The following is a 108,675-nucleotide window of genomic DNA, read 5'->3' as shown; positions in this document are numbered from 1 at the left end:
ATGAGTTCGCGGCGGTGCTCGCCCGATGTCTCGATCAGGGCGTTGAACATCGGGACGACGGTTCTGCCGAGGATGTGGGTGATGCGTTGGTCGATACGGTCATCGAGTGAGGTGGCGTCGGTGTGGACCGCTCGGCGGGGCCAGAGGGCGAGGCTGGAGCGGGGTTGTGGATAACGCTCCGGATAGAGCTTCAGGTTGAAGCTCTTAAATTCCTGCAGCTCAGAGCCTCGCAGGACGTGCAGGCCGTTCACCTCGAGCTCGCCTCGGTGCCGTTGCAGCAGGCTGTTGATGGCGCGCTCGGCGACTTCGAAGTACGTGGCCACCATCGCGGTGGTCACGTGCAGGCCGTCCGGTAGGAGCGAGAGTGCTTTGACCTTGTCGAGCACGTCCGTCCGGTCCACCACGCTCTCGCGCAGGGCCTTCGACTCCAGTAGAGCCGCTTCGTTGAACACGGGCCCATCCCCTCTGCTGGTCTACGTGCGTAGAGGCTTTCGGTGACGGGGCGAAGACGTGATTCCCCACCCCATGCCTCCAACGAGCATGGAGTGGGCGAAGATACGGGCGGATCTCGTACTGAATGTCGGGTCGGTCGGGTGTGATCGGTGTGACAACGACGCAAGGGCCCTCGGTACCGCGCTCACGCGGTGCCGAGGGCCCTCTTGGCCTGGAGGTGGGTCAGCCCGTTCCGCCTCCGAAGAAGCCGCCTCCGCCGTTGTTGCCTCCGTTGTTGCCGCCCTGGTCCAGGGCCTGGACGGTCACCGCGGTGCCCTGGGGCACCTCGTTGTCGGCGCCGGGGTTCTGGGCGATGACGATGGCGTCGTCGTTCTGGGAACCCTGGATGTTCACCGACAGGCCCGCGTCCTCCAGGGCCTTCTTGGCGTCCTTCAGGCGCTGGCCGGTCACGTTCGGCACCTCCACCGTCTCCTGTTCGGCCTTCTTGCCGATCTGGATGGTCACCGTGGAGTTCTTGTCGACCTGCGTGTTGGCCGCCGGGGATGTCGCGATGACCTTGCCGACCAGGTTGTCGTCCTGGGTCTCGACCTCGGTGCAGGTGCCCGTGAGGTCGTTCTGCTCCATCTGCTGCTTGGCGGCGTCACAGGTCTGACCGGTGACGTCGGGGACCGTGGACTTGGCCTCTTCCTTGGCGATGGTGAGGGTGATGGTGGAGCCCTTCTCGCGCTCCGTGCCGGAGGTCGGGTCCTGCTCCAGGACCTGGCCCGGGTCCTCCGGGGACTCCTTCGCCTTCGTCTCGACCTTGAACTGGTACTTGTCGCTCTCGAGCGTCCTGCGGGCATCGTCGACGTCTTCACCGATGACGCTGGGCACGGCCACCTTGGGCGCACCCGTCGACACGACCAGGTTGATCGTGTCGCCCTTGTTCACCTTGGCATTGGGGCCCGGGTCCTGGGTGCAGACGTTGCCCCTCTGCTGGTCTTCGCAGGCCTTCTTCGTGATGGAGAGCTTAAGATCGACATTGCTGGCCATGCGCTTGGCCTCGTTCTGCGTACGGCTCACGAAGCTCGGCACGGTGACAGTGTCATCGCTCGCTTGGCCGCTGAAGGCCCACTTGCCGATCAGTATCGCGCCGACGAGGACCAGGACGCCCGCGACGACCAGCAGGACCGTCGAGGTGTTGTTCTTCTTCGGGCGGCGCCGGCCCTGGCGGTCGTCGTAGCCGAAGCCGCCGTCGTCCGGGTTCATCGGCGGCATCATCGTGGTGGCGCCCGCGTCCGTGGCGCGCAGGGCCGTCGTCGGCTGGTCGTCCGGGTAGGCGCCGTAGCCGACGGAGCCCATGGCCGCGGTGGCCGCGACGGGCTGGCCGTCGAGGCAGGCCTCGATGTCGGCGCGCATCTCGTCGGCGGACTGGTAGCGGTAGTCCGGGTCCTTGACCAGGGCCTTCAGTACGATCGCGTCCATCTCGGGCGTGATCTCGGGGTCGAAGACCGACGGGGGCTGGGCTTCTTCCCGTACGTGCTGGTAGGCCACGGCGACCGGGGAGTCGCCCACGAACGGCGGGCGGACCGTCAGCAGCTCGTAGAGCAGACAGCCGGTGGAGTACAGGTCGGATCTGGCGTCGACCTGCTCGCCCTTGGCCTGTTCCGGCGACAGGTACTGGGCGGTGCCGATGACGGCCGCGGTCTGGGTCATCGTCATGCCGGAGTCGCCCATGGCGCGGGCGATGCCGAAGTCCATCACCTTGACCTGACCGGTGCGCGTCAGCATGACGTTGGCCGGTTTGATGTCGCGGTGGACGATGCCGTTGCGGTGGGCGTACTCCAGGCCCTGGAGGATGCCGATGGTCATCTCCATGGAGCGCTCCGGCAGCAGTTTGCGGCCGCTGTGGAGAAGCTCACGGAGCGTGGAGCCGTCGACGTACTCCATGACGATGTACGGGATCGAGACCCCGTCGATGTAGTCCTCGCCCGTGTCGTAGACCGCGACGATCGCGGGGTGGTTGAGCGAGGCGGCCGACTGGGCCTCCCGGCGGAACCGGGCCTGGAAGGTGGGGTCGCGCGCGAGGTCCGCTCGCAGCGTCTTCACCGCCACGGTGCGGCCGAGGCGGGTGTCATGTGCGAGGTAGACCTCTGCCATGCCACCACGACCGAGCACCTGGCCCAGCTCGTACCGGCCGCCGAGGCGACGCGGCTCTTCCATAGCTTCCTACCAGCCCTCTCCGTCGGTCCCGACCGCACCCACGTGTGGTCCGGCGGTGTGCTGTCCGGGCATACGGTACCCGGCTCGCTCTGCGTGACCTGGTGGGTCGCGTCACTCGATACAGGACCGGTATCGCAACGTGCACTGTTGCGAAGGCGACGTGACAGGGGTCACTTCTTGCTGTCGATCACTGCCTTCATCACGTTCTTTGCGATGGGACCGGCGAGACCACCACCCGTGATGTCGTCACGGTTGGCGCTGCCGTCCTCGACGACGACGGCCACGGCGACGGGCGAGCTGCCGTCGCTGGTCTTGGCGTATGAGATGAACCACGCGTACGGCTTCTCGCTGTTGTTGAGGCCGTGCTGGGCGGTACCGGTCTTGCCGCCGACGGTGACGCCGGGGATCTGTGCCTTGGTGCCGGTACCGGACTTGACGACGGTCTCCATCATGGCCTGCAGCTCCTGCGCGGTGTCCCCGGAGACGGCCTGTGAGAGCTCCTCCGGCTCGTGCGTCTCGATGACGTCGAGGTTGGAGGCGCGCAGCTGGTCCACCATGTACGGCTTCATCAGCTTGCCGTCGTTGGCGATCGCGGAGGAGACCATGGCCATCTGCAGCGGGGTGGCGCGGTTGGAGGCCTGTCCGATGCCGTCCATGGCGTTCTGCGGCCGGTTGTCCTTGGGGTAGACGCTCTCGGCGGCGCGGACGGGAATGTCGAGCTCGGACTCGTTGAAGCCGAACTTGTCGGCCTGCTCGATCATCTTCTCGTTGCCGACCTTGTCACTGAGGTTGGCGAAGACGGTGTTGCAGGAGACCTCGAGCGCGTCGCGCAGGGTGGCGTTCTCGCAGTCGCCGTGCTCGTTGGTGAGGGGGGTCGTGGAGTCGGGCAGCGGGTACGGGTCCGGGGTGTCGGTGCGCTCGTCGATGCCGTTGACCACGCCGTTCTCCAGCGCGGCGGCCGCGGTGACCACCTTGAAGGTCGAGCCGGGCGGGTACGTCTCGCGCAGCGCCCGGTTCAGCATCGGCTTGTCTTTGTTCTTCTCCAGCTTCTGGAAGGTCTCGCCGTCCTTCGAGCTGACGCCGGCGAAGGAGCTGGGGTCGTACGACGGGGTGGAGGCGAGGGCGAGGATCGCGCCGGTGGACGGGTCGATCGCGGCGACGGCGCCCTTCTTGTCGCCCAGCCCCTCGAAGGCCGCCTTCTGCGCGGCGGCGTTGAGGGTGGTGACGACGCTGCCGCCCTCCTTCTTCTTGCCCGTGACCATGTCGAGGGTGTTGCGGAAGAAGAGCCGGTCGTCGTTGCCGGTGAGGATGCCGTCCTCGAGGTTCTCCAGCTGGGTGGCGCCGACGGCCTGGGAGGCGTACCCGGTGACGGGCGCCCACATCTCGCCGTTCTTCCAGGTGCGCTTGTACTTGAAGTCGGTTCCCTCGGTGGCGACGGATCCGGTGATGGCCTTGCCGTCGACGATGATGTTGCCGCGGGGGGTGGCGTAGCGCTCGATGGAGACGCGGCGGTTCTCCTCGCGGGTCTGCAAGGAGTCCGCGTTGACGTACTGGATCCAGTTGTCGCGGATGAGCAGTGCGAGGACGAGGAGCCCGCAGAAGAGCGCGATGCGGCGCAGAGGCTTGTTCACGGTCGGACCACCTGGGTCATCTCGGCGTCGGGGTTGGCGGCGGGAGCGGGCGCAGGGCGGCGGGCCGTGTCACTGATGCGGATCAGGATGCCGATCAGCCCCCAGTTCGCGATCACGGAGGAACCACCGGCTGCGAGCCACGGCATGGTCATACCGGTCAGGGGGATCAGGCCCATGACGCCGCCTGCGACGACGAAGACCTGCAGGGCGAAGGCGCCGGACAGGCCGATCGCGAAGAGCTTGCCGAAGGGGTCGCGGGCGGCCAGCGCGGTGCGTACGCCGCGCTCGATGATCAGGCCGTACAGCAGGAGGAAGGCCATGACGCCGGCCAGGCCCAGTTCCTCACCGACGGTGGAGAAGATGAAGTCGGAGTTGGCGGCGAAGCCGATGAGGTCGGAGTTGCCCTGGCCGAGTCCGGTGCCCATGACGCCGCCGGACCCGAAGGCCATGATCGACTGGCCGATCTGGTTGCAGGCGTCGGAGTCCTGGTAGCAGCTCCAGGGGTCGAGCCAGGCGTTGACACGGGCCTGGACGTGGCCGGCGAACGAGGTCACTCCGACGGCGCCGGCGGCGGACATCAGCAGGCCGATCACGATCCAGCTGGTGCGCTCGGTGGCGACGTACAGCATGATCACGAACATGCCGAAGAACAGCAGCGACGAACCGAGGTCGTTCTCGAAGACGAGGATGAGCAGGCTGACGACCCAGATGGTGATGATCGGGCCGAGGTCGCGGCCGCGGGGGAGGTAGAGGCCCATGAAGCGGCGGCTGGCCAGTGCCAGCGCGTCGCGCTTCACCATGAGGTAGCCGGAGAAGAAGACCACGATGATGATCTTCGCGAACTCTCCGGGCTGGATCGTGCCCGCGCCGGGGATCCTGATCCAGATCTTGGCGCCGAAGGTGTTGGCTCCGAGGCCGGGTACCAGTGGCAGGAGCAGCAGCACGATGGCGACGGCCATCGAGATGTAGGTGTAGCGCTGCAGGATGCGGTGGTCCTTGAGGAAGACGAGCACCGCGACGAACAGCGCGAGACCGGCGGCCGCGAACATCAGCTGTTTCGGGGCGGACGGGGTGAAGACCCCGTAGACGTTCTTGGCCAGCTGTTGCAGCCGCTCCGACTGGTCCAGCCGCCAGATGAGCACCAGCCCGAGCCCGTTGAGCAGTGTGGCCAGTGGCAGCAGCAGCGGGTCCGCGTAGGCCGCGAACTTTCTGACGACCAGGTGACCCACGCCCGCCAGCGCGCCGAGCCCGAGCCCGTATCCGAGCAGGCCGGCCGGGACCTCGTCGTTGATGGCGAGGCCCACGTTGGCGTAGGCGAACACCGGGATGACCACGGCGAACACCAGTAGCGCGAGCTCGGTGTTGCGGCGGCTCGGTGCGCCGATGGCGCCGATCGTGGACGTGTGGTGCGTCGGTGAGTTGGTAGTACTGCTCATCTTGTGACGAGGCCCCTCACGGCTTGCCTACTGCTTCCCGCACAGCGAGACCAGCTTCTGCTCCTCCTCGGAGAGGCTGGGGCCGGGTGTGGGTGTCGGTGTGGGTGATGGCGTCGCTGACCCCGATGGCTTCGACGTCGGCGACGGTGATGCCTTTGACGTGAGGGAGGACCGAGTGGTTCCCGTGACCCCTCCGGCCTCGCCCTCGCCCGTCTTTGAGTTATTACGGCTCTCGGCCTCGCGGCGCTCAGCGTCCTTCTTGCACGCGGACGCCTGGGTGGCGAGCTCGTCGAGCTTCGTCTGGGCGTCCTTCAGGCCGCCTTCGGCGATGGTGGCCTTGACCTGGTTCTGCTGGTACGGCGGCAGGTACTTGAGTTCGATCTCGGGGTGGTCCTTCTCGACCTTCGAGAGCGAGACCCAGGCCAGGTCCTGGCTGATGCCGCGGTAGAGCGCGACGTGGCTCTCGTTGGCGCCGACGTAGTACTGGGTCTGCGTCCACCGGTAGCCGCCGTAGCCGCCGCCGCCGATCACGGCGAGGGCGAGCAGCGAGTAGAACGATCTCTTCAGCCACTTGCGCTTCTTGCGCGGCTTGACGAAGTCGTCGTCCGAGTAGGAGCCGAAGCTGTCGGAGGGGGCGTAGTCGGTGGTGTCGCCGGAGCCGGGCGGGCCGAACTCGCCGCCGCCCTGTCCGGGTACCTGGCGGCCCAGGCTGGCGGCGCGGCCGGCCGGGGTCTGCATGGCGCCGTTGTCGTGCAGCTGGTTCTGGTTCTCGGCGACCGCGCCCACCACGACGGGGGTGTCGGTGAGCTGGGCGGCGAGGGTGTCGCCGGCGTCGATGTCGAGGACGTCGGCCACGATGACCGTGATGTTGTCGGGGCCGCCGCCGCGCAGGGCGAGCTGGATCAGTTCCTGCACGGTCTCCTGCGGGCCCTGGTAGCTGGCGAGGGTGTCCTCCATCGTCTGGTGGGACACGACGCCGCTGAGGCCGTCGGAGCAGATCAGGTAGCGGTCGCCGGCGCGGACCTCGCGGATGGAGAGGTCGGGCTCGACGTGGTCGCCGCTGCCCAGCGCGCGCATCAGCAGGGAGCGCTGCGGGTGGGTGGTGGCTTCCTCTTCGGTGATGCGGCCCTCGTCGACGAGGCGCTGCACCCAGGTGTGGTCCTGCGTGATCTGGGTGAGGACGCCGTCCCGGAGGAGGTAGGCGCGGGAGTCGCCGACGTGGACGAGGCCGAGGCGCTGTCCGGTCCACAGCAGGGCGGTCAGGGTGGTGCCCATGCCCTCGAGCTGGGGGTCCTCCTCGACCATGGCGCGCAGCTGGTCGTTGGCGCGCTGCACGGCGGTGCCCAGCGAGGTGAGGATGTCGGAGCCGGGGATGTCGTCGTCGAGGGCGACGATGGTGGAGATCACCTCGGAGGAGGCCACCTCACCGGCGGCCTGGCCGCCCATGCCGTCGGCGATCGCGAGCAGGCGCGGTCCCGCGTAACCCGAGTCCTCGTTGCCCTCGCGGATCATGCCTTTGTGCGATCCGGCGGCGAAGCGCAGTGACAGACTCATGCGCACCTCGCCCGTCGGCTCCGGGTACATCCGCACGGTGCCCACCCTCCGGTCGGGAGCGCGCCGGGGCCCGGAGTGTGGGCCGCCGTTGCGTGCTCGCTCCGCTCGCTCATTGTCGTACTACTTCCGCAGCTCGATGACGGTTTTGCCGATGCGGATCGGCGCGCCCAGCGGAATCGGCGTGGGAGTCGTCAGTCGGTTCCGGTCGAGGTACGTGCCGTTGGTGGAGCCGAGGTCCTCGACGATCCACTGGCCGTCACGGTCCGGGTAGATCCTGGCATGCCTGCTGGAGGCGTAGTCGTCGTCCAGCACGATCGTGCTGTCGTGGGCGCGGCCCAGGGTGATGGTCTGCCCCTGCAGAGCGACCGTCGTGCCCGTGAGGGTGCCCTCGGACACGACGAGCTTGGTGGGGGCGCCGCGGCGCTGGCGGCCACCGCCGCCGCTGGCGGCGGACTGCTGGCCGCGCTGCTGCGGGGGTGCCTGGCGCGCGGCCTGCTGCGGCCGCGCGCTCTCACGCCTGGACCCGCGCTGGGTGACGCGCGTACCGAACAGGTCGCTGCGGATGACCTGCACGGCCACGATCACGAACAGCCACAGTACGGCCAGGAAACCCAGCCGCATGACCGTGAGGGTCAGCTCTGACATTGCCCCCGCTTCACCCTTCGGCTTGCCGGTAAATGATGGTGGTGCTGCCCACGACGATCCGCGAGCCGTCGCGGAGCGTAGCGCGGGTGGTGTGCTGCCCGTCCACCACGATGCCGTTGGTGGACCCGAGATCCTGGATCGTCGAGGGCGTTCCGGTCCGGATCTCGCAGTGCCGGCGGGACACGCCGGGGTCGTCGATCCGCACGTCGGCTTCGGTGCTGCGGCCCAGCACCAGCGTCGCGCGGGAGATCTGATGGCGGGTGCCGTTGATCTCGATCCAGTGGCGTGTGCGTCCGCCCGCCGAGGGGGCGGGCCGCTGGCCGTAGGGTGCGGCGCCGGTGCGGCCGCCGGGCGGCGGCGCGGACGGCATGGGGGGAGCGCCCGCGGGCGCGGCGGCCGGCGGGTAGCCGTAGCCGCCTTGGCCGCCACCGCCACCTCCGCCGCCCGCTCCGGGACGTCCGCCGGCGGGGGCGGACGCGGGGGCCTGCTGGCTGCTGGAGGAGGCGAGCGTACGACTGCGCACCCGGTACAGGCCGGTGTCGAGGTCGTCTGCCTTCTCCAGGTGGACCTTGATGGGGCCCATGAAGGTGTAGCGCTGCTGCTTGGCGTAGTCCCGCACCATGCCGGCGAGCTCGTCGCCGAGCTGGCCGGAGTAGGGGCTGAGGCGCTCGTAGTCCGGCGTGCTCAGCTCCACGATGAAGTCGTTGGGGACGACGGTCCTGTCGCGGTTCCAGATGGTCGCGTTGTTGTCGCACTCCCGCTGGAGCGCGCCGGCGATCTCGACCGGCTGGACCTCGGACTTGAACACCTTGGCGAAGGTGCCGTTGACCAGACCTTCGAGGCGTTGCTCGAACTTCTTCAGGACTCCCATGGGGCACCTCCTCCGTCGTTGCCGTCCTGCATCCTGCGTCCGTACTGCTTACTGATCGTATCCACGCGCCGGGAAATCGGCTGGTTCCCCCTGTCGGCCCGGTCGACGGGTGTCGACGCCCACTGAAGTCCTCTGCCGGATTCCCTCTGGAGCACCCCTTCGAACTCTTCCTGCCGTACTCCCGCCGTGGTTTCTGCCAAGGATCGTAGAGGGGGTGCGTGACCAGTGTCCCGCACCTGGCTGTCGACCCTGTCCGCCTCGTGGGGAGATGGCCAGGACCGGTACGAGGTTGATACGTGAACCGGGACACGTTGATACACGCGTAGATGTGTGGCGCTGCACACGGACGCACGGTCGGCGCTCAGGGCGATGCGGGGCGCGGGGCGGTGCGGGATTGTGGGGAGAGGGAGGCGGGAGCGGTGTGCGGTGGGAGGCGAGGGCGGGCGTCGCCGCCCTGACGTGGGGCGGGGATTCGCCTTGGTGGTGGCCGGGAATCCGGCCATGCGGGGGCCTGGACAAGTGATGTGAACCCACCGCATCCAGCGTGCTAATGTTCTGGATGTCGGAAGGCGCCGGCGCCGCAAGGAGCAGGAGCCCGAGGACACACCCAATGCGCGGGTGGCGGAATAGGCAGACGCGCTGGATTCAGGTTCCAGTGCCCGCAAGGGCGTGGGGGTTCAACTCCCCCCTCGCGCACAGCGAAGAACCGATGGAACGGGTCTTCACCAGAGACGAAAGTCCTGGTGGGGGCCCGTTTCTCGTTGTGTGTGCTGTTCGAGGTGTGGGGTGTTTGAGGTGTGAGGCATCGCACGGTCCGAGCCGTCGTGCGTCAGGGCCCTGGCCGTGACAAACCTCACGGTCAGGGCCCTGCGTTTGTGCGGTGCGCGTTTCTCTGACCGGGTCGCCTCGCGGCCCGGGGGGGGGCGGGTGCGGGTAACCGGGTGCGGGTAACCGGGTGCGGGTTACGCCGCCAGGCGCTCCGCGAGGGTCTTGGCCTTGACGGTGGCTTCTTCCAGGGCCTGGGCGCGGGAGGCCTCTGCGAGCGGGATCAGTTCGGCCATCTCGGGGTTGGACGCGGCCAACGTCAACTCGGGGACGATGAAGTCGACGTCCAGTTCGAGCGTGTCCTTGAGGACGGCCTCCAGGTAGTTCTGCACGTACTCGTACGGCTCGCGCGGGGTGCCCGGCGCGTAGGAGCCGCCGCGGCTGGCGATGACCGTGGCCGGGGTGCCCTTGATCTTCGAGTTCTCGGCGCGGGCCGTGCGGCCCATGAGGATCACGTTGTCCAGCCACGCCTTGAGGGTCGAGGGGATCGCGAAGTTGTACATGGGGGCGCCGATCAGGACCGCGTCCGCGCTCTCCAGCTCCTCGATGAGCCGGACGCGCTCGGCGAAGGCCGCCGCCTGCTCAGGTGTGTGCGCGGCCGGATCGGCGAAGCCGGCGGTGAACGAGTCGGCCGAGATGTGCGGGACCGGATCCACGGAGAGGTCGCGGTAGATCACCGTGCCCTCCGGGTGCTGCTCCTGCCATGTCCTGCGGAAGGTGTCCGCCACGGTGCGGGACGCGGAGGCGCCGACGGGGAACACGGAGGAGTCCAGGTGCAGAAGGGTGGCCATGGGGTTCTCCAATGTCTCTGAAGTCTGTGGTGGTGTGCTGCGCTGCGCTGCCCAGCGCTACTGCACTTTTGTACTCGACTATGAATAACATAGCTACTTACTTTTTTTCATCTGCTTGAGGAGGGCCAGTACCCTGGACCCATGGCGGAGCAGCAGGAGGAGCACGGCCCCGAGGCGTGCCGACGGGTCGACGACGGCATCACCCGTGTCTTCCAAGTGCTCGGAAAGCGCTGGACCGGACCGATCGTGTCCGTGCTGATGCCGCACCCCGCGCACTTCTCCGACCTGCGCCGGGCGATCCCGGGCATCAGCGAGCGCATGCTCTCCGACCGCCTCACGGAACTCGGCTCGGCCGGGCTGGTCGTGCGCGAGGTGGACGAAGGGCCGCCGCTGCGGGTGACGTACCGGCTCACCGAGGCAGGGGCCGCGCTGGAACCGGCGCTCAAGGAGCTCAAAGGGTGGGCGGCGACGCATCTGCCGGAGGGCGCGCTGCGCAAGGGAGGCTGCTGAGGGCCCGGGGCGGGGCCCGGCCCCGGGGCTCTGCCTGCCCACCGTTTGTCCACAGCTGTGGAGTTGTCCACAGGGTCTGACGCGTTTCTGCCGGTGGTTGTACGGTCGTCCCGAGTTGATGTTCGTGCGCGGGGGAGGCGGTCGGAATGACCGAGGTCGGTGCGGTGCCTCAGGCACAGGCGGCTGCCGGGGCGAGGGTGCCCTGGGTGCGTGGTTTCGCGCGGTGGCCCGTGGAGGGCGGCTCGCCCAAGGACGAGGGGAAGGCGCTGCGCGCGCGGGTGCGGCGCGGCGCGCACGCGGAGCTGACCCTCGACGCCGGCCGGCCGGACGCGGCGGCCACGGTCGAGGAGTCCAACCACGGCCGGCTCCCCGAGCTCACACCGATACGGGTCGGCAGGATGGCCGCGACTCCCTTCGCGTTCCTGCGCGGATCGGCCGGCCTCATGGCGTACGACCTCGCGCGCACGCCCGTCACCGGTATCGGCGCCCAGATCTGCGGTGACGCGCACGCGGCGAACTTCGGCCTGTACGCGGACGCGCGCGGCGGACTGGTCATCGACCTGAACGACTTCGACGAGACCGTGCACGGCCCCTGGGAGTGGGACCTCAAGCGACTCGCCACCTCGCTCGTCCTCGCGGGCCGGGAGGCGGGCGCCGACGAGGACAAGTGCCGCAAGGCGGCGCACGACACGGTGGGTGCGTACCGCCGCACCGTGCGCCTGCTGGCCAAGCTTCCGGTGCTGGACGCGTGGAACGCCATCGCGGACGAGGAACTGGTCTCCCACACAGACGCCCACGACCTGCTCGGCACGCTGGAGCGGGTGTCGGAGAAGGCGCGGGCGAACACGAGCGGGCGGTTCGCGGCGAAGTCCACGCAGGTGCTGGAGGACGGCAGTCGTCGGTTCGTGGACGCCGCGCCCGTGCTGCGCAGTGTGCCGGACCAGGAGGCCGCGGCGGTGGTGGCGTCCCTGGAGGAGTACCTGACGACGCTGTCCGAGGACCGCCTGCCGCTCCTTGCCCGGTACGCGGCGCACGACGTCGCCTTCCGCGTGGTCGGTACGGGCAGTGTGGGCACCCGCTCCTACGTCGTCCTCCTGCTGGACCACCGGGGCGAGCCGCTGGTCCTCCAGGTCAAGGAGGCCCGTCCCTCGGCGCTGTTGCCGCATCTGGCGACGGCCGGCTTCGAGGCCCCGGAGGCGCCCCACGAAGGCCGCCGGGTGGTTCTCGGACAGAAGCGGATGCAGGTCGTCAGCGACATCCTGCTCGGCTGGACCTCGGTCGACGGACGGCCCTTCCAGGTACGGCAGTTCCGCAACCGCAAGGGCAGCGTCGACCCGGCGGCCCTCGCCGCCGACCAGATAGACGACTACGCCCGCATGACGGGCGCCCTTCTGGCCCGCGCCCACACCCACACCGCCGACCCGCGGCTCCTCGCCGGTTACTGCGGCAAGAGCGAGGAGCTGGACGAGGCCATCGCGTCGTTCGCGGTCACGTACGCGGACCGTACGGAAGCCGACCACACCTCGTTGGTGGCTGCTGTCAGGGCCGGGCGGATCGAGGCGGAACCGGGAGTGTGACGGGACCGGCGGCGCACGGCGGGGCATGGCGGGGCTGAGGGTGTGGGCGGGGCCTGCCTCCAGGCCTTGCCTCCGGGCCCTGTCTCCGGGGCCTGTCTCCGGGGCTGGGCGGGGCGGTGATCCTCGGTGGGGCGTCGGGCCGTGGCCTACGCTGGTCGGGTGACGAGCCCGGAAGCCGATCAGTCCCAGTCCGTGCCCCAAGCAGGAGGCCGCCCGCAGGAGCAGGCGGCAGCGCCCGCTGAGGTGCCGTCCGGTGCTGCCGAGGGGGCCGGGGAACCGGTCGACGCAGCCGATCAGTACGGGGAGAGCGGTGACCGCTCCGGCGAGGGGCAGACCGCGTCCACGGACGGCGTGGGCTCCGGCGATCACTCCGGCGGCTCCGAGACGATCTCCGAGGCGATTTCCGATGCGCCTTCCGATGCGCCTTCCGAGGCGATCGCGGATGACCAGGGCGGCTCAGGCACGACTGCGGGCGAGTCCGGCGAGGCCGAGGCGAGCGGCCCCGACGAGTCCGGCGGGGCCGCGCGGCCTGAGGAGCGGCTGGAGCGGGCCGTGCGCGCGGCCGAGCAGGCGTTGATCGAGTACGAGATCGCCGTCGAGACCTTCCGGGTCGAGGTGGAGAACTTCTCGCGGCTGCACCACCAGAAGCTCGGACCGATGTACGCGCGGCTCGACGAGCTGGACGCGCAGATCGCCGAGGCGCGGGCCGCCCGCACCGGTGCCCCGGAGGACATCCGCGCCGCTCAGGAAGCCCGCGCGAGGGTCATGCCCATGCCCGGGGTCGAGGAGCTGTTCCACGGCTGGATGGACTCGGACGGGCTGTTCCCGGAAGCGGCGGCGATGCTCACGGACCAGCCGGTACGTCCCCCGGAGCGAGTGCGCCCCAGCGAGGAGGCCCGCAAGCTCTACCGCGAACTCGTCCGCAAGGCCCACCCCGACCTGGCGCAGGACGACAGCGAGCGCAAGCGGCGCGACGAGTTCATCGCCCGGGTCAACGCGGCGTACGGCCGGGGCGACGAGACGCTGCTGCGGGAGCTCTCCGAGGAGTGGGACGCGGGTCCCGTCCCCGAGGAGCGCAGGCCGAGCCGCAGCGAGGAGCTCTACGCGCGCCTCGAATGGCTCGCCCAGCGCAAGGAGATGCTCAGCCTGGTCGCCCGGGAGCTGGAGGAGGGTGCGATCGGTGCGATGCTGCGCCTGGCGCCGGACGACCCCGACCGCCTGCTCGACGAGATCGCCGAACAGCTCCTCGCCCAGGTCGCCGAACGTGAGGCGGAACTGACCGGGCTGCTCGGCTAGCCGGAGCTACGGGCCTTCGGGCCTTCGGGCCTTCGGGCCTTCGGGCCTTCGGGCCTTCGGGCCTTCGGGCCTTCGGGCCTTCGGGCCCTCGGGCGCGGGCTACGCGGGTGCGCTGGCCAACACCGACGTCGTTGTGGTCGGTCCGCTCGGCCGCACCGTCTTCCTCGTCGGTCGGGTAGCGTCGGGTCCATGCATTTCGGAGCTGGTGTGCCCACGGTCGAGGTCGCGGGCCTCGCGGACGGTGACTTTCTGCTGGACGTCCGTGAGGACGACGAGTGGCAGGCGGGTCACGCCGAGGGAGCGCTGCACATTCCCATCAGCGAGTTCGTGGCCCGTTACGGCGAGTTCACCGAGGCGGCACCGCAGGACGGGCCCGTCCATGTGATCTGCCGCAGCGGCGGACGCTCGGCCCAGGTCACGATGTACCTGGTCCAGCAGGGCATCGACGCCGTGAACGTCGACGGCGGCATGCAGATCTGGGCGGCCAGCGGACGTGCGGTCGTCGACGCCAAGGGACAGCCCGGCTTCGTGCTGTAGTCACAGGCCGGGGAGTTCAGGTCGGGGCCGGCCCGGGGCACCAGGCAGGCCAGGCCAGGCCAGGCCGGGCCGGGTCACCAGGCAGGCCAGGCCAGGCCGGGCCGGGTCAGGCCGGGCGGGGAACAGGGGCGGCGTCATCCGAGAGGGTGCGTCGCCAGCAGGTCGCCCAGGGTCTCCTCGTGGGCCGCCGCCGGGCCGAGGGACAACTCCAGCTGCTTGGCCCAGGCGTGGTACCGGTGGAGCGGGTAGTCGGTGTCGGCGCCGAAGCCGCCGTGCAGGTGCTGTGCCGTCTGCACGACCCGGCGAACGCCCTCCGACGCCCAGATCTTGGCCACGGCCACGTCCCCGGCCAACGGCAGTGCGCCCCCCGCCCCCGAACCGACGCGCCACGCCGCCTGCCACAGTGTCGCCTCCATCGCGCGCAGGTCGATGTAGCGGTCCGCCGCCTGCACCGCGACGGCCTGGAACGTGGCGATCGGGAACCCGAACTGCTCCCGCTTCCCCGTGTAGTCGCTCGTCATGCCGAGCACGCCCTCGCCCAGACCGAGCGCCAGCGCGCACGTCCCGGTGGCCAGCAGCGCACGCAGCCACTCCCACGCCCCGTCGGCGTCGAGGACGTCCCGCGCGGAGAGCCTCACGGACTCCAGGCACAGCTCGCCGAGCCGCTCACCCGACGTCGAGACCTGCTCCGAGAGCACGACTCCCTCGTGCACCCGGGGCACGAGCGCGAGCACGGTGCGTCCGTCCGCCGGGGTATGGGCCGGGACGAGGACGAAGTCGGCGTTGTGCGCCCAGGGCACCGCCGTCTGCACTCCCTCCAGGACCCAGGTCCCGTCGCCCTCGCGTCGCGCGGTCACGGCGAGCTCGGCCGGGTCGTGGCCGGTCCGGCCGTTCGCCGCGACGGTCAGCACCGTCTCGCCGCGGCCCGCCCGCGCCAGCAGCCCGGCCTTCAACTCCTCGCTCCCGTGCGCCTGTACGGCCACCGCGGCGGCCGTGCTCTCCAGCAACGGCACTCGTGCCAGCACCTTCGCCGACTCGCGCAGCACCAGGCACAGCGCGACGCTGTCCAGCCCCGCCCCGCCGTACTCCGGCTCCAGCAGCAGGCTCAGCAGGTCCGCGCCGGCGAGCTTCGCCCACAACGCGCGGTCGAAGTCGTCGGCCACGGCACCCGGAGTGAGCGCCGGGCTGGGCACCCCGTCCGGAGCGACCCCGGCGAACACCGCCTTCGCCGCCTCGACCGCCGCCTGCTGCTCCTCGGTGAAGGTGAAATCCACGGTCCTGTCCCCTTCCGCACGCCGCCGACCGACGAATTCCGCACGACGCCGTCCGACGATCGAACCCGCGCCCTGACCCACGCGCCCATGCCTGACGGGGCGTCAAGATAGAACAGGTTCTAGAAGAAGGGAATGTCCAGGGACCGTTCAGGCAACGGCCCTCGCTCAGCGGTCGAAGTCCAGCTCCACCTTCTCCGTCGCCGGATGGGACTGGCACGCGAGCACGTATCCGGCCTCGGTCTCCTCCGGCTCCAGCGCGAAGTTGCGGTCCATCCGCACTTCGCCCGCCACCAGGAAGGCCCGGCAGGTTCCGCACACGCCGCCCTTGCAGGCGTAGGGCGCGTCGGGGCGGTTGCGCAGCACGGTCTCCAGCAGCGATTCTCCGTCCCGCACCGGCCAGGTCCCGCCACGGCCGTCGAGCCGGACGGTCACCGAACTGTGCGCGGGGGTCGGCGAGACGGAGACCGGTGCGGCTCCGGCGTCCACGTGGAAGATCTCCTCGTGGATCCGGGCCCGCTCCACCGCGAGCCCGCGCAGTGCCCGCTCCGCCCCCTGCACCAGGCCGAACGGCCCGCACAGGAACCACCCCGCCACCCTTTCCACCGGCAGCAGTGCCGGCAGCAGCCCCTGCAGCCGCTCCTGGTCGAGTCGCCCGGACGGCAGCCCCGCCTGCTGCTCCTCCCGGGAGAGCACCGTCACCAGCTGGAACCGCTCGGGGAACCGGTCCTTGAGGTCGGCGACCTCCTCCAGGAACATCGTCGAGGCCGACGTCCTGTCGCCGCGTATGAGGCAGAACCGCGCCTTGGGCTCCCGTGCCAGCAGCGTCGTCACGATCGACAGCACCGGGGTGATGCCGCTGCCGCCGACGATCGCCGCGTACTGTCCGGGCGCGGGCTCCAGCGTGAAGCGGCCCGCCGGTGTCATGACCTCCACCTCGTCGCCCGCGATGATCTCCTTCAGCGCGTAGGCGGAGAAGGCGCCGCCCTCGACCAGCCGCACCCCTACCCGCAGTGTCCGGGGACCGTCGGTGCCGGGTGCCGGGGCCGGGGAGCAGATCGAGTACGTACGGCGGATCTCCGTACCGTCGACCCTGCGGCGCAGGGCGAGATGCTGGCCTGGAGAGTGCCGGTACTCCGAGCGGAGCTCCGGCGGCACGGCGAAGGTGAGGGCCACGGAGTCGTCGGTCAGCCGGTCGACCGCCGTCACCCGGAGTGTGTGGAAGCGGGCCATCACAACTCCTTGAAGTGGTCGAACGGTTCACGACAGTCCAGACAGCGCCGCAGCGCCTTGCACGCGGTGGACGAGAAACGGCTCAGCAGCTCCGTGTCGGCCGAACCGCAGTGCGGGCAGCGCACGGGGTCCCGGTCCGGCGTATCCGTTCCCCGTGTACCCGTGCCTCGCGTATCCGGGCTCCGCGTATCCGTGCCTCGTGTATCTGCGTCCAGCGTGGTCGTGCGGGTGGGGCCGAAGGCCAGCGGGACCGGTCCGGGGGCCCGGCCCGTCCGTGGGGGCGCTATCCCGAACTCACGCAGCTTGCGGCGGCCTTCGGGCGAGATGTCGTCCGTGGACCAGGGCGGGGTGAGCACCGTGTGGACGGACACCTCCCGGATGCCGTGCTCGTGCAGCACCCGTTCTATGTCGAGGGACATCGCCTCGACGGCCGGGCAGCCCGTGTACGTCGGGGTCAGCTCGACCTCGACCGAGTCCGCCGAGAGGACGTGGACCGCGCGCACCACGCCCAGCTCCTCCAGGGTGAGCACGGGCAGCTCGGGGTCGGGCACGGAGCCGGCCAGTCTGAGCAACTCCGCCTCGAGGGAGGGCGCGGGCGTCGGCGAGGTCACCATGACGCCCCCGGATGACTGCGGTGCAGATGCTGCATCTCGGCGAGCATCCGACCGAAGGGCTCGGTATGCAGGCCCTGCCGTCCGGCGCCCGCGCTCCAGCCACCCGACTGCGGCCCTTCGGGAACGTCCAGCGTCGCGCGGCGCAGGACGGTGGAAACGGATTCCAGCCAGGCGGCCCGGATCTCGTCCCAGTCGACGTCGAGGCCCGTCACCGGCTGGAACATCTCGCCGGTGAACCGCCACAGCGCCTGGCAGGCCCCATGCATCCGCTCGTGGCTGGCGGGGGTGCCATCGCCGAGCCGCAGGGTCCACTGCTCGGCGTGGTCCTGGTGGTAGGACACCTCCTTGACCGCCTTGGCGGCCAGCCCGGCGAACTCCCCGTCCCCGGCGGCCAACTGCGCGTAGAGGAGCCGCTGGTAGGTGGAGAAGTACAGCTGGCGGACGATCGTGTGCGCGAAGTCGCCGTTGGGCTGTTCGACGAGCTGCAGATTGCGGAAGGCGCGCTCCTCGCGCAGAAAGGCCAGCTCGTCCTCGTCCCCGGCCATCGACAGCAGCACCCTGGCCTGGCCCAGCAGATCCAGCGCGATGTTGGCGAGGGCCACTTCCTCCTCCAGGACCGGGGCGTGGCCCGCCCACTCCCCCAGACGGTGCGAGAGCACCAGCGCGTCGTCGCCGAGGGCCAGGGCCGCGGTGCGGGGGACCGGTCGGCGGGCCTGACGTCTCTCGGTCGGTCTGTCGGTCGGTCCCCCGGCCAGTGCGTTGGCCGGTGCGTTGGCCGCTTCCGGGGTCTTTGGCCTCTTCGTCGTCTCCGTCACAGGTGCTTCACCCCCTCCGGGATCTCGTAGAACGTCGGGTGTCGGTACGGCTTGTCGGCGGCCGGTTCGAAGAACGGGTCCTTCTCGTCCGGCGACGAGGCCGTGATGGCGGTGGAGGGGACGACCCAGATGGAGACGCCCTCGCCGCGCCGGGTGTACAGGTCGCGTGCGTTGCGCAGGGCCAGCTCGGCGTCCGGGGCGTGCAGGCTGCCGGCGTGGGTGTGCGAGAGCCCGCGCCGCGAGCGGACGAAGACCTCCCACAGAGGCCAGTCACTGGTGGTCATGCCGCCGCCTCCCCGTCCTTGGCCGTGTGCTTCTCGGCGTACGCCGCGGCCGCTTCCCGTACCCAGGCGCCCTCGTCGTGGGCTCGTCTGCGCTGGGTGATCCGCTGTTCGTTGCACGGGCCGTTGCCCTTGAGGACCTCGCGGAACTCCGTCCAGTCGATCTCGCCGAAGTCGTGGTGCCCCCGCTCCTCGTTCCACCTCAGGTCCGGGTCGGGGAGCGTGAGGCCGAGGGACTCGGCCTGGGGAACGCAGATGTCCACGAAGCGCTGGCGCAGCTCGTCGTTCGAATGGCGCTTGATCTTCCAGGTCATCGACTGCGCGGAGTGCTGCGACTCGTCGTCGGGCGGACCGAACATCATCAGGGACGGCCACCACCAGCGGTTCACCGCGTCCTGCGCCATCTCGTGCTGTTCGGGGGTGCCGTGGCTGAGGGCCAGCAGCAGCTCGTACCCCTGGCGCTGGTGGAAGGACTCCTCCTTGCAGATGCGGACCATCGCGCGTGCGTACGGCCCGTAGGAGCAGCGGCAGAGCGGCACCTGGTTGGTGATCGCGGCGCCGTCCACCAGCCAGCCGATGGCGCCGACGTCCGCCCAGGTGAGCGTCGGGTAGTTGAAGATCGATGAGTACTTCTGGCGGCCGTTGTGCAGCTTGTCGAGCAGCTCGTCGCGGCTGGTGCCGAGGGTCTCCGCCGCGCTGTACAGATACAGCCCGTGGCCGGCCTCGTCCTGGACCTTGGCCATGAGGATCGCCTTGCGGCGCAGGGAGGGTGCCCGCGTGATCCAGTTGGCCTCCGGCTGCATGCCGATGATCTCGGAGTGGGCGTGCTGGGCGATCTGCCGGACGAGAGTGGCGCGGTAGGCGTCGGGCATCCAGTCCCGCGGCTCGATGCGCTCGTCTGCCGCCACTGCCGCGTCGAACGCCGCCTCGTACGCCGCCACCGCGAGTGCGGTCTCGTCCGCCGGGTCGCCCTCCTCCGGCGTCCGGGCAATCCGGTGCGCTGCTGTCGCCATCGGTCCCCTCGACCTTCCACTCGCTCCCGACCGATCGTTCGGTCCGCTCGGTTCAATGGTGGGTCGAGCCCCCGTAAGGTGTCAACCGCTGTGGATAACTCATGGCCGCCGGTATGACTGGTGTGCTGATGCGACCGCTGTGACCGGTGTGGCTGCGCCGGGCGGGTCGGCCTGAGTACCGTTCCGGTTGCGAACACCGCGGTGCGGCGCCCGTGGCCGGTCGAGGGAGCACGCTCTCGGCCAGGCGGGACGACAACGGACCGGGAGACGGGCAAGAGGACCGGAACATCGGGAATCGGGGCGGAATGGACGCGTACGACGAGGGCTCGAACGCCCCGCACGGGCCGAACGCGCCCGACGATCCCGCCCCGGACGCTGCCGCCGTGTCTGACGCAGGCCTCGCTTCGGATCCTGCCATCGCATCTGACGCAGGCATCGCGTCGGATCCTGCCGCCGCGTCGGATCCTGCCTCCGCTTCGGGCCCTGCCTCCGCTTCGGGCCCTGCCTCCGCTTCGGGCCCTGCCTCCGCTTCGGGCCCTGCCTCGGCCTCAGGCTCTGACACCGGTGCCCGGCCCGCCACCGCCACCGCCCCCGCCATCCCGGCGCAGGGCGGCCCGGTGGAGCCCGAACACGTTCCCGTCGGCGGCAGCGAAATCCACAGTGGCATCGGCACCGTGAGCACCGGCACCGTGAGCGTCGGCACCGGCACGGACGGCGCCCCCGTCGAGCCCCCCGAACGCGTCGGCATAACCATGCTGTCCCTCCCCTACCAGATCGTCGCCGCCCTCGCGCTGGCCGTCGTCGCGGTGGCCGCCTGTGTGCACCTCGGGATGGTGTTCCTGCACGTGGCGCCCTCGAACACGGTCACCAAGAAGCACGGCCGGGCGATCGACGAGTGGGTCTACCCGGAGTTCGAGCAGAACTGGAAGCTGTTCGCGCCCAACCCGCTGCAGCAGAACATCTCGGTGCAGGTGCGCGCCGAGATCCGTGCCGCGGACGGGAGCATCGTCACCACCGGCTGGTACGACCTGTCCGCGCTGGACGGTGCCGCGATCGACGGCAGCCTCCTGCCGAGCCACACCCGCCAGAACGAACTGCGCCGGGCCTGGGATTTCTACGTCGCCTCGCACGACAACGAGAACCGGCCCGCGGGCCAGCGCGGCGATCTGGCCGAGCGTTATCTGCGCCGGATCGTCGTGCTGCGCCTCGAACGCGAGAACGCGGCCGGGCCCGGCGGTCGCGTCCACAGCGTGCAGGTACGCTCCCGCACCACCAACGTGCCGCCGCCGGAGTGGAGCGGGGAGCAGGTCTCCGACAAGCCCATCGTCCGCGAGCTGCCCTGGTGGAAGGTCAGTGAACGGGACCGGACGGAGGCGGGCGCGTGATGAGCCGGACCGCCGCCGCGATCGGACGCGGCATCACCCGGATCACGGACGCGGCGCTGGGCCCGTACCAGACCGCTGTCGTGCGCATCGGGTTCTCCGCCACCTGGCTGCTGTTCCTGCTGCGCGAGTTCCCGCACCGGCGGGAGATGTACGGGCCCGACGCGCCGTGGAGCTGGGACCTCGCCCAGCAGCTCATCGCGGGCAACCACGCCTTCACGGTCCTGATGTGGTCCGACAGTCAGGTGTGGTTCGAGATCGTCTACGCCGTGGCCGTGCTCTCCGGCGTTCTGCTGCTTCTGGGCTGGCGTACCCGCACCATGAGCGTGCTCTTCATGGTGGGCGTCCTGTCGCTGCAGAACCGCAGCATCTTCATGGGGGACGGCGGCGACAACGTCATCCACCTGATGGCGATCTACCTCGTCTTCACCCGCTGCGGAGTGGTGTGGTCCCTGGACGCGCGCAGGGCGAGGCTCGTGCGGGAGGCACGCGCGCGTGGAGAGTGGATACGTCCGGACCGGGTGGGGCCCGCCCTGTGGGGTGTGCTCGGGCTCCTGCTGGCGGCGGCCACGGCCGTCGGCAAGATCGAAGGTGGGTTGCTGGGTGGCTGGCTGACGTTCTTCTGGGGCCTGTGGGCCGCGCAGGCCCTGTGGTGGGCCGTCGGACGCCACGCGGGCACCGGGCAGCCCCGCGTCCTGCTCGACCTCGTGGCCAACCTCACGCACAACGCGGCCCTGCTCGTGATCATGGCCGAGGCGTGCCTGATCTACGCGACCGCCGGCTGGTACAAGATCCAGGGCTCGCGCTGGCAGGACGGCACCGCGGTGTACTACCCGCTCCACCTGGACTACTTCTCCCCGTGGCCCGCCCTGTCCGACCTGCTGGCGGCGAACGGCACGCTGGTGATGCTGGTGACGTACGGGACGGTCATCGTGCAGGTCGCCTTCCCGTTCACGCTCTTCAACCGGCGCGTCAAGAACGTCCTGCTGGCGCTGATGATCACCGAGCACGCCGTGATCGCCGTAGTCCTGGGGCTGCCGTTCTTCTCCCTCGCGATGATCGCCGCAGACTCCGTGTTCCTGCCGACCTCCTTCCTGCGGCGCCTGGGCGACGGGGCGGCACGCGCGCGGGGGAGACTGCTGCCGGACAGACTGCTGCGGGGCCAGCGCCTGCGGGGCAGGCTGCTTCCGGGACACGACAGTGTGTCGCCGCGCCCGGGCAGGCAGCGGCCCGGCGCCCCGGAGACGGCCGAGGAGCCGCACGTAGGCTTCACGGCATGAACGATCCGGTCCGTGCCATGGACGATCCGGTACGTGTGTGGCGGCGGCTCGCCGACACCTCCGTCCTGCTCGACGGTTTCCACGCCCTCAAGCACGCGGTCCGTTTCCGGGCCGAGGTCCCGGTGGCCGTCACGACGGACCGGCACGCCGCGCTGGCGCTCGCCGACGAGCTGGCTCCCGACGTGCGGGACATCCTCGACGCCCTCCTGGCCGAGGTCCCCGAGGCGGCCTACGCGACCCTCGTCGCACGCCCGCATCCCACCGAGGTGGCCGCCCTGGCCGTACGACCGTCGCGGGCGGCCAATCTGCGGGCGCTGGCCCACAGCCACCGCACCGCTCCGGTCGTCGTCCTCGACAATCCGCGCAACCTCGGCAACGCCGGAGCGGTGATCCGTCTCGCGGCGGGATTCGGGGCTGCGGGGGTGGTCACCACCGGCACCCTCGACCCCTGGCACCCCACGGTCGTCCGCGGTGGGGCCGGACTGCACTTCGCCACCGCCGTGGAGCGGCTGGAGGTGGAGGAACTGCCGCCCGGCCCGGTGTTCGCGCTGGACCCGGAGGGCGACGACATCCGCGGGGTCAAGCTCCCCGACGACGCCGTGCTCGCCTTCGGCTCGGAGCGCAGCGGTCTGTCCGCCGCCCTGCGGGCCCGCGCCGATCACCTGGTGTCCCTGCCGATGCGCCCCCAGGTCTCCAGCTACAACCTCGCGACCAGTGTGGCCATGACGCTGTTCCACTGGAGCGCCACCGGGGGCGCGCCGGCCGACTCAGGAAACGCCCCCGGTTCCTAGGCCTCCCGGCGTACCTCTACGACCCGGAAGCGGTTGGCGACGAACGCTCCGTCGCACAGCGCCGCGTTGGCCGCCGGGTTGCCGCCCGAGCCGTGGAAGTCCGAGAAGGCGGCCGTCTGGTTGACGTACACCCCGCCGGTGAGGTTGAGGGACAGCTGGGCGCACTCCTCCAGACAGGCCTCCTCGATCGACGCGGCGACCTCGTCCGAGGTGGTGTACGCGCCGACCGTCATCGCGCCCTTCTCGCCGACGGTCCGCCGCAGCAGCTGCACCGCGTCCGCCGCCGAGTCGACGGCCACCGCGAAGGAGACCGGGCCGAAGCACTCGCTGAGGTAGGCGGTCTCGTCGTCGGCGCCCTCCCAGTACTTCCGTGCGCCGTCGAGCTTGACGATGACCGGGGTGCGGACCGTCGCCTTCGGGAACTCCGGGTTGGCGACCTCGCGTGAGGCGAGGGCGACTTCGCCGAGCCCGGAGGCGGCCTCCAGGCGAGCCTGCACGTCCGGGTTCACGATGGCCCCGAGGAGGGCGTTCGCGCGCGCGTCGTCGCCCAGGAGGCCTCCGACGGACTTCGCGAGGTCGGCGACCACCTCGTCGTACGACTTGGGACCTGCGTCCGTGGTGATGCCGTCGCGGGGGATCAGCAGGTTCTGCGGGGTCGTGCACATCTGGCCGCTGTACAGGGACAGGGAGAAGGCCAGGTTGGCGAGCATCCCCTTGTAGTTGTCGGTGGACTCCACGATCACCGTGTTGACGCCGGCCTTCTCCGTGTAGACCTGCGCCTGGCGGGCGTTGGCCTCCAGCCAGTCGCCGAAGGCCGTGGAGCCCGTGTAGTCGATGATCCGGATCTCCGGGCGCACGGCCAGGGTCTTGGCGATGCCCTCGCCGGGGCGCTCGGCGGCGAGCGCCACCAGGTTGGCGTCGAAGCCCGCCTCGGCGAGGACCTCGCGGGCGACCTGCACGGTGAGCGCGAGCGGCAGGACCGCGCGCGGGTGGGGCTTGACCAGGACCGCGTTACCGGTGGCCAGGGACGCGAACAGGCCCGGGTAGCCGTTCCACGTCGGGAAGGTGTTGCAGCCGATCAGGAGCGCGATGCCGCGCGGGACCGGGGTGAACCGCTTGTCCAGGGCGAGCGGGTCACGTTTGCCCTGGGGCTTGGTCCACTCCGCGGCGTCGGGGGTACGGACCTGCTCCGCGTACGCGTACGCCACCGCCTCCAGGCCGCGGTCCTGGGCGTGCGGGCCGCCCGCCTGGAACGCCATCATGAAGGCCTGTCCGGATGTGTGCATGACCGCGTGCGCGAACTCGTGGGTGCGGTCGCTGATCCGCTTGAGGATCTCCAGGCACACCATGGCGCGCGCCTCCGCGCCCGCGTCGCGCCACGCGCGCTGCCCGGCCTTCATGGCGGGCAGCAGTACGTCGATGTCCGCGTGCGGGTACGTGACGCCCAGCTCGATGCCGAAGGGGGACAGCTCGCCGCCCACCCAGTCGTCCGTGCCGGGCTGGTCGATGGTCACGCGGTCGCCCAGGAGGGCCTCGAAGGCGGCCTTGCCCTCTTCGGCGCTCAGGCTGCCGTTCTCGCCGTAGGCCTTCGGGTGCTCGGGGTGCGGGGACCAGTACGCGCGCGTGCGGATCGCTTCCAGCGCCTGGTCGAGGGTGGGCCGGTGCTTGGCGATCAGCTCGTGCGCGGTCAGTTCGGCGGCCATGCGGGACCAACTCCTCGTCTCAAGAACTCTTCGTTGAGCTCTGACCTGGGCAGAAACAGGCGGACACCTGGGCAGAAACGTGCTGACAGAGTTAGAGTAACCGAACGATCGGTCGGGACAAGGGGGACCGCCGCATCTGTGGACAACCCCGTGCGGGAGGATCGCGCACATGACAGCACTCGACCTCAGCAGCCCCGTGGCCGTCGTCGGTACCGGCACCATGGGCCAGGGCATAGCCCAGGTCGCCTTGGTCGCGGGCCACTCCGTGCGGCTGTACGACGCCGTCCCCGGGCGGGCCCGGGACGCGGCGGCGGCGATCGGCGCCCGCCTCGACCGGCTCGTCGAGAAGGAGCGGCTCACCGCAGCCGACCGGGACGCCGCACGGGGCAGGCTGCTCCCGGCGGAGAGCCTCGCCGAACTCGCGGACTGCTCGCTCGTCGTCGAGGCGGTGCTCGAACGGCTCGACGTCAAGCAGGAGCTGTTCCGCGCGCTGGAGGACGTCGTCGACGAGGACTGCCTGCTCGCCACCAACACCTCGTCCCTGTCCGTCACGGCCATCGGCGGAGCCCTGCGCAACGCAGGCCGCTTCGTGGGCCTGCACTTCTTCAACCCGGCGCCCCTGCTGCCGCTGGTGGAGGTCGTCTCCGGGTTCGCCACCGACGTCACGTCGGCCACGCGCGCGTACGAGATGGCCCGCGCGTGGGGCAAGACGCCGGTGGCCTGCGCGGACACGCCCGGCTTCATCGTCAACCGCATCGCACGGCCCTTCTACGCCGAGGCCTTCGCGGTCTACGAGGCCCAGGCCGCCGACCCCGCCACCATCGACGCGGTCCTGCGCGAGTGCGGCGGCTTCAGGATGGGCGCCTTCGAACTGACCGACCTGATCGGGCAGGACGTCAACGAGTCCGTCACACACTCCGTGTGGCAGGCCTTCTTCCAGGACGTGCGCTTCGCCCCCTCGCTGGCCCAGCGGCGGCTCGTCGAGTCGGGCCGGCACGGCCGCAAGAGCGGACACGGCTGGTACGACTACGGGGACGACGCCGAGCGCCCCGAGCCGCACACCGCGGAGAAGGCCCAGGCGCCCGCGTACGTCGTCGCCGAGGGCGACCTGGGCCCCGCGTCCGAGCTGCTCGCGCTGGTCCGTGAGGCGGGCATCCCCGTCCGTGAGGACGAGGAGGACCACGGCACCCGGTTCATCCTGCCGAGCGGCGGCCAGCTGGTCCTCGCGGACGGCCAGACCTCCGTGGAGTTCCGGGACGTCGTGTACTTCGACCTGGCGCTCGACTATCGCAAGGCCACCCGCATCGCCCTGTCCGCCTCCCAGGACACCTCGCCGGGGACCCTCTCCGAGGCCATCGGGCTCTTCCAGGCGCTCGGCAAGGACGTCAGCGTCATCGGGGACGTGCCCGGCATGATCGTCGCCCGTACGGTGGCCCGCGTCGTCGACCTCGCGCACGACGCCGTCGCCAAGGGTGTGGCCACCGAGGAGGACATCGACACGGCGATGCGCCTCGGCGTCAACTACCCCCTGGGGCCCTTCGAATGGAGCCGCAGGCTCGGCCGCAACTGGGCGTACTCCGTCCTCGACGACCTGCACCTGCGCGACCCGTCGGGCCGCTACGCGCCGTCCCTCGCGCTCTACCGCCACGCGTACGCCTCCGACAAGCGGGAGGGCACCACCTCATGACCACGGCCAAGCGCGACACGTACACCCCGGACACGCTGCTCTCCGTCGCCGTCCGGGTCTTCAACGAACGCGGCTACGACGGCACCTCCATGGAGCACCTCTCCAAGGCGGCCGGTATCTCCAAGTCGTCGATATACCACCACGTCGCGGGCAAGGAGGAGCTGCTGCGGCGTGCCGTCAGCCGGGCGCTCGACGGCCTCTTCACGATCCTCGACGAGGAGCACGCGCGCGAGGGGCGTGCCGTGGAGCGCCTGGAGTACGTCGTACGGCGCATGGTCGAGGTGCTCACCGCCGAACTGCCGTACGTGACGCTGCTGCTGCGCGTGCGCGGCAACACGGACACGGAACGGTGGGCCCTGGAGCGGCGCCGCGACTTCGACCACCGGGTCGCCGAGCTGCTCAAGGCGGCGGCCGCCGACGGGGACGTGCGCGGCGACATAGAGGTCCGGCTGGCCACCCGGCTCGTCTTCGGGATGATCAACTCGGTGGTGGAGTGGTACCGCCCGGACGGGCGGGGCATGGGCGAGCGGGAAGTGGCCGACGCGGTGGTGCAGTTGGTGTTCGCAGGGCTGCGCAAGGACTAGAGGGCTGCTGTCGGCGGTACCAGAGGGCTGCCGACGGGCCTCTGGGTCAGCCCTGCGGTTCCAGGTCCTCCTCCTCGAACACCAGCAGCGTCCGCGAGCTGAGGACCTCCGGGATGGCCTGGAGGCGGGTGAGCACCAGCTCGCGCAGGGCGCGGTTGTCCGGGGTGTGCACCAGCAGCAGGACGTCGAAGTCTCCACCCACCAGGGCGATGTGGGAGGCACCGGGCAGCTCTCTGAGCTGTTCCCGGACCGTGCGCCAGGAGTTCTGCACGATCTTGAGGGTGATGTAGGCCGAGGTGCCCTGGCCGGCGCGCTCGTGGTTCACGCGCGCCCCGAAGCCGCGTATCACGCCGTCCTCGAGGAGTCGGTTGATACGGGCGTAGGCGTTGGCGCGGGAGACGTGGACCCGTTCGGCTACGGAACGTATCGAGGCGCGGCCGTCCGCCTGAAGCATCCGCAGGATGTCCTGATCAATGGCGTCCAGCGGGCGAGGGGGTGGCAACGAGGGGCCGTGCTCCTCCGGCTCGGCCATTTGTTCAGGTGCCACGTCTCCCCACCTCTCTACCATGGACGTACTGCGTACATCTCAGGCTGTGGAGAACCGTTTGTCCACAGCCTCACGGTGCCTGTAGCCAAAATGTGCCGTCGACCGAACAATCGGTAGGTGAGGCCCGTCACAGCCGTGGCGTGCCCGGAGCCACTCCCACGAGGAGGTGCCGTATGACGGTCATGGAGCAGCGGGGCGCGTACCGGCCGACACCACCGCCCGCCTGGCAGCCCCGCACGGACCCCGCGCCGCTGCTGCCCGACGCGCTGCCGTACCGCGTCCTGGGCACCGAGGCGGCCGCCAAGGCCGATCCCGCGCTGCTGCGACGGCTCTACGCGGAGCTGGTGCGCGGCCGCAGGTACAACGCGCAGGCCACGGCGCTCACCAAGCAGGGCCGGCTCGCCGTCTACCCCGCCAGCACCGGCCAGGAGGCCTGTGAGGTGGCCGCGGCCCTCGTGCTCGAGGAGCGCGACTGGCTGTTCCCCAGCTACCGGGACACCCTCGCCGCCGTGGCGCGCGGCCTCGACCCCGTCCAGGCGCTCACGCTGCTGCGCGGCGACTGGCACACCGGGTACGACCCCCACGAGCACCGCGTGGCCCCCCTGTGCACCCCTCTGGCGACCCAGCTCCCGCATGCCGTGGGCCTCGCACACGCCGCCCGCCTCAAGGGGGACGACGTGGTCGCGCTCGCCCTGGTCGGTGACGGCGGCACCAGCGAGGGCGACTTCCACGAGGCGCTGAACTTCGCCGCCGTGTGGCAGGCCCCGGTCGTCTTCCTCGTCCAGAACAACGGCTTCGCGATCTCCGTCCCGCTCGCCAAGCAGACCGCTGCCCCGTCGCTGGCCCACAAGGCCGTGGGCTACGGGATGCCGGGCCGCCTGGTCGACGGCAACGACGCGGCGGCCGTGCACGAGGTGCTCCGCGACGCCGTGGCCCACGCGCGCGCGGGCGGCGGTCCCACGCTGGTCGAGGCGGTGACGTACCGCATCGACGCCCACACGAACGCCGACGACGCCACCCGCTACCGCGCCGACACCGAGGTCGAGACCTGGCGCGCACACGACCCGATCGCGCTCCTGGAGCACGAGTTGACCGAGCGCGGTCTCATCGACGACGACGGCATCCGGGCCGCCCGCGACGCCGCCGAGGCCATGGCGGCCGACCTGCGCGAGCGCATGAACCAGGACCCGGTGCTCGACCCCATGGACCTGTTCGCCCATGTGTATGCCGAGCCCACACCGCAACTGCGCGAGCAGCAAGCCCAGTTGACGGCCGAGCTCGACGCCGCGGCGGACGCGGAAGGAACGGGCCGATGACCACCGTCGCCCTCAAACCCGCCACCATGGCGCAGGCCCTCACGCGCGCGATGAGGGACGCCATGGCAGCCGACCCCACGGTCCACGTCATGGGCGAGGACGTCGGCACGCTGGGTGGCGTCTTCCGGGTCACCGACGGCCTCGCCAAGGAGTTCGGCGAGGACCGCTGCACGGACACGCCGCTCGCCGAGGCGGGCATCCTCGGGACGGCCGTCGGCATGGCGATGTACGGCCTCAGGCCGGTCGTGGAGATGCAGTTCGACGCGTTCGCCTACCCGGCGTTCGAGCAGCTGATCAGCCACGTCGCGCGCATGCGCAACCGTACGCGGGGCGCGATGCCGCTGCCGATCACGATCCGTGTCCCCTACGGGGGAGGCATCGGCGGCGTCGAGCACCACAGCGACTCCTCCGAGGCGTACTACATGGCGACTCCGGGGCTCCATGTCGTCACGCCCGCGACGGTCGCCGACGCATACGGGCTGCTGCGCGCGTCCATCGCGTCCGACGACCCCGTCGTCTTCCTGGAGCCCAAGCGGCTGTACTGGTCGAAGGACTCCTGGAACCCGGAGGAACCACAGGCCGTCGAGCCCATCGGCCGCGCGGTGGTGCGGCGCCCGGGCGGCAGCGCCACGCTGATCACGTACGGCCCGTCCGTGCCCGTCTGTCTGGAGGCGGCCGAGGCGGCGACGGCCGAGGGCTGGGACCTCGAAGTCGTCGACCTGCGCTCCCTGGTGCCCTTCGACGACGACACGGTGGCCGCGTCGGTACGGCGCACCGGGCGCGCCGTGGTCGTCCACGAGGCCGGTGGCTACGGCGGCCCGGGCGGCGAGATCGCGGCCCGTGTCACGGAGCGCTGCTTCCACCACCTGGAGGCGCCGGTGCTGCGGGTCGCCGGGTTCGACATCCCGTATCCGCCGCCGATGCTGGAGCGGCACCACCTGCCCGGTGTCGACCGGGTCCTGGACGCCGTGGGGCGCCTGCAGTGGGAGGCGGAGAGCTGATGGCCCAGGTGCTGGAGTTCAGGCTGCCCGACCTCGGTGAGGGGCTGACCGAGGCGGAGATCGTCCGCTGGCTGGTGCGGGTCGGGGACGTCGTCGCCGTCGACCAGCCGGTCGTGGAGGTCGAGACGGCCAAGGCCATGGTCGAGGTGCCGTGCCCGTACGGGGGCGTGGTGACCGCCCGCTTCGGCGACGAGGGCACGGAACTGCCCGTGGGGGCACCACTGCTGACCGTGGCCGTGGGGGCGCCCGCCGGGGACGACCAGGGCTCCGGCAACGTGCTGGTGGGGTACGGCACGGGGGCGCCCCCGGCGCGGCGCAGGAGGGTGCGGCCCGCGAGCGGAGCCGTGCCGGGTGGGGCGGGGCGTGCTGCGTCCGCGCCTTCTTCCCTCTCGCCTTCTTCCCTCTCGCCTTCTTCCCTCTCGCCTTCTGCCGCCGAGGTCGTGTCGGCCGCACCGGCCGCACCGGCCGCACCGCCCGCGACGCCCTCGAAGCGCCCTGACGGCCCCGTCCCGGTCATCTCACCGCTCGTGCGCCGGCTCGCCCGGGACAACGGGCTGGACCTGCGGGAACTGGCCGGTTCCGGGCCCGAGAGACTGATCCTGCGGGCAGACGTGGAGTACGCACTGCGGGCGGCGGCCACCTCCGCTCCGCCGACGGAGACGCCGGCAATGCCGGCAGCGCCGGCCCGGAGCGCTCTCTCGGCGCCCCCGCGCGCGGAGAGTGCCGGCACCGGCACCCGTATCCCCCTGCGCGGCGTGCGCGGGGCCGTCGCCGACAAGCTCTCCCGCAGCCGCCGCGAGATCCCCGAGGCGACCTGCTGGGTGGACGCGGACGCGACGGAGCTGATGAAGGCGCGCGCCGCCATGAACTCCACGGACGGGCCCAGGATCTCGCTGCTCGCCCTGCTGGCGCGGATCTGCACCGCGGCCCTCGCCCGTTTCCCCGAGCTCAACTCCACCGTCGACATGGAGGCCCGGGAGATCGTCCGCCTCGACCGGGTGCACCTCGGCTTCGCCGCGCAGACCGAGAGGGGGCTCGTCGTCCCCGTCGTCCGGGACGCGCACGAGCGGGACGCGGAGTCGCTCACCGCCGAGTTCGCGCGGCTGACCGAGACGGCGCGCGCCGGGACCCTCACCCCCGCCGAACTCACCGGCGGGACCTTCACCCTGAACAACTACGGCGTGTTCGGCGTCGACGGCTCCACGCCGATCATCAACCACCCCGAGGCCGCCATGCTCGGCGTCGGCCGCATCGTCCCCAAGCCCTGGGTCCACCAGGACGAACTGGCGGTGCGGCAGGTCGTGCAGCTCTCGCTCACCTTCGATCACCGGGTGTGCGACGGCGGCACGGCGGGCGGTTTCCTGCGGTACGTGGCGGACTGCGTCGAACAGCCGGCGGTGCTCCTGCGTTCCCTGTGATCGCCGTGGCACGCATACTCGGGGGGTGACCGCCTACGACCCTCCTGGCCGGCCGCAGACCGGCGCCGCCGACCACGCGTACGGTGCCGCCGCCGACGCGTACGGCGCCACGCGGACCGCGTACGACGTCGTCGTACTCGCCGGGGGCGCCGCCCGGCGGCTCGGCGGCGCGGACAAGCCCGGGGTGAGCGTGGGCGGCCGGGCGCTGCTCGACCGGGTGCTGACCGCGTGCGCCGGTGGCGGTACCACGGTGGTCGTGGCTGATCCCCGTACGACCGCACGGCCCGTGACGTGGGCCCGCGAGGACCCGCCCGGCGGCGGCCCGCTCGCCGCGCTGGAGGCCGGCCTCCACCACACCACCGCGCCGTACGTCGTCGTGCTCTCCGCCGATCTGCCGTTCCTGGAGGAGACGACGGTACGGCGGCTGGTGGACGCCCTGGGCGCGCATGGTGGCGAGGGCGTGCTGGTCACCGATCCCGACGGCCGTGACCAGCCTCTCGTCGCCGCGTACCGGGCCGCCGCCCTGCGGCGCGAACTCACCGCGCTCACGGCCGAGTACGGCGGTCTCGCCGGGCTGCCCCTGCGGCGGCTCACCGGCGCGCTCGAACTCACCCGCATCGCCGACCCCGTCGCGTCGTTCGACTGCGACACCTGGGAGGACATCGCCGCCGCCCGGGAACGTATCAGGGAGCATGGGCACGTGTTGGATGAATGGATTTCCGCAGTCAAGGACGAACTGGGTATCGACCTCGATGTCGACACGGGCGCCCTGCTCGACCTCGCCCGCGACGCCGCGCACGGAGTAGCCAGGCCCGCCGCGCCGCTGACCACGTTCCTCGTCGGGTACGCCGCGGCCCGCGCCGAGGGAGGCCCTGAGGCGGTCGCCGAGGCCGCCCGCAAGGCCGCTGCCCTGGCCCTCCGCTGGGCGGACGAGAACACGCCCGACGCCGGGCCGGACGCCGGATGACCGACCAGGACGCCGAGGAACTCGACGTGGAGGAGACGCTGGCCATGGTCAACGACAGGGGCGGGCGTCCTTCCGGTACGCCCTCTACCCCGTCACCGGCCGACCCGCCATCCCCCTCCACACCCGCGGCCCAGGGACGGCACTCCGGTCAGGCATCGCATTCCGGCGGCCAGGCGTCGCACTCCGCCAAGGACAGCCGCCACAGCGGAACGCCCTGGCCGGAGGCACGGGCCCGCGCCGAGCGCGCCGCCCGCTCGGTCCGGCGCCGCACCCCGGTCTCCGTCACCCTCGACGACGCCCTCGGTCTGGTCCTCGCCGCCCCTCTCACGGCACTCACCGACCTTCCGTCCTTCGACACCTCCGCGATGGACGGCTGGGCGGTCGCGGGCCCCGGCCCCTGGAAGGTACGTGCGCACGGGGTGCTGGCCGGGCACGCGCGCCCCGAGCCCCTCACCGACGGCGAGGCCGTCCGTATCGCCACCGGCGCCCGGGTCCCGCCGGACACCACGGCCGTCCTGCGCAGCGAACACGGCCACACCGACGAGGGCGACCGGCTGCACCCGACCCGTGAGGTCGTCCCCGGGCAGGACATCCGGCCGCGCGGCCAGGAGTGCCGCAGCGGCGACCAGCTCCTGCCACTCGGCACGTTGATCACCCCGGCCGTGCTCGGGCTGGCAGCGGCCGCCGGGTACGACACGGTCTCCGTCATCCGTCGCCCTCAGGCCGAGGTCCTGGTCCTCGGTGACGAGTTGCTCACCGAAGGCCGCCCGCACGACGGGCTGATCCGGGACGCACTCGGCCCCATGCTGCCGCCCTGGCTGCGGGCGCTCGGCGCCGAGGTCCTGACCGTCCGCAGGATCCGGGACGACGCCGATGCCCTGTACGAAGCCTTGAAGAGCTCCCCCGCCGACCTGATCGTCACCACGGGCGGCACCGCCTCGGGCCCTGTAGACCACGTCCACCCCACGCTGCGCCGCCTGGGCGCCGAACTCCTCGTGGACGGCGTCCAGGTCCGTCCGGGTCACCCGATGCTGCTGGCCCGGACGCGGGACAACCAGCACCTCGTCGGGCTCCCCGGCAACCCCCTGGCGGCCGTCTCCGGGCTGCTCACCCTTGCCGAGCCCCTGCTGCGGACCCTCGCGGGACGTTCCGCCCCGGAGCCGTATGCGCTGCCCCTCCAGGACGCCGTGCACGGACATCCGCGCGACACCCGGCTCGTCCCGGTCGCCCTCCGCGCCGACCAGGCCCTGCCGCTGCACTACAACGGTCCGGCCATGCTGCGCGGTATCGCCGCCGCCGACGCCCTGGCCGTCGTACCGCCGGGTGGTGGCCGTCCCGGACAGGAGCTGGAGCTTCTCGATCTGCCGTGGGCGACCGCGGGGATCCAGGTGTGTTTCACGTGAAACAGAGCATGTGCAGGATCGTGGAGACCGGATCGGGAACCATGAAGCCCGTATCGGGGACTGTGGAGACCGGATCGGGGATCGGGGAGCGTTTCACGTGAAACTTCCGGGCCAGGACGTGATCGCTCGTCAGGCGGACGAGCGTCTCGTGACCCATCGAGTGAAGCTCCCGAAACGGGCCATAGAGCGCCCGATACGGCAGGTCGGCAAGCGGCTGGCGATGGCCCTGCTCGTACTGGTCGCGACCGCGTTCATCGTCTACGCCGACCACGACGGCTACAAGGACAACTCCGACGGCGGTGTCGACCTCCTCGACTCCTTCTACTACGCGACGGTCACGCTCTCCACGACCGGTTACGGCGACATCACCCCGGTCAGTGACGCCGCCCGGCTCACCAACATCTTCGTGATCACACCTCTGCGCGTGCTGTTCCTGATCATCCTGGTCGGTACCACGCTCGAGGTCCTCACGGAGCGCACACGTGAGGAATGGCGACAGAACCGCTGGAGGGCGGCCTTGAGGGATCACACCGTTGTTGTCGGCTTCGGGACGAAGGGACGGTCGGCCATCCAGACCGTCTGCGCACAGGGGCTGAAGAAGGAGCAGGTCGTCGTCGTCGACCCCAGCTCCAAGGTGATCGACGCGGCGGCGGCCGACGGGTACGCGGGGGTCGTGGGGGATGCCACCCGCAGTGATGTGCTGCTGCGGGCCGAGGTGCAAAGGGCGCGGCAGATCATCGTCGCCACCCAACGGGACGACACCGCGGTCCTCGTCGTGCTCACGGCCCGGCAGCTCAACCGCCCGGCGAAGATCGTGGTCGCCGTACGGGAAGAGGAGAACGCTCCGCTGCTGAAGCAGTCCGGTGCCGACGTCGTCATCACCAGCGCCAGCGCGGCCGGACGACTGCTCGGGCTCTCCGTGCTCAGCCCGGCCGCGGGCATGGTGATGGAGGACCTCATCCATCAGGGCAGCGGGCTGGACATCGTCGAAAGGCCGGTCATAAAGGCCGAGGTGGGACGCCGTGTGCGGGAGACCGACGACCTCGTGGTCAGTGTCCTGCGCGGGCACCGGGTGCTCGGCTACGACGACCCTTCCGTCGGTGAACTCCAGCTGACGGACCGTCTCATCACCATCGTCCGGGCCACTCCGAGCACCAAGGTCGCGCCCGACACACGGCCACTGCCCAAGGACTGACCGACCACGACGCGCGGCGCGGGGGCACCCAGCGGTGGGAGCCCCCGACGCCGTACGGCTACTTGCGGTTGTAGAGCCGCATCGTGATCGGGCCGAAGACCAGCACGAACAGTGCCGACCAGCCCAGCGACCACGCGATTTCCGCGGTCGGCCAGTCGCCCGCCATCAACTCCCGCACCGCCGATGCCAGATGGGTGATCGGGCTGTTGTTGACGAACGCCTGGAGCCAGCCCGGCATGGTCGTCGGGTCGACGAAGACGTTGGACAGGAAGGTCAGCGGGAAGATCACCATCATGCTGACGCCCATCACGGACTTCTCGGTGCGCAGCATCAGGCCGAACATCGTCCAGATCCATGAGAAAGCGAACGAGAAGACGACTAGCAGGGCGATCCCGGTGAGCACGCCCACGATCCCGCCGTCGGGGCGGTAGCCCAGGATCAGGCCGACGGCGAGCATCACCACGGACGCGATCGTGTAGCGCAGGGCGTCGCCCAGCAGATAGCCGACCATCGTCGACGGCCGCCAGATCGGCAGCGAGCGGAACCGGTCGAAGACACCCTTCTCGATGTCCGTGTTGACCGAGACACCCGTGTACATCGTGATCATCACGACCGACATCACCAGGATGCCGGGCAGCAGGAACTGGATGTACTCGCCCGGCGAACCGGCCAGGGCGCCACCGAAGAGGTACGTGTACATCAGCACCATCATGATCGGGAAGGCGGTGACGTCGAAGAGCTGCTCCGGCACGTGCTTGATCTTGAGGATCGCCCGCCAGCCGAACGTCAGCGAGGCCGACAGGGCGCTGGGGCGCGGCGGCCGCTCCCCGGAAACGAGCAGCGCGGCGAGCGACTCCGCGCTGACGGGGGCGAGGTCCTTGGTCTCGGTCGTCGCCGCGGTGCTCATGCCGCCACCTCTTCGTCCTTGTGGGTCTCGTGCTTGTGGGTGTCGTGCTTGTGGGTGTCGTGTCCGGTGAGGGCGAGGAACACCTCGTCCAGGCTGGGCTGGCCCAGCGAGAAGTTGTCCACGGTGATGCCGGTGCGGGCCAGTTCGGCGAGCGCGCGCGAGGCCTGCTCGGCCGCCGAGTCGCTGTTCGTGCCGCTGAGGCGGGCCGTCAGCGCCACCGGATCGGGCTCCAGCTGTACGTCCGTGTCGAGCGCGAGCCGCAGCACGCTCTCCGCCTGCGGCCGCTGTGCGGCGTCACGCAGCCGCAGATGCACGGAACCGGCCCCGACGGACGCCTTCAGCTCGCCCTTCGTGCCCTCCGCGATCACCTTGCCGCGGTCGATGACGGCGATCCGGGACGCCAGCTGGTCGGCCTCGTCCAGGTACTGCGTGGTCAGCAGCACGGTCGTGCCCTGGGCGACCACCGCGCGCACGATGTCCCACACCTGGTTCCGGCTGCGGGGGTCGAGCCCGGTCGTCGGCTCGTCGAGGAAGAGCAGGTCGGGTGTGTTGAGGATGGACGCGGCGATGTCGATACGGCGCCGCATGCCGCCCGAGTAGTTCTTGACCTGCTTGCCCGCCGCGTCGGTCAGCCCGAAGGCCTCCAGGAGCTGCTCTCCGCGCCGGCGGGCGGCCTTCTTGTCGTGGCCGAGGAGACGGCCGAGCAGCACCAGGTTCTCGGTGCCGGTCAGGTCCTCGTCCACGGACGCGTACTGGCCGGTGAGGCTGACCCTGCTCCGTACCTCGTCGGCCTCCCGTACGACGTCGTGGCCGAAGACGTGGGCCTCGCCGTCGTCAGGGCGCAGAAGGGTGGCGAGCATCTTCACGGTGGTCGTCTTGCCGGCGCCGTTCGGCCCGAGGACGCCGTACACCGTGCCGGTGGGCACGGAGAGGTCGACGCCGTCGACGGCACGGGTCTCGCCGAACGTCTTCACCAGACCAGCGGTCTCGATCGCGAGGCTGGACGTCTGTGCGCTCATGTCGGGGTCCTTCCGCGTACGGGGCCCGGTTCACCGGGCTCTGCAAAGGGAGACCGTCCGGATCCGCGGAACTCATCGGCCGCCGCGAGAAAAGGGGCCGGGGCACGGGGAACCCGGCATGCACACGGGCCCGGACCTGGGACGCGGGCGGTCGGCGGAGTAGCGTCCCCCTCATGTATGCGATCACGATTCCCGAACCCGGTGGACCCGAGGCCCTGGTGTGGGACGAGGTCCCGGACCCGGAGCCCGGCGAGGGCGAAGTGCTCGTCGAGGTCACGGCGAGCGCGGTGAACCGCGCCGACCTGCTCCAGCGGCAGGGCTTCTACGACCCGCCTCCCGGCGCCTCCCCCTACCCCGGCCTGGAGTGCTCCGGGCGGATCGCCGCGCTGGGCCCCGGCGTCTCGGGGTGGGCGGTCGGCGACGAGGTGTGCGCGCTGCTCTCGGGCGGCGGATACGCGGAGAAGGTCGTCGTCCCCGCCGGTCAGGTGCTTCCCGTGCCGGACGGCCTCGATGTCCGCCAGGCGGCCGCGCTGCCCGAGGCGACCTGCACCGTCTGGTCGAACGTCTTCATGATCGCCCACCTCCGACCCGGGGAGACCCTCCTCGTGCACGGTGGCTCCAGCGGTATCGGCACGATGGCGATCCAGCTCGCGAAGGCGGTCGGCGCGAAGGTGGCCGTCACGGCGGGCAGCAAGGAGAAGCTGGACCACTGCGCCGAGCTGGGCGCGGACATCCTGATCAACTACCGCGAGCAGGACTTCGTCGAGGAGATCAAGCGCGCGACGGACGGCGCGGGCGCGGACGTCATCCTCGACATCATGGGCGCCAAGTACCTGGAACGGAACGTGAAGGCCCTCGCCGTCAACGGCCGCCTCGCGATCATCGGTATGCAGGGCGGCGTCAAGAGCGAACTGAACATCGGTGTGCTCCTCAGCAAGCGCGCCGCGATCAGCGCGACCACGCTGCGCGCCCGCCCGCTCGGCGAGAAGGCGGCCATCGTCGCGGCCGTGCGCGAGCACGTGTGGCCGCTCGTCGCCGCCGGTCACGTGCGTCCGGTCGTCGACCGCGAGGTGCCGATGAGCGACGCGCCGACGGCCCACCAGGTTCTGGAGGACAGCGGGCACATCGGGAAGGTGCTGCTGGTCACGCCGTAGGACTGGACGGCTCGGGGCAGCCCGAAGGGCCAGGACAGCCAGGGCCTCACGGCCGTCGTACGCGCAGGCCGACGAAGGCCAGTGCCAGGCCGAGGCCGATGAGGATCAGGCCGCCGCCGAGCGGAAGGACGCGCAGCCCGGGGCCCTCGGCGGTGCCGGGCTGGGCGACACCGGGCTGCGGGCTGTCGGGGGCGCCCGAATCCCGCGGGGCGTCGGGGTCGGCGTCTGCGTCGGGGTCGCCGGTGGGCGGACGAGCGGGCTCCGGCCGCGTCCGGCCGGTGTCCGTGTCCGCTCCGGGGTCCGTGGCCGTCGGGTCCGTCGGATCGTCCGCCCCCACCTCGCCGGGCTCGGCGTCCACACCGATCCGCCCGGGCCGGTCCCGCCCCTCGCCCGCGCGGCTCCCGGCGCGCGACGATTCCGGGCGTGGGGTGGGGGAGGCGGCGTACGCGTGAGGGGCGACGCCCACCTCAGGCACCAGTGCCGTCACGACCGAGACCGCCGGAACCGCCGGGACCAGAAGCGTCAGGGCCGTCAGCGACCGAACCGTGAGGAACGGAGCCACGTCGATGCCCCCTTCCCGTTGCGAAGGGCGAAGGGCGAAGGGCCGTGACACCAGCGTCACACGCCGCGATCGTCCAGGCATCCCGGGAACGGCGCGCCACGTAAATGGTGGATCACCCTTTACCGGGGGCACCACGGTGATGAGGTGTAGGCGTGCGAGAGAATGGCGGCATGGAGATGCCGAGGAACGACAGGTCGTCCGAGAATCCACAGATCCTGGTCGTAGGCCAGGACGGCATGGCACTCGGCGGCGGCGGTGGAGACGAGGACTCCCGCGAGGTTCCCGTGACGGAGATGGTGGAGCAGCCCGCGAAGGTCATGCGCATCGGCAGCATGATCAAGCAGCTGTTGGAGGAGGTGCGGGCGGCACCTCTCGACGAGGCGAGCAGGGCCCGGCTCAAGGAGATCCACGCCAGTTCGGTGAAGGAGCTGGAGGACGGCCTGGCTCCGGAGCTCGTCGAGGAGCTGGAGCGGCTCTCCCTGCCCTTCCTGGACGAGGCGATCCCCAGCGACTCGGAGTTGCGGATCGCGCAGGCACAGCTGGTCGGCTGGCTGGAGGGCCTGTTCCACGGCATCCAGACGACGCTGTTCGCCCAGCAGATGGCCGCGCGGGCCCAGCTGGAGCAGATGCGCCGCGCCCTCCCGCCGGGCGTCGGCGGCGAGGGTCTGGAGGATCCGCGCACGGGCGGCCGCACGGGCGGACCGTACCTCTAGTACTCAGTACTCATGGCACTCATGTAGCTCTCATGGCGCTCATAGCGCTCATGGGAAGGGGGCCCGGTGGTCACACCGGGCCCCCTTCCCATGACCTGGGCACGGGCGAGGATCAGGAGGCCGGATCGCCCGTCGAGACCTTGAGGACGATCGTCGGCATGTCATTGGGGTCGACGTTGTCGTCGGTCGTGGGGTACTGCTCCATGACCGTGTCCTCGCCGTACGTGTTCTCGTCGATGTCCTTGGTCTCGTAGCGCCAGCCCGCCGCCTGGAGGCACTTCTTCACCGAGTCGATGTTCTTGAACTCGAAGCTCGGGAGCTTGATCTTGTCCGGCTCCGTGTACGACTTCAACGGCTCCGTGCACTTGGTCGTCTCGATGGTCTTCGAGGTGTCCGGCCCCTTGTGCCCGGAGGCCTCCGTGACCTGGGCCGGAGGGGAGGTACCGGCGCTCGTACCGCTGCTCGTGTCAGCGCTGCTCCCGCCGCCCTTGTCGTCGCTACCGTTGTTCAGCAGCAGGGCCCCGAGCAGACCGGTGATCGCCACGAGCCCGACGATGACCGCGACGGCGATGAGACCCGTGTTGCTCTTGCCGCCGCCGGAGGACCCCACGGCGGTCGTCGGCTGCTGCGGAGAGATGGTGTAGGGAGGCGGCGTAGCCGGCCCTGCCTGCGGCGAGTAGGCGGCGTTCTGCGGCGCCACCTGGTAGCCGCTCTGCTGCGGGTAGCCGTACGCCGGGGAGGGCGGCTGGGGAGTCGGGGCGGGCCGGGGAGTCGGGGCGGGCGTCGGCGGGCCGTACGGGCCGGAGGACTGGTACGGCGTCTGCACGCTGCCCTGCGGCGCCGGGGCGGACTGGTTGACCGGCGGGAACACCGCGGAACCCACACCCGCGCCACTCGACGTGTGGGCGCCCGGGACGATGCTCGGCGGCGGCGCGGCCGTGAGCGAGGCGGCCACCCGCAGACACTCGTCACGCATGGCGTCGGCGCTCGGGAAACGCTCGTTCGGGTTCTTCCTCAGCGAGCGGGCGATCAGCGCGTCCACCGCCGGAGGAAGGGAACGGTTGATCGAGGAGGCGGCGACCGGCTCCTCCTGGACGTGGGCGTACGCGATCGCCAGCGGCGAGTCCGCCTCGAACGGCAGCCGCCCGGTGGTCAGCTGGAACAGCATGATGCCGACCGAGTAGAGGTCGCTGCGGGCGTCCACGGCCCGGCCCAGTGCCTGCTCCGGCGAGAGGTACTGAGGTGTGCCGACGACCATGCCGGTCTGGGTCATGGACGTGACCCCGGACTGCATGGCGCGGGCGATGCCGAAGTCCATCACCTTGACCACGCCGCGCTTGGTCACCATCACGTTGCCCGGCTTGATGTCGCGGTGGACCAGGCCCATCTCGTGGCTGATCTCCAGCGCGGCCAGCACGTCCGCGGTGATCTTCAGCGCCTTGTCGGCGGGCATCGCGCCGTACTGCCGGACGTCCGCGTCGAGCACCGAACCGAGCGGCTTGCCCTCGACGTACTCCATGACGATGTACGGCGTCGGCGCGCCGCTCGCGGAGCCGCCGTCGAAGAGGGCGTCCTCGCCGGTGTCGAAGACGGAGACGATGTTCGTGTGCGTGAGTTTCGCCACGGCCTGGGCCTCGCGGCGGAACCGCTCACGGAAGGCCTGCTCGCGGCCGAGCTCGGTGTGAAGGGTCTTGATCGCCACCTGACGGTCGAGCACCGAGTCGTATGCGAGGTGCACCGAGGCCATGCCGCCCTGACCGAGCAGGTCGCGAAGCTCATAGCGGCCGCCGGCGAGCGAACGCCCCGCATACCGGCCCTGTGCGCCGTCGTGGCTCATGTTTGTGCGTCCCCCATCGGCGCGGGCGAAGTTGCCGGCGTGGCTCCCGCGTTCGGCGATGCTCGTGCTGCTCCGAGTGATTCGCGGCCAAGTCTGCCCCAGGGCAGTGACACGTCAAGCGCGGTGCCCGATCCGTGACCGTACGCGAAAGAAGCGTCGCGGAAGCGTTACCGGGGTCGTACGAGCGGTACACAGAATTTGCACGACGGGCGGCGTGGAAGGTTTCATGGCCGTTCCATCCTGAATCCTTCCCGCATCCAAGTCGGACCGGTGCCTTGCGCAGAGGCTGTAGCGTGGCCCGACGGAAGACCGTAACGACCGCGCGGACCGCGGGCAGAAACGACGGCGAGGACTGATGGCACAGCAGCGCGCTCAGGGCCCGTCCGACCCCGAGGCGGCTGGCGGCGGTATGTCAGACGCGCCGGAGATGTGGGGCAACAGTGGGCTTGTCGGGGACGGCCGGTATCGGCTGACCCACAGACTCGGCCGTGGCGGCATGGCCGAGGTGTTCGCGGCCGAGGACGTGCGCCTCGGCCGTACCGTCGCGGTCAAGCTGCTGCGTTCCGATCTCGCCGAGGACCCCGTCTCCAAGGCGCGCTTCACGCGCGAGGCCCAGTCGGTGGCGGGGCTCAACCACCATGCGATCGTCGCGGTGTACGACTCCGGTGAGGACGTTGTGAACGGCACCCCCGTGCCGTACATCGTGATGGAGCTGGTCGAGGGCCGGACGATCCGTGACCTGCTGATCAACGCCGAGGCCCCGGGGCCCGAGCAAGCTCTGATCATCGTCTCCGGGGTGCTGGAGGCGCTCGCCTACTCGCACCAGCACGGCATCGTGCACCGCGACATCAAGCCGGCCAACGTCATCATCACCGACTCCGGTGCCGTGAAGGTGATGGACTTCGGCATCGCGCGCGCCCTGCACGGCGCGCAGTCGACCATGACACAGACCGGCATGGTCATGGGAACCCCCCAGTACCTCTCCCCGGAGCAGGCGCTCGGCAAAGCCGTCGACCACCGCTCCGACCTGTACGCGACCGGCTGCCTGCTGTACGAACTCCTCGCGCTGCGGCCGCCGTTCGTCGGCGAGACCCCGCTGTCGGTGGTCTACCAGCACGTTCAGGACATCCCGGTGCCGCCCTCCCAGGTCTCCGACGGGGCGCCGCCTGAGCTCGACGGTCTCGTGACGCGCTCGCTCGCCAAGGAGCCGGACGACCGGTTCCAGACGGCCGAGGAGATGCGCGGGCTGGTCCAGTACGGCCTGCAGATGCTCTACGACCAGGGCGGCCACACCGGCACCTGGAACACCGGACCCGTGACCGCGCACGACGGCAGGCAGACCCCGCCCGGCGGTTTCACGGGCACGACCGTCCTGCAGCACCCCGGGGAGTCGGGGACCACGCAGATCCCGCAGCCGATCCTGCCGAACGGCGGGGGCCGGGACGACGGGGGCTTCGAGGGGCACGGCAACCGGGGCAGCGGCCGCGGCAAGCTGTGGATCCTCGCGGTGCTCGCGGTCGTCGCCATCGCGGCGGGCGTCGCGCTGGCGCTGAACAACACGGGCGGCAAGGGAGGCGGCGGCGGGAACAAGGAGAAGCCGACCGCCACGCAGTCCAAGGAGACGAAGGACTCCAGCTCCACGCCTAGCGAGGAGGCGACGGACGAGGCCACGGAGGAGGACACCGGGACGGGTTCCGACCCGGACTACACGCCGTCCTACACGCAGTCCCCGAGTTCCACCCCGTCCTACACGCCGAGCGAGCCGTCGGGCGGACAGCCCACGAACAGCGCGACCCAGAGCGAGGAAGAGCCGTCGGAGGAGGAGTCGACGCCCTCCGACGGCGGAGACACCCCGAGCCTGCCGACCGGCGAGGTCACGGGTGGCGACGAGGACGGCGGTCCCTGACAGACCGGGACCCCTGAAACACCCCACGCGCGCGTGCGGCCCGAAACGGGCTCCACGCGCGCGTGCTGTTTCTTCCCGCCCCACGCTCCGCTTCTTCCCGCCCCGCGCTCCGCCGTTCCGCCGTTCGGGCGTGAGGGATCCAGGAGGGGAACTCTTCCCGAGTCCGGGGTGACCGGGATAACGTGCCGGTGTTCCGGCCCCCTGCGAGGCTGTAACCAGTGCTGTGACCAGCAGCTGTTCCCGACGAGGCGATTTACTTGGAAATCCGAGCAAAAAGTACTTGGATATCCAAGGAAAAACGCAGGTCAGGAGGGGTTTCACAGGAATGTGGGCCACTGGGTAACGTGCCTTCTGCAGGGCGCTCGCCGGGGCACCTGTCACGCCTGTTCCCGGCCGAGGGCACCCACCCCGTGCACGGGTAGCGGGACCAGGCGAGCCGCACTGGTTACCCGGCAATCCCGGGGGCCGGACCGACGGAGGAGCACACGTGACCGTGGAGAGCACTGCCGCGCGCAAGCCGCGACGCAGCGCCGGAAGCAAGGCCGGCACGACCGGTACCAAGAGCACCACGACTGGTACCAAGAGCAACACCACCGGCACCAAGAACAACACCACCACCGGCACCAAGCGCACCGCCACCCGCACCGCCGCGAAGAAGGCGTCGAGCACCGAGCCTCAGCTCGTCCAGTTGCTGACGCCCGAGGGCAAGCGGGTCAAGAACGCCGAGTACGACCCCTACGTCGCCGGCATCACCCCCGAAGAACTCCGCGGCCTGTACCGCGACATGGTGCTCACCCGGCGCTTCGACGCCGAGGCCACCGCGCTGCAGCGCCAGGGCGAGCTGGGCCTGTGGGCCTCGCTGCTCGGCCAGGAGGCCGCCCAGATCGGCTCCGGGCGGGCCACCCGCGAGGACGACTACGTCTTCCCGACCTACCGCGAGCACGGCGTCGCCTGGTGCCGCGGCGTCGATCCGACGAACCTGCTCGGCATGTTCCGCGGCGTGAACAACGGCGGCTGGGACCCGAACAGCAACAACTTCCACCTCTACACGATCGTCATCGGCTCCCAGACGCTGCACGCCACGGGGTACGCGATGGGCGTCGCCAAGGACGGCGCGGACTCGGCCGTCATCGCCTACTTCGGCGACGGCGCCTCCAGCCAGGGCGACGTGGCCGAGGCGTTCACCTTCTCCGCGGTCTACAACGCCCCCGTGGTGTTCTTCTGCCAGAACAACCAGTGGGCGATCTCCGAGCCCACCGAGAAGCAGACCCGTGTGCCGCTCTACCAGCGTGCGCAGGGCTTCGGCTTCCCGGGCGTCCGCGTCGACGGCAACGACGTCCTGGCCTGCCTCGCGGTCACCAAGTGGGCCCTGGAGCGCGCCCGCAGCGGCGAGGGTCCCACGCTCGTAGAGGCGTACACGTACCGGATGGGTGCCCACACCACCTCCGACGACCCCACCCGCTACCGCCACGACGACGAGCGGGCGGCCTGGGAGGCGAAGGACCCGATCGCCCGCCTGCGCGGCTATCTCGAGTCCGAAACTGACACGGACGAGGGATTTTTCGCGGAACTCGAAACCGAGAGCGAGGCGTTGGGAAGGCGAGTGCGCGAAGCGGTTCGTGCCATGCCGGACCCGGACCACTTCGCCATCTTCGAGAACGTGTACGCGGACGGTCACGCCCTCGTCGACGAGGAGCGCGCCCAGTTCGCCGCGTACCAGGCGTCGTTCGCCGATGTGGAGGAGGGGAAGTAGCGATGACCGCACAGGCTGTGGCAGTGAAGAGCATGGCGCTGGCCAAGGCGATCAACGAATCGCTGCGCAAGGCCCTCGAGTCCGACCCCAAGGTCCTGATCATGGGTGAGGACGTCGGCAAGCTCGGCGGTGTGTTCCGGGTGACGGACGGACTGCAGAAGGACTTCGGTGAGGACCGGGTCATCGACACCCCGCTCGCCGAGTCGGGCATCGTGGGCACGGCGATCGGCCTCGCGCTGCGCGGCTACCGCCCGGTGGTGGAGATCCAGTTCGACGGCTTCGTGTTCCCGGCGTACGACCAGATCGTCACCCAGCTCGCCAAGATGCACGCCCGCTCGCTGGGCAAGGTGAAGATGCCGGTCGTGGTCCGCATTCCCTACGGCGGCGGCATCGGCGCCGTCGAGCACCACTCCGAGTCCCCGGAGTCGCTGTTCGCGCACGTGGCGGGCCTGAAGATCGTCTCGCCGTCGAACGCGTCCGACGCCTACTGGATGATGCAGCAGGCCATCCAGAGCGACGACCCGGTGATCTTCTTCGAGCCGAAGCGGCGCTACTGGGACAAGGCCGAGGTCAGCTTCGAGGCGATCCCGGGCCCGCTGCACAAGGCGCAGGTCGTCCGCGCGGGCAGTGACCTCACGCTCGCCGCCTACGGCCCGATGGTCAAGCTCTGCCAGGAGGTCGCGGACGCGGCGGCCGAGGAGGGCAGGTCCCTGGAGGTGCTGGACCTGCGCTCGGTCTCCCCCCTGGACTTCGACTCGATCCAGGCCTCGGTGGAGAGAACGGGCCGCCTGGTCGTGGTGCACGAGGCGCCGGTGTTCTTCGGCTCGGGCGCGGAGATCGCCGCCAGGGTCACCGAGCGGTGCTTCTACCACCTGGAGGCACCCGTGCTGCGGGTCGGCGGCTACCACGCCCCGTATCCGCCGGCGCGGCTGGAGGAGGAGTACCTGCCGAACCTGGACCGGGTACTCGACGCCGTCGACCGCTCGCTGGCGTACTGAGGAGAGGGGCGTGACGACGATGACTGAAGCGTCCGTGCGGGAGTTCAAGATGCCCGACGTGGGCGAGGGACTCACCGAGGCCGAGATCCTCAAGTGGTACGTCCAGCCCGGTGACACCGTCACCGACGGACAGGTCGTGTGCGAGGTCGAGACGGCGAAGGCGGCCGTCGAGCTGCCCATCCCCTACGACGGTGTCGTGCGCGAGCTCCGCTTCTCCGAGGGCACCACCGTGGACGTGGGCACGGCCATCATCGCGGTGGACGTGGCTGGTGGCGCTGCCGCAGAGGCCCCGGCGAAGCCCGCGTCCGCCAAGGAGGAGGCGGCCAAGGAGGAGCCGGCCAAGCCCGGGGGCCGCAAGCCGGTCCTCGTCGGCTACGGGGTCGCCGAGTCGTCCACCAAGCGCCGCCCCCGCAAGGGAGCCACCCGGCCGACCGTGGCACCCCCGTCCGCCGAGGACGAGCCCTACGCGGCCTCCGCCCTCCACGGCGTCCAGGGCGAGCTGAACGGCCACGGGACGGGTGCGCTGCCGCGGCCCGCCGACCGGCCGCTCGCGAAGCCGCCGGTGCGCAAGCTGGCCAAGGACCTCGGGGTCGACCTCGCGACCGTCACGCCGTCCGGCCCCGACGGCGTCATCACGCGTGAGGACGTGCACGCGGCGGTGGCCCCGGCTCCGGCCGCCGAGCCGGTCGTGGAGGCGCCCGCGGCGGCGCCCGCCGTGCCATCCACAGCTGCCGCGTCTGTCGCGTCTGTCGCGGCGCCGGTGGTGTCGTACGACGGCGCCCGCGAGACCCGCGTCCCGGTCAAGGGCGTCCGCAAGGCGACCGCTCAGGCCATGGTCGGCTCCGCGTTCACGGCACCGCACGTCACGGAGTTCGTGACCGTCGACGTGACCCGCACGATGAGGCTGGTCGAGGAGCTGAAGCAGGACAAGGAGTTCGAGGGGCTGCGGGTGAACCCGCTGCTGCTGATCGCCAAGGCCCTGCTGGTCGCGATCAGGAGGAACCCCGAGATCAACGCGTCCTGGGACGAGCCCAACCAGGAGATCGTGCTCAAGCACTACGTGAACCTGGGCATCGCGGCCGCGACCCCGCGCGGCCTGATCGTGCCGAACATCAAGGACGCCCACGACAAGACGCTCCCGCAGCTGGCCGGGGCACTGGGCGAACTGGTGGGGACGGCGAGGGAGGGGAAGACCTCTCCGGCGGCCATGCAGGGCGGCACGGTCACCATCACGAACGTCGGCGTCTTCGGCGTCGACACGGGCACGCCGCTGCTCAACCCCGGCGAGTCCGCGATCCTCGCCGTCGGTGCCATCAAGCTCCAGCCCTGGGTCCACAAGGGCAAGGTCAAGCCCCGCCAGGTGACGACCCTGGCGCTGAGCTTCGACCACCGTCTGGTGGACGGGGAGCTGGGCTCGAAGGTGCTGGCCGACGTGGCGGCGGTCCTGGAGCAGCCCAAGCGGCTGATCACCTGGGCCTGAGCCGGGCGTCGGGGAAACCGCCGGGGAAACCACCGGAGGCAATGAGGAAGGGGCCCGCCGCGGGTGCGCGGCGGGCCCCTTCTCGTGTGCTGTGCGGGGGGTTCGGCTACTGCGCGAAGCCGTAGTTCATGATCTTCTTCGCGTCCGACTCACGCGCCGGGATGGAGGTCGAGGCGAGGACGGTGCCGACGACGGTCTTGCCGTTGCGGGTGGCGGCGAAGACGAGGCAGTACTTGGCCTCGGGGCCGGAGCCCGTCTTCACGCCGATGGTGCCGCTGTAGCTGCTGAGCAGACCGTTCGTGTTGGTCCACGGCGACATCGTGCGGGTGCTGCCCGTCTTGGTGATGGTCTTCGCCGTGTACGACTTCGTCTTCACGACCGTGCGGAACGTGGAGTTCTTCAGCGCGCTGCTGGCGAGCTTCGTCAGGTCGCGCGGCGTCGAGTAGTTGGAGCCGTTGCCGATGCCGTCGAACGAGTCGAAGTGCGTGTTGGTGAGGCCGAGGTTCCTGGCCGTGGTGTTCATCTTGCCGATGAACGACTTCACCCGCGCCGCACGCGTCGAGCCGCTGCCGAACTTGTCGGCGAGGGCGTACGCGGCGTCGCAGCCGGACGGCAGCATCAGCCCGTACAGCAGCTGACGGACGGTGACCTTGTCGCCGACGATCAGGTGGGCCTGGGAGGCGTTGTTGGCGACGACGTAGTCGCTGTAGGCCTTCTGGATCGTGACCTTGGCGTCGAGGTTGAGGTTCGACTGCGCGAGCACGACCTTCGCGGTCATGATCTTCGTGGTGGAGCCCGTGGAGCGACGGGTGTCCGCCGCCTTGGTGTACAGCGACTTGCCGGTCGCGTTGTTCATCGCGTAGCCGCCCTTGGCGGCGATGGTGGGCTTGGTCGCGGCCTGTGCCGGGGCCATGCCGAGGGCGCCGGTGGTGAGCAGCGCGCCGGTGGTGACGACTACGGCGGCGGCTCTGCGCACACGCCCGTTCCGAATGGCGGTAATCAATTCAGTACCCCGATTGCGTCAAATGTCTGAGTAACGCGGCCGCTTGGGCGAAGGCACGCAAGGGCCGTTCTCGTGTGACACGTAAGTAGCACAAAAGGTTGTGGCGTTTCTGAGGGGGGTGCCCCTTACGCATGTGACGCCGCCGACTCCCGTCCCGGATCGTGGACGCGGGCAGCCATGCGTACGTGTTGTATCTATGCTGTGGGCATGCCTGCAGCCCCGCCCGCGACCGACCGTCAGACCAGCGAGAAGCAGCCCGGGACGACCCAGAAGCCCGCCGAAAAACATGCCGAGAAGCACGCCGTGAAGCAGCCCCCCGCCGCCGACCGCGTGTACGCGCACGTCAAGCAGGGCGTCCTGGAACGCCGTTACGAGGGCGGGACGCTGCTCACCGAGGGCGAGCTGGCCGAGGCGGTCGGGGTCTCCCGGACCCCCGTACGGGAGGCGCTGCTGCGGCTGGAGGTCGAAGGGCTGATCAGGCTCTACCCGAAGAAGGGCGCCCTCGTCCTGCCCGTCTCCGCGCAGGAGATCGCCGACGTGGTCGAGACCCGCCAGCTCGTGGAGGAACACTCGGTCCGCAAGACGGTGCCGGCCTCGCCGCGGCTCATCGCCCGCCTGGAGGAACTCCTGGAGCAGCAGAGGGCGCAGGCGGCCGCTGGAGACCTCGCGGGAGCGGCCGTGACCGACCGCTGCTTCCACGCCGAGATCGTCCGCAGCGGCGGCAACGAGATCCTCTCCCGGCTCTACGACCAGCTCCGCGACCGGCAGTTGCGCATGGGGGTGGCCGTGATGCACGCCCACCCGGACCGCATCACCAAGACGCTGGTCGAGCACAGGGAGATTTTGGAGGCGCTGCGCTCGGGCGATGCGGAGGCGGCCGTGGCCATCGTCCACCGGCACGTCAGCTGGTTCTCCAACCTGGCGCGGGGCGAGGTGCGATGAGTACACGTTCGAGCGCGGGAACCGCCTCGCTGCCCGGAGATCCGCCCGGCGGCCGCCGCGCGATCACCGTCTGGGGCATCGGCGTCTCCGTCTACTTCGTCGCCGTCATCTTCCGCACGTCCCTGGGAGTCGCCGGCCTCGACGCGGCCGACCGCTTCCATGTGAACGCCTCCGCCCTGTCCACCTTCTCGATACTCCAGTTGCTCGTGTACGCGGGCATGCAGATACCCGTGGGGCTGCTCGTCGACCGGCTCGGCACCAAGAAGGTGCTGACGCTGGGCGTGGTGCTGTTCACCGCGGGCCAGTTGGGGTTCGCCTTCTCCCCCTCCTACGGCATGGCGCTGGCCTCGCGCGCGCTGCTGGGCTGCGGTGACGCGATGACGTTCATCAGCGTGCTGCGGCTCGGCTCACGCTGGTTCCCCGCCCGGCGGGGGCCGATGGTCGCGCAGTTCGCGGGGCTCGCGGGCATGGCGGGCAACCTGGTCTCGACGCTGGTGATCGCGCGGCTGCTGCACGGTGTGGGCTGGACGGCGGCGTTCGCGGGCAGCGCGGTGGCGGGCGTCGTGGTCCTCGTCCTGATGCTGCTCTTCCTGAAGGACCACCCGGAGGGGCACGAGCCGGAGCCGTTCCCGCACCACGGGGCGGCGTACGTGCGGCGGCAGATCGCGGCGTCCTGGCGGGAGCCCGGCACACGGCTCGGGATGTGGGTGCACTTCACGACGCAGTTCCCGGCGATGGTGTTCCTGCTGCTGTGGGGCCTGCCGTTCCTGGTCGAGGCGCAGGGGCTCACCCGGGCCACAGCCGGTGACCTGCTCACCCTGATCGTGCTGTCCAACATGCTCGTCGGCCTGGTGTACGGGCAGATCGTCGCCCGGCACCACGCGGCGCGGCTGCCGCTGGCGCTGGGCACGGTGGGGACGACCGCGACGGTGTGGGCGGCGACCCTCACCCAGGACCGGGCGCCGATGTGGCTGCTGGTCGTCCTGTGCGTGGTCCTGGGCGCGTGCGGTCCCGCCTCGATGCTCGGCTTCGACTTCGCCCGGCCGGCGAACCCGCCGGAGCGTCAGGGAACGGCCTCCGGCATCACCAACATGGGTGGTTTCGTGGCCTCGATGACGACACTGTTCGCGGTCGGTGTCCTCCTGGACGCGACCGGCGACGACTACCGCATCGCCTTCTCGGCGGTCTTCGTCCTCCAGGCCCTGGGCCTCACCCAGATCCTGCGCCTGCGCCGCCGCGCCGCCCGCCGGGAGCGCGAGCGCCTCGTGGCGAGCCGGGTGGAGACGGTGCACGTGCCCGCGTGAGGTGCGGAGCCGGGTGTCGGTGCGTCACATCGCGCTACACCGTCACCGCGAACGACCGCAGGATCGCCGACACCAGCTGGGAGTCGCCCTCCGCCTTGACGCGGTCGGCGACCCCTTCCGCGGTGACGCGGCCGCAGGCCAGGCGGACGTAGGTCTCCCAGTCGAGCGTGAGCGTGGCGGCGGGACCGAGGGCGGGAGTGGTTTCGAGGGTGCCGCGGCCCTGCATGTCCACACGGACGGTGCGGATGAACTCGACCGGACCGTGCACGTCGAAGACGATCGCCGAGCTGCGGGGCGCCTGGGCGTCCTCGGCGACGACCTTCGGCAGGACGGAGAGCAGCTCGTCGCGGACCACGTGGGCGCCGGGCGAGTCGAGGTTCCCCGGGCGGCCGAGGGCCGTGCGCAGGTCCTGCTCGTGCACCCAGACGTCGAACGCCCGGTTGCGCATGGCCTGCTCAAGGGTGAGCTCCACGCCGAGTGGGCCGCGCACCTTGGCGTCCGGCTCCCGCGACTCGTTCCGCAGCTGGCGGTTGCGGCGGATGATCGTGTACTCCAGCTCGGAGGTCATCTCCGGCGCCGTGTGGTGGCGGCGGACATCGACCTGCATCTCCATGTACCGCTGGTGGTCGTTCGTCACGTGGTACAGGTCGCGCGGCAGCGTGTGGATCGGGCGCGGGTCGCCGAGCATCTCGCAGTCCAGGCCGATGACGTGGGAGACGATGTCGCGGACGGACCAGCCGGGGCACGGGGTCCTCCGGTTCCACTCTCCCTCCACGAGTGGTAGCACCAGCTCGGATATCGCATCCACGGAGTGGGTCCAGGCGTCGGCGTAGGGCTGAAGAGTGGGATGCAGACTCACGGAACGGGACCCCTCGGGCGGTCGGTACGGGAAATACGTGGGCTGTGCTGTCGGTGGTGTCGGTGGGGGGTGGGGTGTGGGTTGCGGGCGTCGGCGTTGACGAGTGCGGGCGGGCGTCGGCGGCTGTCGGTGGGTGCCGTGAAACGTTAAGTTACGCTGCTACGAGGCAGCCCGGCAGTGCTTTCGTGTGACGATCGTAGGCCCGTATGGACGGCTCGAATGCCAGGACGGTGGTAGTGTGCGCGCCTCGCTCATCCAGATCGGCGTAGACGAGGGCGAATCGGTCGATTCGCGTCGGCGGCGGGTTGCCGCCCTGGTCCGCGAACAGTCCGGTGCGGATCTCGTGGTCCTTCCCGAGCTGTGGACGACCGGTGCCTTCGCCTATGAGGAGTTCGCGACCGAGGCGGAGCCGCTGGAGGGCTCCACGTACGAGGTGATGGCCAAGGCCGCGCGTGACGCGGGCGTGTGGCTGCACGCGGGCTCGATTCCCGAGCGGGACCCTGAGGGGCCTCTCTACAACACGTCTCTCGTCTTCTCTCCCTCCGGTGAACTCGCCGCCGCCTATCGGAAGATCCACCGCTTCGGCTTCGACAAGGGTGAGGCCGTGCTGATGGGGGCGGGCGAGGAGCTCGTGACGGTGCGGCTGCCGGGGGCGGGCACGACCCTTGGTGTCGCGACCTGTTACGACCTTCGCTTCCCCGAACTCTTCCGTGGTCTCGTCGACGCCGGTGCCGAGGTCCTCGTCGTGCCGGCGGGGTGGCCCGAGCGTCGGCGGTCCCACTGGACGCTGTTGGCTCAGGCGCGGGCGGTGGAGAACCAGGCGTTCGTCCTCGCCTGTGGAACGGCCGGTACGCACGCCGGGGTTCCCCAGGCGGGTCACTCGATCGTGGTGGATCCGTGGGGTGAGGTGCTGGGGGAGGCGGGCTCCGGTGAGGAGGTTCTCACGGTGGAGTTCGACGCGGGGAAGGTGGCGACCACGCGGGAGCAGTTTCCTGCGCTGAAGGACCGGGTGCTGGGGCTCGGGGTTCCTCGGCGCTGACGTCGCTGCGGGCGGGATGGGCTCTGAGGAGGAGCTGGGTGCCTGAGGTGGATGGGTTGGCGCGGGTCGGGTGTGGCTGGTCGCACAGTTCCCCGCGCCCCTGAAAGCACGCGCAGTTCCCCGCGCCCCTGAAGGACGCGCAGTTCCCCGCGTCGAGGGAATCAGTCGTCCGGGCCGCGCTCCTTGTCGGCCATGTGGATCACACACACCGTGACCGCGATCAGCAGGGCCGGGTCGGCGTCGTCGCGGACGATGTCGACGCCGTACGTCTCCCGCACCCGCAGCCAGCGGCGGGAGATCTGGGCCAGGAGTTCGCCGTCGTACTCGATGGCGAACTCGCGGTCGAGGATCTTGCCGCTGACGTCGAGTTCGGTGCCGTCCACGAGGGACACCCGGTAGTGGTTGCGCAGCAGGGAGAGGCGTTTGCGGCGGACGGTCGCCAGGGGATCCCCGTCCCGCTCGATCACCATCGCCTCCCGCAGGGCGAACATCTTCTGACGGATGTCGATCAGGACGTGCCCCTGGGTGTCCTTCAGTTCGAAGGTGTCCCGCAGCCGCAGCGCCTTGCCGTCGACGAGGAACACGTGGGTGCCGTGCTCGTCATCGATCCAGTAGTCGTCACCGATGCCGAGGATCCGGTCGCGTACGAGGAGTCTCATGTCGTGACCGGTTCCCCGGGGGCCGGTCCGAAACGCCGGCGGTAGGCCGAAGGGCTCAGCCCCGTCTCCCGCCGCAGCCGCGCCCGCAGGTTCGCCGCGGTGCCCAGACCGGAGCGTTCGGCGACCACGTCCAGTCGCTCCTCGCCGCGTTCGATGAGCCGGCAGGCCAGCGCGACCCGTTCGCCCGTGAGCCAGGCCAGCGGGGTGGTCCCGAGCTCGGCGCGGAAGCGGCGGTGGAGCGTGGCCGGGCTGACGGCCGCGCGGGCGGCGAGGCCGGCCACCGTCAGGGGCTCGCCCAGCCGCTCCTGAGCCCACGCCAGCAGCGGCGCCAGGGACTCGTCGGGCACCTCGGGCAGCGGGCGCTCCACGAACTGCCGCTGGCCGCCGTCACGGTGGGCGGCGAACACCAGCCTCCGGGACACCGCGTTCGCGATCTCGGCGCCGTGGTCGCGGCGGATCAGGTACAGCCCGAGGTCGAGCGCCGCGGCGCTGCCGGCCGCGCTCAGCACGTCGCCCTCGTCCACGAAGAGCACGTCCGGCTCCAGCAGGACATTCGGGTGCAGTTGGCGGAAGGAGTCGGCCCAGCGCCAGTGGGTGGTGGCGCGGCGGCCGTCGAGCAGCCCGGCCTCGGCCAGCGCGAAGGAACCGGTGCAGAAGCTCACGACGCGGGCCCCGCGCGCGTGGGTGCGGCGGATGGCCTCCCGGACGGGGGCGGTGCGCGGCACGACGTTGTCCGGACGGCCCGGTACGAGGAGGGTGTCCGCGGAGTCGACGGCGTCGAGCCCCGCCACACCGGAGAGCTGGAAGAACCCGTGGTTCATCCGGATGTCCGGCGCCGGGGCGCACAGGGTGAGCTCGTACAGCGGGCGCGCGAGCCCGAGTTCGGGACGTGGCAGGCCGAACAGCTCGGTGGCGACACCCATCTCGAACGGGTTGGTGCCCTCGTCGACGATCACCACGACACGGTGTGGCCGGGACGGGGCTTGCGAGGATCCTTGCGGCATGTGCGATTTCTAGCACTCGTACGGGGCGGGCGGCAGCCCCGACGATGACCTGTATGGAACGCATGGAACGCACGGAAGCCACGGAACCCACGGAACCGATCTCTCTCGGCAAGGCCCTCGCGTCCTTCGACGCCCTGTGGAGCCCCCGCATCGTCACCACCGTCAACGACTACGACGTCCGCGTGGCCAAGGTGGAGGGCGAGCACCTCTGGCACACGCACGACCACACCGACGAGTTCTTCCTGGTCCTGGACGGCGAACTGCACATCGCCCTGCGCGAGCCGGCCGGTGAACGGACCGTCGTGCTGCCCAAGGGATCGGTCTTCACCGTCCCGCGTGGGACCGAGCACAAGCCGATCGCTCCCAAGGGCGCCTCGATCCTGCTGCTCGAGCCGTCGGGCACGCTCACCGTGGGCGACCGCCACGACGAGGTCCCGGACCACGTGGACGCGACGACGGGACACGCTCTGGGCTGAGCCCGGGTGCCTGCCGACCAGGTATCCGCAGGGGCACCCGGAGTGCTCCGGGCGCCCCCGGCCGGGTCGGCCCGCCGCTTACCGGTAGCCCTCCCTTATGTCCGCGTCCCGCTCGTCGCCGTACGAGCGGCGCGGTTCCTCGCGGGTGCCGTGGAGCTCGGGCATGTCCCTCGACTCGGGCTCGCGCTCGTCGTCGTCCTGGTAGGGGGCGCGGTCGCGGGTGCCGGAGCCGCCGGAGTCGTGCGTCATGGAACTGCTCCTCGCAGTCGGCCCCCCTGCTTGCGTCGAATATCCCTCCAACGCCGCCGATACGCATCCGGTAGAGGGCCACTCACTTTCGGTGACGAAAGTTATCCACAGGCTCGCGAGCGCTCCTCGCGGAAGTGGCACGCTTGATCCATGACCGACTCCGCATCCCACTCCACAACCGGCCCTGCACCGCGCCGTGTCCGTGTCCGCGCCCCCGAGCTGACCGGCAAGGGTGGCTGGATCAACACAGGCGACAAGGAGCTCGGGCTCGCTCAGCTCCGGGGGCGCGTCGTAATTATTGATTTTTGGACCTTTTGTTGCGTGAACTGCCTGCACGTCCTGGACGAGCTACGGGAGTTGGAGGAGAAGCACCGGGACACGGTGGTGGTCATCGGTGTGCACTCGCCCAAGTTCGTGCACGAGGCCGACCACGGGGCGGTCGTGGACGCGGTCGAGCGGTACGGCGTGGAGCACCCCGTGCTCGACGATCCCGAACTCGCCACCTGGAAGCAGTACGCGGTGCGGGCGTGGCCGACGCTGGTGGTGATCGACCCGGAGGGCTATGTCGTCGCGCAGCACGCCGGCGAGGGGCACGCGCACGCGATAGCGCGGCTGGTGGAGGAGCTGGAGGCGGAGCACGAGGCGAAGGGCACACTGCGCCGCGGCGACGGCCCGTACGTGGCCCCGGAGCCCGAGCCCACGGTGCTGCGCTTCCCCGGCAAGGCCCTGCCGCTGCCGTCGGGCACCTTCCTGGTCAGTGACACCACCCGGCACCGGCTGGTGGAGCTGGCGGCGGACGGGGAGACCGTCGTCCGGCGCATCGGCTCGGGCGCCCGGGGCTTCGCGGACGGCAAGGGCGAGGAGGCGAGCTTCAGCGAACCGCAGGGGCTGGCGCTGCTGGCCGACGGTTCGGTCGTGGTCGCCGACACCGTCAACCACGCCCTGCGGCGCCTGGACCCGGTCACCGGTGAGGTCACGACGCTGGCGGGCACGGGACGCCAGTGGTGGCAGGGCTCGCCGACGTCCGGTCCCGCGCGCGAGGTGGACCTGTCGTCCCCGTGGGACGTGGCGGTCTTCGAGGGGCGGGTGTGGATCGCCATGGCGGGCGTGCATCAGCTGTGGACGTACGACCCGGCCGAGGGCACGGTCGCGGTGGCGGCGGGCACGACCAACGAGGGGCTGGTCGACGGCCCGGGCCCGGAGGCCTGGTTCGCTCAGCCGTCGGGTCTGGCGGTGTCGGTGGACGGGCAGCGGCTGTGGCTGGCCGACTCCGAGACGAGCGCTCTGCGCTGGGTGGACCGGGAGGGTGCCGTCCACACCGCCGTCGGCACGGGACTCTTCGACTTCGGGCACCGTGACGGCGCCGCCGAACAGGCGCTGTTCCAGCATCCGTTGGGCGTGACGGCGCTGCCCGACGGCTCGGTCGCGGTCAGCGACACCTACAACCACGCCCTGCGCCGCTACGACCCGGCGACGGGCGAGGTGACCACGCTGGCCACGGATCTGCGGGAGCCGTCGGACGCGGTGCTGGCCGGCGACGACATCGTGGTCGTCGAGTCCGCGCGCCATCGGCTGACCCGGCTTCGCCTGCCGGAGGAGGCCGTGCGGGTCGAGTCGGTCGCCCACCGCACCCAGCGCGCCGCCACCGACGTCGCGCCCGGCGCACTCCGGCTGGACGCCGTCTTCCAGGCCCCGAAGGGCCAGAAGCTCGACACGCGCTACGGTCCGTCGACGCGCCTCCTCATCTCCTCCACGCCGCCGGAGCTGCTCCTGAAGGGCGAGGGCGCGGACACGGACCTCTCCCGCACGGTCGAGCTCAACCCCTCCATATCGGAGGGCGTGCTGCACGTGTCGGCGATGGCGGCGTCCTGCGACGACACCGAGTCCATCAGCGGCTCCGCCGCGGGTGCGAACGAGTACCCGGCGTGCCACGTCCACCAGCAGGACTGGGGCGTGCCGGTCCGCGTCACCGAGGGCGGGGCGGACCGGCTGCCGCTGGTGCTGGCGGGGCTGGACGAGCCGGGCGTCTGACGCGGGGTCAGCGGCGGCGCGGGCGGGGCGCCAGCTTGTACAGGGCCACTCCCGCGGCCACCAGGGTGGTGGCCGTCACCAGCAGCGCCATGCTGTTGAACCACAGACCGGTGGTGGCCAGGGCGGCGCCTCCTGCGCCGGTCGTGCCGACGCCGATCACTCTTCCGTACATCGTGCTTCTCCTCGCGGGGTTGGTGCGTGGGGGGCGGTTCGGGGTGGGCCCGCTCATGGGCCTGTGGCGACGGCCTCCGGGCCTGTGACGACGGCCTCCGGGCCTGTGGCGACCGTCTCGGGGAACGGAGAGGGACTCGGGGCCGTGACGGCCTGGGGCCTGTACGGCCGCGTGGGCCGGGCCGCTAGGTGGCCACCCACTTCTCCTCGCTGCGGCGGAACAGCCCCCACAGCGAGGTGAAGTAGACGGCGTGCTGGAACAGGTCGTAGAGCATCTCCGGGATCATCAGCGCCGCGACCAGGACCGCCGTGGGGCCGGCGCGGCGGACGGAGACGGTCTTCTCGACCACGAAGATCAGGCCGATCGAGGTCCAGAACGGCGAGAAGCCGGGCCAGCCGTACAGCGCCGTGAACGAGATCATGAAGCTGAGGTAGGCGAGGAACGCCAGCGCGCCGAAGCCCATCAGGAACTGCTGGAGGAAGTAGCGGGCGGTGACCCTGGTCCAGCCGTAGTCGCGCAGGTTCTCCAGGGCGCCGCGCTGCCAGCGCAGCCGCTGGTGCCACAGCTTGCCGAGGGTGGGCATCACCTCGGTGGTGACCGCGCAGCCGGCCGGGGACATGGCCCGGTAGCCGAGGGTCTTGACCGCCTTCGTCATCTCGTCGTCCTCGGTGAGCGAGGCGAGGCTGTAGTAGCCGTTGCCGCCGCCGATCACGCCGGTGCGACGGGCGGTGCGCACCTCGCGCAGCACCCGGGCGCGGAACATGGTGCCGGTGCCGGTGAGGACCTGGGCCTTGCCGCCGGTGCGTTCCAGTTCCCAGGCGTAGCGGTGGAACTCCATGCGCTGCAGAAAGCCGAGGACGCCGCCGCCCTCCTCGCCGTAGAAGACGCCGCCGACGGCGCCGACCCTGCGGTTGAAGGTGGCGAGGGCGGTCTCGGTGAACCAGGGGTTGAGGACGGTGTCGGCGTCCTGCACCAACAGCAGGTCGAGGTCGTCCAGGTGCGGAAGGATCCAGGCGATGGCCTGGTTGAGGGCACCGGCCTTCTTGTGCGCGTTGCCCTGGGTGACGAAGACCTGGGCGCCGTGGGCCGCGGCTACGGCGGCGGTGGCGTCGGTGCAGTTGTCGGCTGCCACCACGATGAGGTCGGGGCGGCGGTTCTGCGCCCACAGGCCCTCGATCGCGGCGGCGACACGGTCCTGTTCGTTGTGGGCCGGTATCAGCGCCGCGAGGCGCGGGGTGGAGCCCTGTTCGTCGGGAGCGGCGTGCGCCCGGCGCGCGGCATGGCGGCCGCGCCGGTGGGGGTGCGGGTGCGGTTCTTGCGGTCGCGGGTCGCGTGCCGGGGCGACCGCTGCCGACGCGGCGAGGTCGAGCACGGTAGGAGCCCCCCGAGGTGCAGGTGGTAAAGGCCCGGGGTGTCCCCCCACCGGGCCTCAAGGCTCCAGAGTCTTCACGCTATTCACACACGATCACAAGACACCTTGGGTTACGGAATGCTCAAGGTTGTCTTTTGTGTTCCCTCGCACCGGATCTGTCCTGTGCATGCCGTCTGTCTCGTGCGTGCCGTCCTGTCTCGTGCGTACCGTGTGCCGTGTGTGTCGCATCTGTCGTCTCGTCAGTGTTTCGTCAGACGCCGTAGCCGTCGGTGTAACCGTCCCTGTGGTGGTGGCGGCCTTCCTCGCCGACCACTGGCGTCGCGGGCGGCACCACCACGCGCCTGCGCCTGGCGATGCTGCTGAACGTCGCGACCCCGATCAGTCCGACGATCATGAAGATGACGCCGACCAGGTCGAGGTTGACCCCCTGCATGTCCCAGTCGGTGGCGAAGGTGAGGATGGCCCCCACGGCGATCAGGATGATGCATCCGCCCAGGCCCATGAGTCACTGCCTCCCAGTTCGGTCCGGTCGCTGCCGGATCCTCCGGTCGTTCCGGTCAACGCCGAGTACCCGGGGTGGCTTCACTCATGCGGCGGGGTTGACAAGGACGAACCAGGGGGACTTTCGAAACGCCCTCTAGCCCTCCAGGAAGGCCGTCAGCGCGTTCGCCAGCAGGAACGGGTCGTCGGCGCCGCAGAGTTCGCGGACGCTGTGCATGGAGAGGATCGCGACGCCGATGTCGATGGTCTTGATCCCGTGCCGGGCCGCGGTGATGGGGCCGATCGTGGTGCCGCAGGGCATGGCGTTGTTGGAGACGAAGGACTGCAGGGGGACACCGGCCTTCTCGCAGGCGGCGGCGAACACCGCGCGACCCGAACCGTCCGTGGCGTAGCGGTTGTTGACGTTCACCTTGAGGATGGGCCCGCCGCCCGCGCGCGGGTGGTGCGTCGGGTCGTGCCGCTCGGCGTAGTTGGGGTGGACGGCGTGGCCCGTGTCGGAGGACAGGCAGATGGTGCCGGCGAAGGATCTCGCCCGGTCCTCGTAGGAGCCGCCGCGGGCGAACACCGAGCGCTCCAGCACCGAACCGAGCAGCGGGCCGTCCGCGCCCGTGTCGGACTGCGAGCCGTTCTCCTCGTGGTCGAAGGCGGCGAGTACCGGGACGCAGGGCAGCTCCAGGTCGCCGGCGGCCTCGGCGGTGGCGATCGCGACGAGCGCCGCGGTGCCCGCGTGCACGGACAGCAGGTTGTCCATGCGCGGGCCCGCGACGAGCTCCTGGTCGCGGCCCAGGTAGGCGGGCGCCTCGACGGAGTGCGTCATCAGGTCCCAGCCGGTCACCTCGCCGGCGGGCAGGCCCGCCTCGTGCTCCAGGAAGGCGATGAGGTCGCCGTCGCGGACGTCGTTCCCGAGGCCCCAGACCGGCTGCAGGTGGCGCTGCTTGTCGAGCTTGAGCCCCTCCGCCGACACCGAGCGGTCCAGGTGGATGGCCAGTTGGGGGACGCGCAGCAGCGGGCGGTCGATGTTGACCAGGCGGGTCGAGCCATCGCGCAGGGAGAGGCGGCCGGCGAGACCCAGGTCGCGGTCCAGCCAGGAGTTGAGCAGCGGGCCGCCGTAGACCTCGACGGCGACCTGGCGCCAGCCGTGCGCGCCGCTGTCGGGCCGCGGCTTCACCCTCAGGTTGGGGGAGTCGGTGTGCGCGCCGACGACGCGGAACGGGGTGTGCGGCTCGGCGCCCTCGGGGACGTACCAGGCGACGATCGCGCCACCGCGCAGTACGTACCGGCCGCCGGCGGTCGTACCGTCCCACGCGTCCGTCTCCGCGACCTGGCGGAAGCCTGCCTTCTCCAGCCGCTCGGCGGCGTTCGCCACGGCGTGGTACGGCGACGGACTGGCCGCCAGGAAGGTCATGAGGTCGTCGGTGTGGCCGCGGTCGAAGCGGGCGCTTGGGCTGCTCATGGGTTCACCTTAACGACGTACGAGGGCCCGCTCCCGGCGATGGGAGCGGGCCCTCGTAAGGGGGGTGTGGAGAGTCGGGCGCCCGAACGGCCGGGCAGGATCCGTTCAGCCGCCCAACCCGGTCGGAAGGGGTGGTAACCGGCCCCGGGGTGTCAACTGTCCCGCGAAGGACCTCCCGCGAAGGACCTCCCGCGAAGGACCTTCGCGAAGACGAAGACCTAGAACGCCGCCTCGTCCAGCTCCATCAGGTCCAGGTCCACACCCTCGGAGATCTTGCGGGCCAGGGTCACGCCCGGCAGGACGTTGGCCGCGAAGAACTTCGCCGCCGCGATCTTGCCTGTGTAGAAGGCCTTGTCCTTGGCGGGGGCGGACGGGAGCTTCTCGGCGGCCACGGCGGCGCCCTTGAGGAGCAGGTAGCCGACGACCACGTCACCGGAAGCCATCAGCAGGCGGGTGGTGTTGAGGCCGACCTTGTAGATGTTCTTGACGTCCTGCTCGGTGGCCGCGAGGTCGGTGAGCATCAGGCCGACGATGGCCTCCAGCTCGACGGCCGCCTTGGCGAGCTGGTCGCGGGCCGGGGCCAGCGGCTCGCCGCCCTCGCCGAGCGCCAGGAACTTCTTGATCTCCTCGGCGAGCGAGTTCAGCGCGGCGCCCTGGTTGCGGACGATCTTCCGGAAGAAGAAGTCCTGGCCCTGGATCGCGGTCGTGCCCTCGTAGAGCGTGTCGATCTTGGCGTCGCGGATGTACTGCTCGATCGGGTACTCCTGCAGGAAGCCGGAGCCGCCGAAGGTCTGCAGCGACTGGGCGAGCTGCTCGTAGCCCTTCTCGGAGCCGTAGCCCTTGACGATCGGCAGGAGCAGGTCGTTCAGCGCCTCCAGCGAGGAGGTGTCCTCGCCGGCGGCCTCCTTGACGGTGATCTCGTCCTGGACCGAGGCGGTGTAGAGGACGAGGGCGCGCATGCCCTCCACGTACGCCTTCTGCGTCATCAGCGAGCGGCGCACGTCCGGGTGGTGCGTGACGGTGACCTTGGGAGCGGTCTTGTCCATGAAGTTGGCCAGGTCGGGGCCCTGGACGCGCTCCTTGGCGTACTCCAGCGCGTTGAGGTAGCCCGTCGACAGCGTGGAGATCGCCTTCGTGCCGACCATCATGCGGGCGAACTCGATGATGCGGAACATCTGACGGATGCCCTCGTGCTTGTCACCGATCAGCCAGCCCTTGGCGGGGTGGCGGTCGCCGAAGGTCATCTCGCAGGTGTTGGAGGCCTTCAGGCCCATCTTGTGCTCGACGTTCGTGGCGTACACGCCGTTGCGCTCGCCCAGCTCGCCGGTCTCGAAGTCGAAGAGGTACTTGGGTACGAGGAAGAGGGAGAGCCCCTTGGTGCCCGGACCGGCACCCTCCGGCCGCGCCAGCACGTAGTGGAGGATGTTCTCCTCCATGTCGTGCTCACCGGAGGTGATGAACCGCTTCACGCCCTCGATGTGCCAGGAGCCGTCCTCCTGCTGGATCGCCTTGGTGCGCCCGGCGCCCACGTCCGAACCGGCGTCCGGCTCGGTGAGCACCATGGTGGAGCCCCAGGTCTTCTCGACCGCGATCTCGGCGATCTTCCGCTGCTCCTCAGTGCCCTCGTCGAAGAGGATGCGGGCGAAGGCCGGGCCGGAGGAGTACATCCAGACCGCCGGGTTCGCGCCGAGGATCAGTTCCGCGTACGCCCAGATCAGGGACGGGGGAGCCGTCGTGCCGCCGATCTCCTCGGGCAGGCCGAGCCGCCAGTACTCGGAGTCCATGAAGGCCTTGTAGCTCTTCTTGAAGGACGCCGGGACCGGGGCGGTGTTGGTCTCCGGGTCGAAGACCGGCGGGTTGCGGTCGGCGTCCACGAAGGACTCGGCCAGCTCGTTCTCCGAGAGGCGGGTGAGCTCCTCGAGGATGCTCTTGGCGGTGTCCGTGTCCATCTCCGCGAACGGGCCGGTGCCGTACAGCTTGTCGCGCCCGAGCACCTCGAAGAGGTTGAACTCGATGTCGCGGAGATTCGACTTGTAGTGCCCCATGGCGACGGCTCCGTAGAGAGAGATGGGCGAGGCACTGACTCCTCGCGTTCAGTTCACGTAGTTCACGTACCAACAAGTAGCTCCGATGATGCTACCCGTCGGTAATAAGAAGCAACCCCGATCGGGTCATCTGTGACTCGTTACTCTTTGCGGCATGTACGGCTACGACCACACCGCGGGCCCCCAGCAGCAGTACGCCCCGCCGCCGCAGCAGCCGATGAACGGCGCGTACGGGCAGCAGCAGCCGCTGTACCCGGAGCCGTCGCCGCCGTCGCTCGCGGACGCGGTGCGCGCCTTCACCACCGGACAGACGTCCGCCGAGGACTTCCAGCAGGTCTTCGCGACGTCCAAGGTCTACTGCCCACGTGGTGACAACCCCGGCTTCCTCGCGCTGCACAACACCCAGCAGCCCGTGATCCCGATGTTCACCTCGCTCAAGGAGCTGCGCCGGTACGCGGGCAAGGAGTCCAAGTACTTCGTGATCACCGGCGCCGAGGTCATCGACCTGCTGCCCACCGGCTACGGCTTCGTGCTCGACATGGAGGGCGAGCACCGGATGGTCTTCGACGCGAAGGCCGTCGAACAGATGGTCGAGTTCGCGATGCGGCGCATGTATGGCTAGACGCGCTGGATGCCGTTGCTTCGCAGGCGGCTGACAGGTTCGGATGCGGCCGCACGACCCGGACGCCCGGAGGGAATGCCCTCCGGGCGTTCTGTGTTGGGGCTGGCAAGAAGTTCAATAATCAACTAACCTGAGCGCACAAGGAGGTACCGACATGCCCGCAGTGACCGTCGAGAACCCGTTGACGCTGCCGCGCGTCGCCGCACCCGCCGACGCCGTGGCGCGTCCCGTGATCGGTGTGACGACCGCGCCGAGCGGGTTCGAGGGCGAGGGCTTCCCGGTGCGCAGGGCGTTCGCCGGGATCCACTACCGCCACCTCGACCCGTTCATCATGATGGACCAGATGGGCGAGGTGGAGTACGCGCCCGGGGAGCCGAAGGGAACCCCCTGGCACCCCCACCGCGGCTTCGAGACCGTCACGTACATCATCGACGGGATCTTCGACCACCAGGACAGCCACGGCGGTGGCGGCACCATCACCAACGGCGACACCCAGTGGATGACGGCGGGCAGCGGCCTGCTGCACATCGAGGCCCCGCCGGAGGCGCTCGTCGTGTCCGGCGGCCTCTTCCACGGGCTCCAGCTGTGGGTGAACCTGCCCGCCAAGGACAAGATGATGTCCCCGAAGTACCAGGACATCCGCGGTGGCCAGGTCCAGCTGCTCACCTCCCCCGACGGCGGCGCGCTGATGCGCGTCATCGCCGGTGAGCTGGACGGCCACGAGGGTCCCGGCATCACGCACACGCCGATCACGATGGTCCACGCGACGCTGGCACCCGGCGCGGAACTCACGCTGCCGTGGCGCGAGGACTTCAACGGTCTCGCGTACGTCCTCGCCGGGCGCGGCAGCGTCGGTGCCGAGCGGCGGCCGATCCACCTCGGTCAGACCGCCGTCTTCGGCGCCGGTTCCTCGCTGACCGTCCGCGCGGACGACAAGCAGGACTCGCACACGCCCGACCTGGAGGTCGTGCTCCTGGGCGGACAGCCCATCCGTGAGCCCATGGCCCACTACGGCCCCTTCGTGATGAACACCCGCGAGGAGCTCCAGCAGGCCTTCGAGGACTTCCAGAAGGGGCGCCTCGGGACCATCCCGGCGGTGCACGGGATGACCGAGGGCGGTCTGTAGGGCGAGGCCTGTGCCGGGGTCCGCGTGGGGCCCCTGCGGGTTCGTTTCCGTGATCGCGCCGCGTCCGGCCCACCCCCGTGGGACCGGACGCGGCGACAGGACAAGAGCCTGGGCGAGCGGAACCTGTCCGGCAAGGGATTGCCGTGTCCGGGACAGGCGTACGACTGTCCGGGCTGCTCAGCGCGGTGTGCGGCCGTACGGCCGCGGTGTCCGACATGGCCGGGACAGGGGTTGTCGGCCGTGGCGGGTGTCATGACAATGACGGAATGGCGATCATGGGGGGCCCGGATCCCGCGGAGGCGCGGACCGCGTCCGAGTACGTCGCACAGTTACGGGGGCTCAAGGAAGGCAGCGGGCTGACCTTCCGGCAACTGGAACAGCGGGCCGCCGCACAGGGCGACGTGCTGGCCCGCAGCACCCTCGCGGACGCGCTGCGCCGCGACGGGCTTCCCCGCGCCGAGGTGGTCGCGGCGCTGGTCCGCGCCTGCGGCGCCGGGCAGGACGTGCCCCAGTGGCTCGCGGCCCGGGAACGGCTCGCCGCGACCGAGCGCGAAGCCCCGGAGACCGGCAGTCGTGCGGCCGGCCCCACCGGGTCCGAGGACTCGTCTCGTACATCTCCGGCACCGGCACCGGCCCCAGCCCCAGTCCCAGCCCCAGTCCCATCGCCAGCCCCATCGCCATCTCCATCGCCGGAGGCGGGCCGCTGGGGCCGCACCCGTGCGACCGCCTCCCTCGTCGCGCTGGCCTCACTCGGCACGGTCGCCCTGCTCGTCGTCGGCGCGCTGGTGCTGCTGCCCCAGGGCGGCGGGACGGCGGACGACCCGGCGAAGGGCGACGCGAGCGGCGGGGCGACCATGAACCCGGCGGCCACCCCCGTGCTCCCGGGCCCGGAGCCGGGCTTCTCGCGCATCCGCCCGGCGCGCGCTCCCGAGCTGTGTCTGACCGACGGGGCGTTCTTCGGGGACGGTGCCGACCGGTCCAAGGTGGTCGCCGTCCAGCGGCCGTGCGCCGAGGCCGTTCCGCCGCGTACGAAACTCCTCCGCGCCGACGACGGCCTGTACCGCATCCAGTGGAGGCACCCGAAGGAGGGCACCGGCTGTCTCACCGTCCTGGGCGAGGGACCGTACCGAGGCACGCTCGAACCCCAGAACGACTGCCGGGCGCCCGGAGCCGCCCAGCGGTTCCGTGTGGAGAAGGCCGGCGACCAGGGAAGCCGGTGGCGGCTGCGGCCGGCCCAGGGTGACGGGCTGTGCGTGACCATGCGCGGGAACGCCGGCGAGGTCGGCGCGGTGGCGGCGACGGAACGTTGCGCGCAGGAGGGCGGGGACGGGAACGGGGACGCCCAGGTGTTCCTGATCGGCCCGGAGTGAGCGGGGTTGCCGCCGAACGCTCCTGAGCGGTCACTCGGGCGGGCCGTTCGCGCACGACAGTCCCTGCCCGTCGTGGTCGGCTGGAGGGGTGCAGGACACCAAGCCGCTCGGCCCGGACCCCGGGCCCCTGCTTCCCGAACCCGTCCGTCGCCTCGCCGCCTGGTGTGCCGTCGTCCTGCTCGTCGCCGGGGTCGTCTACGTGGGCGTCCGGCTCTGCGTCGAGTTCCGTACGGCCGTCGTGGCGGTACTGCTCGCGCTCCTCGGGACCGCGTTGCTGAGGCCGCTGCACCGGCGCCTCGTCCGCGCGGGGGTCCACCGGTCGATCGCGGCGGCGGTCACCTGTGTCGCCGTCGTCGCCGTGGTCGGCGGGGCCGTCTACATCGTCGTCGCCGCGATCGTCGACACCGGCGACCAGATCGTCGACTCGCTCAGGGACGCGGGGCGCTCCCTGGCCGAGCGCTTCGGGGCGGCCGGGACCTCGCTGGACGACATGGCCTCCAACGCCCGGGAACTGCTGGGCAGGTTCGGGGGGACGGCTGCCTCCGGAGTGATCAGCGGGGTCAGCGTCGTCGGCGAGACGATCGCCATGGCGGTGCTGGCGCTGCTGCTCGTCTTCTTCTTCCTCCGCGACGCCCACCGCGCGGTGGGCGTCCTGCGCGCCGTGGCCCCCGGCAGCAGGGGCGAGACCCTGGAGGCCATCGCGCGGCGGGCCTTCCACGCCGTCGAGGGCTTCATGCGCGGGACCACCTTCATCGCGCTGATCGACGCCCTCTGCATCACCGTGGGTCTGCTGATCCTCGGGGTGCCCGGTGCGGTCGGGCTGGGCGCGCTGGTCTTCGTGGGCGCGTACATCCCGTATCTCGGCGCCTTCATCTCGGGTGCCGTGGCCGTGCTCGTCGCGCTCGCCGACCGCGGGTTCGTGATCGCGCTGTGGGCACTCGGGATCGTCATCGCCGTGCAGATCCTGGAGGGGCACGTCCTGCAGCCGGTGGTCCAGAGCCGTACGGTCCAGATGCACCCGGCCGTCGTCCTGCTCGCCATCACCGCGGGGGCGTCCGTCGCCGGGATCCTCGGCATCCTGCTCTCGGTGCCGCTGACCGCGGCCGCCTTCGGGGTCGTCCGCGAACTCCGTACGCGGTACGCGCCCGATGCGCCGGACGCGCCCGACGGTCCGGTCGGTCCGGACCGACCGGACCGTCCGGACGCGCCCTCGTGACCTACTCCGTACCTACTCCGTGGCCGGCGTCTCGTACAGCTCGAACCAGATGCTCTTGCCCTCGCCCCGCGGGTCGACGCCCCACGCGTCCGCGAGCAGCTCGATCAGCAGCAGCCCGCGCCCGGAGGAGGCGAGTTCGCCGGGGCGGCGCTTGTGCGGGAGGTCGTCGCCGGCGTCCATGACCTCCACGCGCAGCCGGCGCCGGTCCTGCCCGCCGGTGACCTCGGCGACCAGGAGGGCGTCGGCGTCCGTGTGGACCAGCACGTTGGTGACCACCTCGGAGACCAGGAGGACGGCCGAGTCGACCTGCTCGGCGCCGGCCCAGTCGTGCAGGAGTTCGCGCACGTGCCGGCGGGCTCCGGCGACGCGCTCCGGCTCGTCCTGGGCGACGGTGAGGGCCGTACGGCGCACGGTGGGCCGTTCGAGGGTGGTGTCGCCGCAGCCACAGCCCTCGCCCTGACGGCACAGCAGCAGCACCGCGATGTCGTCCTCGCGGCGGTCGGCCAGCGGGCCCGGCGTGTGGTGGGAGGACGGGCCGTGCACGCCCTGGACCAGGGCGTCGGCCAGCGCCTCCAGGTCGCCGTCGTGCGACTCCAGGATCCGGCGGATGCGGCGCCAGCCGGTGTCCAGGTCGTGGCCGCCGGTCTCGATCAGGCCGTCCGTGCAGATCAGCATGGTCTCGCCGGGCTCCAGGACGATCCTGGTCGTCGGGTAGTCGGCGTCCGGGTCGATGCCGAGGGGGAGCCCGCCCGCCGTGTGCCGGGTCAGGACCGTGCCGTCGGCCATCCGGACCGCCGGGTCGGGGTGCCCGGCCCGGGCGGCCTCCAGCGTGCCGGTCTCCGGATCGACCTCGACGTACAGGCAGGTCGCGAACCGCAGGTCGATGCTCTCCTCGTCGTGCTGCGTGATCCCGTAGAAGAAGCGGGAGGCGCGGGAGAGCACCGCGTCCGGGCGGTGGCCCTCCGAGGCGTACGCACGCAGCGCGATGCGGAGCTGGCCCATGAGGCCGGCCGCGCGTACGTCGTGGCCCTGGACGTCGCCGATGACGAGGGCGAAGCGGCCGCTCGGCAGCGGGATCAGGTCGTACCAGTCGCCGCCGACCTGGAGGCCGCCGCCGGTCGGTACGTAGCGGGCGGCGACGCTCATGCCGGGTATCTCCGGGCCCAGCGTCGGCATCATCGAGCGCTGCAGCCCGTCGGTCAGCTCGCGCTCGGTCTCGGCGGTGACCGCGCGGGAGAGGGCCTGGGCGAGCATGCGGGCCACCGTCGTGAGGACCGAGCGCTCGTCGGGCGTGAAGGAGACGGGGTGGGCGAAGGCCGCCATCCACGCGCCCATCGTCTGTCCGGCGACGGTGAGCGGGATGAAGGCCCAGGACTGGCGGCCGAAGCGTTCGGCGAGGGGCCAGGAGGCGGGGTAGCGGAACTTGTAGTCCTCGGGGGTGGACAGGTAGACGGCACGGCCCGTGCGCACGACCTCGGCGGCCGGGTAGTCCATCTCCAGCGAGATCTGGGTGAACGGGCGCTCGTCGCCGGGTTTCTGCCCGTGGTGGCCGATGACGGTGAGCCGGTCGGCCTCCACGCCGAAGACGGCGAGGCCGTCCGGGGAGAAGCCCGGCATCGACAGCCCGGCGGCGACCCGCAGCACCTCCTCCGTCGAGCGGGCCTCGGCCAGCGCGCGGCCCGCGTCCAGCAGGAACGCCTCGCGGGAGCGGCGCCAGTCGCCGGTGACGGGGGTGCGGGCGGCGGTTCCGGGCGGGGGTTCGGAGACCTCCTGGAGGGTGCCGATCAGTTCGAACTCCCCGGTGAGGCCGTCGACGATCGGCTTGGACCGGCTGCGCACCATGCGCACCACGCGTCCCTGGTCGTCCACGATCCGCATACGGACCTCGGCGATGGTCCCTTCGATGACGGCGAGGCGGACGATGCTGTCGACCTCGATCCAGTCCTCGGGGTGGAAGCGGGCACGGATGCCGGCCTCGGTGATCGTCGTCGGCTCCGGCGGCAGCCCGACGAGGCGCGCGGCCTCGGCGTCCAGAGTGACCAGGGCGGTGCGGGGGTCCGAGCGCCACAGGCCGGTCGCGAGAGCGGACAGGACGTCCCCTACGGCGGGCAGGGGCTCACCAGTGAGCATTGACCCACTTTAAGAACAGCTGATCGGACACTGCCACCGAAGCTGTACATCCCACTCAGTCACCGTGGCCGGGACCCGCCGCTGTCCCGGAGACGGCGGGGACTGGGGAAAGCGCTGTCTCCGGTCGGGCGTACGCGTTGCGACAGTGCTGCCGCTCGGGCGGTGCGGGTGCGGGGGTGAAGGTCATTGGCGGGGAAGCGTCGTTCCGTTCCGTTCCGTTCCGTTCCGGTCCGGTCCGTCGTGGCTGGGGCGTGGTGCGCGTCCGCCGGGTTGGGCGGGGTGAGGGTGGTCGGTGGGTGCTGCCTTGGCGACTGCGGATGGTGTGTGGTTGCTCGCCCCCCGCGGCGGAGCCGCATGATGTCACTGCCCCGCGCCCCTTGCGGAGCGCGGTCCCGCAGGTGGTCGAGTGTCTGCGGCGCCGTCGAGTGTCTGCCGCGCCATTGTGGCTGGGGCGCCTGCTGTTGGTTCGCGGGTCGGGGGCGCGCCGGGAGGTCTCCGTCCTCGGTCCGGCGGTTCTGTCCGGCGTCCAGTTCCTCGGCGGCGGACGCCGGCCGCTGCGGGCGGGCACCTCCCGGCACACCCCCTGCCGTGCGTACGCGGCTGACGGTGCGGCGTCGTGCCGGCTGCGGGGGCGGGCTTTTAGTGGACGGGCTTTTGAGGGGCGCAGTCATAGCGCAGGGCGCGCCCCAGGCCTTTGGGGGCGCGCGGAACTGCGCGACAAGCCACAACGAACCCGCAGCCTCCCCCAAACAGAACCCGGCACACGCAAAAGCCCTCGCCTGACCGCCGGAGGTCCCCGGTACCCTTGGGGGCTCCGGGCCCAACCCCGCCCGGCGCTCCGGGGCGCGGCCCCGGCGAGACCCGATCAGCGAAGACTGGATGAACGACGATGCATCGGTACAGGTCCCACACCTGCGGCGAGCTCCGCGCCTCTGACGTCGGCACCGACGTCCGGCTGAGCGGCTGGCTGCACAATCGGCGCGACCTGGGCGGCATCCTCTTCATCGATCTGCGCGATCACTACGGCATCACGCAGCTGGTGGCCCGCCCGGGCACGCCCGCGTACGAGGCGCTGGACAAGCTCTCCAAGGAGTCGACCGTCCGCGTCGACGGCAGCGTTGTTTCACGTGGAACGGAGAACGTGAACCCCGACCTGCCGACCGGCGAGGTCGAGGTCGAGGTCGGCGAGGTCGAACTGCTCGGCGCGGCGGCCCCCCTCCCGTTCACGATCAACACCGAGGACGGGGTGAACGAGGAGCGGCGCCTGGAGTACCGCTTCCTGGACCTGCGCCGCGAGCGCATGCATCGCAACATCATGCTGCGTACCGCGGTGATCAGCGCCATTCGTCACAAGATGACGGCGCTCGGCTTCAACGAGATGGCGACGCCGATCCTCTCCGCCACCTCCCCCGAGGGCGCCCGCGACTTCGTCGTGCCGTCGCGCCTGAACCCGGGCAGGTTCTACGCGCTGCCGCAGGCCCCGCAGCAGTTCAAGCAGCTGCTGATGATCTCGGGCTTCGACCGCTACTTCCAGATCGCGCCCTGCTTCCGTGACGAGGACGCCCGCGCGGACCGTTCGCCGGGCGAGTTCTACCAGCTCGACGTGGAGATGTCCTTCGTCGAGCAGGAGGACGTCTTCCAGCCCATCGAGAAGCTGATGACCGAGCTCTTCGAGGAGTTCGGCAACGGGCGGCACGTCACCTCCCCCTTCCCGCGCATCCCGTTCCGCGAGGCGATGCTGAAGTACGGCTCCGACAAGCCGGACCTGCGCGCGCAGCTGGAGCTCGTGGACATCACCGACATCTTCGAGGGCTCGGAGTTCAAGGCCTTCGCCGGCAAGCACGTCCGTGCCCTGCCGGTGCCGGACGTGTCCGCGCAGCCCCGGAAGTTCTTCGACCAGCTCGGTGACTTCGCGGTCTCGCAGGGCGCGAAGGGCCTGGCGTGGGTGCGGGTGACCGAGGACGGCTCGCTGACGGGCCCGATCGCGAAGTTCCTGACCGAGGAGAACATCGCCGAGCTGACGAAGCGGCTGTCGCTGGCCTCCGGGCACGCGGTGTTCTTCGGCGCGGGCGAGTTCGACGAGGTCTCGAAGATCATGGGCGCGGTGCGGGTCGAGGCCGCCAAGCGCGCCGGACACTTCGAGGAGGACGTCTTCCGGTTCTGCTGGATCGTCGACTTCCCGATGTACGAGAAGGACGAGGAGACCGGGAAGATCGACTTCTCGCACAACCCGTTCTCGATGCCGCAGGGTGGCCTGGAGGCCCTTCAGACCCAGGACCCGCTGGACGTCCTCGGCTGGCAGTACGACATCGTCTGCAACGGCGTCGAGCTGTCCTCCGGCGCCATCCGGAACCACGAGCCGGACATCATGCTCAAGGCCTTCGAGATCGCGGGTTACGACCGTGAGACCGTCGAGGAGCAGTTCGCCGGCATGCTGCGCGCCTTCCGTTTCGGCGCCCCGCCGCACGGTGGCATCGCCCCCGGTGTCGACCGCATCGTCATGCTGCTGGCCGACGAGCCGAACATCCGCGAGACGATCGCCTTCCCGCTCAACGGCAACGCCCAGGACCTGATGATGGGCGCGCCGACGGAGCTGGACGAGACGCGGCTGCGGGAGCTGCACCTTTCGGTGCGTAAGCCCCAGCCGAAGTAGTGGAACACGAGTGGGGAATTAGGTAAGGCAAGCCTTTCCTGGTTGCCCGGTGGCCGGCCCGGTGGGAAGGGTCCTGAAATCGCCCGTCGATTTCAGGACCCTTTCTCATGCGTGAGGGAAAGGCGCTGTTTTCTCAGCTCGTTGACAGGGTTCTTACCTAACTTCCCGGCGCATGACAGTCAATCAACAGCATCCACAGGATCAGCAGCTGTCCCGTCGCAAGGCCGTGGCGGTGGGCGCGGGCGCGGTGGCGGCGGTGACCCTCGGCGGCACGGCCGTCGCGGCGAACGCCCTCGACGGCGAGAGAAAAGCCTCCGGCGGCGCCCCCGCGGGTTCAGGTACCGATGCCTCCGCCCCGGAGGAGTGCTACAAGCTGACGTCGGAGACCGTCGAGGGTCCGTACTACATCGACGCGGACAAGATCCGCCGGGACGTCACGGAGGACCGGGAGGGCATCCCGCTGACCCTCCGCCTCAAGGTGATCGACTCCGAGACCTGCCGGCCGATCCGCAACGCGGCTGTCGACATCTGGCACTGCGACGCTGTGGGCGTCTACTCCGGGTACGAGGACATGGGCAACGGCGGTGGCGGCCCGGCCCCGAGCGGTCCCCCGCCGACAGCCGCCCCGACCGACGCTCCGACCGGTTCGCCCTCGGGCCCGCCTCCCGGCGGCGGCCACCAGGAGCCGACGGACGACACCCGCTACCTGCGCGGCACGTGGCGTACGGACCGGCAGGGCTTCGTCACCTTCAAGACGGTCTTCCCGGGCTGGTACCGCGGCCGTTGCGTGCACATCCACACGAAGGTGCACGTCAATGGCGAGTGGACGGAGGCAGGGTACGAGGGCGGCAACACCTGCCACACCGGCCAGTTCTTCTTCGACGAGGAGTCCGTCCTCGCCTCCGCCGAGGTCGAGCCGTACGTGTCGAACACGGCGGAGCGCACGACGCTCGACGGGGACTCCATCTACGACGGCAGCGGCACCCAGGGCGGACTGCTGAAGCTGCGCTACGACAAGAGGAACATCGCGAAGGGGGTGCGTGCCTCGCTCACGGTGGGCGTGGACCCGGAGGCGACCAACGAGGGGCAGGGCGCGCCGCCGCAGCCGAGCGCGAGCGCGTCGTAAGGCAAGCCTTTCCAGTGGATTTGCCGAAAAGGGGCTCGAAATCGACGAGGATTTCGGGCCCTCTTTCCCTCCGCTTGGGAATGCAAGGCAGACCACAGTCCTTTCTTACGGCTTTGACAGACTGCCTCCCTAACTTCCTTTGCCATGACGGGAAACGAGACCGAGAACCAGACGGCCGCCCAGGGGCCGAAACACAAGCGGGACGTCACGCGCCGCAAGGTCGTCGTCGCGGGCGCCGGAGCCGTGGCCGCCGTGGGCGTGGGCGGAGCCGTCGTCGCGACCGCGAGCGCGGGCGAGACGAAGAAGGGAGCCTCCGCGAAGGCCGCCGACAGCACCGCGGAGGAGTGCTACAAGCTCACCTCCGAGACCACCGAGGGTCCGTACTACATCGACGCGGACAAGATCCGGCAGGACATCACCGAGGACAAGGAGGGCATCCCGCTGACCCTCCGCCTCAAGGTGATCGACTCCGAGAGCTGCAAGCCGATCCGTAACGCGGCCGTCGACATCTGGCACTGCGACGCGCTCGGCCTGTACTCCGGCTACGAGAGCCTGTCCTCGGGCGGCGGTGGCGGCGCTCCCTCCGACGCCCCCTCGGGCACGCCGACGGGTGAGCCGCCGTCCGGCGCGCCCACCGACGGCACGGGCGGTGGCGGTGGCGGTGGGCACGAGGAGCCGACCGACGACAAGCGCTACCTGCGCGGCACCTGGAAGACCGACAAGCAGGGCTTCGTCACCTTCAAGACGATCTTCCCGGGCTGGTACCGGGGCCGTTGCGTCCACATCCACACGAAGGTGCACGTCAACGGCGAGTGGACGGACGCCGGTTACGAGGGCGGCAACACCTGCCACACCGGCCAGTTCTTCTTCGACGAGGAGTCCGTCCTCGCCTCCGCCGAGGTCGAGCCGTACTCGACGTCGACGACCGAGCGCACCACGCTCGACGAGGACACCATCTACGACCAGAGCGGCACCACAGGCGGTCTGCTCAAGCTGAAGTACAAGAAGAACGCGATCGCCAAGGGCGTCCAGGCCTCCATCACGGTCGGCGTGGACCCGGACGCGACCCACACGGGCACGGAGGACTCGGTGCAGCCGGGTGCCTCGGCCGCCGCGTCGGACTCGGCGAGCTGACGGACGCGAGCTGACGGACGTACGGACAGACGTACGGAGCTGACGGACGTACGGCTCGTACGGCTGGACACAGGGCCCGGAACCCGCCCCCAGGTTCCGGGCCCGCGGTGTTCGCTGCCGACATCCTCAAAATGTTCACATACATGATTCCTTGACCAACCCATTGACCCGGAAGGTGGGCCTCCATAAAGTTCCCCAAGTTCTCGCGTACGTGATCGCAGTTCACGTATGTGCACGACCTAGGGGAGACAACGATGTCAGAAGTCGTGATACCCGACGCCGAACGCCGTGCGGTCGGCAAGTTCCTGCGCCGCATGCTGCCGATCCTCGTCCTCATGTTGCTGATCAACCAGATGGACCGGACGAACGTCGGCTTCGTCCAGGACGAGCTCAGGGCCGACGTCGGGGTGAGCGCCACCGCGTACGGTCTGGGCGCCGGCCTGTTCTTCATCGGCTACGCACTGTTCGAGGTGCCCAGCAACATGCTGCTGGAGCGGTTCGGCGCACGCGTCTGGCTGACCCGGATCATGATCACCTGGGGTGCGGTGATCGTGGCGATGTGCTTCATCCACAACGTGTGGATGTTCTACGGACTGCGCTTCCTGCTCGGCGTCGCGGAGGCCGGCTTCTTCCCCGGTGTGCTGCTCTACTTCACCCAGTGGCTGCCCGACTCCAGCCGGGGCCGGGCGAGTGCGATCTTCCTGGGCGGCTCGGCCACCGCGTACATCGTGACCGGTCCGATCACGGGCGCGCTGCTGGAACTGCACGGGGTCGGCGGGTTCGCCGGCTGGCGCTGGATGTTCGCCCTCGAGGGGCTGCTCTCGATCGTCGTCGGTTTCATCGCCGGTTTCTTCCTCGTCTCCCGCATCGAGGACGCCCGCTGGCTGACCCGCGAGGAGAAGGACGCGCTGGGCTCGGCGGTCGCCCGCGACGAGGAGGCCCGCAGCCGCGCGCCGAGGGTGTCCCGGCTCAGGCTGATCCTCCACCCCCAGGTCGCGCTGCTCACCACGGTGTTCTTCGCCATGGCCCTGACCGGCTACGCGATCACCTTCTGGCTGCCGAGCCTGGTCGAGGAGATCGGCGGGCTGTCGCCGTTCCAGGTCGGGCTGCTGTCGGCGATCCCGTGGATCTGCGCGGTGATCGCGATGTACACGGTGAGCCACTTCACCGACGGCGCCCCGGACCGCCGCCCGTTCCTGGCGATCGCCCTGGTCCTGTCGGCCATCGGAACCTTCCTCGCCACGCTGGGCTCGCCCTGGTTCGGGCTCGCCGCGATCACGCTGGCCGCGGTCGGCGGGAAGTGCGCGGCCACCCTGTTCTGGCCGATGGCGCAGTCCGGGCTCGACCTGAAGGTCGCCGCACCGGGCCTGGCGGTCGTCAACTCCCTCGGTAACCTGGGCGGTTTCGTCTCCCCCACCCTCTTCGGCTACCTCAAGGACACGACCGGCAGCACGAACGGCGGCCTGTACACCCTGTCCGCGGCGTCGATCCTGGCGGTCGTCGGGGTCGCCCTCATCCGCCGCGGCGGCGGCTCGGCGACGGGATCCGGCTCGGACTCGGGCGCCCCGACCGTTGCGAAGGGGCAGGTGGCGACCGGCGGTTGAGAGGAACGAAAAGGCGCCCGGGACCGTGACGTCCCGGGCGCCGCACGTTTTCCGGGGTTGGGTGAACAGCGGGCCAATTACCTGTGTGCGAAAGCAATGTGACCGTGACATGGGTGCCGGTCGTGAGGTAATATCCAGGCAAAGACGTGTTCGTGGTGGCCAGTTGGTATGCGGCCTGACAAGGACATTGCCCGGGAGGTGTGACGATGCAACGGCGACGGATTCCTCATGAACCCGGGCACGCCTCGGCAGGGTCACTCCCGGATCACGGCTGTTCCCGCTCCTAGAAGCGAGCGCGATCCCTGTCGGTATCTAATGACCGACCTTTCTCTCGTACGCCGCCCGTCCCTCTGCGCCGGGCGAAGGACTCCCACGCGCCCGCATGTCGCGGCAGCGCACCACGCAAAGGAGGCAATGGTGTTCGATCTCCGGACCGAGGCGGAAATGAGGCTGCACTCGGAAAAGACGGCCAAGGAACTGGCCCTGAAAAAGCAGCGGGAAGAGAGCGGCGAGAAGGCCGACAAGCAGACCGACAAGCAGACCGACAAGAAGGTCGACGAGAAGGCCGCTCCGGCGGACGCGACCACGGAAACGCACGAAGCTGCCGACGCGGGCGAGCCGGTCGGCTGACCTGATCCTTTCGCGACGGTCCGCCCACTTTCGAGGCGGACCGTTTTTGGTTCCATGACAAATAGCGTCAGGGGCCCACCGCATCCGTTGCCCCCACGGCGCCCATCACCACATCGGCCAACTCCGCGACGGACCGGCCCGCGCCCGCGTCGACGCGCTGCAGGCCCAAGCTGTCGACGGCCTGCAGCATGAGCGTCTGATAGCGCTTCGTCCGGGCCAGAAACTGGTCCATCAGGTGCCGTTCAGCAGCGGTCGCCGTTTCGTAGTGGCCGGCAGCGCGCACTCGGGCACGGACGAGGGCGTCGTCCGCGGTGAGCCATACGGCGGCCGTGCGCGGCACCGTCAGCGTCGCGACGCGCGTGGGCCAGAGCGCGGACCCCTCCAGAACCAGGCCCGACGTCGTCCCGCCTCCGCCCGCACGGTCCGTGACCAGCTCTTCGATGCGGGGCCACAGTCGCTCGTAGTGGTCGAGGACGGAGACGATCAGTTCGTCGACCGTCAGGGTTCCGTAGTGCTCGGCGACGTGCGCCGGCACCTCCCGCTCCGGCGTTCGCCAGGGCCGCCCCGGATGCCGTGCCAGGCGGTCCGTCGACAGACACTCGAACCCCAGCCGGTCCGCCACCGCCTGGGCGACGGTCGACTTCCCGACGTTCGACGTTCCCCCGATCAGCACCACCCGCGCACCGCTCATGCCGGGACCTTACGCGGGGTCCGTCAGGAACCCCAGGCCGCCACGACATCCCCCGCGCCCCACACCAGCCCGACTCCGTCGTCGGCGACGGCGCCCGTCGTCCCGGAGAGGGACACCACCGCCAGGCCCGTGGTGCCCGGGGTGAAGCCGGGGATCTGGGAGGTGCCCGTACGGAGGGCGGTCAGGTCGTGCTGGTCGAACGGCGAGGCGAGCCATTTCACGGAGCCGGCGAAGTAGAGGGTGCTCGCGACGGGGCCGCGGTCCGCACCGACGAGGTCGATCTCCGGGGAGAACTGGCGGTTCCACCAACCGCCCACCGTCACCGTGTCGGGCCAGGGGGAGTCCCCGGACGCGGCGGCGAGCTCCAGCGCTTCCCGGATCAGCGGCTCCACGGCCCTCCCGCGCCAGGTCGCCCACCGTCGCTGGACGATCCGGTACGCGGCCTCGGGCCGGCCGCGCCGTGACAGTTCCTGCGCGGAGCGCATGGCGGCCAGGTAGAGGCGCAGGTTGCTGTCGGCCACGCGGTACAGAGCCGGTTTGCCGGGGGTGGTGGACAGGGGGGTGTCGGAGGCGAGGACGCGCTTCTCCTCGGTGAGCCGTCGCAGGAGAGGGGACAGTATCCCGGACGGGAGTGCCCCGTTCTGGCTTCCCGCCGTCGCCGCGATGTTGGCGTGCGTACGGTCACCGCTGCCCACGGCCTCCAGGACCCGCCGGGACTGGTCGGGCGCCGGGAACTCGGCCATCAGGGCCGCTTCCGGGACACCGAAGAGGGGCGAAGCCGGGTCGGCGCACTCGGCCTCGATGAAGTCGAGTGCCGGGGTGCCGTGCGGCCAGGCCCGCAGAATGCCCGGCAGTCCGCCCGAGACGAGGTGCGCGTCGATGGCGTCAGCGGCGTCCAGGCCCAGCGCGGCCCCTGTCTCGGCAGGATTGAGCGGGCCGAGGACCATGCTGTCGGCCCGCCCGTAGAAGGGGCGGTCGTAGGCCGTGAACCGTTCCATCATGTGCAGGTCACTGCCGAGCAGCAGCAGGAGAACGGGCCGGCTGGACAGCAGTCTGTCCCACGCCGTCTGGAGCGCTCCGTCGAACACGGGGTCCTGCTCGGCGAGCCAGGGCAACTCGTCGAGGACGATGATGCTGGGGGAGGCGGGCAGTACGGAGGCCAGGGCCCGGAAGGCGTCGGGCCAGTTGGTGGGTGCGGTCTCGGGCACGAGCTCGGGGTCGGCCGGTAGGGACGACTCCCTCAGCTCGGCCATCAAATCGGCGATCCCCTCCACGGGGGACGCGCCCTTGGTCGCGGTGAAGAACACGTGGGGTCGTCGGGCCTGGTCGCAGAACTCCTGCACGAGTCTCGACTTCCCAACCTGCCGCCGCCCTCGCATGGCAAGGGCAACCCCGGTGCCGTCGGCGGCAGCCCGGGCGAGGCGCTTGCGGAGGAGGGCAAGCTCGTTCTGACGGCCTACGAAAGGGCTGGGCATGGTGCCCTCCTGAGCGACGAGTTTATGTAGGTTCATTCTACGTAGATTGAATCTACATAATCTGCTCAGGCATCGGGGGCCGAAGCAGCTCTCTCCATGTCCCTCTGGCCGGAGCGTCCAGCAGGCCGGCTTCCAGCAGTTCGCACAGGTAGACCGATGTGTGATTGTCGAGTGAGCGCAGGCCTCGGGCCAGTGCTTCCCGTGCGGCTGTGATCCTCGGGCTCTCGCCGTGGGCGATGGCCGCCAGCGTTGCCAGCGCCGGCTGCCGGATCACCGTCGACGCATCCGTGATCTCCGGCAGGTTGTCCGGGCCCAGCACCAGTGGGTGCAGGCTGTGGGAAATCCAGGCGCCGATGCGGGACTCGAAGGGGCCGAGGGCCCAGGTCGCGGTGAATCGGTTCCGACAGATCACCAGCAGGAGTACGGGGCGCTCGCACGTCATCTGGAGATGGGTCACGTGGCAGGCCCAGTTCAGCAGTTTGGCGTCATCCGGCTCGTTCTGGATATCGATGGCGAGGAGGAAGCCGTTCCCTTCGGACGGGTCGACCTTCAGCACTGACTCCATGCGGTGCCCCGGCGGCGAGATCTCCGGCGCGTTCACGCTGAGCCTTTCGATGACCGGCTTCACGGGCGGCGGAACACCCAGCGCATCGAAGACGGGGGTGAGGGCGGCTGGGTGATCCGGAAAGACTCGGGGGGAGGTTTCGCGGGTGGTGGTGTCCATGGTGGATGAACCTAGGGAGATCTTGGGCCGTGCGTCCGGCCGATGGAATGGGATCACTCTTTCGAGGTTGGAAGGAACGTTCACGCCGCCCTGGCCAGCTCGCACCACACGAACTTGCCGTTCCCGTCCGGAGGCTGGGTCGCCGTTCCCAGGGCGAACCACCCCCACTTGTCGGAGCAGCCTTCGACGAGAGTGAGGCCGCGGCCCGATTCGAGGGCGGGGGTCAGTGCGGCGTCGGTCCTGGGCGCCGGGGTCGGTGGCGTCGGGTCCGAGTCCCATACGCCGATCCGCAGGACCGGGTCCGACCAGCGGAGCCTTATGGCCGCCGGGCCCTTCGTGTGCAGTACGGCGTTCGCGACCAGCTCCGTCGCCGCGAGCTCGGCGGCATCGGTGAGCTGGGGGAGGTCGTGGAGGGCGAGGATGAGGCGGAGGGTGCGGCGGCAGATCGTGACGGCGCGGGGGTCGTTGGGGATGGCGAGGGTGTAGGTCCAGGGGCCGTTGTCGGGTGCGGTGGATTCTCCGGTTTCGGGCATGCGTAACTCCTGGTGGCGAGTGGGGAGTCGGGCTGCGCTGTGGTCGCGGGCGGTGGCTCTGTCGCGCCCGCCGTGGCAGGGCGGGGCGGTGCGCTTCCGGGGTCCCGGCGTTCCGCAGCGTGTGCGTCGCGTCACTGAAGGTACGGACTAAAGTTAGTCTGATGCAACTCATTGTCGTAGTCTGGTCACTCGATGTGGTGATCGACGGGTGGGAGGCACGGGTGCCACGGAAAGAGCCGACGGCACGGCAGGAGCGGCTGGGCCGTGAGCTGCGCAGACTGCGGGAAGCGGCCGGGCTGAGGGCTCGCGAGGCGGGCCAGTTGCTGGGTGTGGTGTCGGTGACCATGAGTCAGATCGAGTCCGGCGTGACAGGGGTCAGCGAGGCTCGGGTACGGCGGATGGCAGCTCAGTACGCGTGCGCGGACGCGGAGTTGGTCGACGCGCTCGTAGGGATGGCGACCGACCGTACCCGCGGGTGGTGGGAGGAATACCGGGACGTGTTGCCGCCGGGCTTCCTCGATCTCGCCGAGCTCGAGCACCACGCCCGGTACCTCCAGGTGATCTCCACCGCCCACGTGCCGGGTGTGCTGCAGACGGAGGAGTACGCCAGGGCCGTGTTCGCGTACATGGTCCCCGAGTTGCCCGTGAGCGAGCTGGAGCCGAGGGTCGCGCACCGCATGCGCAGGCGTGTGGTCGTCGAGAGGGACGACGCCGTACCGTACGAGGCCGTCGTGCACGAGGGAGTGCTGCGCACGCGAGTCGCCGACCGGTCGACGGCGCGGGCCCAACTGGACGAGATCCTGCGGCAGTCGGAGCGCCCGAACGTCACGGTACGGGTCGTCCCGTTCGACGTGGACGGCTTCGCCGGGGCCAACGCCTCAATGTTGTACGCCGGGGGACCCGCACCGCAGTTGGACACGGCCAAGCGTGACGCGCCCCATGGCGGGCCCTTTCTGGATGCCGCGTCACAACTGGCCCGGTTTCGAACGCTCTTCCGTAAGGTGGAGTCGGTGTCGCTCGACGCGGCGCGCTCGCGCGACTTCATCCACCGTTTGGCGAAGGAGCTGTGACGTGACTCAGTGGCAGAAGTCGTCGTTCTCGGGTGGCGGCGACGGAGACGAGTGCGTCGAACTTGCCCTCACCAACGTCCAGTTGCTCCTCCGAGAAAGCGACGCCCCCACCCGAATACTCCCCGTCGCTCCCACCGCCCTGGCCGCCCTCCTCCGGGAGGTCAAGAGCCCCCGGACACCTCGGAGGGCGCCGGCTTGCGAAGCATGAACACGTCCACGGGATCCTCCGTCTCGAGGACGAACCCGTGGCGCTCGTACAGGCGGCGGGCCGGGCTGCCCTGGAGTACGTTCAGTCGGACAGGGACGCCCTCGCCGTCGCACCGTTCCAGCAGCTCGCGCAGGACGCCCGAACCGATACCGCTGCCCTGAAGACGCGGGGCCAGGTAGAAGTGCTCCAGCCAGTGCGCGTCCTCGGCCGGGCGGAGCGCCACGCAGCCGGCGAACGTGCCGTCCACCTCGATGACCCGTGTGTGTGACGGGTCGAAGCCGTCCCGCAGCCGCTGCCGTACGCGCTGCTCGTCGTACCGCCCGAGCCGTTCCAGGTCCGGTCGCATCACCACCGCACGCAGCTCCGCCACCGCCGAGACGTCCGACATCGACGCCGGCCGCATCTCCCAGATCGTCATGATCGCCCTGGTCGGCGCAGGCCCGCGATGAGGAAGCCGACCACTCGGCGTGCGTCGTAGCGGGGGTCGCCCTCCGCGCCGATGCAGAGGTTGCCGACTCCGCGCATGAGCTCCAGGGCGTCGAGGTCGGAGCGGATCTCGCCGGCTGCGGTCGCCGCGTCGAGCAGGTGGGCGCACACGGGCACGAGGCGGTCGAGGAAGTAGGCGTGCAGCGTGTCGAAGTCGGCGTTGCCGGACTGCAGTACGGCGGCGAGTCCGTGCTTGGTGACCAGGAAGTCGACGAAGAGGTCGATCCACTGCCCCAGCGCGGCGTAAGGCGTCGCGCTCGTCTCCAGCAGGGCCGGACCGGCTTCGGCGCAGGCCTCCACCTGGTGCCGGTACACGGCGATGATGAGGTCCGCCCGCGTCGGGAAGTGGCGGTAGATCGTGCCCATCCCGACGCCGGCCTTGGCCGCGATGTCGCGTACCGGCGCTTCCACGCCCGACGTGACGAAGACCGCGGCGGCCGCGTCGAGCAGCGCCTTCTGGTTGCGCCGGGCATCCGTCCGTTGGGGCCGGGCCGCGCTCCCCGCGCCCTCGTCGTTGGCGTTCACCGCGCCGCTCCTTCCACTGCCGAGGCTACGAGGGTATCGGGCTTGCCGAAACGGAGCGGTGTTCCGTATCGTAAGCGGAGCGCGGTTCCGTTTCGCTGGTGCCGCGTTTCACCTTCGTTGGAGGAGACACAGTCATGCAGTACCGCACCTTGGGCCGCACCGGTGTGCAGGTCAGCTCTCTCGCGCTCGGCGCGATGAACTTCGGCAGGATCGGGCGCACCACCCAGGACGAGGCCACCGCCCTCGTCGACGCCGCCCTCGATGCAGGGATCAACCTCATCGACACCGCCGACATGTACAGCGACGGCGAGTCGGAGGAGATGGTCGGCCGAGCCATCGCCGGCCGCCGCGACGACATCGTGCTGGCCACGAAGGCGGGCATGCCCATGGGCGATGAGCGCAACCATCGCGGCAGCTCGCGCCGCTGGCTGGTCACCGAGCTGGACAACAGCCTGCGCCGCCTCGGTGTCGACCACGTCGATCTGTACCAGGTCCACCGGTGGGACCCGGCCACCAGCGACGAGGAGACGCTGTCGGCCCTGACCGACCTTCAGCGTGCCGGGAAGATCCGCTACTTCGGCTCCTCGACCTTCCCCGCGTACCGCATCGTGCAGGCCCAGTGGGCCGCCCGCGAGCATCACCTGAGCCGTTACGTCACCGAACAGCCCAGCTACTCCGTCCTGCAGCGCGGGATCGAGACCCATGTGCTGCCCGTGACCGAGGAGTACGGGCTCGGCGTGCTGGTGTGGAGTCCGCTGGCCTCGGGCTGGCTGTCGGGCGCGGTCCGCGAGGGCCGGGAGATCGCCACGAGCCGGTCGGCGTTCATGCCGGACCGCTTCGACATCGCCCTCCCCGCCAACCGGGCCCGGCTCGACGCCGTCGAGCAGCTGGCCAAGGTCGCCGATGAGGCCGGCCTGACCATGATCCAGCTCGCACTCGGCTTCGTGACCGCGCACCCCGCCGTGACCAGCGCGCTCATCGGCCCCCGCACCCTGGACCATCTGCACTCACAGCTCGCCGCCGCCGACACCGTGCTCTCCGCCGACGTGCTCGACGCGATCGACTCGATCGTCGCCCCCGGCACCGACCTCGCCGCCCACGAGAAGTACGACACCCCGCCCTCGCTGCTCGACCCGTCACTGCGACGGCGCCGCTGACCGTCCGAGGTGAGTCCGCGTCACGAGGTGAGTCCGCGTCACGAGGTGAGTCCGCATCAACGGCCGAAAGGACCCCACTGCACCATGACCCCGCCCCACACACCCCGTCCCCGCTTCGGGATCATGACCGCCCCCATGCAGGTCGACTACCACGACATCCTGCGGGTCTGGCGCGAGGCGGACGCCATCCCGGAGATCGAGCACGCGTGGCTGTTCGATCACCTCATGCCGATCGGGGGCGACCCGGACGGGCCGATCCACGAGGGCTGGACGCTGCTCTCCGCCCTCGCCGCCCAGACCCGACGGCTGCGGCTCGGCGTCATGGTGACCAGCAACCGGTTCCGGCCGCCCGCGATGCTGGCCAAGATCGCCACGACCGTCGACGTCGTCTCCGGCGGACGGCTCGACTTCGGCATCGGCGTCGGCTCACGACCCCACCCTCCCGAGGCCCACCGCGAGTACGCGGCCCACGGCCTGCCCTTCCACGACACCGCCCACGCCGTGGGAAGCCTCGCCGAAGCGTGCACGGTGATCCGGAGGCTGTGGACCGAGGACGAACCGTTCGACTTCCACGGCGAGTACGTCCAGCTCACCGGGGCGTTCGCCAACCCCAAACCCGTCCAGCGCCCTCACCCGCCGATCCTCATCGGCGGACGCTCCTCCGCGACACTGCGCGTGGTCGCCGAGCACGCCGACCTGTGGAACATCCCGGGCGGCGACCTCGACGACGTCGTTCGCCGCAGCGCCCTGCTGGACCGCTACTGCGCCGACATCGGCCGCGACCCCGCCTCCATCACCCGCTCGATCCACCTGCCCGTCTCCTACGACCGGCCCGGCTCCACGCGGGACGCGATCGCCGAAGCGATCGACGCCGGCATCCACCACATCGTCCTCGGACTGCCGGTGCCCTGGCCCGCCGATGTCGCACGGTGGGTGGCGGACGAGCTCATCGGCACGTAGGGGCCCCTAGGCCACCCCTCAGGTCGCGTCGGCGGGTCGGCCTTCGCCGGCCATGAACCTCCAGACCAGGCCGTGCCCCAGGGCGACGAGCAGGATCAGCAGAACCGCCGCCGCCTGGATCGGCTTCAGGTTCACGATGTCCGCGAGCTCGGGTCGCGCGCCCACCAGCGCGATCAGCGCGTAGCACAGAGCCGCCGCCGCCTGGGCAAGGGTCAGGAACATGGAGGAGCCGTCCGGGCGGGTGCGGCTGGTCAGACGCAGTATCGACACACAGCCGATCAGGGCGAGCGCCACGAAGCTGGCCCGCCAGATCTCCGGGGTCTCCATGCCGCCGACCTGCGCGAACAGGCCCATCAGCGCGGGAAGCAGGAACGAGATGTAGATACCGCCGACGATGTGGCGCAGCTGCGGATCGCGCAGCCACTCCTGGTGACCCCGGACCACGTTCCACCAGAGGCCGACCAGGGTGAAGCAGGTGGCCGAGAAGAGTGCGTAGAACGTGCTGACATCCACTGCGCCTCCTACCTCGGGATTCGCAGTGAGCGTCTCACGGGGCGGCCGCCGCCTTGGCGAACCAACACTCGGTTCGCACCCCAACGGACGGAACACCGGCGTCGTACCCGCCATCTGCCCGGACGCCTAGCGCTTGGCCGCCCGGTACCGCCTCATCAGTTCGGTGATCCTCTTCTGGTCCGCCGCCCCGTTCAGTTCCTTCAGAAGGTCGTCCGGGCAGAGCTCGTAGTGGTCGCCCCACCAGCCGTGCCGGCGGTTGTCCCAGATGCGGTAGCCGCCGGGAACGCCTCGGGCCACGTATCGGCGTCTGCTCACGGTCCTCCCAGGGACAAGTGCAAGGGCAGGGGCAAGGGCAATAGGGTCATTCGTCGGGCGGGGGCTCCATCGCCTCCTCCTCCAGGAGGCGTTCCGCGATGTCGTCGGCCCAGGTCTGGGCCCACTGGCGGAGGGCCATGATGGCCTGTTCGTCGAGGCCGGAGCCAGTGAATTCCCTGTCGGCGATCCACTCCATGCCCTCCAGCCGGGACTGCAGGTCGGTGAGGTCGAAGGCGTCGAGGGCGTGGCGCCGGCCCAGTTCCTCCAGTTCGGTGAGGCTCCAGCGGTCCGCGGCGGCGTGGACGGCGACGAGGTCGCGGGCGAGGCCGCGATCGGCCAGGGCCCGGACCTTGGTGCCGATGACGTCCTCGACGGAGAGCGTCGGGCCGAGGCCGGTGTCGACCGGGGGGCGCCAGAGGGCTTCCTTGACGATGTCGAGGGCGATGCCGGGGACGGTGTCGAGGCCGGTGTCGAGCGTGCGCTCCGCGCCCGTGGCGGGCTCGGTGACGAGGAGACGGGTGGAGAGAGGGGTCGTCTGGAGGGGGCGTACGCGTCGGTCCCCTTCCTCCAGGCCGGCCCGGACGGCGGCCGCGATCGTCTCCATGGGCTCGGCACTCTCCGTGGCCACCTCCAGGGCTCCCCGGCCCGCCTTGGCGACCAGACCGTGGGCCAGCGCCGCGTAATCGCCGGCGAGTGCCAGGCCGTAGGGGGCGCCGAGGTCGAGGACGTCGGTCAGCAGGCGCAGCAGGGGGTCGTTCGGGTCGGTGTCCGGGGCGGTGTCCGGGTTGGTGTGCGGGGCCCGGTCCGCCTCGTCGCCCGTCTCGTCGCCCGTCTCGTCGTCGTTCATGTAGCGGCTCGTGCGCGGGGAGTGGCCATGGCCTGATTATCGCGGGGCGCCCCCGCGGGGACGTGGCCTCGCCGCGCACGCGTCACACCACACGTCGCCGGAGGGTCACGGTGCGCATGGCGCTCCCGGGGCCGGTCTCCTCCCGCACGACCCGGAGTCCCGCCGTACGGCACTGCTCCAGCACCCAGTCGTGGGCGAGCCGGAGCTTGCGGTAGCTGCGGGCGTGCAGGGTCCAGGTGCCGTCGGGGGCGGACCGGGTGTGGATCAGGTCGTGCACGACGACCGTGTAGTCGTCGTAGTCGTCCGGGTACTCCAGGAAGCAGGTCATGATCCGGTTCTCGGCGGCGCGGACCGGAAGGAAGCGGTCGGTGCCGGTGAGCGGGACGGTCAGGTCGCGGTAGGAGAGGACGGCCGTTCCGTCGGGCGTGAGCGCGTCGGCGATGTCGTTCAGCAGGGCGGCCACGTCTCCCCTGGTGGGGAGATGGGTGAGCGTGTCGCCCAGGCAGACGACCGCGTCCGCCGAGCCGGGGCGGACCAGGTCGCGCAGGGCGGTGCGCAGGTCGGACCGTACGGGACGGATCGCCGGTACGCCGGCGGCGTGCGCCGACAGTTCCTCCAGCAGCGAATGGCTCAGGTCGACCGCGAGGACCAGGTCGAAGCCCAGGCCGGCCAGTGCCAGGCTCGTGTGTCCGGGGCCGCAGCCCAGGTCCACGGCCAGTGATCCGGCGGCCGGGTCGGCGACCACGGGCACCGGCACCACACCACGGTCCGACAGCTGCGTGCGCTGGGCGGCGGCCAGCGCGTCGACGTCTCCGCCCAGCATCCAGGTGTAGTGCTCGGCGAGGAACCCGTCGTAGTGGTCGGCGGCGGCGGGCGTGGGGGCCGCGGTCGTGGTGGCGGGCGTGGGGAGTGCGGGGGCCATGGAGACGGGATCCCTTCCATCCGGCGGATGGCATGGAATGTAGAGCGGCATACGGGACTTTGGGGAAACAGCCGAACCAAATTCGGTACGCCGCCCGAGAATGGCCGTCATGGACGACATTGATTCGGCGATCCTCAGCTATCTCCAGCGCGATGGACGGCTCACCAACCGGGAGCTGGCCCGCCTGACCGGCATCGCGCCCTCCACGTGCCTGGAACGGGTCCGGGCACTGAGGGCGCGCGGAGTGATCACCGGGTACCACGCGGCCGTGCAGCCGCGCATGCTGGGCCGCTCGCTCCAGGCGCTGGTCTTCGCACGGCTGCGTCCGCTGAGCCGGGAGGTGATCTCCGCCTTCGAGGCGTACCTGGCCCCACTGCCCGAGGTCGTCTCCGTCTTCGTGGTCTCCGGCGACGACGACTTCATCGTGCACGTGGCCGTGCCGGACATCGAGCAGCTGCACTCGTTTCTCATGGACCGGGTCAGCGCGCGCCGCGAGGTGGTGAGTTTCCGCAGCTCGGTCATCTACCAGCAGACCACGACGCGTGTGATGGTCCCCTTCGACGCCGGCGTTCCGCGCAACGGGTGATTCTTCATCCCGCACACGAAGCCGCAAAGTTGACGGGCAGGCAGGTAACCCATGGTTGAACCATGACCGAACCCACAGTGAACGACGGCGGGCCGAGGGCGGGGAACCTGTCGTGAACCAGCTGGAACTCGTCGTCCTCGACCTCGCCGCCATGGCAGTCCTCGCCTTCGGCGTGTACTTCCCCCGCCATCACCGCCGTGACCTGCTCGCCGCGTTCCTCGGCCTCAACGCCGGGGTGCTGTCGGTGACCATGGCCCTCAGCTCCGCGTCCGTGGGGACAGGGCTCGGCATGGGCCTGTTCGGGGTGCTGTCGATCACCCGGCTGCGGTCGTACGAGATCGCCCAGCACGAGATCGCGTACTACTTCTCCGCCCTCGCCATTGGGCTGATCGCGGGGCTGCCGCACAGTGCGAGCGTGCTGACCGGCTCCCTCATGGCGCTGGTCGTCGGCACGATGTACGTCGGCGACCACCCCCGGCTGTTCGGGCGGCACCGGCAGCGGACTCTGCGGCTCGACACCGCGTACATGAACGACGAGGCCCTGCGGGCGCACCTCGAAGTGCTGCTCGGCGGGCGGGTCGCGAACCTGTCCGTGCGGAACGTGGACCTGGTCAACGACACGACCCTCGTCGAGGTCCGGTACGTCGTCACCGACGGCTCGCCCGCGCCGGCCGACGCGGGTGCCCGTGTGGAGCAAGAGGCCGGGGTATGACAGCCGTCGACTCGGCCGGGCCGGTCGTCGGAGAGCCGCGGCCGATCGGGCTCGGAGCGCTGCGGCCGATCGGGCTCGGCGAGCTCGTCGAACGGGCCGAGCTGCTGACCAGGCTGGACCGAAAGTACATGCTGCCCGTCACCGACCTGCCGCTGCTGCTGGGCGGGATCGACGAGGACGTGCGGGTGCTGGAGGTGGACGGGCAGCGGCGGTTCGCGTACCGGTCCCTCTACTTCGACACCCCGGAGATGGACGGCTACCTCGGTGCGGCCCGGCGCCGGCGAAGACGGTTCAAGCTGCGGATACGGACCTACCTCGACTCCGGTGGGCGCTTCCTCGAGGTCAAGACCCGGGGCCCGCGCGGCACCACCGTCAAGCAGCGCGTCCCGTACGACGGCGACCCGTGGCGGCTGGACGACGAGGCCCGGGCGTACGCCGACCACGCGCTCGGCGAGGCCGGCATCCACGCACGCCACCTCCGCTTCGTGCCCGCCCTCACCACCCTCTACCGGCGTACGACCCTCTTCCTGCCGCGTAGCGGAAGCCGCCTCACCATCGACACCGGGCTGACCTGGGCACTGCCCGACGGCACCGTGCTGCGTACCCCCGAGCGGGCCATTGTCGAGACGAAGGCCGGGCGTGCGGGGTGCGGCGCCGACCGGCTGCTGTGGTCGCTCAAGCACCGGCCGTGCCCCGTGTCGAAGTACGGCACCGGGCTCGCCGCCCTCCGCCCCGAACTGCCCGCCAACCGCTGGCTGCCGGTCCTGAGGCGCCACTTCCCTACCACGCCGCCCGGCTGAACCACCGGAGCGCCAACCACACCAACCACAGCGGTCACAAGAATCCCGCCGACCCTGGCAACCTTTCAGAAACCGGCGACCACAGATGAGTTGGAAACTCCCTTCACGGGAGCTCCACACGAACCACGTGTTCATCCGAATCACGTACGTTACGTAAGGACTCATCCGTGGCCTCTGCCTCTCACCGCCGGTCCCGTCTCAAGCGCCGCATGCTCGTCGGCACGGCCGCCGCCGCTGCCGCGGGCCTCGGCACCGGTGTCTTCGTGATGAACGCGAACGCGGGCCCGGTCGACCTCTACCACCAGGTGCTGCCCGCCAAGGACGGCTGGGCGGCCTCCGGCTCCGGGACGACCGGCGGCACCAAGGCCGATTCCGCGCACACGTTCACGGTCAGCACCCGGGCGCAGCTCGTGAAGGCGCTGGGCTCCGTCTCCGACACCACGCCCCGGATCATCAAGGTCAAGGGCACCATCGAAGCCAACACGGACGACTCCGGCAAGAAGCTGACCTGCGCCGACTACGCCTCCGGCACGGGCTACTCGCTCTCCGCCTACCTGAAGGCGTTCGACCCGGCGACCTACGGCAAGAAGGCGCCGTCGGGCACGCAGGAGAAGGCCCGCGAGGCCGCGGCCAACAAGCAGAAGAAGAACATCGTCTTCAGGGTGCCCTCCAACACCACCATCGTGGGCGTCCCGGGCAGCAAGGCGGGCATCACGGGCGGCAGCCTCCAGGTGCAGGACGTGAAGAACGTCATCGTCCGCAACCTCACCTTCGCCGCCACCGAGGACTGCTTCCCGCAGTGGGACCCGACCGACGGCTCGTCCGGCGAGTGGAACTCGAACTACGACTCCGTCACCCTGCGCGGGGTGACGAACGTGTGGGCCGACCACAACACGTTCACGGACGCCCCGTTCTTCGACAGCGCGGAGAAGACGTACTTCGGCCGCAAGTACCAGATCCACGACGGCGCCCTCGACATCACCAACGGCTCCGACCTGGTGACCGTGGAGCGCAACCAGTTCACCAACCACGACAAGACGATGCTGATCGGCAGCAGTGACACGGACTCCACCGGCAAGCTGCGGGTCACCATCCACCACAACGTGTGGAAGGGCATCGTCCAGCGTGCCCCGCTGGCCCGCATCGGCCAGATCCACCTCTACAACAACGTCTACGACACGGCCACCGTCAACGGCTACGCGCCCAAGTACAGCCTCGACTCCCGCGCCAAGGCCCAGGTCGTCGCCGAACACAACGCCTTCAAGCTCCCCTCCGGCGCGAAGGTCGCCAAGCTGCTGAGCGGCGACGGCACGGGCTCGGTCGCGGGCAAGGGCAACCTCGTCAACGGCACCGAGACCGACCTGGTCGCCGCGTACAACGCCGCGAACTCCAAGAAGATCAAGACGACCGTGAACTGGACGCCGACCCTGACGGCCGGCCTCCAGACCTCGGTGAAGAACCTGGTGACGGAGCTGTCGAGCACGACCGGCGCCGGGGTCCTGGGCTAAGGGGGAGCCCGCCCAGGACGGCACAGAGGGGCCCGGGCAGCGTACGGCTGCCCGGGCCCCGTGCTGTCCTGTCCGGCATCACGGGCCGCGTGCCGTCCTGTCCGGCCACCTCGGCCTACCTCGCCACGAACTGGGTGAGGATCGCCTGGACCTCGTAGATGTCCACGCCCTTGGTGAACGTCTTCTCGATCGGTTCGTGGGTGCCGGAGATCCAGATCTTCAGCTCGGCGTCGAGGTCGAAGTGCCCGGCCGTCTCCACCGCGAAGTGCGTGATGCTGCGGTAGGGGACGGAGTGGTACTCCACCTTCTTGCCGGTCAGCCCCTGCTTGTCGACCAGGATCAGGCGCCGGTCGGTGAACAGGATGGTGTCACGGATGAGCAGGTACGCGGCGTGGACCTGCTCCCCGTGACCCAGCAGTCGCGCGTAGTCCTCCTGGGCCTTGCCAGGGTTGACGGTGTGCGCGTTTCCGAACAGTGCCATGTGGGCCCCCCGCTCCGGTGACTTTCCGTAGGGGGAGACGCGCACGGGGGTGCGGGGGGTTGCGTACCGACTACTCCGCGGGCTCGCCGCCGAAGCGCTCCAGGTATGCCGCCAGGTCCACTTTGGGAAAGCACACCCGTCCCTCGGACCTGGGATGTCGGCTCACACGAGACGCATGACGTTGTTCTCAGGCGCCAGCATCCATCGGAAGTGATCGACGAGCGGCTCTACTGTGTGCGGATCATGTAGCACTACACCGAGTTCGATGTTGTCGGACAGGGCTCGGTCGGTGAGGTTGGCACTGCCGAGTAAGGCTGTGTGCCGATCGGCAGCCACCAATTTGGCATGGAGCACGCCTGAAGCCCCCATGCGGTGCCAGACGTGCACCTCGTCAGGCAGCGAGGCAAAGGCCGCAGACGCCTGGGTGGATTCTTCCAGTAGGAGGTCCACACGCACCCCTCGGCGGACCGCTCGCCCGATCTCTGTCACGACGTCCCGAGCACCATGAGCGGCGAAGCTGGCGATCAGCAGCGAAGTGTCCGCCGAGCGAATGACTTCCACGGCAACCCCGCTCGTCAGACGCGCTGTCAGCGACGCACTCATCGGGCCACTCACCACGACTTGGGTCGGCCGGGGCCGGGGAATCGAGCGGCCAGTGGTGAGGGCCAGAGAGAGCCCCGCCCCGGGCATGTCGGGTGCCTCGGCGCGCCAGGCACGGGTGACCTCCGTGAGCTGGTGTGCCAGACCGGCGGCGGGCTGGGCCGCGATGAATCGGCTCAGCAAGGGGTCATCAGGACCAGTGATCGTTCCGAAGACGTGCTCCAGGACGGCGATGCGATCTTCGGGCAGGCGATCGCAGAGGGCAGCCAGAAGGCCTGGAAGGCGGTGCGACAGGGTGCCGCTCCGGGCAACGGGGATGTCAGCCGGAGCAACAGCAGGACGACCGTCCTGCCCACTCGACTCGTCGCCCGCCACCGGCCCATTCACGGCCTGAACGCGCATTTGTCGTCGGCCAGCGTCTCCACCAGCAGTGCCCGGTCCAGGTAGTGATTGCCCCGTTCGCACGAGGTCTCCGCGGCGAACAGGCAGGCGTGACAACCCGCTCCGTGCAGCCGGGAGTGGATGCGTGGGTCGTGCTCGGCGCACATCGGGTCGGAGCTGCACAGCCTTGCTTCTTCCAGGGCCTGCGAGATCGCCGGTCCGAGCCGTTCGCTGCGGCCGAGTGAGACGAGGCCGCCCAGGGTCCCCTCGCTGTCGGGGGCCGCGGTGTAGAGCAGGATCCCGGACATGGGGTCGGGACCCGAGCGTGCGTAGATGCGTTCCGCTATCCCGGAGGCTCCGTAGCCGCATTCCAGTGCGAACTGGCGGATGAGGACATGGGCCAGGGTGTGCAGGAGCACGTACCGGATGCCGGGCCAGCGTGGTTCGACGCGGCGGGCCATGCACCAGCCCCAGTGGGCGGACTTCAGGATCTCCTCACGGGCGAGAACGGCTTCCTGCCGCTCCCACTCGGCGAGTTTCTCTTCCTTGAGGGCGACGAACACTCCCTCGCCCCGGAGTTCGGCGCAGGGAACCCATGTGGGGGCGTTACGGCTCAGCGGGGCTACGGAGTGAGCGCGCGACTCCTCCCCGGCCAGCCACTCGGGAGCTTCTATCCGGGTGAAACCGGTGAGCGCCGAGACCTCGCGCAGCCGGTGGACGAGCACGACACTGTCGAGCCAGGCGGCGGTGCCGTCGGGAAGGTCCCGCTCGCGCACGGTGGTGAAATCCGGCAGGGCGTGGTCGCGTGGGTGGGTGAATGCCCGCCACTCCGGGGTGGTGAGGTCGAACTCCTCGTCCGCCTCGTCCTGATTACCGGCGGTCGCCTGGGCTTCCCTTGTCACCGCCGCCCAGACCGCGTCTGCCCCGTACTGCTCCAACTCGGGCCAGCATGCCTGGGTGGGCAGCAACATCTTGGCCGCGTCCGCGGGGACGGCTGCCAGCGGTGAGAGCAGGCTCCAGTGTTCCCTGACCGCCTGCGTGAGGGGCTCCTCGGCGCGGGGGATGCTGAACAGCCGCAGTTGGGAGGCGAACCAGCTGTTGGTGGCGCCGAGAACCATGGTGCGTGTCTGCTCCGAGCAGCCGCCCTGAGCGAAGGTGCCGAGATGCGGGTGGTGGCCCCGGCAAGCGGGCAGGTTCCGCTCTCCGGCCTGCCCGATGGCGTCGGCCATGGAGCGGGGCGGCACTCCGCAGGTGCACCGAACGAAGACGTTGGCGGCCTCGCCCGTGGTGCCGGACTCCGTCAGGCTCAGGGTGTGGCCCTCGCACGATGTGTCTCCGCGGTGGACGAAGTACACCCAGGGAAAGTCGTCCATATGCCCGTAGGGGCAGGCCACGAGGAAGCGGGCGGGCAGAGCGGTGGGCTGTCCCGCGCCGGGACCGCCGCAGTTGATGTGGACGTACTTCGTCTTCTCCGGGCGGTAGAGGTTCGGCCGGAGCTGGAAGAGGCCGCCGGAGGCAGGGGCCAACTGATTGCACCGCTCGCGTGAGCACCGCAGCCAGCGAGGGAACAGACCGACCGGCACACCTGTCCGGGTCCAGTCGCCGTACGGGTCGGCGGGGTTCTCCGGCAGGTGGGGCGGTGTGCGCAGGGCGGCGACCTGGCTGCCGAGGCGGCGCCGGACGGCAGCCAGCAGGCGGTCCTCGGTCAGGACTCGGGCACGGACCGGGTCCCAGTCGTCCAGGCCCATGACCATGGTGGAGAGGTTGGGCAGGTCGGTGACGGCGCCGATGCCGTATGTGTGCAGGAGCTGGCTGGGACGCAGTTCGCCCACGCGGAGTGTTTCGGCTGCGGGGGCAGTCATGTCGTCTCCCAGGGATCTGCGTCGGTGTCCGGGGTGCTGTCGTCGGGCTGTTCGCGCGGGGTGTAGGGCGGTTCGCCGGCGAGGTCGCCGCCCGCCTCACCAGTGAGGATCAGCCGGATCGGGGGTTCGACCTCGCGTAGCGACGTCGGGCATGTCATGAGCCGCCAGGGGCCGCTGTCCGGTTCCAGCAGGAGCGGGGCGACGTCGCCCTGGCCCCGGGCCGTGCGGTAGCCGAGGACCGCTCCGGGCGCCTTGCGCTTCTGTTCCCAGTAGTCGAGTCGGGTGTCGAGCCGGGCCCGCACCTCGTTCGCGATATGACGGTTGTCCGTGACGTCCTTCGCTCGCAGTTCAAGGGAGCGCACGGCGTGGCTGACGACCTCCCCGCGTCGGTCGACCCACTGGGCGCCGCGGTTGGCGTTGTAGTCGGGTTTGAGGTTGCGGACCAGGGAGGCGAGGACGCCGGTCAGACCCCGGTCGACGGCGCGGTCCGCGAACGGCGTCACGGACAGGGCTTCCACGTGCTGGTAGATCGTGGCGTGGAAGGACTCGAACGTCTCGTAGTGCGAAAGGTCGCGTGGCCGGGCCCAGTTGAGCACGGTGAAGACGAGCCCCGGTGCCCTGCGGCCCACACGGCTGGTCGCCTGGATGTACTCGGCGGTCGACTTGGGCTGGTTGTTGACCACCATGACGCCGAGCCGGGACACGTCCACGCCGACGGCGATCATGTTGGTGGCGAGTAGGACGTCGATGGGGCGCGGTGATCCCTTGGGCCTGCGGCCGAAGGTGATGTCGAGCTTCTCCAGGATGTCTGGGATGGCGTCGGAGGCCATACGGCTGGTCAGCTCGGCCGGTTCGCCGATCCGCCGGGTGGCGAGCCCTCGGCGGTCGGCCCGGACGAGCCTGGCCGACACGTCGTCCTCCACGAGCCGGCGCATGCCACCGAGGTCGCGCAGGCTGTTGAAGTACCCGACGAGCGTCATATACGGATCGGTCAGCTCGCTCGCGCCATACGTCTCGTAGAGGTACTGGGCGGCGGCAAGTTGAGCGACGAACACCCTGATCGCAACGGACTTCGTCCGCACGCCCTGCGCGCAGATTCCGACGTACCGGCGACCGGGCTTCTTGTCGGTAGGCCGCCGCCGAGCGAAGAACGTGTCGTCGGCGCTCAGTCCGGACGGCGGGAAGACGGCCGTGCGGCGAGCGAAGAGGTCGTGGATCTGGCGGTCGGCGCGGCGCACGGTCGCGGTGGAGGCGATCACCTTGGGGCGCACGCTGACGCCGCTTTCGGGCTCCCAGGTGGAGAGCCGGTCCACGGCGGTCTCGTAGAGCCCGGTGAGGGAGCCGAGCGGGCCGGAAATGAGGTGCAACTCGTCCTGGACGATCAGGTCCGGCGGGCGAACCCTGACGGCGTCGACCGTGGAGGCGGCCGGGTGGCCGCCGGCCGCGGGATGGCTGGAGGACTCCCACTCTGCGTCCACCGCGGACGGCGTGACGTATCCGTGCCGGGTGCATCGCCGCGAGACCTGGCCGAACAGTGCCTGCGTGTCGCCCTTCCAGGGCAGCTGGGCGAACTTGTCGACGGTGGCGATGACGAGGCTCGGCGGGAGCCGGTAGATCTCCTCGTCGACGACGAGGACGGGCAGCCCCTGTTCGTCGGCGGGAACCCCGAAGGCACTCGCGCCGAAGGGACACTCGTAGGCGTCGGGGCAGGTGATGAATGTTCGACGGAGGGTCTTGTCGACGCTGATGTCGCGGCCCGCCTCCATCTTCGCGCCACACCAGGGGCAGCTGGTGAGCTGGTGGGGGGAGCCCGTACGCCCGAAGCCCCCCCTGCCCTTTTCCTTCTTCTGCTCACGCGCCCAGTCGGCCGCCTGCTCGGTGGTGTTGGGCGTGACCCGGCCGCCGACCCACAGCCCGATCCGGAACGGGTTGCGGCCCCACCGGTCCGGCTCCTCGCGGCGGATCACTTCGCAGGCGCAGATCAGCGCGGCGGCCCGCTGGAACTGCTGGATGGTGAGAAGCCGCAGTGTGTACCGCATGATCACGGCCACCCCGTGCTCGGCGTCGAGCCCGCCGAGGTGGGGTTTGCGCCGCCGGATGGCGAGCGTGAAGGCGGTCAGACCGAGATACGCCTCGGTCTTGCCACCACCGGTGGGGAACCAGAGGAGGTCGGCCAGAGCAGTGTGGTCGTCGGTCCGCTCCGCGTGGCCGGGGTCGGCGAGCGAGGGCAGGTTGAGCAGGAGGAAGGCCAGCTGGAAGGGGCGCCAGCTCCGGTTCTTCGGCAGGTCGGCCGCCTCGACCGCCTCTTGGAGCGACATCGAGTGAGTGCTGCGTCGGCTGCGGGCCGCGATGGTGTGGACGCGCTGCTGCCACATGGCCCGGTTGGCGAACCGGAAGGCGTCCAGGGCTTCGGGATCGTCGCGCAGCAGGTCGATCCCGGCCTGGATGCGGTCCGCGGCCTTCGTGGCGAGGCGCATGTTCTCCGCTGCCTCGGCCCGGTACGCGTCGAGTTCGGCGGCCGGGTCGTCCACCGTCTGCTTCTGCCGCTCTATCCAGGAGCGGTAGCCGTCCACCAGCGGAAGCAGCGCGGCCCGCAGTGGGTCGGCTTCCATACGGCTCAACTCGCGCATGTCCAGCGTGAGTCCGGCCAGCTCGGACAGGTCCGCGTCCTCGTCGTTGCGCGGATCCGGTACGTCCGTGTGCGGCACCTCGTACGTCGGTGTGGCCGTGGTGGAGACGCTCACGGCCCGTCGGCGATCGTCCGGGGACGCCTCAGCGTGGACACCGGTGCCGTGGCCCACGGCGAACTCGGGATGGAAGCGGTACGTCATGGCGAGCGAGCGCCGCTCCGCCTGGTCGCCCCCAGCGGGTTCGACCGTACGGCGTGGCAGGAAGGGCGCGGTGTCCGGCGCACCTGTGACCGTCATCGACGCCTGGAACATCCAGTGCGCCGAACCGCGCCGGATCTCCTGTCCGTTGACGAGGAACAGGGACACCAGCCAGGAACCCTCGTGCAGTCGTGCCCGCCCGCGCACCACGATGTGCGGGAAGTGCTGGGCGTGCAGCGGCTGTGCCGCCAGCCTGCCCTCCACCAGCTTCACGCTGACGGTGCCCGAGCAGGGCACCCGGTGGAACACCCTCTTCGGATTGCCCTCGATCTTCGAGTCGCCCAGCTCGTACCGCGCCCACTCGCAGTCGACCGTCAGCTCCTGCGTTGCCTTGTCCACCCGCACGGTCAGCCCCAGCGTCGAGGGGTGGAGGCTGGGCATGTGGGGCGCAGACGGTTCCTGGTCCCCGGCCTCCGGCTCCTGCTCGGGCGCCACGCTCGGCTCGTCGAGCGTTTCGGGAGCCACCTCCTTGCCGACCGTCCGCAGCGACGTCCCGCTCTCGTCCCGCACTCCGCCGGGGGCCAGCCGCCCAATGATGTAGTGGTCCAGCGGATTACCCGCAAGCTCCTCCGGCTCGTCGCCGGTGGGCCCGAGCAGATCGCGCACGACCAGCTCGGCGAGCCGGTCGCGCAGCTCCTGCGGGGTGGGCGCTGACAGCACGGGGGCGGACGGGTCGGGCCCGTTGCCGGAAGCGGCGAGGGAATCCTGGGTCACGGGGCCAGAGTAGGTGGGGCTACTGACAACCGGTACGGCGTTTGGCGCGGAACCTGATCGACCACTTCGCATCACGCCATCCGACCATCTGCTTTCGGCCGGATCCCGATCAAGGGCTTTGGCTGTGAGTGTGATGCTCGTTACTGTGCGTCGCCCGAAGGGTACGAGACGCGCGGAGCGCGCCTGTGTGCGGGGCGCGCGGGTTCGGAGAACGAGCGGGGGCGCATGGCGGACAGCAAAATCGGCGGCATCCCACAGCAGCCGGCCGGCACGGCGCACGACCCAGTCGCCCTGCCAGGGGCCGAACCGGTGCCGAAGTGGGCGAGTGGCTCCGAGGGGTTCGGGGAGAACGGCCACCGAGGCAGCTTCGGTGAGCAGTTCATCCGGATGCTTGCTACGGCGGCGAACCTGGACCTCAGCCAGAGGGAGCGCGACCGGGTCGGCGTGGACTGGCAGCTGGGCTTCGCGGGCCGGGCCGGGACCCGTAGGTATCCGGCCATTGAGGCGCAGGTGAAGTGCACGTCGTCCCCGGACATCCACGAGGAGCACATCCGCTATCAGCTCAAGGTGAAGAACTACAACTGGCTGGCCGGCCGGGACTACGTGATGCCCCGCTTCCTCTTCGTCGTTCTGGCCGCAGCTGATCCTTTCGCTTGGTCGCACGCCTCCCAGGACCGGCTGCTGCTGCGGCACGCCGCCTACTGGATGTGCCTGCACGATCTGGACCCGGTGGAGAACCCGCCGAGGTCGGGCACTCGGACGGTGAATGTCCCCCGTGCCAATCTGCTGACCGTCGATTCCCTGCACGACCTTTTCGCCGAGGACTACCGGGATCTGCTGGTGGTGTCATGACTGTGATCACGGACGCGGAGTTCGAGGAGGCCGAGGGGCTCGCTCCGGAGGTTGTACGGCGTTATCTGAGCGGCAAGGGCTGGTATGCGGAGCGCGGCCTGTCCGGCGCGGAGCTGTGGGAGTGGAAACCCATGGACGACCCGGGCCGACCGTACGAGATTCTCGTGCCGCTGCAACGCCGCAAGGACTTCGCGGGGCGGGTCGTGGACATCCTGGAGACCCTGGCCGTGGTCGAGGCACGCCGCCCTGGTGACATCCTGCGGGAGATGCAACTGCCACCGGTCGACTGGCAGTTCCTCCGGCTGGTCCCTCCGGGTCCGTCCGGTACGGCTCCTCTGCTGGACCTGGTGTCGGCCCTCACCGGGCTGAAGGATCTGCACACCGCCGCCGCCTCCTCCGCGCTGTTGCCGCAGGCTGTGCAGCCGGGACAGAAGCCGCAGGTGGTGAAGGAGCACGTAGCGTCGGTACGGCTGGACCAGACGCGTGTCGGCAGCTACGTCGTCGCGGCGCACACACCCCTGCCGGACCTCCGCCCCGGCCAGCAGCAGGACGAGGCGGGGCAGGCATGGCTTTTCCATGACGACGCGTTTCCGGGCAGCGGACAGGTCTCACATTCCTCCGAGCCGTTCGCCCGTACGGTGTCCCGGATGTTGTTCGCGGGCGTCACCTGCGCATATGCCGCAGCCGAGGAGACTCTTGCCCGTGACTCCCTGGCCGACTTCGAGGGATACACCGGCGCCGGTCTGTCCGCGAACCTCTGCGAGGCACTGGTGAAGATCGCGGGCGAGGAGCGGCGGGCCTTCTCGTTGGCCTTCGACTGGTCATCCGAGTTGCGGATGGAGCAGGCGTCACCGCCGGTGACGCTCGGCCCTCGGCACGTGCAGGTGTTGGAGGAGGGCGCGAAGGACCTGCGTGAACGGGCCGCCCGCGAGGAGGGCGCGATCCTGCAAGGGGTGGTGACCCGCCTGAGCGGGCAGGGCGACCGCCAAGCGACGATCTACGGCTCGCTGCTCCGCGAGGATGCCTCACGGATGCGCAGCGTGCGCGTGGAACTGCGTCCGGAGGACGTGGACAAGGCCACCGTCGCCTGGCGTAATGGACTTGAGGTGGCAGTGCGCGGCGATGTGGAGCCGTACAGGACCGGGGTGCGGATGCGGGAGGTGAGGGCGTTCGTGGTCAGGGCGGAGTGAGGTCGCCCTGTACGTGCGATCCCAGTGGCTCGTGCTCGAATTCAGCTGATCAGGTCCCTGAGTCTTGCCACTTGGGTTTCCCCCAGGTGGCCGTGAAGAAGTAAATCCACCACACCGGATTGATGAGATTCAGCCAGTTCTTCCCGAAGTCCATTGATCGGGTGCTGAAGTTAGGGTCGATGTCATTCTTGAGGATGCTCATGTCCCCCGTGCGAAGGAGGTAATTTTCTGCTTTTCGAGCTCGTAGAGTGCTAGCGCCTCACGTTCATGCTCGTAATAGGCTTCCCAGAAGCCCTCCCGCCCCCATGAATCGGGACGCAAGGCGAATGATCCCGTATCGAATTGAAAGTAGTGCCAGGAAGGTGGCAGGGTGGAAGATGTCACAGTGAATGCTCTACTGTCGAACAATGCAGAATCCTCCCCTTCGATGAATTCCAGCCGGAACAGCGCGCTTTTCCCATGCGGCACGAAGACCTCCAGCACTGTGTATTCTCGACCATCTTTCAGTGCATCGAGGCCCTGTAGGATCGCGGCATCATTAGTCCGAAGGGGAGTGAAGCGGGCTCGCAATTAAATCACCTCTTGTTCATGATGACCTTGTAGTCAAAGTTCAGTATTTTACCAGTCTCAGGATTGTAATAATAATGAACCTGGAAGTCGCCATATGGCGACTGATGCGTCCTGGTAGTGTACTTGCCCCAGTCGTTGAGACTGCTTCCATCCGAGGTCATAAGTTCACGCACGGACGGATTTCCAATTTCTTCACCCGGAATTACGAGCCTCGACTCTGCTAGCGCTTGAGGGGTGAGCCATCCCTCTTCGTTGAAGATGGAATTCGCTGATTCTCTTCGCAGTTGATCTGCCAGCCGCTGCCCGTCGGCCGATCCCGATATGAAGTTTTCATTTGCTTCCTTGCCCTCCTTTCCCGTCACATTCAAGCATCTCGGGGCAAGACCCAACGGGTCGGACCATTTATGCGGGTTATGAACGTAAACTGCTGGGTTCGGTGCGGGTTCCAGTCCGAGTGGGTCGGGAGTGAGGTACCGGGCGGTTTCGGGTTCGTAGTAGCGAAAGTAGTTGTAGTGGAGTCCGGTTTCAGGGTCGTAGTACTGACCGGGAAAGCGGAGGGGCGTGTACGTACTGCTGTTCGCGGCCCAAGTGGTGGTTCCCCACAGGGTGCTGCGGGTGTGCCAGGCAATCTCGCCTTGTTCGTCGATGAGTTCACTGGGCGTGCCGACAAGGTCGGTGACGATGGCGAAGAAGCGAGAGTCGATCTCCTGCTGCGGGGCCTCGGCGGCGATGATGCGTTCGGTCTGGGCGATGGGGCGAAGACCCTTGTGATCCCAGGTGAGGGTAACCGGGTTTGGCAGGGCTGGGCACATGGTGGTCTGTTCGCAGAGGCTCGTGCCGTCCCACGTGAAGTCGATCCGTTCAAGGATCGTCTCGCGATCGTCGGCCAGACGCATCTTCGCCGTGCGGCGCCCCAACGGGTCATATACGTACCGCCAGCGGGTTCCGTCCGGCGTGGTTACGGATATGAGGCGATCTTCGGCGTCCCATTCGTAACGCCACGTGTCGGGTTTGCGGGAGAGACGGATCTTCTGGCGGAGGATGATGCGGCCGAGGGCGTCGTGTTCGTAGCGGACGTTGCCTGCGCGGGTGATCCTGGTGCCCGCATAGCTGCGTCCGCCGACCGCCTCCTGACCTGGGTGGCTGGAGGGCCAGGTGGCCGAGGTCTGGTTGCCTGCTGCGTCGTAGGCGTACGTCTCGGTCCAGTTCGCGGCGTGCACCACTGTCACCCGGCCCGCTGCGTCCAGTTCGAAGCGGCGGGTACCGGAAAGCCGGTCATCGACACCGATCAGGTTGCCATCCGCGCTGTACTCGTACGCGCGGTGCTGAACTGTACGGCCGCTCGCGGCCGTCACCGACTGGACCGCGAGGCGGCCCATGAGGTCGAAGGAGTGCTTCAGGGTGACCAGTTCACCGATCTGGCGGGCAAGTTCCCGGCCCGCCGTGTCGTATGTGAAGTCGAGGGTGCGGCCCGAGGCCACCATTGCCGTGCGGCGCCCGGCCGCATCGTACTTCCACGTCGTGATCGCGCCCGTGGGGGTTGTGCGACCTGTTCGGCGGCCCAGTTCGTCGTAGGTGTACGTCAGCTTTCTGCCGTCGACCGTTTCCGACGTCAGCCGTCCGAAGTGGTCGCGCTGCAGGGTGAGCGTTGTGCCGTCCGGGCCTGTCGCCTGGGCGAGTTGGTCTGTGACGTCGTAGCCGTAGGTCGTGATGCGGTCTGCGGCGTTCTTGCGTGTCACTTGGCCCAGGGCGTTGCGTGCGAAGAAGACTGTCTGGCCGAGCGCGTTGGTACGGGACAGCAAGCCGCCGGCTGCGTCGTGGGTGTAGGTGAGAGTGCGGTTGTCGAAGTCCGTCTCCGTGACGAGGCGTCCTGCCGGGTCGTACTCGTAACTCCACGTCAGGCCCTGAGGGTTGGTGACGCGGGTGAGGCGCAGTTCAGTGTCGTGTTCGAAGGTGTAGCGCACGCCGTCTGGGTCGGTGCGGGCGGCGAGCAGGTCGAAGTGGGTGTATTCGTAGCGGGTGACGGCGCCCATGGGGTCGGTGTGGCTGGTGCAGTTGCCCTCGCCGTCGTAGGTCCAGGATTCGGTGGTGCCGTCCGGGGCGGTGCGGCGGGCGGGTTTGCCTTCCACCGTCCATTCCAGGCGGGTGACCGCGCCCAGTGGGTCCGTGAGTGTGACAGGTCTGCCGAAAGCGTCGCGCTCGTAGCGGGTGACGGCGCCGAGCGGGTCGGTGATCTCCAGGGGCAGGCCCGCCGCGTCGCACCGTACGTGAGTCGTGTGTCCCATGGCGTTGGTGATTGACGCCAGGTGGCCTGCGGTGTCGTAGGTGAAGCGGGTGGTCGCCCCAGAGGCGTCGGTCACCGCGGTGCGGTTGCCGTCCGCGTCGTACTCCTGGAGGGTCCGGCTGCCGTCCGGGTGGGCGATCACCACAGGCAGACCCTGGTCGTTGTAGCCGATGCTGCTGTAGCGACCGTCGGGGCGGACGACCATGATCGGGCGGCCCGACTTGTCGTAGGCGTAGCTGGTCGTGCGGCCGAGCGGGTCGGTGATGGTCAGCGGGCGGTCTTGGCGGTCGTAAGCGGTATGGGTGGTCGCGCCGTCCGGTCCTGTCTCCGCCACTACCTGAAGGTGGTTGTTGACCAGGTAGCGGGTGGTGTGGCCGAGGGAGTCGGTCTTTGTGGTGACCTGGTGGCCGGTCTCTGGGTCGGTGCCGTCGTAGGTGTAGGTGTTGCGCAGGTGGCCGGCCTCGCCCGTCTGGAAGGTGCAGCGGTCCTGGTCGTCGTAGACGTAGCCGTACTTCGAGCCGTTCGTGTCCGTCCAGGAGGTGATCCGGGCCAGATCGTCGTTGGCGAACGTGGTGGGGGTACCAGAGGAGTTGGTCACGGCCGTCAGGCGGCCGTGGTCGTCGTAGCCGAAGCCAACCAGCTCCTGATCGGTGCCGTCGGATGCCGCCCCGGCCAGGTGCAGGGCGGTGATGCGCTCGCCCTCAGTGGTGATCTTGAGGTGGTAGCCGGACGAGTGGGTGATTCCGGTGGGGGCGCCCTCGGTGTCGTAGTCGAAGGTGAGCCACTGGGTGCCGGAGCGGTCGGTGATCTGTTCCAGCAGGGCGATGCCGTTGCCGTCGCCGCCCGTCGCGGCGAAGTACCAGGTGCGGCCCGACTCGGGATCGGCGACGGTGTAGTCGCCCCACGCGTCGACGGTCAGGGGGTGGCGCTCGCCGTCCAGGGGCAGTACCGGTACGCCGGGCGCGGGGTGGGGGTAGGCCAGCAGGGAGCCGTCCTCGCGGACGAAGATGACGCCCTCTGCGTCGACCTCCAGGCGCTGGTCCGCTGTGGAGGCCCAGGTGGGGCCGAACCAGCGGCCCGCCCGGTAGGACGACTCGAAGCACCGGGAGAAGACCAAGGGGAGTCGGGACGGCAGGGACTCGTCCGTCTGCAGCAGGGTCATCCGGCCGGTGGCCATGTCGACCGGGTCGCCGTCTAGCTCCTTGGACCAGAACTCCCGGGCGGTGTTGCGGATCGACGCCCTCACGCCGTCGCGCGCGCCACCCGTCACCGCGCCCCGAGCAGCCCCGCGCAGGGCACCCCTGCCCGCGGCCCCCGCACCCTTGCCCCCGATCAGGTTCGACGCCAGATACCCCATGGCGTCGCCCGGGTCGCTGCGCCAGCCGCTGCCGAGGATGGACATGGGCAGGCGTTCGGGGTGGGCGGCGGTGCCGACCAGGCCGGCCAGGAGCATGTTGGAGTTCTTCAGCCACTCGCCGGGGTGGGTGAGGTTGTAGGGGTCCGTGGGGTTGACCGCGCGGGCCAGTTTCACCACATCTGCGCCGCCCTTGAGCAGGCCGCCCAGGACGTGGACCGAGTTCAGCTGCGTGCCCACGAAGACATCCGCCGCGTTGGCGCCCAAACGGTCGGTGAACCCGGGCTTCGCAGGAGCCGCCTCCAAAGCGCCTGCCAGCCTGCTCTGGGCGTCGCGGGCCGCGCTGGTGCGTTGGCGGCGGGCCTCGGCCAGGATCTCCACCGCTTCTCGTCGGGCTGCCGTTGACGGGTCGGTGAAGGTGCCTGGTTCGGTCGGGCGCGGTCCTGGGTTCCGGCCTGCCAGAGCGGCGGCGTTGTACCGCTCGGCCGCCTGGTTGAAGGTTTCCACCTTCGCGTTGTGGGCGTCCGCCGCCTGACGGTAGGCCTCCTGCGCGGCCCGGAAGGCCTCGATCGCCGCCTGCGCCTGCTGCTGCGCCCAGCGCACCGTGTCCGCGTACGCCTCCAGCGCCTTCCCCGCCGACTCGCACGCATCCGCCGCCGCAAGCCACTGCTTGGGCTGCATGCCGAACTTCGCCCGGAACGCATCCCCCGCCTCGCCCTGCCAGCCACCCGAGTCCAGCGACCGCAGACCCTGGCCGACGTTCTCGAACGCCCGGGAAAAGTCCCGCAGGTGGCCGGCTCGTGCGTTCAGCGCTTCCGGGCTGCCGTGGATCAGTTCCTTCGGGTCGTCACTCTCGCCCAGCTCGCGTTCGGCGACCTCGCCGCCCAGCCGGTTGTTGACGCCCTCGCCGAAGTCGCGCACCCCCTCGGCCATGCCGCCCGCGCCCACCGCCGACAAGCCGTCCGCCGCCCGGTCCGTACCCCAGTTGACGGCCTCCCCGACCCCCTCCTTCACCCCGTCGACAGCGCCCTCCAGGCTGTCCCCGAGGCCGTCGGCCCAGTCCCCCACGCCCATCAGCCCTCACCCTCCCCACCCGCGGAGGGCTGTGGCGGGCCGCCCCACTGCCAGTCCGTACGCGGATCCAGCATCGCCTCCGGCGTCACCGTCGAACTCGCCAGGTCATCCCCCGCCTGCGCCCACGCCTCCCGGGCCCCCTCCTCACCCTCCACCAAGGACTGCGCGCTGTAGTCGGCGTTCATGGCGTGGGAGACCGAGTTGTCCTTGACCGTGTCCGACCAGGAGCGCTGCTCGACCTCCTCCGGCGACAGGTACGGATTGCCCGCAGCCGCCGTCCAGACCGTCTTCATCGTGTCCGAGACGTACTGCTCCTGCTCGTGGTACAGCCCCGCCGACAGGTTCAAACGGCCCGCGAACTCGTTCGCGTCCTGCATCAGCGAACGCACACCCCAGCCCCACCGCTCACAGAAATCCGCGAACACCTGATGCAGGTTCGCGTCCCCCACCTCCAGGCCCGCCAGCTCCAGGTCGTCGAAGCCGCGCCCCAGGTTCGCCTCGATGTCGAAGCCGAGTTCCTTGAGCTCGTCCATCGCCAGGTCGATGCCCCGCGTGATCCGCGCAAGCGCCTCCGCGTCGACCCGGTAACCGCTCACGCCGGCGCCTCCTCGACATCCAGCGCCACCGACTCCGGCACGACCCCCGCCACCGGCGGCAGCACCATCCCCGCCGCACTGCCCGCGTCCACCGCGATCCCGACCGGCCCGCCCACCTCAGGGATCACCTGGTCCAGCAACCGAGCCCCGTACACCGGCACGTGCTCAGGAAAGGCCTCACCTCGCGCCTCGGCGAAACGCGTCAGCGCCGCGTCATCCGTGAACACCAGCAGCCAGCGGATGCCTCCGGCTTCCACCGACAGCAGCGAGCCGTCCACCACCGGCACCAGCAGCTCACTGCGCCGGAACTCCCCCACCACCGCACGCAGATCGCCTTGCGCAGCCGAGCTCAGATCTGCCAACCGCAGCCGCAACACCTCGGCTCCCACCCCGGCCACTCCCGTCGCTCCCCGTCACCCACTTGTCGCACAAACGGTCGATCACGTTAGTCGGTCGGGGCCTTGGAACACCACAGGCACGTCGGCCACAGGGCTGCCGGTCACCGCGGGTGGTGTCGGGCCGGGGGGTGGAGGCCGTGGCGGAGCTGGGTGGCGAGCGTGGCCGGGACATTCCATTCGGTGTCCAGTTCGGTAGGACCGGGCCGAAGCTTGTGGTCGAGACCGGGCAACGGGCTCCTATTCGCGCCTCGCCGCGAGAAGGACCGCACGGTGCTCGGCTTTGATCTCCTCGTCGTCCTGGTCCTCGCTACCCATCTCTGTGAGCAGCAGCGCTGCGGCCTCGGCGGGCTCATGGGCCGTTGGCCAGGAGTGCGCGTCTGAGTTCGCGCCAGCTGCCGCCGGTCGACGGCTCGGACTCAGGCGTCTTCTGTGAAGATCGCGTCGGCGGAGGGAGCGATGACGGCGCGCCGGTGCCAGTGGCGCAGGGTCTCCAGATCGTCGCATGCCGCGATGCGCTCACGGACCGTTTCGGGGACGTCCATGCCACGCACTTCCAGGACGTCCAGGATGTCCTCGGCGGCACGTCGTGTCTCGCCTTGAACGCGGCCTTCGTCTCGGATCTCTTCCGAGATGTACGACTTGTAGAAGGAGAGGTCCACGGCCACCAGCTTCCTCCAGATGTGCTTGGCCCGGCACTTGGCCAGGCCCTGTGCGGTGAATTCGATGATCGGGTCGGCTACGTCTTCAGGTACGGCTTGCAGAGCGGTGGACAGGGCTTTCAGTATGGCACCGACGCACGGATCTGCCCCGTGCGTGATGGCGGCCAGGGCTGCCAGCGCGAGGTCTGCGCGGGCTTCGTCGGGATCAGTGATCACTGGCATGTTGTGCGGCCCGACCACGAGGGGCCGCAGAGTGAGCGTGGGCAGCTGGGGCGGCCCGCTCGCCACCGGTTGCTGAGCCCACTCGGCCGTGGCGCGGTCCTGGCACACGACCATGAGAGTGGTGGGCAGCCGGTATTTCGTCCACAGGTACGCGGTGTAGTACGCCCAGCTCGCCGGCTTGGCGGGGTCCTTCTCCCGCTGGGCCTCGATGGCCAGGAGGAACGGGCCGTGCTCCGGGTTCTCGAAGCGTAGAAGCGTGTCCACGCGGCGTTCGACAGGGCTGGTCTCGGTGAGGTCGGTGGGCAGAACGGTGGCCTTGACCGGTGTGGGAACGCCGAGTCCGAGGACACACGAGAGGCGGCCGAAGAGTTCGAGATCGTGCTGGAAGATCCTGTGCATCGCCTCGTGCGGGGAACTGACCATGGTGTGGCTTCGGGTCTCTCGTTCGGGGTGCTGGTGCTGTCCGTTCAGACAAGCGGCGAAGGAACGCGGGTGCGGCAGTCGCGGCAGTGGCCGGGTTCGGGACCGCGGAAGCCGCGGTCGCAGCCGTCGCAGTTGCGGACGGGGTGCCTGATGGGTGGAGGAGGTTCGGGTGCGCGGAACGGCGGTAGGGGTGGGAGCTGGGCGGTGAGGCGGTGGGCCAGGAGGGCGGCTGGGCGGCGCAGGGGGTCGGGTGGGAGGTCGCTGGTCAGGGCGTGGCGTACGGCGGTGGGGGTGAGGTCGCGTTCCAGCCAGGCGGCGACGCCGGGGGCGAGGTGTGCGGTGTCGGTGGCGGAGAGGAGGAGGCGGGGGTCCGTGCGGCGGAGGTCGGCGAGGACCTCGGTGGCGGTGTGGAGGAGGGTGGGGGATGCGTACGCGGGTTGGGGTACGGCGGGGAGGGCTGCTCGGCGTGGGGGTTTCTGCTGGGGGTGCGGGGCGGTGGCTGCCTTGCGGGCCGGGGGATTGACTGGGGGTGCCGGTGGCTTGCCCTGGGGTTTGGGCGCTTCCGTTGCCTCGGTCGCCTCAGTTGTGCCTTCGCGTCGGCCCGGCTGATTGCAGGAGACCGTGCGGGTGACGATCCGGCCGCTCTCGGTGCGCTCCCGGGTGCGGCGCAGGTAGCCGTGGGCTTCGAGTTCGCGCAGGGCGGCGGCGATACGGGCCGGGCTCTCGGGGAAGCGCGCGGCGAGGGTCTTGATGTCCACGGGGGTGCCGGTGGGGAGGGACTGGATGTGGACGGCCAGCCCGATCGCCAGTCCCGACAGGTGCGGGTGCTGGGCGAGGTGGTTGCCGATCACCGTGAAGCGGGTGGTGTGGCGGGTGTTGTCGTGGATGACGCCGACGGGGTGAGCCTTCGCGTGGGCGGGTCGGCGTGGGTGGTTTTTCCCTGTGATACGGGACTGGGCGTGCGGGGGCACGCTAGGGTTTTGGGTGTCCATCGGGAAGGTTCTGGCTTCCTTGGTGGTCAGGCCCTCGCATTTGGGATGCCAGTCCCGGCGGGGGCCGTCGTCTTTGGCTGTGGTGGTGTGCTGCGTGTGGTGCCGCGCTGAGCGTAAGGCAGCCGACCTGCCCTGAATCCAGCCCAGTTGGTGATGTTCACTCGCGCGAGTGAGCCGATGCTGTGGGCGGGAGGGGTGGGGCTTGGTCGGGTTTCTTTCCCCAGAGTGTTTCTTTGGGAGAGCGCCTGTGGCACCGGAGCACAGAGAAGTGGGTTGCGGTCAGCGGGTTCCCATCGAGGCCGAGTCCGGCGCGGCGTGCGGGGGTGGGATGGACGGGTTCGATGCTTGGATGGCACCCGGTGTGCTGTACTTGGACGCAAGGAGGGCCACCGCCCGGATCGGGTTATCCAGACGGTGACCCAAGCTCAACAGGAGCTTGTCGGATGTCCCCAGTGAGTATGGGGATATCCGGCTACCTGCTGAGCCACCGGAGCAGCCACCTCCTCGCGTGCTTCGCAGCCCGCTCCGGCAGTAGCCGGATCAGCCGCATGACGAGAGTCGGCTTCTGCTCCTCGTGACCGCCCATCTGGGGGCGTCCTCCCTTCGACGTGAGGCGGCCATCTCACAGTCCCGGGACCGCTCTCGTCGGGCCGGGCCCCGAGGAAGCAGGGGGCCCGGAGTGAAGGGAGGACGCACCCGTCGGGTGCGTCACAGCTTGATGCTACCGGCAGAAATCACCTGCTGTGACAAGTGCAGCACGCTCGGTGTGCGGCGCTGTTTGGCCATGCCGCAGGCGAAGGCTGTGAACGACCGTTCAAGGGGCGAGGTCGAGTTCGGCCCACACGGTTTTCCGGGGGTCGGGGCCGAGTTCGGTGCCCCAGCGGTCGGCGAGGGCCTCGACAAGGAGGAGGCCGCGTCCGGACTCGGCGTCGGGGGTGGGGAGTTGGTGGCGTGGGAGGTCGTCGCCGCGTGTGTCCGTCACCTCGATGCGGAGGGTGTCGGTGCCGGCCAGTAGTGCCAGGCGGAAGTCGCGGCCGTTGACGCGGCCGTGGGTGGCGGCGTTGGTGGCGAGTTCGGCGACGAGGTGTTCGGCGGCCTCGGTGATGCGGTGCGGCAGGCCCCAGCTGCGGAGCCACTCCGTGGCCAGGAGTCGGGCGAGGCGGGCGCCTCGTGGCGTGGGGGACAGAAGGACGCTGAAGTGACGTGTCGGGGGGTGGAGTTGGGT

At 70.1% G+C, this 108,675-nt stretch carries 96 protein-coding genes, 1 tRNA gene and 1 pseudogene; 46 read left to right on the top strand and 52 right to left on the bottom strand.

Annotated elements, in window-relative coordinates; genetic code table 11:
- From AB0959_RS37650 to AB0959_RS37620, 7 genes and pseudogenes are all read right to left on the bottom strand, one after another.
- Positions 1-452 (bottom strand): annotated as a pseudogene (locus AB0959_RS37650) (restriction endonuclease); the annotation flags it as partial.
- A gap of 223 nt (positions 453-675) precedes the next feature.
- The gene (gene pknB / locus AB0959_RS37645; protein ID WP_366831261.1) at positions 676-2,655 is read right to left on the bottom strand and encodes a Stk1 family PASTA domain-containing Ser/Thr kinase; all 1,980 of its coding nucleotides are present in this window, start codon (positions 2,653-2,655) and stop codon (positions 676-678) included.
- A gap of 170 nt (positions 2,656-2,825) precedes the next feature.
- Complete coding sequence (locus tag AB0959_RS37640; protein WP_366831260.1) at positions 2,826-4,286, bottom strand: penicillin-binding transpeptidase domain-containing protein; 1,461 nt, start codon at positions 4,284-4,286, stop codon at positions 2,826-2,828.
- A complete protein-coding gene (locus tag AB0959_RS37635; protein ID WP_366831259.1) occupies positions 4,283-5,722 on the bottom strand; it encodes an FtsW/RodA/SpoVE family cell cycle protein in 1,440 nt (479 codons plus the stop codon). Before AB0959_RS37635 ends, AB0959_RS37640 begins: the two co-directional genes overlap by 4 nt.
- A 27-nt stretch (positions 5,723-5,749) precedes the next feature.
- Complete coding sequence (locus tag AB0959_RS37630) at positions 5,750-7,306, bottom strand: Stp1/IreP family PP2C-type Ser/Thr phosphatase (RefSeq protein WP_366831267.1); 1,557 nt, start codon at positions 7,304-7,306, stop codon at positions 5,750-5,752.
- Between the two features lie 90 nt (positions 7,307-7,396).
- Positions 7,397-7,921, bottom strand: a complete 525-nt coding sequence (locus AB0959_RS37625; RefSeq protein ID WP_366831258.1) for an FHA domain-containing protein — start codon at positions 7,919-7,921, stop codon at positions 7,397-7,399.
- A 10-nt stretch (positions 7,922-7,931) separates the two neighbouring features.
- Positions 7,932-8,792: a DUF3662 and FHA domain-containing protein gene (locus tag AB0959_RS37620; protein WP_366831257.1), complete on the bottom strand. Its 861-nt coding sequence runs from the start codon at positions 8,790-8,792 to the stop codon at positions 7,932-7,934.
- Between the two features lie 612 nt (positions 8,793-9,404).
- Here AB0959_RS37620 and AB0959_RS37615 point away from each other — a divergent pair.
- Positions 9,405-9,488 (top strand) — tRNA-Leu (locus AB0959_RS37615).
- A gap of 266 nt (positions 9,489-9,754) precedes the next feature.
- Here AB0959_RS37615 and AB0959_RS37610 read toward each other — a convergent pair.
- On the bottom strand, positions 9,755-10,408 hold the full coding sequence (locus AB0959_RS37610) for an NAD(P)H-dependent oxidoreductase (RefSeq protein ID WP_366831256.1): 654 nt from the start codon (positions 10,406-10,408) through the stop codon (positions 9,755-9,757).
- Between the two features lie 141 nt (positions 10,409-10,549).
- Between AB0959_RS37610 and AB0959_RS37605 the strand changes: the two genes are divergently transcribed.
- The 4 genes from AB0959_RS37605 to AB0959_RS37590 all read left to right on the top strand — a co-directional run bounded on the left by AB0959_RS37605 (position 10,550) and on the right by AB0959_RS37590 (position 14,328).
- Positions 10,550-10,918, top strand: coding sequence for a helix-turn-helix domain-containing protein (locus tag AB0959_RS37605; protein ID WP_366831255.1), 369 nt, complete (start codon positions 10,550-10,552; stop codon positions 10,916-10,918).
- A 146-nt stretch (positions 10,919-11,064) separates the two neighbouring features.
- Positions 11,065-12,495: a DUF2252 domain-containing protein gene (locus AB0959_RS37600; protein ID WP_366831254.1), complete on the top strand. Its 1,431-nt coding sequence runs from the start codon at positions 11,065-11,067 to the stop codon at positions 12,493-12,495.
- Positions 12,496-12,930: 435 nt separating this feature from the next.
- Positions 12,931-13,791 carry a hypothetical protein gene (locus tag AB0959_RS37595; protein WP_366831266.1) on the top strand — a complete coding sequence of 287 codons (861 nt, stop codon included), beginning with the start codon at positions 12,931-12,933 and terminating at the stop codon, positions 13,789-13,791.
- Between the two features lie 207 nt (positions 13,792-13,998).
- Positions 13,999-14,328: a rhodanese-like domain-containing protein gene (locus AB0959_RS37590; protein ID WP_366831265.1), complete on the top strand. Its 330-nt coding sequence runs from the start codon at positions 13,999-14,001 to the stop codon at positions 14,326-14,328.
- Positions 14,329-14,462: 134 nt separating this feature from the next.
- Here the strand turns inward: AB0959_RS37590 and AB0959_RS37585 are convergent, their stop codons facing one another.
- The 6 genes from AB0959_RS37585 to paaA all read right to left on the bottom strand — a co-directional run bounded on the left by AB0959_RS37585 (position 14,463) and on the right by paaA (position 19,555).
- Positions 14,463-15,602 (bottom strand): acyl-CoA dehydrogenase family protein, encoded by a 1,140-nt coding sequence (locus tag AB0959_RS37585; RefSeq protein WP_366831253.1) that lies wholly within the window; start codon positions 15,600-15,602, stop codon positions 14,463-14,465.
- 165 nt (positions 15,603-15,767) lie between these two features.
- Positions 15,768-16,832 (bottom strand): 2Fe-2S iron-sulfur cluster-binding protein, encoded by a 1,065-nt coding sequence (locus AB0959_RS37580; protein ID WP_366831252.1) that lies wholly within the window; start codon positions 16,830-16,832, stop codon positions 15,768-15,770.
- Entirely contained in the window at positions 16,832-17,446 is a 615-nt protein-coding gene (paaD, locus tag AB0959_RS37575) for a 1,2-phenylacetyl-CoA epoxidase subunit PaaD (protein ID WP_366831251.1), read from the bottom strand. Before paaD ends, AB0959_RS37580 begins: the two co-directional genes overlap by 1 nt.
- The gene (gene paaC, locus AB0959_RS37570; protein ID WP_366831264.1) at positions 17,440-18,129 is read right to left on the bottom strand and encodes a 1,2-phenylacetyl-CoA epoxidase subunit PaaC; all 690 of its coding nucleotides are present in this window, start codon (positions 18,127-18,129) and stop codon (positions 17,440-17,442) included. The genes paaD and paaC overlap by 7 nt, the downstream gene beginning before the upstream one ends.
- A 128-nt stretch (positions 18,130-18,257) precedes the next feature.
- Positions 18,258-18,545 carry a 1,2-phenylacetyl-CoA epoxidase subunit PaaB gene (paaB, locus tag AB0959_RS37565; RefSeq protein WP_366831250.1) on the bottom strand — a complete coding sequence of 96 codons (288 nt, stop codon included), beginning with the start codon at positions 18,543-18,545 and terminating at the stop codon, positions 18,258-18,260.
- Positions 18,542-19,555, bottom strand: a complete 1,014-nt coding sequence (gene paaA / locus AB0959_RS37560; protein WP_366831249.1) for a 1,2-phenylacetyl-CoA epoxidase subunit PaaA — start codon at positions 19,553-19,555, stop codon at positions 18,542-18,544. Before paaA ends, paaB begins: the two co-directional genes overlap by 4 nt.
- 305 nt (positions 19,556-19,860) lie before the next feature.
- Here paaA and AB0959_RS37555 point away from each other — a divergent pair, with 305 nt between their 5' ends.
- From AB0959_RS37555 to AB0959_RS37545, 3 genes are read left to right on the top strand one after another with little or no spacing between them, the layout of a single operon-like run.
- Complete coding sequence (locus tag AB0959_RS37555) at positions 19,861-20,940, top strand: DUF5819 family protein (RefSeq protein WP_366831248.1); 1,080 nt, start codon at positions 19,861-19,863, stop codon at positions 20,938-20,940.
- Positions 20,940-22,217 carry an HTTM domain-containing protein gene (locus tag AB0959_RS37550; protein ID WP_366831247.1) on the top strand — a complete coding sequence of 426 codons (1,278 nt, stop codon included), beginning with the start codon at positions 20,940-20,942 and terminating at the stop codon, positions 22,215-22,217. Before AB0959_RS37555 ends, AB0959_RS37550 begins: the two co-directional genes overlap by 1 nt.
- A gap of 17 nt (positions 22,218-22,234) precedes the next feature.
- The gene (locus AB0959_RS37545) at positions 22,235-23,008 is read left to right on the top strand and encodes a TrmH family RNA methyltransferase (protein WP_366831263.1); all 774 of its coding nucleotides are present in this window, start codon (positions 22,235-22,237) and stop codon (positions 23,006-23,008) included.
- Here the strand turns inward: AB0959_RS37545 and paaN are convergent.
- A complete protein-coding gene (gene paaN / locus AB0959_RS37540; RefSeq protein ID WP_366831246.1) occupies positions 23,005-24,711 on the bottom strand; it encodes a phenylacetic acid degradation protein PaaN in 1,707 nt (568 codons plus the stop codon). The two genes, AB0959_RS37545 and paaN, sit on opposite strands and share 4 nt — an antisense overlap.
- A gap of 169 nt (positions 24,712-24,880) precedes the next feature.
- Between paaN and AB0959_RS37535 the strand changes: the two genes are divergently transcribed.
- On the top strand, positions 24,881-26,398 hold the full coding sequence (locus AB0959_RS37535; RefSeq protein WP_366831245.1) for a 3-hydroxyacyl-CoA dehydrogenase: 1,518 nt from the start codon (positions 24,881-24,883) through the stop codon (positions 26,396-26,398).
- Positions 26,395-26,982, top strand: a complete 588-nt coding sequence (locus tag AB0959_RS37530; protein ID WP_366831244.1) for a TetR/AcrR family transcriptional regulator — start codon at positions 26,395-26,397, stop codon at positions 26,980-26,982. The genes AB0959_RS37535 and AB0959_RS37530 overlap by 4 nt, the downstream gene beginning before the upstream one ends.
- Before the next feature lie 46 nt (positions 26,983-27,028).
- Here AB0959_RS37530 and AB0959_RS37525 read toward each other — a convergent pair whose 3' ends face one another.
- On the bottom strand, positions 27,029-27,514 hold the full coding sequence (locus AB0959_RS37525) for an Lrp/AsnC family transcriptional regulator (RefSeq protein ID WP_366831262.1): 486 nt from the start codon (positions 27,512-27,514) through the stop codon (positions 27,029-27,031).
- 188 nt (positions 27,515-27,702) lie between these two features.
- On the opposite strand from AB0959_RS37525, the gene pdhA (AB0959_RS37520) reads away from it, so the two are divergent.
- The 6 genes from pdhA (AB0959_RS37520) (at position 27,703) to AB0959_RS37495 (ending at position 34,829) form a co-directional block, all read left to right on the top strand.
- Positions 27,703-28,845 (top strand): pyruvate dehydrogenase (acetyl-transferring) E1 component subunit alpha, encoded by a 1,143-nt coding sequence (gene pdhA / locus AB0959_RS37520; RefSeq protein WP_366831243.1) that lies wholly within the window; start codon positions 27,703-27,705, stop codon positions 28,843-28,845.
- Complete coding sequence (locus AB0959_RS37515) at positions 28,842-29,846, top strand: alpha-ketoacid dehydrogenase subunit beta (RefSeq protein ID WP_366831242.1); 1,005 nt, start codon at positions 28,842-28,844, stop codon at positions 29,844-29,846. Before pdhA (AB0959_RS37520) ends, AB0959_RS37515 begins: the two co-directional genes overlap by 4 nt.
- On the top strand, positions 29,846-31,264 hold the full coding sequence (locus tag AB0959_RS37510; protein WP_366831241.1) for a dihydrolipoamide acetyltransferase family protein: 1,419 nt from the start codon (positions 29,846-29,848) through the stop codon (positions 31,262-31,264). Before AB0959_RS37515 ends, AB0959_RS37510 begins: the two co-directional genes overlap by 1 nt.
- 25 nt (positions 31,265-31,289) lie before the next feature.
- Positions 31,290-32,231: an NTP transferase domain-containing protein gene (locus tag AB0959_RS37505; protein ID WP_366831240.1), complete on the top strand. Its 942-nt coding sequence runs from the start codon at positions 31,290-31,292 to the stop codon at positions 32,229-32,231.
- On the top strand, positions 32,228-33,634 hold the full coding sequence (locus tag AB0959_RS37500) for a molybdopterin molybdotransferase MoeA (protein ID WP_366831239.1): 1,407 nt from the start codon (positions 32,228-32,230) through the stop codon (positions 33,632-33,634). The genes AB0959_RS37505 and AB0959_RS37500 overlap by 4 nt, the downstream gene beginning before the upstream one ends.
- Positions 33,635-33,731: 97 nt before the next feature.
- Complete coding sequence (locus AB0959_RS37495; protein ID WP_366831238.1) at positions 33,732-34,829, top strand: potassium channel family protein; 1,098 nt, start codon at positions 33,732-33,734, stop codon at positions 34,827-34,829.
- A gap of 58 nt (positions 34,830-34,887) precedes the next feature.
- Here AB0959_RS37495 and AB0959_RS37490 read toward each other — a convergent pair whose 3' ends face one another.
- Together AB0959_RS37490 and AB0959_RS37485 are read right to left on the bottom strand one after the other, a co-directional pair.
- A complete protein-coding gene (locus tag AB0959_RS37490; protein ID WP_366831237.1) occupies positions 34,888-35,736 on the bottom strand; it encodes an ABC transporter permease in 849 nt (282 codons plus the stop codon).
- Positions 35,733-36,755, bottom strand: a complete 1,023-nt coding sequence (locus tag AB0959_RS37485; RefSeq protein ID WP_366831236.1) for an ATP-binding cassette domain-containing protein — start codon at positions 36,753-36,755, stop codon at positions 35,733-35,735. Before AB0959_RS37485 ends, AB0959_RS37490 begins: the two co-directional genes overlap by 4 nt.
- 173 nt (positions 36,756-36,928) lie before the next feature.
- Between AB0959_RS37485 and AB0959_RS37480 the strand changes: the two genes are divergently transcribed.
- Positions 36,929-37,909, top strand: a complete 981-nt coding sequence (locus AB0959_RS37480; RefSeq protein WP_366831235.1) for an NAD(P)H-quinone oxidoreductase — start codon at positions 36,929-36,931, stop codon at positions 37,907-37,909.
- 46 nt (positions 37,910-37,955) lie between these two features.
- Here AB0959_RS37480 and AB0959_RS37475 read toward each other — a convergent pair whose 3' ends face one another.
- Positions 37,956-38,471: a hypothetical protein gene (locus AB0959_RS37475; protein WP_366831234.1), complete on the bottom strand. Its 516-nt coding sequence runs from the start codon at positions 38,469-38,471 to the stop codon at positions 37,956-37,958.
- Positions 38,472-38,641: 170 nt separating this feature from the next.
- Between AB0959_RS37475 and AB0959_RS37470 the strand changes: the two genes are divergently transcribed.
- Positions 38,642-39,184 carry a bacterial proteasome activator family protein gene (locus AB0959_RS37470; RefSeq protein ID WP_366831233.1) on the top strand — a complete coding sequence of 181 codons (543 nt, stop codon included), beginning with the start codon at positions 38,642-38,644 and terminating at the stop codon, positions 39,182-39,184.
- A 112-nt stretch (positions 39,185-39,296) separates the two neighbouring features.
- Here the strand turns inward: AB0959_RS37470 and AB0959_RS37465 are convergent, their stop codons facing one another.
- Positions 39,297-41,021: a protein kinase gene (locus AB0959_RS37465; RefSeq protein ID WP_366831232.1), complete on the bottom strand. Its 1,725-nt coding sequence runs from the start codon at positions 41,019-41,021 to the stop codon at positions 39,297-39,299.
- Positions 41,022-41,376: 355 nt separating this feature from the next.
- Between AB0959_RS37465 and AB0959_RS37460 the strand changes: the two genes are divergently transcribed.
- The 4 genes from AB0959_RS37460 (at position 41,377) to AB0959_RS37445 (ending at position 47,158) form a co-directional block, all read left to right on the top strand.
- On the top strand, positions 41,377-42,927 hold the full coding sequence (locus tag AB0959_RS37460) for a protein kinase (RefSeq protein ID WP_366831231.1): 1,551 nt from the start codon (positions 41,377-41,379) through the stop codon (positions 42,925-42,927).
- A gap of 487 nt (positions 42,928-43,414) precedes the next feature.
- Complete coding sequence (gene pdhA / locus AB0959_RS37455; protein ID WP_366831230.1) at positions 43,415-44,680, top strand: pyruvate dehydrogenase (acetyl-transferring) E1 component subunit alpha; 1,266 nt, start codon at positions 43,415-43,417, stop codon at positions 44,678-44,680.
- A 2-nt stretch (positions 44,681-44,682) separates the two neighbouring features.
- A complete protein-coding gene (locus tag AB0959_RS37450) occupies positions 44,683-45,678 on the top strand; it encodes an alpha-ketoacid dehydrogenase subunit beta (protein ID WP_366831229.1) in 996 nt (331 codons plus the stop codon).
- A 10-nt stretch (positions 45,679-45,688) separates the two neighbouring features.
- Positions 45,689-47,158: a dihydrolipoamide acetyltransferase family protein gene (locus AB0959_RS37445; RefSeq protein WP_366831228.1), complete on the top strand. Its 1,470-nt coding sequence runs from the start codon at positions 45,689-45,691 to the stop codon at positions 47,156-47,158.
- Between the two features lie 106 nt (positions 47,159-47,264).
- Here the strand turns inward: AB0959_RS37445 and AB0959_RS37440 are convergent, their stop codons facing one another.
- Positions 47,265-48,161 carry a D-alanyl-D-alanine carboxypeptidase gene (locus AB0959_RS37440; protein WP_366831227.1) on the bottom strand — a complete coding sequence of 299 codons (897 nt, stop codon included), beginning with the start codon at positions 48,159-48,161 and terminating at the stop codon, positions 47,265-47,267.
- Positions 48,162-48,362: 201 nt separating this feature from the next.
- On the opposite strand from AB0959_RS37440, the gene AB0959_RS37435 reads away from it, so the two are divergent.
- Positions 48,363-49,103, top strand: a complete 741-nt coding sequence (locus AB0959_RS37435; protein ID WP_366831226.1) for a GntR family transcriptional regulator — start codon at positions 48,363-48,365, stop codon at positions 49,101-49,103.
- A complete protein-coding gene (locus AB0959_RS37430) occupies positions 49,100-50,407 on the top strand; it encodes an MFS transporter (protein WP_366831225.1) in 1,308 nt (435 codons plus the stop codon). The genes AB0959_RS37435 and AB0959_RS37430 overlap by 4 nt, the downstream gene beginning before the upstream one ends.
- Before the next feature lie 34 nt (positions 50,408-50,441).
- Here AB0959_RS37430 and AB0959_RS37425 read toward each other — a convergent pair whose 3' ends face one another.
- Positions 50,442-51,266 (bottom strand): maleylpyruvate isomerase family mycothiol-dependent enzyme, encoded by an 825-nt coding sequence (locus tag AB0959_RS37425; protein ID WP_366831224.1) that lies wholly within the window; start codon positions 51,264-51,266, stop codon positions 50,442-50,444.
- 238 nt (positions 51,267-51,504) lie between these two features.
- On the opposite strand from AB0959_RS37425, the gene AB0959_RS37420 reads away from it, so the two are divergent.
- Positions 51,505-52,305: a carbon-nitrogen family hydrolase gene (locus tag AB0959_RS37420; RefSeq protein ID WP_366831223.1), complete on the top strand. Its 801-nt coding sequence runs from the start codon at positions 51,505-51,507 to the stop codon at positions 52,303-52,305.
- A gap of 161 nt (positions 52,306-52,466) precedes the next feature.
- Here the strand turns inward: AB0959_RS37420 and AB0959_RS37415 are convergent, their stop codons facing one another.
- Together AB0959_RS37415 and AB0959_RS37410 are read right to left on the bottom strand one after the other, a co-directional pair.
- Positions 52,467-52,964, bottom strand: coding sequence for an LURP-one-related family protein (locus tag AB0959_RS37415; RefSeq protein ID WP_366831222.1), 498 nt, complete (start codon positions 52,962-52,964; stop codon positions 52,467-52,469).
- Complete coding sequence (locus AB0959_RS37410) at positions 52,961-53,968, bottom strand: helix-turn-helix domain-containing protein (RefSeq protein ID WP_366831221.1); 1,008 nt, start codon at positions 53,966-53,968, stop codon at positions 52,961-52,963. The genes AB0959_RS37415 and AB0959_RS37410 overlap by 4 nt, the downstream gene beginning before the upstream one ends.
- Before the next feature lie 53 nt (positions 53,969-54,021).
- Here AB0959_RS37410 and AB0959_RS37405 point away from each other — a divergent pair, with 53 nt between their 5' ends.
- Positions 54,022-54,444: a cupin domain-containing protein gene (locus AB0959_RS37405; RefSeq protein ID WP_366831220.1), complete on the top strand. Its 423-nt coding sequence runs from the start codon at positions 54,022-54,024 to the stop codon at positions 54,442-54,444.
- A gap of 78 nt (positions 54,445-54,522) precedes the next feature.
- On the opposite strand, the gene AB0959_RS37400 is transcribed toward AB0959_RS37405, so the two are convergent.
- Positions 54,523-54,693 carry a hypothetical protein gene (locus AB0959_RS37400; protein ID WP_366831219.1) on the bottom strand — a complete coding sequence of 57 codons (171 nt, stop codon included), beginning with the start codon at positions 54,691-54,693 and terminating at the stop codon, positions 54,523-54,525.
- A 150-nt stretch (positions 54,694-54,843) separates the two neighbouring features.
- Here AB0959_RS37400 and AB0959_RS37395 point away from each other — a divergent pair, with 150 nt between their 5' ends.
- Positions 54,844-56,724, top strand: coding sequence for a thioredoxin-like domain-containing protein (locus AB0959_RS37395; RefSeq protein ID WP_366831218.1), 1,881 nt, complete (start codon positions 54,844-54,846; stop codon positions 56,722-56,724).
- 7 nt (positions 56,725-56,731) lie between these two features.
- On the opposite strand, the gene AB0959_RS37390 is transcribed toward AB0959_RS37395, so the two are convergent.
- The 5 genes from AB0959_RS37390 to AB0959_RS37370 all read right to left on the bottom strand — a co-directional run bounded on the left by AB0959_RS37390 (position 56,732) and on the right by AB0959_RS37370 (position 62,267).
- The gene (locus AB0959_RS37390) at positions 56,732-56,896 is read right to left on the bottom strand and encodes a hypothetical protein (protein ID WP_366831217.1); all 165 of its coding nucleotides are present in this window, start codon (positions 56,894-56,896) and stop codon (positions 56,732-56,734) included.
- A 184-nt stretch (positions 56,897-57,080) separates the two neighbouring features.
- Complete coding sequence (locus tag AB0959_RS37385; protein ID WP_366831216.1) at positions 57,081-58,268, bottom strand: glycosyltransferase family 2 protein; 1,188 nt, start codon at positions 58,266-58,268, stop codon at positions 57,081-57,083.
- A 250-nt stretch (positions 58,269-58,518) separates the two neighbouring features.
- Positions 58,519-58,770: a DUF6458 family protein gene (locus AB0959_RS37380; RefSeq protein WP_366831215.1), complete on the bottom strand. Its 252-nt coding sequence runs from the start codon at positions 58,768-58,770 to the stop codon at positions 58,519-58,521.
- A gap of 135 nt (positions 58,771-58,905) precedes the next feature.
- Positions 58,906-60,222, bottom strand: a complete 1,317-nt coding sequence (locus tag AB0959_RS37375) for a M18 family aminopeptidase (RefSeq protein ID WP_366831214.1) — start codon at positions 60,220-60,222, stop codon at positions 58,906-58,908.
- 218 nt (positions 60,223-60,440) lie between these two features.
- On the bottom strand, positions 60,441-62,267 hold the full coding sequence (locus tag AB0959_RS37370; RefSeq protein WP_366831213.1) for an acyl-CoA dehydrogenase: 1,827 nt from the start codon (positions 62,265-62,267) through the stop codon (positions 60,441-60,443).
- A 154-nt stretch (positions 62,268-62,421) separates the two neighbouring features.
- Here AB0959_RS37370 and AB0959_RS37365 point away from each other — a divergent pair, with 154 nt between their 5' ends.
- From AB0959_RS37365 to AB0959_RS37350, 4 genes are all read left to right on the top strand, one after another.
- A complete protein-coding gene (locus tag AB0959_RS37365; protein WP_366831212.1) occupies positions 62,422-62,889 on the top strand; it encodes an SseB family protein in 468 nt (155 codons plus the stop codon).
- 154 nt (positions 62,890-63,043) lie between these two features.
- A complete protein-coding gene (locus AB0959_RS37360; protein ID WP_366831211.1) occupies positions 63,044-64,015 on the top strand; it encodes a pirin family protein in 972 nt (323 codons plus the stop codon).
- A gap of 266 nt (positions 64,016-64,281) precedes the next feature.
- Positions 64,282-65,385, top strand: a complete 1,104-nt coding sequence (locus AB0959_RS37355) for an XRE family transcriptional regulator (protein ID WP_366831210.1) — start codon at positions 64,282-64,284, stop codon at positions 65,383-65,385.
- Between the two features lie 88 nt (positions 65,386-65,473).
- The gene (locus AB0959_RS37350; protein WP_366831209.1) at positions 65,474-66,601 is read left to right on the top strand and encodes an AI-2E family transporter; all 1,128 of its coding nucleotides are present in this window, start codon (positions 65,474-65,476) and stop codon (positions 66,599-66,601) included.
- 12 nt (positions 66,602-66,613) lie between these two features.
- On the opposite strand, the gene AB0959_RS37345 is transcribed toward AB0959_RS37350, so the two are convergent.
- Entirely contained in the window at positions 66,614-68,731 is a 2,118-nt protein-coding gene (locus AB0959_RS37345; protein ID WP_366831208.1) for a SpoIIE family protein phosphatase, read from the bottom strand.
- Positions 68,732-69,620: 889 nt separating this feature from the next.
- Between AB0959_RS37345 and aspS the strand changes: the two genes are divergently transcribed.
- From aspS to AB0959_RS37320, 5 genes are all read left to right on the top strand, one after another.
- Entirely contained in the window at positions 69,621-71,384 is a 1,764-nt protein-coding gene (aspS, locus tag AB0959_RS37340) for an aspartate--tRNA ligase (RefSeq protein ID WP_366831207.1), read from the top strand.
- A gap of 172 nt (positions 71,385-71,556) precedes the next feature.
- A complete protein-coding gene (locus AB0959_RS37335) occupies positions 71,557-72,510 on the top strand; it encodes an intradiol ring-cleavage dioxygenase (protein ID WP_366831206.1) in 954 nt (317 codons plus the stop codon).
- A 144-nt stretch (positions 72,511-72,654) separates the two neighbouring features.
- A complete protein-coding gene (locus AB0959_RS37330) occupies positions 72,655-73,644 on the top strand; it encodes an intradiol ring-cleavage dioxygenase (protein WP_366831205.1) in 990 nt (329 codons plus the stop codon).
- 254 nt (positions 73,645-73,898) lie between these two features.
- Entirely contained in the window at positions 73,899-75,248 is a 1,350-nt protein-coding gene (locus AB0959_RS37325) for an MFS transporter (RefSeq protein WP_366831204.1), read from the top strand.
- Positions 75,249-75,662: 414 nt separating this feature from the next.
- Positions 75,663-75,878 carry a hypothetical protein gene (locus tag AB0959_RS37320; protein WP_366831203.1) on the top strand — a complete coding sequence of 72 codons (216 nt, stop codon included), beginning with the start codon at positions 75,663-75,665 and terminating at the stop codon, positions 75,876-75,878.
- 67 nt (positions 75,879-75,945) lie between these two features.
- Here AB0959_RS37320 and AB0959_RS37315 read toward each other — a convergent pair whose 3' ends face one another.
- The 4 genes from AB0959_RS37315 to AB0959_RS37300 all read right to left on the bottom strand — a co-directional run bounded on the left by AB0959_RS37315 (position 75,946) and on the right by AB0959_RS37300 (position 79,301).
- Entirely contained in the window at positions 75,946-76,569 is a 624-nt protein-coding gene (locus AB0959_RS37315) for a hypothetical protein (protein WP_366831202.1), read from the bottom strand.
- Between the two features lie 23 nt (positions 76,570-76,592).
- The gene (locus AB0959_RS37310) at positions 76,593-78,044 is read right to left on the bottom strand and encodes an ATP-binding protein (RefSeq protein WP_366831201.1); all 1,452 of its coding nucleotides are present in this window, start codon (positions 78,042-78,044) and stop codon (positions 76,593-76,595) included.
- Positions 78,045-78,096: 52 nt separating this feature from the next.
- A complete protein-coding gene (locus AB0959_RS37305; RefSeq protein ID WP_366831200.1) occupies positions 78,097-78,768 on the bottom strand; it encodes a hypothetical protein in 672 nt (223 codons plus the stop codon).
- 80 nt (positions 78,769-78,848) lie between these two features.
- Positions 78,849-79,301 carry an ATP-binding protein gene (locus AB0959_RS37300; protein ID WP_366831199.1) on the bottom strand — a complete coding sequence of 151 codons (453 nt, stop codon included), beginning with the start codon at positions 79,299-79,301 and terminating at the stop codon, positions 78,849-78,851.
- A gap of 161 nt (positions 79,302-79,462) precedes the next feature.
- Between AB0959_RS37300 and AB0959_RS37295 the strand changes: the two genes are divergently transcribed.
- Positions 79,463-80,371 (top strand): helix-turn-helix transcriptional regulator, encoded by a 909-nt coding sequence (locus AB0959_RS37295; protein WP_366831198.1) that lies wholly within the window; start codon positions 79,463-79,465, stop codon positions 80,369-80,371.
- Positions 80,259-80,579, top strand: a complete 321-nt coding sequence (locus tag AB0959_RS37290) for a DUF397 domain-containing protein (protein ID WP_366831197.1) — start codon at positions 80,259-80,261, stop codon at positions 80,577-80,579. Before AB0959_RS37295 ends, AB0959_RS37290 begins: the two co-directional genes overlap by 113 nt.
- Here the strand turns inward: AB0959_RS37290 and AB0959_RS37285 are convergent.
- The gene (locus AB0959_RS37285) at positions 80,533-80,997 is read right to left on the bottom strand and encodes a GNAT family N-acetyltransferase (RefSeq protein WP_366831196.1); all 465 of its coding nucleotides are present in this window, start codon (positions 80,995-80,997) and stop codon (positions 80,533-80,535) included. The two genes, AB0959_RS37290 and AB0959_RS37285, sit on opposite strands and share 47 nt — an antisense overlap.
- Positions 80,994-81,590 (bottom strand): TetR/AcrR family transcriptional regulator, encoded by a 597-nt coding sequence (locus AB0959_RS37280; protein ID WP_366831195.1) that lies wholly within the window; start codon positions 81,588-81,590, stop codon positions 80,994-80,996. Before AB0959_RS37280 ends, AB0959_RS37285 begins: the two co-directional genes overlap by 4 nt.
- Positions 81,591-81,724: 134 nt before the next feature.
- Between AB0959_RS37280 and AB0959_RS37275 the strand changes: the two genes are divergently transcribed.
- Together AB0959_RS37275 and AB0959_RS37270 are read left to right on the top strand one after the other, a co-directional pair.
- Entirely contained in the window at positions 81,725-82,747 is a 1,023-nt protein-coding gene (locus AB0959_RS37275; RefSeq protein ID WP_366831194.1) for an aldo/keto reductase, read from the top strand.
- 84 nt (positions 82,748-82,831) lie between these two features.
- Entirely contained in the window at positions 82,832-83,707 is an 876-nt protein-coding gene (locus AB0959_RS37270) for an LLM class flavin-dependent oxidoreductase (RefSeq protein WP_366831193.1), read from the top strand.
- An 18-nt stretch (positions 83,708-83,725) separates the two neighbouring features.
- Here the strand turns inward: AB0959_RS37270 and AB0959_RS37265 are convergent, their stop codons facing one another.
- The 4 genes from AB0959_RS37265 to AB0959_RS37250 form a co-directional block, all read right to left on the bottom strand.
- The gene (locus tag AB0959_RS37265; RefSeq protein WP_366831192.1) at positions 83,726-84,220 is read right to left on the bottom strand and encodes a hypothetical protein; all 495 of its coding nucleotides are present in this window, start codon (positions 84,218-84,220) and stop codon (positions 83,726-83,728) included.
- Between the two features lie 126 nt (positions 84,221-84,346).
- Positions 84,347-84,535 carry a hypothetical protein gene (locus tag AB0959_RS37260; protein ID WP_366831191.1) on the bottom strand — a complete coding sequence of 63 codons (189 nt, stop codon included), beginning with the start codon at positions 84,533-84,535 and terminating at the stop codon, positions 84,347-84,349.
- A 46-nt stretch (positions 84,536-84,581) separates the two neighbouring features.
- Positions 84,582-85,382 (bottom strand): hypothetical protein, encoded by an 801-nt coding sequence (locus AB0959_RS37255; RefSeq protein WP_366831190.1) that lies wholly within the window; start codon positions 85,380-85,382, stop codon positions 84,582-84,584.
- A gap of 82 nt (positions 85,383-85,464) precedes the next feature.
- Positions 85,465-86,304: a class I SAM-dependent methyltransferase gene (locus AB0959_RS37250; RefSeq protein ID WP_366831189.1), complete on the bottom strand. Its 840-nt coding sequence runs from the start codon at positions 86,302-86,304 to the stop codon at positions 85,465-85,467.
- 109 nt (positions 86,305-86,413) lie between these two features.
- Between AB0959_RS37250 and AB0959_RS37245 the strand changes: the two genes are divergently transcribed.
- From AB0959_RS37245 to AB0959_RS37230, 4 genes are all read left to right on the top strand, one after another.
- A complete protein-coding gene (locus AB0959_RS37245) occupies positions 86,414-86,890 on the top strand; it encodes an Lrp/AsnC family transcriptional regulator (RefSeq protein WP_366831188.1) in 477 nt (158 codons plus the stop codon).
- A gap of 112 nt (positions 86,891-87,002) precedes the next feature.
- Positions 87,003-87,602, top strand: a complete 600-nt coding sequence (locus AB0959_RS37240) for a DUF4956 domain-containing protein (protein WP_366831187.1) — start codon at positions 87,003-87,005, stop codon at positions 87,600-87,602.
- A complete protein-coding gene (locus AB0959_RS37235) occupies positions 87,599-88,402 on the top strand; it encodes a polyphosphate polymerase domain-containing protein (protein WP_366831186.1) in 804 nt (267 codons plus the stop codon). Before AB0959_RS37240 ends, AB0959_RS37235 begins: the two co-directional genes overlap by 4 nt.
- A 167-nt stretch (positions 88,403-88,569) precedes the next feature.
- Positions 88,570-89,910, top strand: a complete 1,341-nt coding sequence (locus tag AB0959_RS37230; protein ID WP_366831185.1) for a polysaccharide lyase family 1 protein — start codon at positions 88,570-88,572, stop codon at positions 89,908-89,910.
- 115 nt (positions 89,911-90,025) lie between these two features.
- Here AB0959_RS37230 and AB0959_RS37225 read toward each other — a convergent pair whose 3' ends face one another.
- From AB0959_RS37225 to drmA, 4 genes are all read right to left on the bottom strand, one after another.
- Positions 90,026-90,391, bottom strand: a complete 366-nt coding sequence (locus tag AB0959_RS37225; protein WP_366831184.1) for a PH domain-containing protein — start codon at positions 90,389-90,391, stop codon at positions 90,026-90,028.
- A 162-nt stretch (positions 90,392-90,553) separates the two neighbouring features.
- The gene (drmC, locus tag AB0959_RS37220) at positions 90,554-91,366 is read right to left on the bottom strand and encodes a DISARM system phospholipase D-like protein DrmC (RefSeq protein ID WP_366831183.1); all 813 of its coding nucleotides are present in this window, start codon (positions 91,364-91,366) and stop codon (positions 90,554-90,556) included.
- 8 nt (positions 91,367-91,374) lie between these two features.
- Entirely contained in the window at positions 91,375-93,234 is a 1,860-nt protein-coding gene (locus AB0959_RS37215; RefSeq protein ID WP_366831182.1) for a DUF1998 domain-containing protein, read from the bottom strand.
- Complete coding sequence (gene drmA / locus AB0959_RS37210; RefSeq protein ID WP_366831181.1) at positions 93,231-96,836, bottom strand: DISARM system helicase DrmA; 3,606 nt, start codon at positions 96,834-96,836, stop codon at positions 93,231-93,233. The genes AB0959_RS37215 and drmA overlap by 4 nt, the downstream gene beginning before the upstream one ends.
- A gap of 225 nt (positions 96,837-97,061) precedes the next feature.
- Here drmA and AB0959_RS37205 point away from each other — a divergent pair, with 225 nt between their 5' ends.
- Both AB0959_RS37205 and AB0959_RS37200 read left to right on the top strand, forming a co-directional pair.
- Positions 97,062-97,688: a DUF4365 domain-containing protein gene (locus AB0959_RS37205; protein WP_366831180.1), complete on the top strand. Its 627-nt coding sequence runs from the start codon at positions 97,062-97,064 to the stop codon at positions 97,686-97,688.
- A complete protein-coding gene (locus AB0959_RS37200) occupies positions 97,685-98,878 on the top strand; it encodes a hypothetical protein (RefSeq protein ID WP_366831179.1) in 1,194 nt (397 codons plus the stop codon). The genes AB0959_RS37205 and AB0959_RS37200 overlap by 4 nt, the downstream gene beginning before the upstream one ends.
- A gap of 198 nt (positions 98,879-99,076) precedes the next feature.
- Here the strand turns inward: AB0959_RS37200 and AB0959_RS37195 are convergent, their stop codons facing one another.
- The 7 genes from AB0959_RS37195 to AB0959_RS37165 all read right to left on the bottom strand — a co-directional run.
- Positions 99,077-99,361, bottom strand: coding sequence for a hypothetical protein (locus tag AB0959_RS37195; protein WP_366831178.1), 285 nt, complete (start codon positions 99,359-99,361; stop codon positions 99,077-99,079).
- A 92-nt stretch (positions 99,362-99,453) separates the two neighbouring features.
- Positions 99,454-104,160, bottom strand: a complete 4,707-nt coding sequence (locus tag AB0959_RS37190; protein WP_366831177.1) for a putative T7SS-secreted protein — start codon at positions 104,158-104,160, stop codon at positions 99,454-99,456.
- Positions 104,160-104,756: a hypothetical protein gene (locus AB0959_RS37185; RefSeq protein ID WP_366831176.1), complete on the bottom strand. Its 597-nt coding sequence runs from the start codon at positions 104,754-104,756 to the stop codon at positions 104,160-104,162. Before AB0959_RS37185 ends, AB0959_RS37190 begins: the two co-directional genes overlap by 1 nt.
- The gene (locus AB0959_RS37180) at positions 104,753-105,145 is read right to left on the bottom strand and encodes an SseB family protein (protein WP_366831175.1); all 393 of its coding nucleotides are present in this window, start codon (positions 105,143-105,145) and stop codon (positions 104,753-104,755) included. The genes AB0959_RS37185 and AB0959_RS37180 overlap by 4 nt, the downstream gene beginning before the upstream one ends.
- 425 nt (positions 105,146-105,570) lie before the next feature.
- The gene (locus tag AB0959_RS37175) at positions 105,571-106,458 is read right to left on the bottom strand and encodes a hypothetical protein (RefSeq protein ID WP_366831174.1); all 888 of its coding nucleotides are present in this window, start codon (positions 106,456-106,458) and stop codon (positions 105,571-105,573) included.
- 44 nt (positions 106,459-106,502) lie between these two features.
- Positions 106,503-107,450, bottom strand: coding sequence for a helix-turn-helix domain-containing protein (locus tag AB0959_RS37170; protein ID WP_366831173.1), 948 nt, complete (start codon positions 107,448-107,450; stop codon positions 106,503-106,505).
- A gap of 814 nt (positions 107,451-108,264) precedes the next feature.
- The coding region (locus tag AB0959_RS37165) for an ATP-binding protein (RefSeq protein ID WP_366831172.1) at positions 108,265-108,675 on the bottom strand (411 nt) is incomplete at its 5' end.

Origin of the sequence: Streptomyces sp. NPDC046862 (assembly GCF_040704615.1) — a bacterium.
Taxonomy (GTDB): Bacteria; Actinomycetota; Actinomycetes; order Streptomycetales; family Streptomycetaceae; genus Streptomyces.
This window is presented reverse-complemented; position numbering and strand designations above follow the sequence as displayed.

Coding starts and splice junctions, on each gene's coding strand:
- AB0959_RS37370 (WP_366831213.1), bottom strand. CDS start 62,267: ATGGGGCACTACAAGTCGAATCTCCGCGACATCGAGTTCAACCTCTTC.
- AB0959_RS37250 (WP_366831189.1), bottom strand. CDS start 86,304: ATGGCCCCCGCACTCCCCACGCCCGCCACCACGACCGCGGCCCCCACG.
- AB0959_RS37305 (WP_366831200.1), bottom strand. CDS start 78,768: ATGGACACCACCACCCGCGAAACCTCCCCCCGAGTCTTTCCGGATCAC.
- AB0959_RS37525 (WP_366831262.1), bottom strand. CDS start 27,514: ATGGCCGAGCCGGAGGAGCACGGCCCCTCGTTGCCACCCCCTCGCCCG.
- aspS (WP_366831207.1), top strand. CDS start 69,621: ATGCATCGGTACAGGTCCCACACCTGCGGCGAGCTCCGCGCCTCTGAC.
- AB0959_RS37285 (WP_366831196.1), bottom strand. CDS start 80,997: ATGACGATCTGGGAGATGCGGCCGGCGTCGATGTCGGACGTCTCGGCG.
- AB0959_RS37365 (WP_366831212.1), top strand. CDS start 62,422: ATGTACGGCTACGACCACACCGCGGGCCCCCAGCAGCAGTACGCCCCG.
- AB0959_RS37355 (WP_366831210.1), top strand. CDS start 64,282: ATGGCGATCATGGGGGGCCCGGATCCCGCGGAGGCGCGGACCGCGTCC.
- AB0959_RS37325 (WP_366831204.1), top strand. CDS start 73,899: ATGTCAGAAGTCGTGATACCCGACGCCGAACGCCGTGCGGTCGGCAAG.
- AB0959_RS37485 (WP_366831236.1), bottom strand. CDS start 36,755: ATGAGCGCACAGACGTCCAGCCTCGCGATCGAGACCGCTGGTCTGGTG.
- AB0959_RS37490 (WP_366831237.1), bottom strand. CDS start 35,736: ATGAGCACCGCGGCGACGACCGAGACCAAGGACCTCGCCCCCGTCAGC.
- AB0959_RS37390 (WP_366831217.1), bottom strand. CDS start 56,896: ATGTACGGAAGAGTGATCGGCGTCGGCACGACCGGCGCAGGAGGCGCC.
- AB0959_RS37510 (WP_366831241.1), top strand. CDS start 29,846: ATGGCCCAGGTGCTGGAGTTCAGGCTGCCCGACCTCGGTGAGGGGCTG.
- paaA (WP_366831249.1), bottom strand. CDS start 19,555: ATGGCGACAGCAGCGCACCGGATTGCCCGGACGCCGGAGGAGGGCGAC.
- AB0959_RS37400 (WP_366831219.1), bottom strand. CDS start 54,693: ATGACGCACGACTCCGGCGGCTCCGGCACCCGCGACCGCGCCCCCTAC.
- AB0959_RS37450 (WP_366831229.1), top strand. CDS start 44,683: ATGACCGCACAGGCTGTGGCAGTGAAGAGCATGGCGCTGGCCAAGGCG.
- AB0959_RS37200 (WP_366831179.1), top strand. CDS start 97,685: ATGACTGTGATCACGGACGCGGAGTTCGAGGAGGCCGAGGGGCTCGCT.
- AB0959_RS37315 (WP_366831202.1), bottom strand. CDS start 76,569: ATGAGCGGTGCGCGGGTGGTGCTGATCGGGGGAACGTCGAACGTCGGG.
- AB0959_RS37465 (WP_366831232.1), bottom strand. CDS start 41,021: ATGAGCCACGACGGCGCACAGGGCCGGTATGCGGGGCGTTCGCTCGCC.
- AB0959_RS37310 (WP_366831201.1), bottom strand. CDS start 78,044: ATGCCCAGCCCTTTCGTAGGCCGTCAGAACGAGCTTGCCCTCCTCCGC.
- AB0959_RS37335 (WP_366831206.1), top strand. CDS start 71,557: ATGACAGTCAATCAACAGCATCCACAGGATCAGCAGCTGTCCCGTCGC.
- AB0959_RS37320 (WP_366831203.1), top strand. CDS start 75,663: ATGGTGTTCGATCTCCGGACCGAGGCGGAAATGAGGCTGCACTCGGAA.
- AB0959_RS37415 (WP_366831222.1), bottom strand. CDS start 52,964: ATGAGACTCCTCGTACGCGACCGGATCCTCGGCATCGGTGACGACTAC.
- AB0959_RS37405 (WP_366831220.1), top strand. CDS start 54,022: ATGGAACGCATGGAACGCACGGAAGCCACGGAACCCACGGAACCGATC.
- AB0959_RS37360 (WP_366831211.1), top strand. CDS start 63,044: ATGCCCGCAGTGACCGTCGAGAACCCGTTGACGCTGCCGCGCGTCGCC.
- AB0959_RS37380 (WP_366831215.1), bottom strand. CDS start 58,770: ATGGGCCTGGGCGGATGCATCATCCTGATCGCCGTGGGGGCCATCCTC.
- AB0959_RS37235 (WP_366831186.1), top strand. CDS start 87,599: ATGACAGCCGTCGACTCGGCCGGGCCGGTCGTCGGAGAGCCGCGGCCG.
- AB0959_RS37430 (WP_366831225.1), top strand. CDS start 49,100: ATGAGTACACGTTCGAGCGCGGGAACCGCCTCGCTGCCCGGAGATCCG.
- AB0959_RS37170 (WP_366831173.1), bottom strand. CDS start 107,450: ATGGACACCCAAAACCCTAGCGTGCCCCCGCACGCCCAGTCCCGTATC.
- AB0959_RS37190 (WP_366831177.1), bottom strand. CDS start 104,160: ATGGGCGTGGGGGACTGGGCCGACGGCCTCGGGGACAGCCTGGAGGGC.
- AB0959_RS37620 (WP_366831257.1), bottom strand. CDS start 8,792: ATGGGAGTCCTGAAGAAGTTCGAGCAACGCCTCGAAGGTCTGGTCAAC.
- pdhA (WP_366831243.1), top strand. CDS start 27,703: ATGACGGTCATGGAGCAGCGGGGCGCGTACCGGCCGACACCACCGCCC.
- AB0959_RS37535 (WP_366831245.1), top strand. CDS start 24,881: ATGACAGCACTCGACCTCAGCAGCCCCGTGGCCGTCGTCGGTACCGGC.
- paaD (WP_366831251.1), bottom strand. CDS start 17,446: ATGGTGACCTCGCCGACGCCCGCGCCCTCCCTCGAGGCGGAGTTGCTC.
- AB0959_RS37635 (WP_366831259.1), bottom strand. CDS start 5,722: ATGAGCAGTACTACCAACTCACCGACGCACCACACGTCCACGATCGGC.
- AB0959_RS37270 (WP_366831193.1), top strand. CDS start 82,832: ATGACCCCGCCCCACACACCCCGTCCCCGCTTCGGGATCATGACCGCC.
- AB0959_RS37500 (WP_366831239.1), top strand. CDS start 32,228: ATGACCGACCAGGACGCCGAGGAACTCGACGTGGAGGAGACGCTGGCC.
- AB0959_RS37480 (WP_366831235.1), top strand. CDS start 36,929: ATGTATGCGATCACGATTCCCGAACCCGGTGGACCCGAGGCCCTGGTG.
- AB0959_RS37600 (WP_366831254.1), top strand. CDS start 11,065: ATGACCGAGGTCGGTGCGGTGCCTCAGGCACAGGCGGCTGCCGGGGCG.
- AB0959_RS37300 (WP_366831199.1), bottom strand. CDS start 79,301: ATGCCCGAAACCGGAGAATCCACCGCACCCGACAACGGCCCCTGGACC.
- AB0959_RS37375 (WP_366831214.1), bottom strand. CDS start 60,222: ATGAGCAGCCCAAGCGCCCGCTTCGACCGCGGCCACACCGACGACCTC.
- paaB (WP_366831250.1), bottom strand. CDS start 18,545: ATGACCACCAGTGACTGGCCTCTGTGGGAGGTCTTCGTCCGCTCGCGG.
- AB0959_RS37470 (WP_366831233.1), top strand. CDS start 38,642: ATGGAGATGCCGAGGAACGACAGGTCGTCCGAGAATCCACAGATCCTG.
- AB0959_RS37290 (WP_366831197.1), top strand. CDS start 80,259: ATGCCGCGTCACAACTGGCCCGGTTTCGAACGCTCTTCCGTAAGGTGG.
- AB0959_RS37395 (WP_366831218.1), top strand. CDS start 54,844: ATGACCGACTCCGCATCCCACTCCACAACCGGCCCTGCACCGCGCCGT.
- AB0959_RS37550 (WP_366831247.1), top strand. CDS start 20,940: ATGAGCCGGACCGCCGCCGCGATCGGACGCGGCATCACCCGGATCACG.
- AB0959_RS37255 (WP_366831190.1), bottom strand. CDS start 85,382: ATGAACGACGACGAGACGGGCGACGAGACGGGCGACGAGGCGGACCGG.
- AB0959_RS37410 (WP_366831221.1), bottom strand. CDS start 53,968: ATGCCGCAAGGATCCTCGCAAGCCCCGTCCCGGCCACACCGTGTCGTG.
- AB0959_RS37205 (WP_366831180.1), top strand. CDS start 97,062: ATGGCGGACAGCAAAATCGGCGGCATCCCACAGCAGCCGGCCGGCACG.
- AB0959_RS37545 (WP_366831263.1), top strand. CDS start 22,235: ATGGACGATCCGGTACGTGTGTGGCGGCGGCTCGCCGACACCTCCGTC.
- AB0959_RS37245 (WP_366831188.1), top strand. CDS start 86,414: ATGGACGACATTGATTCGGCGATCCTCAGCTATCTCCAGCGCGATGGA.
- AB0959_RS37580 (WP_366831252.1), bottom strand. CDS start 16,832: ATGGCCCGCTTCCACACACTCCGGGTGACGGCGGTCGACCGGCTGACC.
- AB0959_RS37275 (WP_366831194.1), top strand. CDS start 81,725: ATGCAGTACCGCACCTTGGGCCGCACCGGTGTGCAGGTCAGCTCTCTC.
- AB0959_RS37515 (WP_366831242.1), top strand. CDS start 28,842: ATGACCACCGTCGCCCTCAAACCCGCCACCATGGCGCAGGCCCTCACG.
- pknB (WP_366831261.1), bottom strand. CDS start 2,655: ATGGAAGAGCCGCGTCGCCTCGGCGGCCGGTACGAGCTGGGCCAGGTG.
- paaN (WP_366831246.1), bottom strand. CDS start 24,711: ATGGCCGCCGAACTGACCGCGCACGAGCTGATCGCCAAGCACCGGCCC.
- AB0959_RS37630 (WP_366831267.1), bottom strand. CDS start 7,306: ATGTACCCGGAGCCGACGGGCGAGGTGCGCATGAGTCTGTCACTGCGC.
- AB0959_RS37330 (WP_366831205.1), top strand. CDS start 72,655: ATGACGGGAAACGAGACCGAGAACCAGACGGCCGCCCAGGGGCCGAAA.
- AB0959_RS37295 (WP_366831198.1), top strand. CDS start 79,463: ATGCAACTCATTGTCGTAGTCTGGTCACTCGATGTGGTGATCGACGGG.
- AB0959_RS37225 (WP_366831184.1), bottom strand. CDS start 90,391: ATGGCACTGTTCGGAAACGCGCACACCGTCAACCCTGGCAAGGCCCAG.
- AB0959_RS37215 (WP_366831182.1), bottom strand. CDS start 93,234: ATGACTGCCCCCGCAGCCGAAACACTCCGCGTGGGCGAACTGCGTCCC.
- AB0959_RS37460 (WP_366831231.1), top strand. CDS start 41,377: ATGGCACAGCAGCGCGCTCAGGGCCCGTCCGACCCCGAGGCGGCTGGC.
- AB0959_RS37605 (WP_366831255.1), top strand. CDS start 10,550: ATGGCGGAGCAGCAGGAGGAGCACGGCCCCGAGGCGTGCCGACGGGTC.
- AB0959_RS37530 (WP_366831244.1), top strand. CDS start 26,395: ATGACCACGGCCAAGCGCGACACGTACACCCCGGACACGCTGCTCTCC.
- AB0959_RS37345 (WP_366831208.1), bottom strand. CDS start 68,731: ATGCTCACTGGTGAGCCCCTGCCCGCCGTAGGGGACGTCCTGTCCGCT.
- AB0959_RS37175 (WP_366831174.1), bottom strand. CDS start 106,458: ATGGTCAGTTCCCCGCACGAGGCGATGCACAGGATCTTCCAGCACGAT.
- AB0959_RS37625 (WP_366831258.1), bottom strand. CDS start 7,921: ATGTCAGAGCTGACCCTCACGGTCATGCGGCTGGGTTTCCTGGCCGTA.
- AB0959_RS37610 (WP_366831256.1), bottom strand. CDS start 10,408: ATGGCCACCCTTCTGCACCTGGACTCCTCCGTGTTCCCCGTCGGCGCC.
- AB0959_RS37555 (WP_366831248.1), top strand. CDS start 19,861: ATGGACGCGTACGACGAGGGCTCGAACGCCCCGCACGGGCCGAACGCG.